The following is a 92849-nucleotide window of genomic DNA, read 5'->3' as shown; positions in this document are numbered from 1 at the left end:
GCTGCCGGGGCCCCCCCACACCCCCCCCCCCCCCGCCGCCCCGCGCCCCCCGCCGCCCCCCCCCCCCACGGCCGTCCGGACCGGGGCGGCGAGATCGGCGAGCGGCGTGACGTCGTGCGCGTACCGCTCGTCCAGCGTCACCTCGACGTACGTCTTCCGGTACGTCGTGGTGAAACGGGGGCCGCCGCCCTCCGGGCGCTCCAGCATCCAGTTCACGCCGTTGGCCTCGACGGCCTGCGCCCTGGGATCGCTCATCTTTTCGGGCCGGGGGACCCCGCAGCGCAGTACGATCGCACCGTCACCCCAGCCGGCGGTCAACTCGGAGCCGGGCTCCGGGTCACTCCGCTCAAGTCCCGCCACGGAATCGGGCAGCTCCTTCGCCAGGGCCTGGCAGAAGGGCGCCTCCTCCGCCGGCGGGCTCGGGACCACGACGGACGCCACGGCGTCCGGCGAGGAACAGCCGGCGGCGGCCGACAGCAGGACGGCGGCCGCGACGGCGGCGGGCAGGCCGAAGGGCCGGTGGGAAGACGTCACCGGCCAAGCGTAGACGGGGGCTACAGATGAACGACCGGGCAGGTGAGGGTGCGCGTGATGCCGTCCACTTGCTGGACCTTGGCGACCACCATGCGGCCCAGCTCGTCGACGGTGTCCGCCTGCGCGCGCACGATCACGTCGTAAGGACCGGTCACGTCTTCGGCCTGGATGACCCCCGGGATCTTGGAGATGGTGTCGGCGACGGTCGACGCCTTGCCCACCTCGGTCTGGATGAGGATGTACGCCTGAACCACGGAACCTCCAGGGCGACCACGAGGATCTTGTGGGAGAAAGGGACGCCACGGTACCGCGTCGCCGCGGGCCACGGGGAGACCCGCGCGTCCGGAGGCGCTCGGGGTGTGGCGTACGCAGGACAGAAGTTGACGGTCTACTTGACGGTACCCAGCACGGTGACGGCCCGCGACCCGCGGCGCGCGACGACGCGCCCCCGCCCGCCGGCCGGCACGAAGACACGAGGTGAGACGCGGTGAAGGGCACAGTCGGAGAGCTGGGCGAGTTCGGGCTCATCAGGGAGCTCACGTCCCGGCTCACCTCCACCCCGGCGGTACGGATCGGGCCCGGCGACGACGCCGCGGTCGTCTCCGCCCCCGACCGGCGCGTGGTGGCCAGCACGGACATCCTCCTCGAAGGACGTCACTTCCGGCGCGACTGGTCGACGGCGTACGACGTCGGCCGCAAGGCCGCCGCACAGAACCTCGCCGACATCGCCGCCATGGGCGCGGTCCCCACCGCGCTCCTCCTCGGCCTCGTCGTCCCCGCGGAACTCCCTGTGACATGGCCCACGGAACTGATGGACGGCCTGCGCGACGAATGTCAGGTCGCGGGCGCCGCGGTGGTCGGCGGCGACGTCGTCCGCGGCGACACGATCATGGTCTCCATCACCGCCCTCGGCGACCTCCGCAACCACGACCCGGTGACCCGAGGCGGCGCCAAGCCCGGCGACGTCGTCGCCTACACCGGCTGGCTCGGCTGGTCCGCCGCCGGATACGCGGTCCTCTCCCGCGGCTTCCGCTCCCCGCGCGCCTTCGTCGAGGCCCACCGCAGGCCCGAGCCGCCGTACCACGCGGGCCCGGCCGCCGCCGGTCTCGGCGCCACCGCCATGTGCGACGTCAGCGACGGCCTCATCGCCGACCTCGGGCACATCGCCGAGGCCAGCAAGGTCCGCATCGACCTGCGCTCCGGCCTCATCGACATCCCCACCCAGATGAACGACATCGGCCAGGCCGTCGGCGTCGACCCCATGCAGTGGGTGCTCACCGGGGGAGAGGACCACGCGATCGTCGCCACCTTCCCGCCGGACGTGAAGCTCCCCGCCCGCTGGAAGGTCATCGGCGAGGTCCTCCACCCCTCGGCGCTGCCCCAGGTCACCGTGGACGGCGCGCCCTGGCACAGCGTGGGCGGCTGGGACCACTTCGGGGAGACGGAGTGAACCCCCCGCTCGTGCTGACCGTCGCCGGATCCGACTCCGGCGGCGGCGCGGGCGTCCAGGCCGACCTGAAGACGATGCTCGCGCTCGGCGTCCACGGCATGAGCGTGCTCACCGCCGTGACCGCCCAGAACTCGCGGGGCGTCCAGGGCGTCTGGGAGCTCCCGGCCGAGGCCGTACGGGCCCAGTACCGGGCGGTCGTCGACGACATCGGCGTCCAGGCCGTGAAGACCGGCATGCTCGCCACGGCCGCGCTCGTGGAGACGGTGGCGGAGCTGCTCGCCGGGACTCCGGGGGTGCCCGTCGTCGTCGACCCGGTGGGCGTCTCCAAGCACGGCGACCCGCTGCTCGCGGAGAGCGCGCTCGACTCCGTCCGTACGAAGCTGCTGCCGGCCGCGACCGTCGCCACCCCGAACCTGGACGAGGTGACGCAGCTCACCGGCGTGCGCGTGGAGGACGAGAGCGACATGCGGCCGGCCGCCGAGGCGGTCCTCTCGTACGGGCCGCGCTGGGTCCTGATCAAGGGCGGCCACCTGCCCAGCGGCCGGGAGGCCGTGGACCTGCTCACCGACGGGACCGAGGAGCACTGGCTGCGCGCCCCGCGCCACGACAACCGGCACACCCACGGCACGGGCTGCACGCTCGCCTCGGCGATCGCCTCCGGGCTCGCCAAGGGCCTGGCGGTGCCGGAGGCCGTACGGCAGGCGAAGGAGTACGTGACGGGGGCGATCGCCGCCGGGTTCGCCCTGGGATCGGGCATCGGCCCGGTCGACCACGGCTGGCGGACGCGCTAGGTCCCGGGCGTGGGCCGACCGTTCCCGGGCCTGTTTCCGGGCCTGTTTCCGGGCATGGCAAAAGGCCGGTTCACCGAGGTGAACCGGCCTTTCAAGGCAACCGCAGGGGCTGCGCTACGACAGAACGTCGCGATTAGCGCGAGACCTTGCCGGCCTTGATGCACGAGGTGCAGACGTTGAGCCGCTTCGGCGTCCGACCGACCACGGCACGCACGCGCTGGATGTTCGGGTTCCAGCGACGGGACGTACGGCGGTGCGAGTGCGAAATGTTGTTGCCGAAGCCCGGCCCCTTGCCGCAGACGTCGCAGTTGGCAGCCACGGGTCACTCCAAAGACTTCAGAATTACAGTGAAATCCGGCGCACCGGAATCAGGAGTCTGAAGTGGCTTGCCGGGGAACGGCCCGGTTTGAACCGGGCAACCGAAGCAGCATACAACGCCTGCTTCCGTGGAACGAAACTACCATGGTCTCCGCGGACCTCGCCCCGGACCCCGGTCACAGGGGGTCCCCCCCTGCTCGAGCGAAGCCGAGAGCTTGGGGGAGGCCGGTCCCCGGTCTACCCTGCGGTGATCACCGCCGAAGGAGGACCCCCCGTTGTCGCGAGCCCTTCAGCCCGACGAGGAGCTCGTCGAGCTCGACGCCGAAGCGGTCCGGAGCTGGTGCGCAGGGGCCCTCGACGCCCTCGGCCGGGAGCGCGAGGCGATCGACGCGATCAACGTCTACCCGGTCGCCGACGGGGACACCGGCACCAACCTCTACCTGACGGCCGAGGCCGCCCACGAGGCCGTCGAAGCCGTCTTCGCCGCCTCCTCGCCCGACACCGCCGAGACCGTACGGGCCATGGCCCACGGCGCCCTGCTCGGCGCCCGGGGCAACTCCGGCACCATCCTCGCCCAGCTCCTGCGCGGCATGGCCGCCGTCCTCGCCGAGGGACGTGACGGTGATCACCTCGCCCGCGCCCTCGCCGAGGCCGCCGCCGCCGCGCGGCAGGCCGTCGCCCATCCCGTGGAGGGCACCGTCCTCACCGTGGCCTCGGCGGCCGCCGAGGGCTGCGCGGGCGGCGGGACGCTCGCGGACGTGGCCGCACGGGCCCACGACGGGGCCAGGAAGGCCCTGGCGGCCACCCCCGGCCAACTGGACGTACTCGGCCGCGCGGGCGTCGTGGACGCCGGCGGAAGGGGCCTGGTGACCGTCCTCGGGGCCCTCCTCCAGACGGTGACGGGCCGGGCGCCGGACCGCGAGGGGGACGTCGGCGGTGGGGGACACGAGCACCTCCCGACCGCGCCGGGAGGGGTACGGCTCCTCGGCGACACCGCCCCGGGAGGGGTACGGCTCCTCGGCGACCCGCGCGCCGTCCCCGCCGCCCACGACGGGCCCTGCGACGGCGAGGCCGGGCCCGCCTACGAGGTGATCTACCTCCTGGAGGCCGAGGACGCGGCCGTGGAGCGGCTGCGGGCCCGCCTCGACGCCCTCGGCGACTCCCTCGTCGTCGTCGGCGGCGACGGCCTGTGGAACGTGCACGTCCACGTCGACGACGCGGGCGCCGCCGTCGAGGCCGGTGTCGAGGCCGGCCGGCCCCACCGCATCCGCATCACCCACTTCGCCGCCGACGCGGCGGCCGGAGCGTCGACCGCCGGACGCGGGGAACGCGCCCAGCGCGCGGTCGTCGCCGTCGTCCCCGGCGAGGGCCTCGCCGGACTCTGCGCCGAGGCCGGCGCGACCACCGTCCGCAGCAGGCCCGGCGAACCGCCCGCCGGCGAGGAACTCGTCGAGGCGATCCGCCGGGCGCACGCGCGCGAGGTGGTCCTCCTGCCCAACGACACCGACCTGCGCCAGACCGCGGCCGCCGCCGCGGAACGCGCCAGGGCCGAAGGCATCCGCGTCGCGCTCATCCCGACCCGGGCCGCCGTCCAGGGCATCGCCGCCCTCGCCGTCCACGAACCCGACCGGCGCTTCGACGAGGACGTCGTCGCCATGACCGCCGCCGCCGGAGCCACCCGCTACGCCGAACTCGCCGTCGCCGAACGCCAGTCGTTCACCTCCGCCGGCGTCTGCCAGGCCGGCGACATCCTCGGCCTCATCGAGGGCGACGTCGCCGTCATCGGCAAGGACCTCACCGAGACCGCCCGCACCGTCCTGGACCGGATGCTCTCGGCGGGCGGTGAACTCGTCACCCTCGTCGTCGCCGACGACACCCCGCCCGAGCTCGCCCCCGACCTGGAACGGCACGTCCGGCGCGGCTACCTGGCCGTCGACACCACCACGTACCACGCGGGCGCGGGGGCCCCGCCGCTGCTCATCGGGGTGGAATAGGCGCCGTTCCCGGCGGTTGTCCACAGGCTTCGGCGCGGCTGTCGGTCCCGTGGTCTTCAATGGGAGACGTGCCCGCGCTCGACGAACCACTCAAGAAGTCCCTCGGCCCCGCCACCGCCAAGGTCATGGCCGAGGCGCTCGACCTGCACACGGTCGGGGACCTGCTCCACCACTACCCCCGCCGGTACGCCGAGCGGGGGGAGCTCACCACGCTCTCTGACCTGCCGCTCGACGAGCACGTCACGGTGGTCGCGCAGGTCGCGGACGCCCGGGTGCACACCTTCAACGGTCCCAAGGGCCGCGGCCAGCGCCTCGAAGTGACCATCACCGACGGCAGCGGCCGGGTGCAGCTGGTCTTCTTCGGCAAGGGCGTGCACAAGCCGCACAAGGACCTGCTGCCGGGCACCCGCGCGATGTTCGCCGGCAAGGTCTCGCTCTTCAACCGGCGGCTCCAGCTCGCCCACCCGTCCTACGAGTTGCTCCGCGGCGACAGCGACGAGGCCGTCGACACCTGGGCGTCCGCCCTCATCCCGATCTACCCGGCCACCGCCAAGCTGGAGTCCTGGAAGATCGCCAAGGCCGTGGACGCGGTCCTGCCCAGCGCCGGTGACGCCGTCGACCCGCTGCCGCCCGCCCTGCGCGAGGGCCGGGGCCTCAGCGAGCTGCCCGACGCCCTGCGGATGATCCACCGCCCCCGTACCAAGGTGGACATCGCCGACGCCCGCGAGCGGCTCAAGTGGGACGAGGCCTTCGTCCTCCAGGTCGCCCTCGCCCGCCGCCGGCACGCCGACACCCAACTGGCCGCCGTCGCCCGGAAACCGGCCCCCGACGGCATCCTCGACGCCTTCGACGCCAAGCTGCCCTTCACCCTCACCGAGGGCCAGCAGAAGGTCTCGAAGGAGATCTTCGACGACCTGGCCACCGAGCACCCGATGCACCGCCTCCTCCAGGGAGAGGTCGGATCGGGCAAGGCGCAGCCACTGGATTCCCTCGTGTTGACCTCTGCGGGATTCCGACGGATGGGCGACATGCGGGTGGGGGACGAGGTGATCGTGCCCACAGGAGAGACTGCAGTCGTCGACGGAGTCTTTCCACAGGGGGAGCGCGAGGTATGGCGGATCCTTCTCTCGGACGGAACCGCCGTGGAGTGCGACGACGAGCATCTGTGGATCGTGGGAACGAGTGGCGCATGGCACCGCGGCCAGGCCCCCAAGGTGCTGACCACAAGGGAGATCCGCCATGACCTCTTGAAGGCGAACGGCTCCTCGAAGTGGTACATCCCCCCCGCCGCCCCGGTCGACCTCGGAGACGGGTCCACACCGCCGCTCGATCCGTATCTGCTCGGTGTGCTCCTGGGCGACGGTTCGTTTCGGCACAACCTGCGGCTCTCCACGACCGACGCCGAGATCCATGACGCCGTCGCGATGTCGGTGGAGCCGGACTTCAGGCTCACTCCGGTGGTCGGCTCGCGTTGCGACTACACGATCCAGCTCGTCCGGCGTGCGGGCGGCGTCCGGAATCCAGTGATCCAGGCGCTGCGAGACCTGGAGCTGTGGGGTGTCACATCGCATGACAAGTTCATCCCCGAGCAGTTCAAGAACGCCACGATCAAGGACCGTCTCGCGGTTCTCCAAGGGCTTCTGGACACTGACGGCACGGTGCACCAGGACGGCATGAGTGTGTCGCTCTGCTCCGCTTCCCGCTCGCTCGCGGAGGACGTGGCGTGGCTCGTGCGCTCGCTCGGCGGACGAGCGCGGGTTCTGCCGAAGAAGACTGCCTTCAACGTCTCCGTGGCTCTGCCCGACGAGTACCCCCCGTTCCGGCTCGTCCGCAAGGCCGAGCGGATGCGTCCGAGGCCCAAATACAACACCTTCCGGCGTGGCATCCGTGCTGTGGAGTACGTCGGCCGGAAGGCCGTGCAGTGCATCAGCGTCGCGCATGCCGACCACGCCTATGTGACGGATCACTTCACCGTGACGCACAACACGATGGTGGCCCTGCGCGCCATGCTCGCCGTCGTCGACTCCGGCGGCCAGGCCGCCATGCTCGCCCCCACCGAGGTCCTCGCCCAGCAGCACCACCGCTCCGTCACCGAGATGATGGGCGAGCTCGCCGAGGGAGGCATGCTCGGCGGCGCGGACCGGGCCACCAAGGTCGTGCTGCTCACCGGCTCCATGGGCGCCGCCGCCCGCCGCCAGGCCCTGCTCGACCTGGTCACCGGCGAGGCGGGCATCGTCATCGGCACGCACGCGCTGATCGAGGACAAGGTCCAGTTCCACGACCTGGGCCTGGTCGTCGTCGACGAGCAGCACCGCTTCGGCGTCGAGCAGCGCGACGCCCTCAGGGGCAAGGGGAAGCAGCCGCCGCACCTCCTCGTCATGACCGCCACGCCCATCCCGCGCACGGTCGCCATGACCGTCTTCGGCGACCTGGAGACCTCCGTCCTCGACCAGCTGCCCGCCGGCCGCTCGCCGATCGCCAGCCATGTCGTCCCCGCCGCCGACAAGCCGCACTTCCTCGCGCGCGCCTGGGAGCGGGTCCGCGAGGAGGTCGGGAACGGACACCAGGCGTACGTCGTCTGCCCCCGGATCGGCGACGAGGAGGACCAGAAGAAGAAGGCCAAGGCCTCCCCGGAGGACGAGGCCGAGAAGCGCCCGCCGCTGGCCGTCCTCGACGTCGCCGAGAAGCTCGGCGCCGGCCCTCTCGCGGGCCTGCGGATCGCCGTCCTGCACGGCCGCATGCACCCCGACGACAAGGACGACGTCATGCGCCGCTTCGCCGCCGGCGAGCTCGACGTCCTCGTCGCCACCACCGTCATCGAGGTCGGCGTCAACGTGCCGAACGCCACCGCCATGGTGATCATGGACGCCGACCGCTTCGGCGTCTCCCAGCTCCACCAGCTCCGCGGCCGCGTCGGCCGAGGCTCCGCCCCGGGCCTCTGCCTCCTCGTCAGCGAGATGCCCGAGGCCAGCCCCGCCCGGCAGCGGCTGAACGCCGTCGCCACCACCCTCGACGGCTTCGAGCTCTCCCGTATCGACCTCGAACAGCGGCGCGAGGGCGACGTCCTCGGCCAGGCCCAGTCCGGCGTCCGCTCCTCGCTGCGGGTGCTCGCCGTCATCGAGGACGAGGAGGTCATCGCCGCCGCCCGCGAGGAGGCCACCGCCCTCGTCCTCGCGGACCCCGACCTCACCGCCCACCCGGGGCTGCGCACCGCGCTCGACGCCCTCCTCAGCGAGGAACGGGAGGAGTACCTCGACAAGGGCTGAGAAGGGCTGAGAAGCGCTGAGAAGGGCTGAGGAGGGCCGGGGCCGGGCGGCCGCCCGCGGCCATATCCTGGGACGTACGCATTGGACGACGCAGGACGAGGACACCGATGACCCGCGTGATCGCCGGTACCGCCGGCGGACGGCGCCTGGCCGTGCCCCCCGGCAACGGCACCCGCCCCACCTCCGACCGGGCACGGGAAGGCCTCTTCTCCACCTGGGAGTCGTTCCACGGCCTGGAAGGCGCCCGGGTCGCCGACCTGTACGCGGGCTCCGGCGCCGTCGGCCTCGAGGCGCTCTCCCGCGGCGCCGTCCACGCCCTCCTCGTCGAGGCGGACCCCCGCGCCGCGAAGACGATCCGGGACAACGTCCGCTCGATCGGCCTGCCCGGCGCCGAACTCCGCACCGGCAAGGCCGAGCAGATCGTGACCGGACCGGCCCCGGCCGAACCGTACGACCTCGTCTTCCTCGACCCGCCGTACGCGGTCACGGACGCCGATCTTCGCGAGATTCTCCTCACACTGCGCTCGGGGGACTGGCTGAGCGAGGATGCCCTCGTCACCGTGGAGCGCAGCACCCGAGGCGGGGAGTTCGGCTGGCCGGCCGGATTCGAGGCCCTGCGGTCCCGTCGCTACGGCGAGGGAACGTTTTGGTACGGTCGCGCCGCCTCTACGTGCGAAGACGCACGATGACCGGACCGGAGAGCGAGGGACCCAAGTTGCGCCGCGCCGTCTGTCCGGGGTCATTCGACCCCATCACCAACGGACACCTCGACATCATCGCCCGCGCCTCCAAGCTGTACGACGTCGTACACGTCGCGGTGATGATCAATCAGTCGAAGAAGGGCCTCTTCACGGTCGACGAGCGGATCGAACTGATCCGCGAGGTCACCGCCGACTTCGGCAACGTCGAGGTGGAGTCCTTCCACGGACTGCTCGTCGACTTCTGCAAGCAGCGCGACATCCCCGCGATCGTCAAGGGCCTGCGCGCGGTCAGCGACTTCGACTACGAGCTGCAGATGGCCCAGATGAACATCGGCCTCTCGGGCGTGGAGACCCTGTTCGTCCCCACCAACCCGACGTACAGCTTCCTCTCCTCCTCGCTGGTCAAGGAGGTCGCGGCCTGGGGCGGCGACGTCTCGCACCTGGTCCCGCCGACGGTCCTGCCGCGGCTGACCGAGCGGCTCGCACGGAAGTAGACGAGGAAGCGGACACGGAAGTGACACGCGGCCACCGCCGCTGACGCTCCGTCACCTGGTGTCGGACGGGCGCCGACTGCCCTTACAGTCGTCCCGTCCGTCTCCATCCAGCTGTAGAGAGTGGCGAGCACCAGGTGGACGTGCAGAAGAAGCTCGACGAGATCGTCGCGACCGTGCAGGGCGCCCGCTCCATGCCCATGTCGGCATCCTGCGTGGTCAATCGCGCCGAGCTGCTCTCCCTGCTGGAAGAGGTGCGGGAGGCCCTGCCCGGCTCGCTCGCCCGGGCCCAGGAGCTGATCGGCGGCCGCGAGCAGATGGTCGAGCAGGCCCGCCAGGAGGCCGAGCGGATCATCGAGGCCGCCCACGCCGAGCGCGGCTCGATCGTCTCCGACACGCAGGTCGCCCGCGAGTCGCAGGAGGAGGCCGACCGGATCCTCTCCGAGGCCCGCCGCGAGGCCGAGGAGGTACGGGCCGAGGCCGACGACTACGTCGACTCCAAGCTCGCCAACTTCGAGGTCGTCCTCAACAAGACCATCGGCTCCGTCGACCGCGGGCGCGAGAAGCTCCTCGGCCGCGGCCCGGGCCTCGACCAGGACGGCTACGCCGACGCGGACGCCCCCGAGTACAGCGCCGACCCGCAGACCCTGATCCGGCGGGCCGACGAGTACGTGGACGCCAAGCTGGGCGCCTTCGAGGCCGTCCTCAGCAAGACCCTGGAAGCGGTCGGACGCGGCCGGCAGAAGCTGCACGGCCGGATCGCCACGGACGCCCTCGGCGAGCACATGGCCGCACAGGACGGCCTCGGCGGCGCGGTGCACACCAGTGACGCGGACTACCTGGCCGGGCTCGCGGAGCTGGCCACCCCGGAACCCGCACCGGTCGCGCAGATCCCCGCACAGCAGCAGCAGCCCGACCCGTACGGCTACCCGCAGCAGCCCCAGCAGGACCCCGGGTACGGCTACCAGCAGCAGGACGCCTACGGTTACCAGCAGCAGGACCCCTACGCGTACCAGGGCCAGTACGGCTACGAGCAGCAGCAGTACGACCCCCAGGGCCAGGTCCACGCCCAGCCCCACCAGCAGCCGCAGGCCGCCGCGCTCGACGAGACCAGCTTCTTCGACACGAGCATGATCGACCTGGAGCAGCTGCGCCGGTACGAACAGGGACAGTAAGGGGCACGGGGCCCGGATTGGGCCCTGAGCGAAGCGTCCAGTATCCTGGCTCTTCGGTCGCGCTATGTCCGCGATCCTTGCTGCCCCCGTCTGGCAGCCTCCTCTACGCCGCAGAACGATCCGAAAGCAGGAAGAGCCCTGAGCACGCGCCTCGACCACCGCAACCCCCTCGTGTTCGACACGCACGAGCTGGGGCGGCGTCCTGGTGCCCTCCAGCGGATCTCGCGTTCGGTCGAGGCGCCCGGTGGCTCCGGTGCGCTCGGCGTCGAAGGAGTCATCGGAGTGCCCGAGGGCTCTCCGGTGGACATCGATCTCCGTCTTGAGTCGGTCATGGAAGGGGTGCTTGTCACAGGCACCGCCCGTGCATCGGCCGAGGGGGAGTGCGTAAGGTGTCTGGAGCCCGTCGCGCTCGAGCTCGACGTGGACTTCCAGGAGATGTTCTCGTACCCCGACTCCGACGACCGGGGCCGCTCCAAGGCGGCCGCGGACGACGAAGCCGAGGACGACGAGGACATGATCCCCCTCGAGGACGGCATGTTCGACCTCGAACCCTTGCTGCGTGATGCGGTGGTGCTCGCACTGCCGATGCAGCCGGTGTGCCGGGAGGACTGTGCGGGTCTGTGTTCCGAATGCGGAACCAACCTGAACGAGAACCCGGACCACCACCATGACGCCGTCGACATCCGTTGGGCGGCACTGCAGGGACTCGCCGGTTCGCTGGGAACCGATGAGAAGGACAACATGAGCGGCAAAGCCTCTGACGGGGACGTCCGAAGCGCCGCCGAGAAGCAGGAGAAGTAGCCGTGGCTGTTCCGAAGCGGAAGATGTCGCGCAGCAACACGCGCCACCGCCGGTCGCAGTGGAAGGCTGCGGTCCCCACCCTGGTTTCGTGTGAGCGTTGCCAGGAGCCGAAGCTGCAGCACATCGCGTGCCCGAGCTGCGGCACCTACAACAAGCGCCAGGTCCTCTCGGTCTGAGTGGCTGGTGAGAGGCACGATGTCTGAGAACATCAGCGCAGCCTCGTCCCACACGCTTCTGGAAGGGCGGCTCGGGTATCAGCTCGAGTCCGCCCTTCTGGTGCGTGCGCTGACCCACCGCTCGTACGCGTACGAGAACGGCGGTCTGCCCACCAACGAGCGCCTCGAGTTCCTCGGGGACTCCGTGCTCGGCCTGGTGGTCACGGACACGCTGTACCGCACCCACCCCGATCTCCCGGAAGGCCAGCTGGCCAAGCTCCGGGCCGCGGTGGTCAACTCGCGTGCGCTGGCGGAGGTCGGCCGCGGCCTCGAACTCGGCTCCTTCATCCGGCTCGGCCGGGGCGAAGAGGGCACGGGCGGCCGGGACAAGGCGTCCATCCTCGCCGACACCCTTGAAGCGGTGATCGGCGCGGTCTATCTCGACCAGGGCCTCGACGCGGCGTCCGAGCTGGTGCACCGGCTCTTCGACCCGCTGATCGAGAAGTCCTCGAACCTCGGTGCCGGCCTGGACTGGAAGACCAGCCTCCAGGAGCTCACCGCGGCCGAGGGTCTGGGTGTGCCGGAGTACCTCGTCTCCGAAGAGGGTCCGGACCACGAGAAGACCTTCACCGCTGCCGCCCGCGTCGGTGGTGTCTCGTACGGCACCGGCACCGGCCGCAGCAAGAAGGAAGCGGAACAGCAGGCGGCGGAGTCCGCGTGGCGCGCGATCCGCGCGGCCGCGGACGAGCGCGCGGCGGCGGCGAAGGCCGCGGCCGACGCCGGCACGGGAGAGGTCGCCGACCCCTCTCCGACCGCCGACCGGGCCTCTGCCTGACGCCCGGCGAGCCGCCGTCACCGACCACCGACTGACGGCACCCGCACTCCTTCGACGGAGCCTTCCCGCCCGCCCCCGCCAGGGGCGGGCGGAGTCGTTTCCGGGGGAGGCGGGGCGGGCCTTCCCGGGCGGTAGGCTGGCTTGGCCTGTCCGTACCCCTCCGGAGGAGTCCCGTGCCCGAGCTGCCCGAGGTCGAGGTCGTACGGCGCGGTCTGGAGCGCTGGGTCGCCGGGCGGACCGTGACCGAGGTCGAGGTGCTGCACCCCAGGGCCGTACGGCGTCATCCGGCGGGCGGCGAGGACTTCGCGGCCCGGCTGAAGGGGCAGCGCTTCGAGGTCGCGCGACGGCGCGGCAAGTACCTGTGGCTGCCGCTGGCGGAGACCGGCACGTCCGTCCTGGGCCACCTCGGCATGAGCGGTCAGCTGCTCGTGCAGCCGGAGGGCGCCCCGGACGAGAAGCACCTCCGCATCCGCATCCGCTTCGACGACGCCGCCGGCACCGAGCTCCGCTTCGTCGACCAGCGCACCTTCGGCGGCCTCTCGCTCCACGACCAGACCCCCGACGGGCTCCCGGACGTCATCGCGCACATCGCCCGCGACCCGCTGGACCCGGCGTTCGACGACGCCGCCTTCCAGGGGGCGCTGCGGCTGCGCCGTACCACCGTCAAGCGGGCGCTGCTCGACCAGTCGCTGATCAGCGGCGTCGGGAACATCTACGCCGACGAGGCGCTCTGGCGGTCGAAGCTGCACTACGACCGGCCGACGGCCACCCTGACCCGGCCGCGCTCGGCCGAGCTGCTCGGCCATGTCCGGGACGTGATGAACGCGGCGCTCGACGCCGGCGGCACCAGCTTCGACAGCCTGTACGTGAACGTCAACGGCGAGTCCGGCTACTTCGACCGCTCCCTCGACGCGTACGGACGCGAGGACGAGCCCTGCCGCCGCTGCGGTACGCCGATGCGGCGACGGGCGTGGATGAACCGGTCCAGCTACTTCTGCCCGCGCTGCCAGCGCCCGCCGCGCGTCACGGCGTAGGGGCCGCGGCGCGCTCCGTGTCGTAACTCTCGCGCGAGGCGAGCACCTGGTCCATCCGGCCCTCGACGAGCTGGATGAGTCCGAGGAGCCGCTCGGCGACCTCGCGGCCGAGCGGGGTGAGCCGGTAGTCGACCCGCGGCGGGTTCGTGGGCTGCGCCTCGCGGTGGACGAGGCCGTCGCGCTCCAGGGCGTGCAGGGTCTGCGACAGCATCTTCTCGCTGACGCCGTCGACCCGGCGCCGCAGTTCGTTGAAGCGGAACGTCCCTTCGTGCAGGGCGCTCAGGGTCAGGCTGCCCCAGCGGCCCGTCACGTGCTCCAGCGTGCCGCGCGAGGGACAGGCGCGCGCGAACACGTCGTAGGCGAGGTCGTCAGTCATGCCCCCACGTTACTCCCGCGCAGCGCTTACTGCCATGAGGGCGCTACCCATCTGCTTGCGCTTTCCAAAAGTTAGTGCTCTACTTCTGGTCATCACCCCGAACGCCTCTTCGAGGAGCCTTTTGTGACCACCCCCGTCGTCTCCATCGCCTTCCACTCCGGCTACGGCCACACCACGGTCCTCGCCGAGGCCGTCCGTGCCGGCGCCGCCGACGCGGGCGCCACCGTCCACCTGATCAAGGTCGACGAGATCACCGACGCCGAGTGGGAGCTGCTCGACGCCTCCGACGCGATCGTCTTCGGCTCCCCGACCTACATGGGCACCGCCTCCGGCGCCTTCCACCAGTTCGCCGAGGACACCTCGAAGCGCTGGTTCTCCGACGCCTGGCTGGACAAGCTCGCCGCCGGCTTCACCAACTCCGGCTCCAAGAGCGGCGACAAGGGCCACACCCTTCAGTACTTCCAGACCCTCGCCGGCCAGCACGGCATGAACTGGATCAACCTCGGCCTGAAGCCCGGCTGGAACACCAGCGAGGCCTCCGAGAACGACCTCAACCGCCTCGGCTTCTTCTCCGGCGCCGGCGCCCAGACCCACAACGACCTCGGCCCCGAGGGCGTCCACAAGGCCGACATCGCCACCGCCGAACACCTCGGCCGCCGCGTCGCCCGGACGGCCCGCACCTTCGCAGCCGGCAAGTCCGCCGCCTGATCCCACGCACTCCGTCCCGCACACGAAAGGGCCCCGTCACCTCAGAGGTGACGGGGCCCTTTCGGCTCGGCGGCTCAGTAGCCGAAGTCCTGGGTCCACCAGGGGCCGCCGTCGCCGAAGACGACGCCTACGCCCAGGGTGGTGAAGTCGCAGTTCAGGATGTTGGCGCGGTGGCCGTCGCTGTTCATCCAGGACGCCATCACCGCCGCCGCGTCCACCTGGCCGCGCGCGATGTTCTCGCCGCCCATGCCCGTGACGCCCGCCTGCTCCGCGCGGGCCCACGGCGTGTCGCCGTCCGGGTCCGTGTGGTCGAAGAAGCCGCGCGCCGCCATGTCCGCGCTGAACGCGCCGGCCAGTGCCGAGAGCTTCGCGTCCACGCGGACCGGGGTGCAGCCCACCTTGGCGCGTTCGGCGTTGACCAGGCGCACGACCTCGGCCTCGGCGGCGTCGCCCCGGTCGGCGGTGGAGGTGACCGTGGTCGTCCGGAGCGGTGCCGGCGCGGTCGGGTCCGGCTTCGGTGCGGGTGCCTTCGTCGTGGGCGCGGCCGCGGCCTTCGTCGGGGTCGGCTTCGCCGTGGGCGTCTTCGACTTCGTCGGGGTCGGCTTCGGCTTCGGCGTCGCCTTCGGGCTCGGCTTCCTGGACGGCGTCGCCGAGGGGGAGGGGGCGGTGCGGGCCTTGCCGCCGCTCGCCTCCGTGCCCGTACCGGTCGGAGTCTGCGTGGCCCCGCCCTGCGTCGTCAGCTCCGGGGCCTGCCGGGTCTGGACCTGGCGCTCGCTCGTGCCGGCGCTGCCGACGGTGAACGTGTCGCCGCCGGGAAGCAGGCCGGAGGCGACGGCGACGGCGCCGACCGCGACCGCCGCGGAGGCGCCGAGCAGGCCGTTGCGCACCGGCCGACGGCGGCGGGCACCCCGGTTCGGGCGGCCCGCGCCGGCCGCGTAGTCTTCTGCGGCGGGTGCGGCGCCGGAGCGACGGTGGCGTCCCATCTGCTCTGCCTTCCTCTGCTGGTCTTTCGCGGTGCTGTGCCGGATCTTCGCCGGGGCTTTGCTGATCTTTGCTGTCGGTACCGTTCCGGCTCGACAGTCGAACGGCACGCCCTCGAACGGGTGAGGCGTGTTCGGTCGGGACTGTAGTCCATGAGAAGCAGGGGCGATGTGCTCATCTGGCAATCCGCCCGTTAGCGTGCAGCCATGAGCGACGACGTACGGATGACCGCCTGGGTGCGCGGCCGGGTACAGGGAGTGGGCTTCCGCTGGTTCACCAGGGCAAACGCCTTGGAGATCGGCGGCCTGGTGGGCTTCGCCCTGAACCTCGACGACGGCAGGGTGCAGGTCGTGGCCGAGGGGCCGCGTGAGAATTGCCACCGTCTGCTCGACTGGCTCCAGTCCGCCGACACACCCGGACGTGTGGACGGCGTGACTGAGATCTGGGACACCCCGCGCGGCGGCTACGACAGCTTCGCCATCCGCTGACGATCACGCTCCGGAACCCCGCCCGGTGACCGAGAGCGGCACCGGGCGGACACGCGGTAACAGCCGCGTGACCAGCGAACGGCCTGATGGTTGCCAAGTCGCGCCGGTCGTGCAAGGCTGCCCGGTAAGGATGATCGCGACGCCCCCGAGGCGCCGAGTTCGAAGGCCCCGCCGCCCACTGAGCGGCCGTGGACTCCTCGGTAGCCCTTCAAACGGGGCGTGATCGTGTTGACCGTCAAACTTTTTGGTGAGACGCTGGAATCCCCGCGCACCTTAGCTGTTTGGCAGTGGAACCGGCACGACAAGCAGTACTGCCGAGCACCGCGGGTGCGAATCCCTCACGACCCACACCGCTTCGGTCGGTCACTCATTGTGGAGGACCATCCATCATGGCAAAGGCGCTTCTCGGTTACGTCGGCGGCTCCGACCCGCGACTCCTCGCCGAGATGCGACGGCTCCAGCAGCGCGTCCAGGACCTCGAATCCGAGCTGGTACGGATCCAGTCCGAGAACGACACGCTCGCCGCTGCCGCCGCTCAGCACCAGGGAGAGTCGCTGCTGAACAGCATCGACCTCGACGTACCCCAGGCAGAGCCTGCGCTCACCTGACAACCCAGCCCCCAGGGGCCAGGTGGAAAGTATTCTCGTCGGCGCAGCCGGACACCCATACAGCTGATCGTGCGGAACGACGCACGTGCACGACAGCTGGACATGCAAGGGGCGCCTCGGCGTCCCTTCTTTCTTTCACCCGCTGTTTCCCCCGCGTACCACCCCTCCTCATCCGAGGATCTGCCCCACGCGATCGCGGGCGAAACGCACGCGCCCCGGTAGAGTCCCCGGGGTGCACCTCAAGGCCCTGACCCTCCGCGGATTCAAGTCGTTCGCCTCGGCCACCACGCTGCGGTTCGAACCGGGAATCACCTGTGTCGTGGGCCCCAACGGTTCGGGCAAGTCCAACGTGGTGGACGCCCTGTCCTGGGTCATGGGCGAGCAGGGCGCCAAGTCGCTGCGCGGCGGCAAGATGGAGGACGTCATCTTCGCCGGCACGACCGGGCGCCCGCCGCTCGGCCGCGCCGAGGTCTCGCTGACCATCGACAACTCCGACGGCGCCCTGCCCATCGACTACGCCGAGGTCACCCTCACCCGGATCATGTTCCGCGGCGGCAGCAGCGAGTACCAGATCAACGGCGACACCTGCCGGCTGCTCGACTTCCAGGACCTGCTCTCCGACTCCGGCATCGGCCGCGAGATGCACGTCATCGTCGGGCAGGGCCAGCTCGACTCCGTGCTGCACGCCGACCCGATGGGCCGCCGCGCCTTCATCGAGGAGGCCGCAGGCGTCCTCAAGCACCGCAAGCGGAAAGAGAAGGCGCTGCGGAAGCTGGACGCGATGCAGGCCAACCTCGCGCGCGTGCAGGACCTCACCGACGAACTCCGCCGCCAGCTCAAGCCGCTCGGCCGGCAGGCCGCCGTCGCCCGCCGCGCCGTCGTCATCCAGGCCGACCTGCGCGACGCCCGGCTCCGCCTCCTCGCCGACGACCTCGTCCGCCTCCAGCAGGCCCTGACCGCCGAGGTCGCCGACGAGGCGGCCCTGCTCGCCCGCAAGGAGGCCACCGAGGCCGAGCTGCGCGCCGCCCTCGCCACCGAGGCCGGGCTCGAAGCGGAGGCCCGCACCCTGGTGCCCCGCCTGGAGCGCGCACAGCAGAACTGGTACGCCCTCTCCCAGCTCGCCGAGCGCGTCCGCGGCACCATCTCCCTGGCCGACGCGCGCGTGAAGAGCGCCACCACCGCACCCGCCGAGGAGCGCCGCGGCCGCGACCCGGAGGACCTGGAGCGGGAGGCCGCCCGCGTCCGCGAACAAGAGGCCGAGCTCGAAGCCGCCCTGGAGGCCGCCGAGCGCGCTCTGGAGGACACCGTCGCCCACCGCGCGGACCTGGAGCGGAGCCTCGCGGACGAGGAGCGCCGCCTCAAGGACCTGGCCCGCGCCATCGCCGACCGCCGCGAGGGCCTCGCCCGGCTCCACGGCCAGGTCAACGCCGCCCGCTCGCGCGCCGCCTCCGCCCAGGCCGAGATCGACCGGCTCGCCGCCGCCCGCGACGAGGCCGCGGAGCGCGCGACCGCGGCCCAGGAGGAGTACGAACAGCTCAAGGCCGAGGTCGACGGCCTCGACGCGGAGGACACCGAGCACAGCGAACGGTACGAGGCCGCCCGCCGCGAACTCGCCGACGCCGAGGCCGCGCTGAGCGCCGCCCGCGAGGCCGCCGCCACCGCCGAACGCCGCCGCGCCGCCACCCGCGCCCGGCACGACACCCTCGCCCTCGGGCTCCGCCGCAAGGACGGCACGGGCGCCCTGCTCTCCGCGGGGCTCACCGGACTCCTCGGCCCGGCGGCCGAACTCCTCGCCGTCACCCCGGGATACGAGGTCCCCGTCGCCGCCGCACTCGGCGCGGCCGCCGACGCGCTCGCCGCCGAAGGGCCCTCCGCCGCCGCCGAGGCCCTGCGCCTGCTGCGCAAGCAGGACGCGGGCCGGGCCACCCTGATCCTGGCCGGAGCCCCCGAGCCGCGGCCCGCGGTTCCGGCCGACGGACACCCGTACGCCGCCGACCTGGTCCACGGGCCCGCCGAACTCCTCGCCGCCGTCCGCCGGTTGCTCGCCGGGACGGTGGTCGTCGGCGACCTCGACGAGGCCGCCGAACTCGTCAGGACCCGGCCCGAGCTGACCGCCGTCACCGCCGAAGGGGACCTGCTCGGGGCGCACTTCGCGCAGGGAGGATCGGCCGGCGCGCCCAGCCTCCTCGAAGTCCAGGCCTCCGTCGCCGAGGCCGCCGCCGAGCTCGACGAACTCGCCGTACGGTGCGAGGAGTTCGCCGCGGCACAGACCGAGGCCGCCGAGCGCCGCCGGACCGCGTCGGCGCTCGTCGAGGAGCTCGACGCCCGCCGCCGTGCCGGTGAGCGCGAGCGGTCCGCCGTCGCCCAGAAGCTCGGCCGGCTCGCCGGGCAGGCCAGGGGAGCGGCCGGGGAGGCCGAGCGGACCGCGGCCGCCGCCGCCCGCGCCCAGGAGGCCCTGGAGAAGGCCACCGCCGAAGCCGAGGAACTCGCCGAACGGCTCCTCGTGGCCGAGGAGATGCCGGCCGAGGACGAGCCCGACACCTCCGTGCGCGACCGGCTCGCGATCGACGGCTCCAACGCGCGCCAGACCGAGATGGAGGCGCGGCTCCAGGTCCGTACCCACGAGGAGCGGGTCAAGGGCCTCGCCGGACGCGCCGACTCGCTCGACCGGGCCGCCCGCGCCGAACGGGAGGCACGCGCGCGTGCCGAGCAGCGCCGGGCCCGGCTGCGCCACGAGGAGCGCGTCGCCGGCGCGGTCGCCGCCGGTGCCCGCGCCCTCCTCGCCCATGTCGAGGTGTCCCTGGTCCGCGCCGAGCGGGAGAGGGGGGTGGCCGAGGCGGCGAGGGCCGACCGGGAGCAGGGCCTGACGGCCGCCCGGGCCCGGGGCCGGGACCTCAAGGCCGAGCTCGACAAGCTGACCGACTCCGTGCACCGGGGCGAGGTCCTCGGCGCCGAGAAGCGGCTGCGGATCGAGCAGCTGGAGGCCAAGGCCCTGGAGGAGTTCGGCGTGGAGGCGACCGCCCTGGTCGCCGAGTACGGCCCGGACCAGCCCGTGCCACCGTCGCCGACCCCCGACGGCGAGCCGCTGCCCGAGGACGGAGGGGCGAGGCCGTTCGTCCGTTCGGAGCAGGAGAAGCGGCTGAAGGCCGCCGAACGGGCGTACCACCAGCTCGGCAAGGTCAACCCGCTGGCCCTGGAGGAGTTCGCGGCTCTGGAGGAGCGGCACCGCTTCCTCTCGGAGCAGCTGGAGGACCTGAAGAAGACCCGTACCGACCTGCTTCAGGTCGTGAAGGAGGTCGACCTGCGCGTGGAGCAGGTCTTCACCGAGGCGTACCGGGACACGGCCCGCGAGTTCGAGGGCGTCTTCTCGCGGCTCTTCCCGGGCGGCGAGGGCCGTCTCGTCCTCACCGATCCGGACAACATGCTCACCACCGGCGTCGAGGTGGAGGCCCGCCCGCCGGGCAAGAAGGTCAAGCGGCTCTCGCTGCTCTCCGGCGGGGAGCGCTCGCTGACCGCCGTGGCGCTGCTCGTGTCGATCTTCAAGGCGAGGCCCAGTCCGTTCTACGTGATGGACGAGGTCGAGGCGGCGCTGGACGACACCAACCTCCAGCGGCTGATCCGGATCATGCGGGAGCTCCAGGAGTCCTCGCAGCTGATCGTGATCACGCACCAGAAGCGGACGATGGAGGTCGCGGACGCGCTGTACGGCGTGTCCATGCAGGGCGACGGCGTCTCGAAGGTGATCAGCCAGCGACTCCGCTGAGCCACTTCGTTCAACATGTGAACCCAAGCGGCCTCGCTGTGCTCATAAAGTCACATGACATCGACTATTGACTTCGAAACTTGAAGGCATAGTCTCTGCAACGTTGCTTTAACCTTCACGTGGTGGGCGGCGTGAAGTTGTGCGCCACTGGAAGGGCTTGCCCCCCACCGAGGAGTCCATGTGACCAGCACCGCGCAGGCGCCCACGCCGCCGCCTTCCGAAGGCCGAGCCGCTCACCCGGACCACCTCGGCCACGTCATCTTCATCACGGCCTCCGCCGCGATGGGCGGCTTCCTCTTCGGCTACGACAGCTCCGTCATCAACGGCGCCGTCGAAGCGATCCGGGACCGCTACGACATCGGCTCCGGGACCCTCGCGCAGGTCATCGCCATCGCCCTGATCGGCTGCGCCATCGGCGCCGCCACCGCCGGCCGGATCGCCGACCGCATCGGCCGCATCCGCTGCATGCAGATCTCCGCGGTCCTCTTCGCCGTCAGCGCCGTCGGCTCCGCGCTGCCCTTCGCCCTCTGGGACCTCGCCTTCTGGCGGATCATCGGCGGCTTCGCCATCGGCATGGCCTCCGTCATCGGCCCCGCCTACATCGCCGAGGTCGCCCCCGCCGCCTACCGCGGCCGCCTCGGCTCCTTCCAGCAGGCCGCGATCGTCATCGGCATCGCCATCTCCCAGCTGGTCAACTACGGCATCCTGCAGCTCGCCGACGGCGACCAGCGCGGCGAGATCGGCGGCCTGGAAGCCTGGCAGTGGATGCTCGGCGTGATGGTCGTCCCCGCGCTCCTCTACGGCATGCTGTCCTTCGCGATCCCCGAGTCCCCCCGCTTCCTCATCTCCGTGGGGAAGACCGACCGGGCGAAGGAGGTCCTCGCCGAGGTCGAGGGCCACGGCGTCGACCTCGACCACCGCGTCGCCGAGATCGACCAGGCCATGCGCAGCGAGCACAAGTCCACCTTCAGGGACCTGCTCGTCGTCGGCAGCAGGTTCAAGCTCCTGCCCATCGTCTGGGTCGGCATCGGACTCTCGGTCTTCCAGCAGCTCGTCGGCATCAACGTCGCCTTCTACTACTCCGCGACCCTCTGGCAGTCCGTCGGCATCGACCCGTCGAGCTCGTTCTTCTACTCGTTCACCACGTCGATCATCAACATCATCGGCACCGTGATCGCGATGGTCCTGGTCGACCGCGTCGGCCGCAAGCCGCTCGCCCTCGTCGGCTCCATCGGCATGGCGGTCGCCCTCGCCTTCGAGGCCTGGGCCTTCTCCGCCGACCTCGTCGACGGCAAGCTGCCCGAGACCCAGGGCGTCGTGGCGCTCGTCGCGGCCCATGTCTTCGTGCTCTTCTTCGCCCTCTCGTGGGGCGTGGTGGTCTGGGTCTTCCTCGGCGAGATGTTCCCCAACCGGATCCGCGCCGCCGCCCTCGGTGTCGCCGCCTCCGCCCAGTGGATCGCCAACTGGGCCATCACCGCCAGCTTCCCGTCCCTCGCCGACTGGAACCTGTCCGGGACCTACGTCATCTACACGGTCTTCGCCGTGCTCTCGATCCCCTTCGTGCTCAGGTACGTCAAGGAGACGAAGGGCAAGGCGTTGGAGGAGATGGGCTAAACCCCGCTGCCCCTCTCCTCACGACGACTGCCCCGGCCCGAGGCCTCATGCCTCAGGCCGGGGCAGCACGCGTCTCCGTACGTGTCTCAGGCGGTGAGCCGCGGAAGTACGTCGTCGCAGAACAGCCGCAGGCTCCGCCACCCCTCCTCGACCGGCATCCCGCCGCACAGCGGATGCAGTACGAGGCTCTCCAGGCCGAGCGCCAGGCACTCCTCCGGAGTGACCACCCGGTACACCCCCTCCGCCCGCAGCTCCGCCACCGTCGTCGCCGCCGAACGCACCGCCGAGCGGATGTCCTTCGACTGCCAGGAGGCGTAGGTCCGCGCCTCGTGGAGGAAGTGCTCCCCGTGCTCCGCCCACGTCCGGTCCGGGTCCGCCGACAGATGCAGCAGCGGGGTCTCCTTCGCCGGCATCATCGTCCAGCCCTCCGTGCCGTACTCCGCACACCGCTCCTGGTAGTACGTCTCGAGCTCCGGAAGGTGCGCGCTCGGGAAGAACGGCAGCCCCAGCCGGGCCGCCCGCCGCGCCGCCGCCCGCGAGGAACCCCCGACAAGCAGCAGCGGATGCGGCCGGGTGAACGGCCGCGGGGTGACCCGTACCGTACGGCCCTGATACGTGAACGGCTCCCCGGTCCAGGCCGTGAGCAGGGTCTCCAGGAGCAGGTCCTGGAGCTTGCCCCGCCGCCCCCAGTCGACCCCGCGCTCCTCGTACTCCTCCGGCCGGTAGCCGATCCCCGCCACCGTCACGAGCCGGCCCCCGCTCAGCAGGTCCAGGACCGCGATGTCCTCGGCCAGGCGCAGCGGATCGTGCAGCGGGCCGATGATCGCCGAGACCGTGACCGCGATCCTGCGCGTCGCGCCGAAGACCGCGCCCGCGAAGGCGAAGGGGGAGGGCAGCCAGTTGTTCTCGACCCCGTGGTGCTCCTCGGTCTGCACGGTGTCGACGCCGTGCTCGTCGGCGTACGCGGCCATGGCGAGCGCGGCCCGGTAGCGCTCCGAGAGGGAGTCCGGGGTCGCACGGGGATCGACGAGGTTGAACCGTACGACGCTGAACGGCATGGGAAAGTCCCCCTTCGCAGGTGCGCGGAAGGGGGACAGTAGCTGACAGGGCGTCAGATGGAAACGGTCTCGCGCACTTCGGCGGGCGCCACCGGAGCCGGCTGCGCAGTGCGCGGCAGCACCGCGTAGAGCACGCCCGCGAGCACGATCGTCGCCGCCCAGCCCAGGCCGTTCTCGCCGATCCAGGAGAAGGCGAGCGGACCCGAGAACCAGTCGACCTTCGTGAACAGCAGCCCCACGAGCAGCGCCACGGCCCACGCCGTCATGGCCTGCCAGGCGAAACCGCCCCGGTACCAGTACGCGCTGGTGCGGGTCGTGTCCATCAGCGCCTTCGCGTCGTACGACCTCCGGCGCAGCATGTCCACGCCGAAGACGCCGATCCACGCCGAGAACGCCACCGCGAGCAGCGTCAGGAACGAGATGAACGAGCCGATGAAGCTCGTCGCCACGACCATCAGGAGGAAGCCGAAGACCAGGCTGATCACCGCGTTCACGCTCACCGCCGCGGCCCGCGACACCTTGATGCCCAGGGTCTGCGCCGTGAACCCGGCCGAGTACATCGACATCGAGTTGATGAGCAGCATCCCGATCAGGGCGATCAGCAGGTACGGCACCGAGATCCACATCGGCAGCAGCTCACCGATGAAGGAGACCGGGTCCTGCGCCGAGGCCAGGTCCGGCGTGGACACCGCCATCACCGCGCCCATGAGCACCATCGGGAGCACCACGATCCCGGCGCCGCCGATCGTCGACCCGACCATCGCCTTCGAGGAGGCCGTACGCGGCAGGTAGCGCGTGAAGTCGGGGCCCGAGGGCACCCAGCTGATGCCGCCGGCCGCGATCGTGCCGATGCCCGCGACCATCATCGCCGTCGAACCGGCCGGCTTGTCGAAGACCGCCGACCAGTCGGTGTTCGCCACCAGATAGACCAGGACGAGCACGGAGAAGGCGCCGAAGAGGTACGTCGACCACTTGCTGCACACCCGCAGCGCGTTGATGCCGAGACCCGACACCAGGAACGTGCAGGCCACGAAGAGCAGCAGCGTCACCACGATGAGGAGCGTGTTCGACTTCACTCCGAAGAGCAGGTCGAGGACGGTGAGCACCGCGTACGCGCCGGCGACCGCGTTGATCGTCTCCCAGCCCCAGCGGGCCACCCAGATCAGCGCACCGGGAAAAAGGTTTCCGCGCTGACCGAAGACGGCCCGCGACAGCGCCATGCCGGGCGCCCCGCCGCGCTTCCCCGCGATCGAGATCAGGCCGACGATCCCGTACGAGAGGACCGGCGCGACGACCGCGACGACCAGGACCTGCCAGAAGTTCAGGCCGTTGAAGACGACGAGCCCGGCGCCCATGGTGAGCAGCAGCACACTGATGTTGGCCGCGACCCAGGTCGGGAAGAGCTCACGGACCCGGCCGGTCCGCTCGGCGTCGGGGACGGGTTCGAGACCGCGGGTCTCCATGGCACCGTCGTGCGTCGCGCCTGCGGCTTCGGAGGCGTGGTGGGGCATGGGGGTACTCCGTACAGATGTGGGGGATCCGAACATCGTACATTCGCGGCCAAACGAGCAAAGGGTGTGTCAGCCCACGCAATGGGCTGACACACCCCTTGGGTGCGCCATGCGCGCCTGAACTCGATCCCGATACTGGACGAGTTGTGACTCCGCCCCGAGAGGCTTCCCGTCGGCACGCGGCCGAACGGCGGACCAGCCCGGCCCGCAGGGGCGTGCCCCTGTGGAGTGAACGACGGGAGGCGGGGGAGGTCACGCCATACTGGAGCTGTTATGGAACTCATCCTTGCTGTAGTCATCGCTCTGGTCGTCGCGGTCGCCGTGACAAGCGGGCTCGTGATCAGCGGCCGCAAGAAGAAGCAGCTGCCGCCGGCCGAGCCGCCGTCCACCACGCCGACCATCACCGCTCCGCCCGCGGAACCGCACGTCGGCGACGAGGCGGAGACGCCGCGGGAGGAACCACGCCGCACCGTCGAGGAGGTCGAGCTCCCCACCGCCGAGGCCCCCGAGGCCCCGGTCGCGGTCGAGGAGCCCCTCGTCGAGGAGCCCGCCGCCCCCGAGATCGAGGTCCCCGAGCCCACCGCCGGCCGTCTCGTGCGGCTCCGGGCCCGCCTCGCCCGCTCCCAGAACTCGCTCGGCAAGGGGCTGCTCACGCTGCTGTCCCGCGAGCACCTCGACGAGGACACCTGGGAGGAGATCGAGGAGACGCTCCTCACCGCCGACGTCGGCGTCGCCCCCACCCAGGAGCTCGTCGACCGGCTGCGCGAGCGGGTCAAGGTGCTCGGCACCCGCACCCCGGACGAGCTGCGCGGCCTGCTCCGTGAGGAGCTCGTCACCCTCCTCGGGGACTTCGACCGCTCGGTGAAGACCGAGAGCCCCGAGGACATCCCGGGCGTGGTCATGGTCGTCGGCGTCAACGGCACCGGCAAGACCACCACCACCGGCAAGCTGGCCCGTGTCCTGGTCGCCGACGGCAAGTCCGTCGTCCTCGGCGCCGCCGACACCTTCCGTGCCGCCGCCGCCGACCAGCTCCAGACCTGGGGCGAGCGCGTCGGCGCCCGGACCGTGCGCGGACCGGAGGGCGGCGACCCGGCGTCGATCGCCTTCGACGCGGTCAAGGAGGGCATCGCCGAGAAGGCCGATGTCGTCCTCATCGACACCGCCGGCCGGCTCCACACCAAGACCGGCCTCATGGACGAGCTCGGCAAGGTCAAGCGCGTCGTCGAGAAGCACGGCCCGCTCGACGAGATCCTCCTCGTCCTCGACGCCACCACCGGCCAGAACGGCCTGATCCAGGCCCGTGTCTTCGCCGAGGTCGTCGACATCACCGGCATCGTGCTGACCAAGCTCGACGGGACCGCCAAGGGCGGCATCGTCGTCGCCGTCCAGCGCGAGCTGGGCGTCCCGGTCAAGCTGGTCGGCCTCGGCGAGGGCCCGGACGACCTGGCGCCGTTCGAGCCGGGCGCCTTCGTCGACGCCCTGATCGGCGACTGACGCCCCGCACGGCATGCGCGAAGGGCCCCCGCCATCCGATGGCGGGGGCCCTTCCCGTACGTCTAGAAGTGTGTCCGGTGGCAGATGTACGCCAGGGTGCCCAGCAGCAGCCGCGCCTGCGGCGGCGCGCCCGCCGTGTCGAGGGTCGGCGGCCGCAGCCAGCGCACCGGCCCGAGCCCGCCCAGGTCCGACGGGGGAGCGGTGATGTGGGAGCCCGGGCCCAGACCGTGCAGGTCCAGGTCGGCGTCGTCCCAGCCCATCCGGTAGAGCAGCTGCGGCAGCTCGGCCGCCGCGCCCGGGGCCACGAAGAAGCGCGCCCGGCCGGTCGGGGTCGCGCACACCGGGCCGAGCGGCAGCCCCATGCGCTCCAGGCGCACCAGCGCCCGGCGGCCCGCGGCCTCGGCGACCTCGATCACGTCGAAGGCGCGGCCGACCGGGAGGAGCAGCGCCGCGCCCGGGTACTCGGACCAGGCCTTCACGGCGTCGTCGAGGCCGGCGCCCGCCGGGACCGGTTCCGCGAAGGAGAGGGGGTGCGCGCCGGGGGCCGCGCAGGCCGGATCGCCGCAGGAGCACTGGCCGGAGACGGCCCGCGCGCCGGGGACGACGTCCCAGCCCCAAAGTCCCGTGTACTCGGCCACCGCTGTGCACTCCGTGGTGCGTACGCGGCGGCGTGCGCCGGACCGCATCTCACGAATGCCGCCGATCGTGAAACCCATGCCCCCTCCAACGGGTCGAGCGCGCCGGTGGTTACGACCCGGAGCACCGTCGTCACCCTTCGTCACGGTCCGTCGCCGAATGTGGCGCACGGTCGTGAGTGGGGTGGTGCGGACCGGGACACGCGCCTCTCCGCGCTTCCGTCCGCCGACTCCGGTTCGTCGCATGTCAAGTGAATCGCGTTCCACGCGTGGCGAGTTCATTCGAAGGGGTGGCGAATGGTGGCGTTTCTTGAATCGCCCTCGTGGAGGGGTGATCGTAGGATTACTTTCGGTACTCGAACCTCGGGATCGCTTGCACGCGTGGGTATGCCGGAGGCAACCCGGTTTCCAGTTCGAAGGAGTGCGAACGTCGGACGGGTGCCGCGAGAGACGGCATTCTGATAGGGGTTCGTACGACAGGTCATCAGGTGGATGGGGGCGTTCCAGTGAGCGGCAACGGCGCAGACGGTACGACTGCCGGCAAGCGCCCGAACGAGCAGCTGGGCTCGTGGTTCGTGCGCAGCGGCTGGTCGAAGGGCGAACTGGCACGCCAGGTGAACCGCAGGGCGCGCCAGATGGGCGCGCACCACATCTCCACCGACACCTCGCGCGTGCGCCGCTGGCTCGACGGCGAGCAGCCCCGCGAACCGATCCCGCGGATCCTCTCCGAGCTCTTCTCCGAGCGCTTCGGCTCCGTCGTCGCCATCGAGGACATCGGGCTGCGCACCGCCCACCAGTCACCGTCCGTCTCCGGCGTCGACCTGCCCTGGGCGGGGCCGCAGACCGTCGCCCTGCTGAGCGAGTTCTCCCGCAGCGACCTGATGCTCGCCCGCCGGGGCTTCCTCGGCTCCTCGCTCTCGCTCGCCGCGGGACCCGCCCTCATCGAACCGATGCAGCGCTGGCTCGTCCCCACCCCGGCCGGTGACATCGAGCGCCCCGAGCCGATCGTCGACGCCCGCCGGCCCAACCGGCTCTCCGAGATCGAGCTCGACCTCCTGGAGTCCACCACCGCGATGTTCCGCAAGTGGGACGCCCAGTGCGGCGGCGGACTGCGCCGCAAGGCCGTCGTCGGCCAGCTCCACGAGGTCACCGACCTCCTCCAGGAGTCCCAGCCGACCGCCACCGCCAAGCGCCTCTTCACCTGCGCCGCCGAACTCGCCGAGCTGGCCGGCTGGATGAGCTACGACGTGGGCCTCCAGCCCACCGCCCAGAAGTACTTCGTGCTGGCGCTGCACGCCGCCAAGGAGGCCGGCGACAAGCCCCTCGGCTCGTACATCCTGTCCTCGATGAGCCGCCAGATGATCCACCTCGGCCGGCCCGACGACGCCCTCGAACTCATCCACCTCGCCCAGTACGGCAGTCGGGACTGCGCCACCTCCCGCACCCAGGCCATGCTGTATGCGATGGAGGCCCGCGCCTACGCCAACATGGGGCAGCCCTCCAAGTGCAAGCGGGCCGTCCGGATGGCCGAGGACACCTTCGCCGACGTCGGCCTCGACGGCGAGCCCGAGCCCGACTGGATCGGCTTCTTCTCCGAGGCCGAGCTCAACGGCGAGAACTCCCACTCCTACCGCGACCTCGCCTACGTCGCCGGCCGCTCCCCGACCTACGCCTCGCTCGCCGAGCCCGTCATGGAGCGGGCCGTCGAGCTCTTCGAGAAGGACCCCGACCACCAGCGCTCGTACGCGCTCAACCTGATCGGCATGGCCACCGTCCACCTCCTCAAGCGCGAGCCCGAGCAGTCCGTGGTCCTCGCCGAGAAGGCCCTCGGGGTCGCCCGCAGCATCCGCTCCGAGCGGGTCAACACCCGACTCCGCAAGACCGTCGACCACGCCGCCCGCAACTACAGCGACGTCGCCGAGGTCGTCCAGCTCACCGACCGGCTCACCCAGCTCCTCCCCGAGGCCGCCGAAGCGGTCTGACCCTCCCCGGGGCCCCAGGCCCCTCGCACCGGCCCCCCGCGGGGCCCGCACCAGACCCCGGCCGCGCCGGACGTCCCGTAAAGCCCGACTCGGCTCCCCCGCCGCAAGGTCACACGGACGCCCGGCGCGGCCGGCTGGATTCCCGGACGTCTCCTCGTACCGACACGTCCGTTCACGGTCACGTAACACGCCCCACCCCTTCGTCACTGCGCCGAAACATCGAGCGGCATCGGCGGAAACCGCGCTGCGCGAATCTCTGGCCCATAACCGGCCACCCCTCAAGGCCGGACGCTCCCCGGCCCCGCCCCGCACGGCCGCATTCGACGACGAGGAGACGCCGATGGCACCAGCCATCACGACCCTGGCCGCAGACGCCCCCGAGCTGTCTGCCGCCAACACCGGGTTCATGCTCATCTGCTCCGCCCTGGTCATGCTGATGACCCCGGCACTCGCCTTCTTCTACGGAGGCATGGTCCGCGTCAAGTCCACCCTCAACATGCTGATGATGAGCTTCATCAGCCTCGGGATCGTCACGATCCTCTGGGTGCTCTTCGGCTTCAGCCTCGCCTTCGGCACCGACTCCGGCTCCCTCATCGGCTGGTCCTCCGACTACGTCGGCCTCAGCGGCATCGGCATCACCGAGCTCTGGGACGGCTACACCATCCCGGTCTACGTCTTCGCCGTCTTCCAGCTGATGTTCGCGATCATCACCCCCGCGCTCATCAGCGGCGCCCTCGCCGACCGCGTCAAGTTCACCGCCTGGGCCCTCTTCATCACCCTCTGGGTCACGATCGTGTACTTCCCCGTCGCCCACTGGGTCTGGGGCGCCGGCGGCTGGCTCTTCGAGATGGGCGTCATCGACTTCGCCGGCGGCACCGCCGTCCACATCAACGCCGGTGCGGCGGCCCTCGGCGTCATCCTCGTCATCGGCAAGCGCGTCGGCTTCAAGAAGGACCCGATGCGCCCGCACAGCCTCCCGCTGGTCATGCTCGGCGCCGGTCTGCTCTGGTTCGGCTGGTTCGGCTTCAACGCCGGCTCCTGGCTCGGCAACGACGACGGCGTCGGCGCCGTGATGTTCGTCAACACCCAGGTCGCCACCGCCGCCGCCATGCTCGCCTGGCTCGCGTACGAGAAGCTCCGCCACGGCTCCTTCACCACCCTCGGCGCCGCCTCCGGCGCGGTCGCAGGCCTCGTCGCCATCACCCCCTCCGGCGGCTCCTGCTCCCCGCTCGGCGCCATCGCCATCGGCGCGATCGCCGGTCTGGCCTGCGCCATGGCCGTCGGCCTCAAGTACAAGTTCGGCTACGACGACTCCCTCGACGTCGTCGGCGTCCACCTCGTCGGCGGTGTCATCGGCTCCCTCCTCGTCGGCCTCTTCGCCACCGGCGGCGTCCAGTCCGAGGCCAAGGGCCTCTTCTACGGCGGCGGCCTTGAGCAGCTCGGCAAGCAGGCCATCGGCGTCTTCGCCGTCCTCGCCTACTCTCTGATCGCCTCCGCGATCCTCGCCCTGATCATCGACAAGACGATGGGGATGCGGGTCAGCGAGGACGACGAGGTCTCCGGCATCGACCAGGTCGAGCACGCCGAGACCGCGTACGACTTCAGCGGAGCCGGCGGCGGCATCACCGGACGCAGCAGCTCCGCGGCCACGCCCGTCCCGAGCGAGAACAAGAAGGTGGACGCATGAAGCTCATCACCGCGGTCGTGAAGCCGCACCGGCTCGACGAGATCAAGGAGGCCCTCCAGGCCTTCGGGGTCCACGGCCTCACCGTCACCGAGGCCAGCGGCTACGGCCGGCAGCGCGGCCACACCGAGGTCTACCGGGGCGCCGAGTACACCGTCGACCTGGTCCCCAAGATCCGCATCGAGGTCCTCGTCGAGGACGAGGACGCCGAACAGCTCATCGACGTCGTCGTGAAGGCCGCCAGGACCGGCAAGATCGGAGACGGCAAGGTGTGGAGCGTGCCGGTCGAGACCGCCGTACGGGTCCGCACCGGCGAGCGCGGTCCGGACGCACTGTAAGCACGGATGGGAGCCGCCGGGTGACGAACCTCGACACGAGCGACACGACCGAAGCATCGGGACCCGGCGGTTACGCGGCGGCCCGGCTGCTCCTCCTCCAGGAGAAGGAGCAGCCCGGGCCGCCGCGCCGTGCCGCCCTCGCCCGGCTCACCGACGACTGGCTGGCCGGCCTCTTCGCCGCCGCCGCACCGCCCCGCGGGACCGCCCTCGTCGCCGTCGGCGGCTACGGGCGCGCCGAACTCTCCCCGCGCAGCGACCTCGACCTCGTCCTGCTCCACGACGGCACCGCCGACAAGGCCGCCGTCGCCGCCCTCGCCGACCGGATCTGGTACCCCGTCTGGGACCTCGGCCTCGCCCTCGACCACTCCGTCCGCACCCCCGCCGAGGCCCGCGCCACCGCCGCCGACGACCTCAAGGCCCACCTCGGCCTCCTCGACGCCAGGACCCTCGCCGGAGACGCCGGACTCGTCGCCGCCCTGCGCACCACCGTCCTCGCCGACTGGCGCAACCAGGCCCCCAAGCGCCTCCCCGAACTCGACGCCCTCTGCCGCGAGCGCGCCGAACGCGCCGGGGAGCTGCAGTACCTCCTCGAACCCGACCTCAAGGAGGCCAGGGGCGGCCTCCGCGACGCCCAGGTGCTGCGCGCCGTCGCCGCCTCCTGGCTCGCCGACGCCCCCCGCGAGGGCCTCGACACCGCCCGCCGCCGCCTCCTCGACGCCCGCGACGCCCTCCACCTCGCCACCGGCCGCGCCACCGACCGGCTCGCCCTCCAGGAACAGGACGCCGTCGCCGCCGAACTCGGCCTCCTCGACGCCGACACCCTGCTCCGCGAGGTGTACGAGGCCGCCCGGACCATCTCGTACGCCGCCGACGTCACCTGGCGCGAGGTCAACCGCGTCCTCAAGGCCCGCTCCGCCCGCCCGGCCCGGCTCCGCGCCCTCCTCAGCCGCAACGGCGGCGCGAAACCGCCCGTCGAACGCACCCCGCTCGCCGAAGGCGTCGTCGAGATGGACGGCGAGGCCGTCCTCGCCCTCAGCGCCAAGCCGGAACGCGACCCGGTCCTGCCCCTGCGGGCCGCCGCCGCGGCCGCCCAGTCCGCCCTGCCGATCTCCCTGCACGCCGTACGCCGCCTCGCGGCCGCCGCCAAGCCCCTGCCGGTGCCCTGGCCCGCCGAGGCCCGCGAGGAACTCGTCACGCTCCTCGGCGCGGGCGAGGCCACCGTCCCCGTCTGGGAGGCCCTGGAGGCCGAAGGACTCATCAGCCGGCTCCTGCCCGACTGGGAGCGGGTCCGCTGCCGCCCCCAGCGCAACCCCGTCCACACCTGGACCGTCGACCGGCACCTCGTCGAGACCGCCGTACGGGCCTCCTCCCTCACCCGCCGCGTCGGCCGCCCCGACCTCCTCCTCGTCGCCGCCCTCCTCCACGACATCGGCAAGGGCTGGCCCGGCGACCACTCCGTCGCCGGCGAGACCATCGCCCGCGACCTCGCCGCCCGCATCGGCTTCGACCGCACCGACACCGCCGTCATCGCCACCGCCGTCCGCCACCACCTGCTCCTCGTCGAGACCGCGACCCGCCGCGACCTCGACGACCCCGCCACCGTCCAGTCCGTCGCCACCGCCGTCGGCACCCTCGGCACCCTGGAGCTCCTGCACGCCCTCACCGAGGCCGACGCCCTCGCCACCGGGCCCGCCGCCTGGTCCTCCTGGCGCGCCTCGCTGGTCGCCGACCTGGTCAAACGGGTCGCCGGGGTCCTCGCGGGCGCGCCCCTGCCCGATCCCGAGGCCGCCGCGCCCAGCGCCGAACAGGAACGGCTCGCGATCGAGGCCCTGCGCACCGGCGAACCCGTCCTCGCCCTCCACACCCGCGACGAACAGCCCCTCGACGAGGAGGAGCCGGAGCCCGTCGGCGTCGAGCTCCTCATCGCCGTGCCCGACCAGCCCGGCGTCCTCCCCGCCGTCGCCGGCGTCCTCGCCCTCCACCGGCTCACCGTCCGCGCCGCCGACCTCCGCGCCGTCGACCTCCCGGGTGGCCTCGGCTCCGGCTCCGTCCTCGTCCTCGACTGGCGCGTCGCCGCCGAGTACGGCTCCCTGCCCGAGGCCGCCCGGCTCCGCGCCGATCTCGTCCGCGCCCTGGACGGCTCCCTCGACATCCCCGCCCGGCTCGCCGAACGCGAGGCCGCCTACCCCCGCCGCCGGGGCCTCACCGCCCCGCCGCCCCGCGTCACCGTCGCCGCCGCCGACTCCCGCCTCGCCACCGTCATCGAGGTCCGCGCCCAGGACGCGCCCGGCCTGCTCCACCGCATCGGCCGCGCCCTGGAGGGCGCGACGGTCCGGGTGCGCAGCGCCCATGTCTCCACCCTGGGCGCGAACGCCGTCGACACCCTGTACGTGACCCGCCCGGACGGCTCCCTCCTCCGGGACGAGGAGGCGATCGACCTGGCCCGGGCGCTGGAGGAGGCGCTGGGGTGACCTCGGGGCGACCCCGTCGTTGAGCACGGAGTGCTCCCTGCGCGAGCGGGGGTGGTCCACTCCGTGGCAACGGTTGCCTGTCCGAGGCCGTGTGCTCCCCACATCTGCGGGGTTCCCGCCCTTGCCGGTCCAATCCGACCGGCAAGGGCGGTCGTGTCCTGGGGCCGGATACCCTGGGTGGCGACCATCCGCCCCGACCCGAGGATCGCGACCACCGTGTTCGATACGCTTTCCGACCGCCTCAGCGCGACTTTCAAGTCCCTCCGGGGCAAAGGCCGCCTCTCCGAGCAGGACATCGACAGTGCGGCCCGGGAAATCCGTATCGCCCTCCTTGAGGCCGATGTCGCCCTGCCGGTCGTTCGCGCGTTCATCAAGAACGTCAAGGAGAGGGCGCTCGGCGCCGAGGTCTCCAAGGCCCTGAACCCCTCGCAGCAGGTCATCAAGATCGTCAACGAGGAGCTCATCAGCATTCTCGGTGGCGAGACCCGCCGTCTGCGGTTCGCCAAGACCGCGCCGACCGTGATCATGCTCGCCGGTCTCCAGGGTGCCGGTAAGACCACCCTCGCCGGAAAGCTCGGTGTCTGGCTGAAGAGCCAGGGCCACTCGCCGCTGCTCGTCGCCTGTGACCTCCAGCGCCCCAACGCCGTCAACCAGCTCTCCGTCGTCGCCGACCGCGCGGGCGTGGCCTTCTACGGCCCGCAGCCGGGCAACGGCGTCGGTGACCCGGTCCAGGTCGCCAAGGACTCCATCGAGTACGCGCGGACCAAGCTGTACGACGTCGTCATCGTCGACACCGCCGGCCGCCTCGGCATCGACCAGGAGCTGATGCAGCAGGCCGCGGACATCCGCGACGCCGTCAGCCCCGACGAGGTCCTCTTCGTCGTCGACGCCATGATCGGTCAGGACGCGGTCAACACCGCCGAGGCCTTCCGTGACGGCGTCGGCTTCGACGGCGTCGTGCTCTCCAAGCTCGACGGCGACGCCCGCGGTGGTGCCGCGCTCTCCATCGCGCACGTCACCGGCAAGCAGATCATGTTCGCCTCCAACGGCGAGAAGCTGGACGACTTCGACGCGTTCCACCCGGACCGCATGGCGTCCCGCATCCTCGGCATGGGCGACATGCTCTCCCTCATCGAGAAGGCGCAGCAGACCTTCGACGAGGAAGAGGCCGCCAAGATGGCCTCGAAGCTCGCCTCGAAGAAGGGCGAGGGCTTCACGCTCGACGACTTCCTGGCCCAGATGGAGCAGGTCCGCAAGATGGGCTCCATCTCGAAGCTGCTCGGGATGCTGCCCGGCATGGGCCAGATGAAGGAGCAGATCGCCAACATCGACGAGCGCGATGTCGACCGTACGGCCGCCATCATCAAGTCGATGACCCCGGCCGAGCGCCAGGACCCGACCATCATCAACGGCTCCCGCCGTGCCCGTATCGCCAAGGGTTCCGGTGTCGAGGTCAGCGCGGTCAAGGGCCTGGTCGAGCGGTTCTTCGAGGCCCGCAAGATGATGTCCCGCATGGCGCAGGGCGGCGGCATGCCGGGGATGCCGGGCATCCCGGGCATGGGCGGCGGCCCCGGCCGGCAGAAGAAGCAGGTCAAGCAGGCCAAGGGCAAGCGCAAGAGCGGCAACCCGATGAAGCGGAAGGCCGAGGAGCAGGCCGCGGCCGAGCGCCGCGAGCAGGCGCAGGCCGGCGGCGCCTTCGGGCTCCCGGCGGCGGGGCAGACCCCGAAGGACTTCGAGCTCCCGGACGAGTTCAAGAAGTTCATGGGCTGATCGAGTCCGTGTGAGGGGCCCGGGGCGGTACGAAACCGCCCCGGGCCCCTTTTCACTCCTCCGCCCGGCCCGTAATGCCGGGAATGTTCCGCTCTTCGATACTGGGGCCACTGCCGCCCCGAGGAGAGCCACGTGGCCAACCCCGTACCCCCGCGCGAGCGGACCGACCAGCCCTGGCGCTCGGAAGGGGCCCCACCGCCCCCGTCGCCGAAGAAGCGGATGCCGGGCAGCTGGGGCAGCCTCATCCTCACCGCGCTCGTCGTCTACCTGATCGCCAACCTCGTGCTGTCGTTCTTCAACGAGGGCGACGGGCCGACGATCTCGTACACCGAGTTCGACAAGCAGGTCGCCGCCGGGAACGTCACCAAGATCTACTCCAAGGGCGACGCGATCCAGGGGCAGCTGAAGAACAAGCAGCCCGTCCCGGGCGGCGACGGCGACTACACCAAGTTCCAGACCCAGCGTCCGGCCTTCGCCGACGACGACCTGTGGGCACAGCTGACCAAGCAGAACGTGGTCGTCACGGCCGAGCCGGTCGTCAAGGAGCGCAGTTTCCTCGCCAACCTGCTGATCTCGCTGGCGCCGATGCTGCTGCTCGTCGTGCTGTGGGTGTTCATCGCCCGCCGGATGAGCGCCGGCATGGGCGGCGCGGGCGGCATGCTCGGCCGCAAGCAGCCGCCGAAGCCGGTCGAGCTGGAGGGCGGCAAGCGCACCACCTTCGAGGACGTCGCCGGCATCGACGAGGTCGAGGGCGAGCTCAACGACGTCGTCGACTTCCTGAAGAACCCGCAGGCCTACCGCGAGATGGGCGCCAAGATGCCCCGCGGTGTGCTCCTCGCGGGCCCGCCCGGCACCGGCAAGACCCTGCTCGCCCGGGCCGTCGCGGGCGAGGCGGGGGTGCCGTTCTTCTCGGCCTCCGCCTCCGAGTTCATCGAGATGATCGTGGGCGTCGGCGCCTCCCGGGTCCGCGAGCTGTTCGCCGAGGCCCGCAAGGTCGCCCCCGCGATCATCTTCATCGACGAGATCGACACCATCGGCCGGGCCCGCGGCGGCGGCTCCGGGATGGGCGGGCACGACGAGCGCGAGCAGACCCTCAACCAGATCCTCACCGAGATGGACGGCTTCACCGGCTCCGAGGGCGTCATCGTCCTCGCCGCCACCAACCGCGCCGACGTGCTCGACCCGGCCCTCACCCGGCCGGGCCGCTTCGACCGCATCGTCCACGTCAACCCGCCCGACCGGGGCGGCCGCGAGGCCATCCTGAAGATCCACACCCGGGAGATCCCGCTCGCCCACGACGTCGACCTGGAGCACGTGGCCCGGACCACCCCCGGCATGACCGGCGCCGAACTCGCCAACCTCGCCAACGAGGCCGCCCTCCTCGCCGTCAAGCGGCAGCAGCAGGCCGTCACCCAGTCGGATCTGTCGGACGCCCTGGAGAAGGTCCAGCTCGGCGCCGAACGGCCGCTCGTGATGCCCCTGGAGGAGCGGCGCAGGACCGCGTACCACGAGAGCGGCCACGCCCTGCTCGGCATGCTCCAGCCCGGCGCCGACCCGGTCCGCAAGATCACCATCGTGCCGCGCGGCCGGGCCCTCGGCGTCACCCTGTCGACCCCCGACGCCGACAAGTACGCCTACACCGAGGACTATCTGCGCGGCCGGATCATCGGCGCCCTCGGCGGGATGGCGGCCGAGCAGGTCGTCTTCGGCGTCATCACCACCGGCGCCGAGAGCGACCTCGAACAGGTCACCAACATCGCCCGGGGCATGGCCGGGCGCTGGGGCATGAGCGAGCGCGTCGGCCGCCTCACCGCCATCCCGAGCGACGCCCAGCAGGCCTACGGGCTCTCGGCCGCCCCCGCGACCCTCGACACCGTCGACGAGGAGATGCGGCGCATCGTCGACGAGTGCTACGAGAGCGCGGTACGGCAGCTCCGCGAGCACCGCGACCAGCTGGACGCCCTGGCCGAGGCCCTCCTCGCCAACGAGACGCTGGAGGAGGACGCGGCCTACCGGGCGGCGGGCATCCCGCGCCTGAGGAAGGAGCCGGAGTCCTGAGTCCCGCGCGGGCCGAGTCCTGACTCCCGCGCGGGCCACCGGGTGGCGGGCGTCCCGCGCGGGCTACCGCACCCGGGCGACCACGTACCGGAAGAGGTTCGGCATCCACACCGTCCCGTCCGGGCGGACGTACGGGGCGAGCGCCTCCTCGATCTCCTTCTCCACCTGCGCCGGCTCCGTCGCCCGGACCGCCTCGTCGAAGAGGCCCGTCGACAGCAGCCCGCGCACCGCGCTGGCCTCGTCCGCGTACCCGAAGGGGCAGGCCACCCGGCCCGAGCCGGCCGGCCGCAGCCCCGCCCCCGCCACCAGCGCGTCCAGGTCGGGACCCGGCGCGGGCCCGCGGTCCGCGAGCCGGGCGGCGACCCGCAGCACCGGCTCCGTGGCGCACCGCTCCGGCGGCCCCCACCCGGCGAGCACGACCGCCGCACCCGGTTGAGCCGAACGGGTGAGAGCCCGGAGCTCGGGGAGGATCCCGTCCGTCGCGTGGAAGGCCGTGATCACGTCGTACGGGAGGTCCTCCGGGGGCTCCTCGGTGACCGTGACGCCCTCCGGCAGCCGCTCCCTGGCCAGCTCCACGCGCGCGTGGTCCCGGTCCGCGCCGGCCACCCGCGCGCCGCGCGCGGCGGCCATCAGCAGGGCCAGGCCGGAGCCGCAGCCCAGGCCCAGCAGCCGGGAACCCGCGCCCACGCCCAGGCGGTCGTAGGCCGCCTCGTAGAGCGGGACCAGCATCCGTTCCTGGATCTCGGCCCAATCGCGCGCGGGGTGGTGCGGGACGAGCGTAGGTGTCATGGAAAAGCGCCCCAATCCGTGCTCGGACGACAGCCCCCCGTAGTTCAGGGAACTGCGCTTCCGCAGCCGCGTCCAGTGCTCGCGCCGGACCGATTCACCCGGGGGAGGGGCGGTGCGCCGCCTTGCGCTCGGACCCGGTAATGTCCTCGCAACAGTTCCCCGGGCCGCTCCAAACCCCGGGGGCGCGCGCACCGCGGCCACGCGCCGGGGCGTATGCGCCACTACGCACCGGCTTGACGATCTCTGCGTGACTTCTCCGCAGATCGGGCGCACTGGCCCGCGTCGGGAGACATCAAGGCAACTGACGGGTACGTGCAAAATATTTGGGATGCCCCGGAATGGAACCCGGGGGCACTCCGGCTCGTTGTACGCGACGTGAGCACGACACCCCCTGTTCTCGCCGCAGAGCTGGCACAGGCGTGGGCCGACATTCAGCGGCACCACCCCGAGCTGCCCGATCTTGCCGCGCCCGAGTCCCTGATCGGAGAGTCGTCGTCCGCCTGTGGCGCCGAGCTCTCCTTCGAGCGACTGCTCCACGAGGCAGTCCACGGCATCGCCGCCGCCCGAGGTGTCCGCGACACCTCCCGCGCCGGCCGCTACCACAACCGCAGATTCCTCGCGATCGCCGAGGAGATGGGCCTCGACCATCCCGAGGAGCCGCACGCCAGCAGCGGCTTCTCCCTGGTCACGCTCAACCCCGAGGCCAGGCGCCGGTACCGGCCCACCATCGAGCGGCTCCAGCGCGCCCTCAAGGCGCACACGGTCGCCACGGCCGCCGACACCAAGCGCTCCTTCCGCGGACCGGCCGCCCGGCACGGCTCCTCGGGTGGAGGCGTGCGCGTCAAGGCCGTCTGCGACTGCGGGCGCAACGTGCGCGTGGTGCCCTCCGTGCTCGCCCAGGCCCCGATCGTCTGCGGCGGCTGCGGCAAGCCCTTCCGCATCCCCGAGACAGTGGGCGCCGCCAACTGAGTCGGCGGCGTGTGGCACAATGGCTAGCTGTACTCGACAGTCGCACAGGACCCCTCTCTCCTCCGGCTGACGCGTCCATCGGGCATCCGAGTACCGCAACCCCACGTGGCATCTCAAGTGCCCAACCACGTCAAGACCAGGAGACACCACTCCAGTGGCAGTCAAGATCAAGCTCAAGCGCCTCGGCAAGATCCGCCAGCCGCACTACCGCATCGTCGTCGCCGACTCGCGCACCCGTCGTGACGGTCGCGCGATCGAGGAGATCGGCCTCTACCACCCGACGTACAACCCGTCGCGTATCGAGGTCGACTCCGAGCGTGCGCAGTACTGGCTGTCCGTCGGCGCCCAGCCGACCGAGCCGGTTCTCGCCATCCTGAAGCTCACCGGCGACTGGCAGAAGCACAAGGGTCTGCCGGCCCCCGAGAAGGCTCTGCTCGTCCCCGCCACGAAGGAGGCGAAGCGCGCCTCGTTCGACGAGTTCGCGAAGACCCTCGAGGGCGGCGACGACAAGGGTGAGGCCATCACCCCGAAGGCCAAGAAGGCCGACAAGAAGGCGGACGAGGCCGAGGCCGCGTCCACCGAGTCGACCGAGGCCTGATCATGCTCGAGGAGGCTCTCGAGCACCTCGTGAAGGGCATCGTCGACAACCCCGACGAGGTGCAGGTCGCCTCGCGCAACCTGCGCCGGGGGCGCGTGCTTGAGGTCCGGGTCCACCCCGACGACCTCGGCAAGGTGATCGGCCGCAACGGCCGCACCGCGCGTGCGCTGCGCACCGTCGTGGGTGCCATCGGCGGCCGGGGGATCCGCGTCGACCTCGTCGACGTGGACCAGGTCCGCTGAGCAGTCGGCAGCATAACTAGTTGTGCCGGCACGGGCCGGGGAGGGCTGAAGAGCCCACCCCGGCCCGTTGTCGTACGTACGAGCTGTGTGACAGGAGAGTGTGGAGCAGTGCAGTTGGTAGTCGCGCGGGTCGGCCGCGCCCACGGCATCAAGGGCGAGGTCACCGTCGAGGTGCGGACGGACGAGCCCGAGCTCAGGCTCGGCCCCGGTGCCGTGCTGCGCACCGACCCGGCCTCCGCCGGGCCGCTGACCATCGAGAGCGGCCGCGTGCACAGCGGCCGGCTGTTGCTGCGCTTCGAGGGCGTCCGCGACCGCACCGCCGCCGAGGCCCTGCGCAACATCCTCCTCATCGCCGAGGTCGACCCCACGGAGCTGCCCGAGGAGGAGGACGAGTACTACGACCACCAGCTGATCGACCTCGACGTCGTCCTCGTCGACGGCACCGAGATCGGCGTGATCACCGAGATCTCGCACCTGCCGTCCCAGGACCTCTTCATCGTCGAGCGCCCCGACGGCACCGAGCTGATGATCCCCTTCGTCGGGGAGATCGTCACCGAGATCGACCTGGAGGAGCAGCGGGCCGTGATCGACCCGCCGCCCGGTCTGATCGACGACCGCGCCGAGATCGTCTCCTCCCGGGACGACGGCGACGCCTCCGAGGGCGAGGGCGAGGAGACGGCATGAGGCTCGACGTCGTCACGATCTTCCCCGAGTACCTCGAACCGCTGAACGTCTCCCTCGTCGGCAAGGCACGCGCGCGCGGACAGCTGGACGTCCATGTGCACCACCTGCGCGACTGGACGTACGACCGGCACAACACGGTCGACGACACCCCCTACGGCGGCGGTCCCGGCATGGTCATGAAGACCGAGCCGTGGGGCGACGCGCTCGACCAGACGCTCGCCGACGGCTACGAGGCCGGCGCGCACGGCCCGGTCCTCGTCGTCCCGACCCCCAGCGGCCGCCCCTTCACCCAGGAGCTCGCCGTCGAGCTCTCCGAGCGGCCCTGGCTGATCTTCACACCGGCCCGCTACGAGGGCATCGACCGCCGCGTCATGGACGAGTACGCGACCCGGATGCCCGTCTACGAGGTCTCCATCGGCGACTACGTCCTCGCCGGCGGCGAAGCGGCCGTCCTCGTCGTCACCGAGGCCGTGGCCCGCCTGCTGCCCGGCGTCCTCGGCAACGCCGAGTCCCACCGGGACGACTCCTTCGCCCCCGGCGCCATGGCCAACCTCCTGGAGGGCCCCGTCTACACCAAGCCCCCCGAGTGGCGCGGCCGGGGCATCCCCGACGTCCTCCTCAGCGGGCACCACGGCAAGATCGCCCGCTGGCGGCGCGACGAGGCCTTCCGCCGTACGGTCGCCAACCGGCCCGACCTCATCGAGCGCTGCGACCCGTCCGCCTTCGACAAGAAGGACCGCGAGACCCTCTCCATGCTGGGGTGGGCACCCGAGCCCGGCGGCCGATTTTGGCGCAGGGTCGAGGGCGTGGAAGAATAGGCCGCTGTCGTCCGTCCGGCGCGCGCCCCTGCCACAGGGGGAACGACGCCGCCAGAAACGGACGACGCCCCGAATCATTCGAACGTACCGCTGATGACCTGTGGCATCAGCGAGGAAAGAGACCTCCATGGCCTCCCTGCTCGACCAGGTCAACGCGGGTTCGCTCCGCTCCGACCTCCCCGCCTTCCGCCCGGGCGACACCGTCAACGTGCACGTCCGCGTCATCGAGGGCAACCGCTCCCGTATCCAGCAGTTCAAGGGTGTCGTCATCCGCCGTCAGGGCTCGGGCGTCTCCGAGACCTTCACGGTCCGCAAGGTCTCGTTCTCCGTCGGCGTCGAGCGCACCTTCCCGGTGAACTCCCCGATCTTCGAGAAGATCGAGCTCGTCACCCGCGGTGACGTCCGTCGCGCCAAGCTCTACTACCTGCGCGAGCTGCGCGGCAAGGCCGCCAAGATCAAGGAGAAGCGCGACCGCTGAGCCTCGGCTCCCGGCACGCTCCCCGCTTCCGACTCCACGCACAGACAGGCCGGATAGGCTTGGCCGGCGATGGACACCGAAGCACAGCACACGGAGCGCGACCCCTCTTCCGACACGGATTCGTCCGGTACGGAGGAAGGGTCGCGCTCCGCGCGCGTTTCCGACGGCCCGGAGCGCGCGTCCGATGACTCCGGAAGCGCAACCGAGGACCCCGGCCGCGCCCCTTCCTGGTGGCGCACCGCCCTCGTGGGAGGCGCCTGCATGGCCTTCCTGCTGCTCCTGAGCCACTTCGTGATCCAGCCGTTCCTGATCCCCAGCGGCTCCATGGAGCCGACGCTCCAGGTCGGCGACCGAATCCTCGTGAACAAGCTGGCGTACCGTTTCGGCAGTGAGCCGGCCCGGGGCGACGTCGTCGTCTTCGACGGCACCGGTTCCTTCGTACGGGAACAGCCGGAGGGCAATCCGGTCACCGGGCTCCTGCACGACGGGGCGGCCGCCCTCGGGCTCGCCGAGCCCGACGAGACCGACTTCGTGAAGCGGGTCGTCGGCGTCGGCGGCGACCGGGTCGTCTGCTGCGACAAGGACGGCCGGATCACCGTCAACGGCGTCCCCGTCGAGGAGCGGTACGTGATGCTCGGCGACCGTCCCTCCAGTGTTCCCTTCGACATCGTCGTCCCGCAGGACAGGCTCTGGGTCATGGGCGACCACCGCAGCCAGTCCAGCGACTCCCGCGACCACCTGGGCAACCCCGGCGGCGGCATGGTCCCCGTCGACAAGGTCGTCGGCCGCGCCGACTGGATCGCCTGGCCGTTCGGCCGCTGGACCACCGTGCCCGGCACCGACGCCTTCGGAGCCGTACCGGCCCCGCCCGCCGGCGGACACGGAGCGGGAGCCCATGGGTAGCCGGGGCCGCGGCCGCTCCTCCACCGGGACCGAGCAGGGGCCCGCCGCCCTGCCCGGCCGGGCCGAGCGCCGCAGGCTGGCCCGCAAGGTCAAGCGACGCCGGCAGCGCTCCGCGATCCGGGAGATCCCGGTCCTGATCATCGTGGCCGTGTTCATCGCGCTCGTCCTCAAGACCTTCCTGGTCCAGGCGTTCGTCATCCCCTCCGGCTCCATGGAGCAGACGATCCGCATCGAGGACCGGGTCCTCGTCGACAAGCTCACGCCCTGGTTCGGCTCCCGCCCGCAGCGCGGCGACGTCGTCGTCTTCAAGGACCCCGGCAGCTGGCTCCAGCAGGAGGCCGAGCCGCCGGCCGACGACCCGATCGGCATCAAGCAGGCCAAGCAGGCCCTGACCTTCATCGGGCTGCTGCCCTCGGCCGACGAGCGGGACCTCATCAAACGGGTGATCGCCGTCGGCGGGGACACGGTCCGCTGCTGCGGCACGGACGGGCGGATCAGCGTCAACGGCGTACCGCTGGACGAGCCGTACCTGCACCCCGGGAATCCGCCGTCCAAGATCCCCTTCGAGGTGAAGGTCCCGCAGGGCCGCATCTTCGTCCTCGGCGACCACCGCTCCGACTCGGCCGACTCGCGCTTCCACCTCGACGAGGAGGGCCACGGCACCGTCTCCGAGGAGCAGGTCGTCGGGCGCGCGGTGGTGATCGCCTGGCCCTTCGGGCACTGGCGCGGCCTGGAGGAACGGGAGACCTTCTCCGCCGTGCCGGACGCACGTGCGAGTTCCGGGATCGCATCCGATCTGTCGCATAGTGTGTCCCAGCGGAATCTGAACGGATTGCCCGGGCTCCCGACCCCTGCGGAACTTCTGCTCGTTATGGGAGTGGTGGGCCTGTCCCTGACCCGGGGCAGGCGTTCGCACGGACTGAGGAGTGGATGTGGGGGATTTGGCCGTCGGCGCACGATCCGGACACGATGAGCCGGAGAAGAGGGCCGACGGGGCCTTCGGGGATGACACGACGGGTGGCGACGTGACGGGTGACGAGCAGGCGCAGCCGCCGGGCGGCGGAGCGCCGGGCGAAGGCGGCGACGAAGCGGCGGACGGGTCCGGCCGGGGCCCGAAGAAGCAGCGTTCCTTCTGGAAGGAACTGCCCCTCCTCGTCGGCATCGCGCTGGTGCTCGCCCTGCTGATCAAGACCTTCCTCGTGCAGGCGTTCTCGATCCCCTCGGAATCGATGATGAACACCCTCCAGAAGGGCGACCGCGTCCTCGTCGACAAGCTGACCCCCTGGTTCGGCTCGGAGCCCGAGCGCGGCGAGGTCGTCGTCTTCCACGACCCGGGCGGCTGGCTGGAGGGCCAGGTGGCGCCCAAGCCGAACGTCGTGCAGAAGTTCCTCAGCTTCATCGGCCTCATGCCGTCCGCCGAGGAGAAGGACCTCATCAAGCGCGTCATCGCGGTGGGCGGCGACACCGTCTCCTGCAAGGAGGGCGGCAAGGTCGTCCTCAACGGCGTGGCGCTCGACGAGAGCGCCTACCTCGCCCCCGGCGCGGTGCCCTGCCAGGACTCCTTCGGCCCGATCAAGGTCCCCAAGGACCGGATCTGGGTCATGGGCGACAACCGGCAGAACTCCCTGGACTCCCGCTTCCACCAGCAGCTCCCCGGCGGCGGCACCGTCTCCAACGACGAGGTCGTGGGCCGCGCCGTCGTGATCGCCTGGCCGGTCACCCGCTGGGCCACGCTCCCCGTGCCCGACGTCTTCGACCAGCCGGCCCTCAACAAGGCCCTCGGCGCCGCCCCCCTCGGAGCGGCCGGGCTCGCCGGAGCGCTCCCGCTCGTGCTGTGGCGCCGGAAGAAGCAGGCCGCACGGCATACCGCCGAGTAGCGACCCGCGGGTAGGGTGCCGTCCCGGACCGTCGACAGGGCTACGGTCCGCCGACAGACCTACGGGGTGCGCACATGAGCGGAACCATACGGACCAAGGGCGGCCGCGGCCGCCTCGGCAGCATGCTGTCGGGGCTGGCCGTGGCCGTCGGCTGTGTGCTCTTCCTCGGGGGCTTCGTCTGGGGAGCGGTGCTCTACCAGCCGTACACCGTCCCCACCGACTCCATGACCCCCACCCTCGACGTCGGGTCCAAGATCCTCGCCGAGCGGATCGACGGCGACGAGGTGCGGCGTGGTGACGTCGTCGTCTTCGTCGACCCGCTCTGGGGCTCCTCGCCCATGGTGAAGCGGGTCGCGGCCGTCGGCGGCGACACCGTCGCCTGCTGCGACCGGGACGGGCGGCTCACCGTCAACGGGAAGCCCGTCCACGAGCCGTACCTGCGGCCCGGACCCGGCGGCCGGACGGTCGCCTCGGGGCAGGACTTCTCGGTGACCGTCCCCCGGGACAACCTCTTCCTGCTCGGCGACGACCGGCACACCTCGCTCGACTCCCGTACGCACATGGAGGAGGCCGGACAGGGCTCCGTGCCCCGCTCCACCGTCGTCGGCAGGGTGGACGCCGTCGTCTGGCCCGCCAAGGGCCGTCTGGAGCCCGCCGAGGGCTTCGCGGGTCTCCCGGGCGGCATCTCGCGACCGGGCCCGTTCACGGAGCTCCTCACGGCGATCACGGCCGGCACCGTGCTGATCCTGCTCGGGGCCGCGTACGGTCCCGTGGCCGACCGCCTGGGCCGTCGCCGGTCCGGGGGGCCGAGGCCGGGCGCGAGGGAGAAGGTGGGGGCATGACGGAAACGGCTGCGGGAGCGGGGCCCGTCGCGCGGCAGGTCGCGCGGGTCGTGCTGCTCGATCCCGACGACCGCATCCTGCTCATGCACGGCTACGAGCCCGACGACCCGGACGAGACCTGGTGGTTCACCCCGGGCGGCGGCCTGGAGGGCGACGAGACCCGGGAGGAGGCGGCCCTGCGCGAACTCGCGGAGGAGACCGGCATCACCGAGGTCGAGCTCGGCCCGGTGCTCTGGAAGCGGTACTGCTCCTTCCCCTTCGACGGGCGCCGCTGGGACCAGGACGAGTGGTACTACCTGGCCCGCACCCGCCGGACCGAGGCCGCACCCCGGCCGCAGGCCCTCACGGAACTGGAGACCCGCAGCCTCGCGGGCCTGAGATGGTGGACCTCCGCCGAACTGTCGGCGGCGCGTGAGACGGTGTACCCGACCAGACTCGCCGAGCTGCTGCGCACGCTGCTCGACGAGGGACCTCCGAGTGCACCGCTGGTTCTCGCCCCGGAAATCGTTTAGGGACGCGTACGACTGGCGCACAATAGGGGGACGCACGGCTGAAGGGGAACATGCCATGAGCGCCGAGGACCTCGAGAAGTACGAGACCGAGATGGAGCTGAAGCTCTACCGGGAGTACCGCGACGTCGTCGGGTTGTTCAAATACGTGATCGAGACCGAGCGGCGCTTCTATCTCACGAACGACTACGAGATGCAGGTGCACTCGGTGCAGGGGGAGGTCTTCTTCGAGGTCGGCATGGCCGACGCCTGGGTCTGGGACATGTACCGGCCCGCCAGGTTCGTGAAGCAGGTCCGTGTGCTGACCTTCAAGGACGTGAACATCGAGGAGCTCAACAAGAGCGACCTCGAACTTCCCGGCAGCTGAGCCGCTCACGCGCCTCCCTGGCGGAAACCACCCTCAGGGGTGACGGGGTTCTCCACAGCCCCCCGGCCGTCCACAGCGCCGCACGCGGTCCACCGCACTCCGTCACAGTCGGTGACGGAGGTGGTACCGCATGAACAGGACCCAAGCCCTCGGACGGTACGGGGAGGAGCTGGCGACCCGCCGGCTCACCGCGACCGGCATGCACATCCTCGCCCGCAACTGGCGCTGCGGCCGGACCGGCGAGATCGACATCGTCGCCCGCGACGGCGACACCCTCGTCATCTGCGAGGTCAAGACCCGGCGCGACGGCGCCTACGAGCACCCGATGGCCGCCGTCACACCCCGCAAGGCCGAGCGGCTCCGCCGCCTCGCCGCCTGCTGGCTCGACCGCAACGACACACCGGCCCCCGCCGGCGGCGTCCGCATCGACCTCGTCGGCATCGTCCTGCCGCGCAAGGGCGCCCCCGTCCTCACCCACGCCCAGGGGGTGGCCTGATGGGATTCGCCCGCACCTGCTCCGTCGCCCTCGTCGGCGTCGAAGGCGTCGTCGTCGAGGTCCAGGCCGACCTCGAACCGGGCGTCGCCGCCTTCACGCTCGTCGGCCTCCCCGACAAGAGCCTCAGCGAGAGCCGTGACCGGGTCCGCGCCGCCGTCGTCAACTCCGGAGCCGAATGGCCCCAGAAGAAGCTGACCGTCGGCCTCAGCCCGGCATCCGTCCCCAAGGGCGGCTCTGGATTCGATCTGGCCGTCGCCGCGGCCGTCCTCGGCGCCGCCGAGCGGATCGATCCGCGGGCCATCGCCGACCTCGTCCTCATCGGCGAACTCGGCCTCGACGGGCGCGTCCGGCCCGTCCGCGGCGTCCTGCCCGCCGTTCTCGCCGCCGCCGACGCCGGATACAGCCAGGTCGTCGTCCCCGAACAGACCGCCGGCGAGGCCTCGCTCGTCCCGGGGGTCTCCGTCCTCGGAGTCCGCAGCCTCCGCCAGCTGATCGCCGTCCTCACCGACGAACCCGTCCCCGACGAGGAACCCGACGAGGAGGGCCGGCCCGACGCCATGCTCGCCGGACTGCTCATCCCCGGCGCCGGCCTCGGCACCGGACTCGCCGCCGAGCCCACCGAAGGACCCGACCTCGCCGACGTCGCCGGCCAGCACCGCGCCCGCCTCGCCCTGGAGATCGCCGCCGCCGGCAGCCACCACCTGCTGCTCTCCGGCCCGCCCGGCGCCGGAAAGACCATGCTGACCGAGCGCCTCCCCGGCATCCTGCCGCCCCTCACCCGACAGGAATCCCTGGAAGTCACCGCCGTCCACTCCGTCGCCGGCATCCTCCCGCCCGGCGAACCCCTCGTCCGCCGCGCGCCCTACTGCGCGCCCCACCACTCCGCCACCATGCAGTCCCTCGTCGGCGGCGGGAACGGCCTCCCCAGGCCCGGCGCCGTCTCCCTGGCCCATCGAGGAGTCCTCTTCCTGGACGAGGCCCCGGAGTTCTCCGGCAAGGTGCTCGACGCCCTCCGCCAGCCCCTCGAATCCGGGCACGTCGTCATCGCCCGCGCGGCCGGCGTCGTCCGCCTCCCCGCCCGCTTCCTCCTCGCCCTCGCCGCCAACCCCTGCCCCTGCGGCCGCCACACCCTCTACGGCGCCGGCTGCGAATGCCCCGCCTCCGTCATCCGCCGCTACCAGGCACGACTCTCCGGACCCCTGCTCGACCGCGTCGACCTCCGCGTCGAAGTCGAACCCGTCACCCGCGAGGACCTCCTCGGACGGGGCGGCCGCGGCGAGACCACCGCCACCGTCGCCGCCCGCGTCCACGAAGCCCGGGCCAGGGCCGCCGCGCGCCTCGCCGACACCCCCTGGAGGGTGAACAGCGAGATCCCCGGCCACGAACTCCGCACCCGCTACCTCACCGCGCCCGGAGCCCTCGCCGCCGCCGAGCGCGACGTCGAACGCGGACTGCTCACCGCCCGCGGCCTCGACCGCGTCCTGCGCGTCGCCTGGACCGTCGCCGACCTGAACGGCCACGACCGGCCCGACAGCCAGGACATCGCCCTCGCCCTCGAACTGCGCACCGGCGTCGCCCGCGGCGTGCCCGTCGGAGCGGGGCAGCCCGCATGACCACCCCACCCGTCCCCACCGACGAGCACCTGGCCCGCGCGACCCTCAGCCGCGCCGTCGAACCCGGCGACGAGCACGCCGGCCGATGGCTCCGCCAGCACGGCGCCACCGGCTTCCTCGACCGCCTCCTCCACACCGGCGACGACCCCGACCCCTTCCCCGGCACCGGAGCCAAACGCCTCACCTCCTGGCGACAACGCGCCACCGCCGCCCGCCCCGCCCACGACCTCGACACCGTCCACGGACTCGGCGGCCGCTTCCTCGTCCCCGGCGACACCGAATGGCCACGTCAACTCGACGACCTCGGCGACGCCCGCCCCATCGGCCTCTGGGTCCGGGGCCCGGCCGACCTGCGCACCTGGGCCCTGCGCTCCGTCGCCCTCGTCGGCGCCCGCGCCTGCACCCCGTACGGCGCCCACACCGCCGCCGACCTCGCCGCGGGCCTCAGCCGACAGGGCTGGGTCGTCGTCTCCGGAGCCGCCTACGGCATCGACGGCGCCGCCCACCGGGGCGCCCTCGCCGCCGGCGGCGCCACCGTCGCCGTCCTCGCCTGCGGCGTCGACACCCCGTACCCCCGCGGCCACGACCGGCTCATCCGGCGCATCGCGGAACAAGGCCTCGTCGTCGGAGAACTGCCACCCGACAGCCACCCCACCCCCAGCCGCTTCATCCTCCGCAACCGCGTCATCGCCGCCCTCACCCGCGGAACCGTCGTCGTCGAGGCCCAGCACCGCAGCGGCTCCCTCGTCACCGCCCGCGCCGCCACCCGCCTCGGCCGTCACACCATGGGCGTCCCCGGCCCCGTCACCAGCGCACTCTCCGCAGGCGTCCACGAACTCCTGCGCGGCGACGCCACCCTCGTCACCGACGCCGACGAGATCGTCGAACTCGTCGGGGACATCGGACAGCTCGCCCCGGCGCGCCGGGGGCCCGTCCTGCCCCGCGACCTCCTCGCCCCCGCCACCGCGCACGTCCTCGAAGCCGTTCCCGCCCGAGGTCCCACGCCCACCACCGTCATCGCCCGCCGCGCGGGAACCACCCCCGACGACACCCTCGCCAAGCTGTACGAACTCCACTCGCTCGGCTTCCTCGAACGGCGCGGGGAGGGCTGGCAGTTGACGAACACCGCGACAGAAGCGTCGAACGCGCGGCGAGGCGGTACTTGACCTGGCGCATTCGAGTGAAAAGGTGAAGGCGATGAACAATCGAGTTCTCTCGGCCGCACCCGAGGGGCCGAGACGTGCCACGGCCCGGGTTCGAAGATGCGACCGACGGCGTCCACCCGGAGCGGCGCGATCCGCCGATGTTCGCTCACCGCGACAGCACACTCACGCTACGCTCACCAGGATTCCCTCCAGGACAACCGCACCGACACACCCGACAGCAGAACGGCTCAAGGCAACGCATGCCCCAGCACACCTCCGGGTCTGACCGCGCTGCGGTGCCCCCAGCAGCCCGGGGCACCGTGCGACCGCCCGCACCGACCTCACTCGACGAGCTGTGGCGCTCGTACAAGGACACCGGCGACGAGCGGCTGCGGGAGCAGCTGATCCTGCACTACTCGCCGCTCGTCAAATACGTCGCGGGACGGGTCAGCGTGGGGCTGCCGTCCAACGTGGAACAGGCCGACTTCGTCTCCTCCGGGGTCTTCGGGCTCATCGACGCCATCGAGAAGTTCGACGTCGAGCGGGCGATCAAGTTCGAGACGTACGCCATCACCCGAATCCGCGGCGCCATGATCGACGAACTCCGCGCCCTGGACTGGATCCCGCGCTCCGTCCGCCAGAAGGCCCGCAACGTCGAGCGGGCCTACGCCACCCTCGAAGCGCAGCTCCGGCGGACCCCCTCCGAGAGCGAGGTCGCCGCGGAGATGGAGATCACGCTGGAGGAACTGCACGCGGTTTTCAGCCAGTTGTCCCTGGCGAACGTGGTCGCCCTGGAGGAGCTGCTGCACGTCGGCGGCGAGGGCGGGGACCGGCTCTCCCTCATGGACACCCTGGAGGACACCGCCGCCGACAACCCCGTCGAGGTCGCCGAGGACCGCGAGCTGCGCCGGTTGCTCGCCCGTGCGATCAACACGCTCCCCGAGCGGGAGAAGACCGTCGTCACGCTCTACTACTACGAGGGCCTGACCCTCGCGGAGATCGGCCACGTCCTCGGCGTCACCGAGAGCCGCGTCAGCCAGATCCACACCAAGTCCGTCCTCCAGCTCCGCGCCAAGCTGGCCGACGTCGGCCGCTGACCCTTGCGGGCCGGTCGTACAGTGGAGCCGTGCCCAGGATTCGAGCGGCCTCGGTGGCCGAGCACCGGACCATGCAGCGCGGCGCCCTCCTGGACGCCGCGCGTTCCCTGCTGTCCGAGGGGGGTACGGAGGCGCTGACCTTCCCCGCCCTCGCCGAGCGCACGGGCCTGGCCCGCTCGTCGGTCTACGAGTACTTCCGGTCGCGCGCCGCCGTCGTCGAAGAGCTCTGCGCCGTCGACTTCCCGGTCTGGGCGGCCGAGGTCGAGGCCGCCATGGCCGGCGCCGAGACGCCGCGCGGCAAGGTCGAGGCGTACGTCCGCACCCAGCTGGACCTCGTGGGGGACCGGCGCCACCGGGCCGTCGTCGCCATCTCGGCGAGCGAGCTGGACGACGGCGCCCGCGAGAAGATCCGCGCGGCCCACGGCGGCCTCGTCGCCATGATCGTCGAGGCCCTCGCCGCCCTGGGACAGCCCCAGCCCCGCCTCGGTGCCATGCTCCTCCAGGGCGTCGTCGACGCCGCCGTCCGCCGCATCGAACTCGGCGCGGCCGAAGACCCCACGGTGATCGCCGAGGCCGCGGTCACGATGGCCCTCCACGGAGCCGTCGGCCCCACGCCCTGACCCTCGCCCGGCCGCCGGCGGCCCTCCGCGGAGCCGCCGGCCCCACGCCCTGACCCTCGCCCGTCCGGCGCTGTCAGTGGCGCGGCCTACGTTCCGCCCATGCTCTTCATCTGGTCGTTCTCGTGGGACCAGGGCGCGTCCCGGGGGACGGGGAGGAGTCTTGAGGCGGGGCGGTGCGTCAGGGGGAGGGGGTTCAAGTACGTGTCGCCCTTCAGGAGGCCCCAGTGGAGGCAGCTCCTCGGGCAGTGGGGGTTCTCCGTGACCTCGGCGATCGGGGTGCCCGGTGAGACCCGGGTGCCCTGGGGGACCAGCGGGGTCACCGGGGTGAACGTCGTGCGGAGTGGGGGAGTGCCCGTGCCCGGGAGGGTGAGGGTGACCGCCCCGCGGCCGCCCACCGGGCCCGCGAACGTGACCGTGCCCGCCGCCGGTGCGAGGACCGGGGTGCCCGGCGGCGCGGCGAGGTCCACCCCGCGATGACCCGCGGCGTACGGGCCCGGCGGGGGCTCCCAGCCGCGCAGGATCTCCGGCGGGGGAGGGCCCACCGGCCAGAGGAGGGACAGCGTCGCGAGCAGGGTCAGCAGGTGCATGGGGAGAGGATTTCCCCGTCGCCCGGCTCGCGGCCGTCGGCGGCGAAATCTGTGGACCGCTCGCCCGCTGTGGACAGTGCCGTCACCCGGCGCTCCCGGGGTCCCGTACACTTCCTATGGCGACTCGGGTCACCGGGTCGACTTCGCACGCCCCGCCACCAGTCCTCGCGGCGGGTGGCAGCGCCTTTCGGTCCCTCTGGGGCATGGCGCGCCGGGGCGTCAGGAACACAAAACCGAGAAAACCAAGGAGATGGCCATGGCCGTCGTCACGATGCGGGAGCTGCTGGAGAGCGGCGTCCACTTCGGTCACCAGACCCGTCGCTGGAACCCGAAGATGAAGCGCTTCATCTTCACCGAGCGCAACGGCATCTACATCATCGACCTGCTCCAGTCGCTGTCGTACATCGACCGCGCCTACGAGTTCGTCAAGGAGACCGTCGCGCACGGCGGCTCCATCATGTTCGTCGGTACGAAGAAGCAGGCCCAGGAGGCCATCGCCGAGCAGGCGACGCGCGTCGGCATGCCGTACGTCAACCAGCGTTGGCTCGGTGGCATGCTCACCAACTTCTCCACCGTCTACAAGCGTCTGCAGCGCCTCAAGGAGCTCGAGCAGATCGACTTCGAGGACGTCGCCGCCTCGGGTCTCACCAAGAAGGAGCTCCTGGTCCTCTCCCGCGAGAAGGCCAAGCTGGAGAAGACCCTCGGTGGTATCCGCGAGATGCAGAAGGTGCCGAGCGCCGTCTGGATCGTCGACACCAAGAAGGAGCACATCGCCGTCGGTGAGGCGCGCAAGCTCCACATCCCGGTCGTCGCGATCCTCGACACCAACTGCGACCCCGACGAGGTCGACTACAAGATCCCGGGCAACGACGACGCGATCCGCTCCGTCACCCTGCTCACCCGCGTGATCGCCGACGCCGTCGCCGAGGGCCTCATCGCCCGCTCCGGCGCCGCGACCGGCGACTCGAAGCCGGGCGAGAAGGCCCAGGGCGAGCCGCTCGCCGAGTGGGAGCGCGACCTGCTCGAGGGTGAGAAGAAGGCCGACGAGGCCGCCGAGGCCCCCGCCGCCGAGGCCGCCCCGGCCGAGGCCGCCGCCGAGGCTCCGGCCGCGGACGCCGAGCAGGCCTGACCCTCCAGGACCTTCGGGTGACGACGGCGGGGGCCCACGAAGCCCCCGCCGTCCACCCGTGGACCCGCCCGATCTTTCAGACTTCGAGAGAGAAACAGACTCATGGCGAACTACACCGCCGCTGACGTCAAGAAGCTCCGCGAGCTCACCGGCGCCGGCATGATGGACTGCAAGAAGGCCCTGGACGAGGCCGACGGCAACGTCGACAAGGCCGTCGAGGCGCTCCGTATCAAGGGCCAGAAGGGCGTCGCCAAGCGCGAGGGCCGCTCTGCCGAGAACGGCGCCGTGGTCTCCCTCATCGCCGACGACAACACCTCCGGCGTCCTCGTCGAGCTGAAGTGCGAGACGGACTTCGTCGCCAAGGGTGACAAGTTCCAGGCCGTCGCCGCCCAGCTGGCCGAGCACGTCGCCGCCACCGCCCCGGCCGACCTGGAGGCCCTGCTCGCCTCCGAGATCGAGGCCGGCAAGACCGTCCAGGCGTTCGTCGACGAGGCCAACGCCAACCTCGGCGAGAAGATCGTCCTCGACCGCTTCGCGCAGTACGCCGACGGCTTCGTCTACGCGTACATGCACCGCACGATGCCCGACCTGCCGCCGCAGATCGGTGTCCTCGTCGAGTTCGACAAGGCCGACGCCGACGTCGCCAAGGGCATCGCCCAGCACATCGCCGCCTTCGCGCCGAAGTACCTCACCAAGGAAGACATTCCGGCCGAGGTCGTCGAGTCCGAGCGTCGCATCGCCGAGGAGACCACCCGCGCCGAGGGCAAGCCCGAGGCCGCGATCGCCAAGATCGTCGAGGGTCGCGTCAACGGCTTCTTCAAGGACGCCACGCTGCTCGGCCAGCCGTACGCCCTTGACAACAAGAAGTCCGTCCAGAAGGTCCTGGACGAGGCCGGTGTCACCCTGAAGCGCTTCACCCGCATCAAGGTCGGCATCTGAGTCCGTACGCAGACGCGACGGACACCGGACCCCGGTAGGGTCTGAGGCAGTCGTCCGCGCCCGCGCAGGACGACCGCAGATCTGACGAGGAGGCCATTGCCACACGGGATACCGCGAGGACCCAAGGCAATGGCCTCCTTCGTATGTGCACGAGGAGATCTCCATGAACCAGGGCGCCGTACAGGGCGACGACAACAACGGCAAGAAGGCCGGCCGCTACATGCTGAAGCTGTCCGGAGAAGCCTTCTCCGGCGGTACCGGCCTGGGCGTCGACCCCGATGTCGTGCACGCCATCGCGCGTGAGATCGCGGCCGTCGTCCGCGACGGCGCGGAGATCGCGGTGGTGATCGGCGGCGGCAACTTCTTCCGCGGCGCCGAACTCCAGCAGCGCGGCATGGACCGGGCCCGCTCCGACTACATGGGCATGCTCGGCACCGTGATGAACTGCCTCGCCCTCCAGGACTTCCTGGAGAAGGAGGGCATCGACTCACGCGTCCAGACCGCCATCACCATGGGCCAGGTCGCCGAGCCGTACATCCCGCTGCGCGCCGTGCGCCACCTGGAGAAGGGCCGCGTGGTCATCTTCGGTGCGGGCATGGGCATGCCGTACTTCTCCACGGACACCACCGCCGCCCAGCGCGCCCTGGAGATCGACGCCGAGGCCCTCCTCATGGGCAAGAACGGCGTGGACGGCGTCTACGACTCCGACCCGAAGCGCAACCCCGACGCGGTCAAGTTCGACGCCCTCGAGTACGGCGAGGTGCTGTCCCGCGACCTCAAGGTCGCCGACGCCACCGCCATCACCCTGTGCCGGGACAACAACCTCCCGATCCTCGTCTTCGAACTGCTCACCGAGGGCAATATCGCTCGCGCGGTGAAGGGTGAGAAGATCGGCACGCTCGTGAGCGACCAGGGCACCCGGGCCTGACCCGAACCGGGGAACCGCCCCGCAAGGGGATGGACAGAGCCCTGCCGGTCGTACACCGTGCAGGACACAACGCGACGACACGCAGGAGCAAGTGGTGATCGAAGAGACCCTCCTCGAGGCCGAGGAGAAGATGGAGAAGGCCGTCGTGGTCGCCAAGGAGGACTTCGCCGCGATCCGCACCGGCCGTGCGCACCCGGCGATGTTCAACAAGATCGTGGCCGACTACTACGGTGCCATCACGCCCATCAACCAGCTGGCGTCCTTCTCCGTCCCGGAGCCGCGCATGGCCGTGGTGACGCCGTTCGACAAGAGCGCGCTGCGCAACATCGAGCAGGCGATCCGGGACTCGGACCTCGGCGTCAACCCGAGCAACGACGGCAACATCATCCGCGTGGTGTTCCCCGAGCTGACCGAGGAGCGCCGCCGGGAGTACATCAAGGTCGCCAAGGGCAAGGCCGAGGACTCGAAGATCTCGATCCGCTCGGTGCGCCGCAAGGCCAAGGAGACCATCGACAAGCTCGTCAAGGACGGCGAGGTCGGCGAGGACGAGGGCCGCCGCGCCGAGAAGGAGCTCGACGACACCACCGCGAAGTACGTCGCGCAGGTGGACGAGCTGCTCAAGCACAAGGAAGCCGAGCTGCTCGAGGTCTGATGAACGACTCTTCCTGGGGGGCCCCGGCCGGTTCCGGCCGTGGGGGACCCGACCAGGGGCCTGCCCCGGCGGGTCCCGCATACGATCGGCATCAGGCGGCGCAGACTCGGCCCATGCCCATCGTGCCCGACGTTCCCGCCGGCGGATTCCAGGACGGTCACGGCCGGGGGGCCGCTCACCCGAGCGGTCCCCTGTTCCGTGACGAGACGCCGCACGAGCACCCGCAGGAGCCCATGTCCAGCCCCACCCCGCCTCCGCCGTCCGCGCCGTCCTCGGCGCCCCGGCAGAAGAAGAGCGCGGGCCGTGACCTGGGCGCGGCCATAGGGGTCGGGGTCGGTCTCGGTGCCGTCATCATCGCGTCGCTGTTCATCTGGAAGCCGGCGTTCGTCGGAGTGATAGCGGTCGCCGTGGTCGTCGGCCTGTGGGAGCTCACCTCCCGCCTCCAGGAGCGCAAGGCGATCAAGGCCCCGCTGGTGCCGCTCGCGGTCGGCGGCGCGGCGATGGTCGTCGCCGGCTACGTCCGGGGCGCCGAAGGTGCCTGGGTGGCGATGGCCCTGACGGCGCTCGCGGTGCTCGTCTGGCGGATGACGGAGCCTCCCGAGGGTTACCTGAAGGACGTCACGGCGGGCGTCTTCGCCGCGTTCTACGTGCCGTTCCTGGCGACGTTCGTGGCGATGCTGCTGACCGCGGACGACGGTCCGCAGCGGGTGCTGACCTTCCTGATCCTGACCGTGGTCAGCGACACCGGGGCGTACGCGATCGGCTGGCGCTTCGGCAAGCACAAGCTGGCCCCGCGGATCAGCCCCGGCAAGACCCGGGAGGGCCTGGTCGGCGCGGTGACGTTCGCCATGGCGGCGGGCGCGCTGTGCATGCAGTTCATGATCGACGACGGCGTCTGGTGGCAGGGCCTGATCCTCGGTCTCGCGGTGGCGGCGAGCGCGACGCTCGGCGACCTCGGCGAGTCCATGATCAAGCGCGACCTGGGCATCAAGGACATGGGCACGCTGCTCCCGGGCCATGGCGGCATCATGGACCGGCTGGACTCGCTGCTGCCCACGGCGCCGGTGGTGTGGCTGCTGATGGCGCTCTTCGTCGGAACCGGTTGACGGACAGCGGGTACTCTGGAAGGGCTCGTGGCGCGTGCGCTACGGGCCCTTCCGTCGTCCTCGCCGCCGCGAGGGCGCTCCAGTGAGGTCGCCTCTTCCCGCCGTCGCGGGGCTGTCCGGACCTCGTGCCGTCTGAGGAGACACCCGATCGTGGCCCGTCCCGTGCCCGGAGAACTCACTTTCGTCGCCCCCCGCGGAGCCAAGAAGCCGCCGCGGCACCTGGCCGACCTCTCGCCCGCCGAGCGGAAGGAGGCCGTCGCCGCGATCGGCGAGAAGCCGTTCCGCGCCAAGCAGCTGTCCACGCACTACTTCGCGCGGTACGCGCACGACCCCGCCGAGTGGACCGACATCCCGGCCGCCTCGCGGGAGAAGCTGGCCGGGGAGCTGCTGCCCGACCTGATGTCCGTGGTGCGGCACATCTCGTGCGACGACGACACCACCCGTAAGACCCTGTGGCGGCTGCACGACGGCACGCTCGTGGAGTCCGTGCTCATGCGCTACCCGGACCGGGTGACCATGTGCATCTCCTCGCAGGCCGGCTGCGGCATGAACTGCCCGTTCTGCGCGACCGGGCAGGCCGGCCTCGACCGGAACCTGTCGACCGCCGAGATCGTGCACCAGATCGTGGACGGCATGCGCTCCCTGCGCGACGGCGAGGTGCCCGGGGGACCGGCGCGTCTCTCCAACATCGTGTTCATGGGCATGGGCGAGCCGCTCGCCAACTACAAGCGGGTCGTCGGCGCCATCCGTCGCCTCACCGACCCCGAGCCGGACGGCCTCGGGCTCTCGCAGCGCGGCATCACCGTCTCCACCGTCGGCCTCGTCCCCGCGATGCTGCGCTTCGCCGACGAGGGCTTCAAGTGCCGGCTCGCCGTCTCGCTGCACGCCCCGGACGACGAGCTCCGCGACACCCTCGTGCCCGTCAACACCCGCTGGAAGGTCCGCGAGGTCCTCGACGCGGCCTGGGAGTACGCGGAGAAGTCCGGGCGCCGGATCTCCATCGAGTACGCCCTCATCCGGGACATCAACGACCAGGCCTGGCGTGGCGACCTGCTCGGCAAGCTGCTCAAGGGCAAGCGGGTGCACGTCAACCTGATCCCGCTGAACCCGACGCCCGGCTCGAAGTGGACGGCCTCCCGCCCCGAGGACGAGAAGGCCTTCGTCGAGGCGATCGCCCGCCACGGCGTGCCGGTGACCGTGCGCGACACCCGAGGTCAGGAGATCGACGGTGCCTGTGGACAGCTCGCGGCCGCCGAGCGCTGACCTTGTAGTCTGAGCTCGAACACATCTCCATATTCCGACAGGGGAGCGCCACAGCGCTGAGAGTGCGGTAACCGTAGACCGCAGACCCTCTGAACCTCGCCCAGGTCATTCTGGGTAGGAAGTTCGGTCGTAACTCAAGCTGTTGCGCCCTGCCCGCGTCCGGTCCGCCGGACGTGGGCAGGGCCGCGTCTCTTCCTGGTCACACCCAGGAGGAATCCAGTGAGCATCAAGAAGGCCGCCGCCGCCGCGCTCGTCGCGGCGCTCGGCATCACCAGTCTCGCCGCGTGCGGCACCGACGAGGTCCGGGGTTCGGCCGGCAAGACCGACCAGCCCGCGCCGAAGACGGTGACGCTGGTGAGCCACGACTCGTTCAACGCCTCCAAGGAGGTGCTCGCGGACTTCACCAAGCAGACCGGTTTCACGGTCAAGGTTCTGAAGAGCGGCGACGCCGGTGAGGCCGTCAACAAGGAGATCCTCACCAAGGGCTCCCCGCAGGGCGACGTCTTCTTCGGCGTCGACAACACCCTCCTCTCCCGCGCCCTCGACAACGGGATCTTCGTGCCGTACGAGGCGAAGGGCCTGGACCGGGTCCCCGCCGTGTACCAGCTCGACAAGGAGCACCGGGTCACCCCGATCGACTCCGGCGACATCTGCGTCAACTACGACAAGAAGTACTTCGCCGACAAGAAGCTGGCACCGCCGGTGACCTTCGACGACCTCGCGAAGCCGGAGTACAAGGACCTGCTCGTCGTCGAGAACCCCGAGCGGTCCTCCCCGGGCCTCGGCTTCCTCCTCGGCACCGCCGCCGAGTACGGCGACGAGGGCTGGCAGGACTACTGGAAGAAGCTCAAGGCCAACGGTGTGAAGACCGTCGACAGCTGGGAGCTCGCCTACAACCAGGAGTTCTCCGGCTCGGCCGGCGGCAAGCAGGCCAAGGGCGACCGGCCGCTGGTCGTCTCGTACGCCTCCAGCCCGCCCGTCGAGGTGCTGTACGGCGAGCCGCAGCCGAAGGTGGCGCCCACCGGGGTCTCCACCGGCACCTGCTTCCGGCAGACCGAGTTCGCGGGCCTGCTGAACGGGGCGAAGAACCCCGAGGGCGGCAAGGCGCTGATCGACTTCCTGATCTCCAAGGAGTTCCAGGAGGACATGCCGCTCCAGATGTTCGTCAACCCGGTGGCGAAGGACGCGGCCCTGCCGGAGCTCTTCACCAAGCACGGCGTCGTGATCGAGAAGCCGGAGACCATGGCGCCCGAGAAGATCGCCGAGAAGCGTGACCCGTGGATCCAGCAGTGGTCGTCGCTCGTACTGAAGTAAGGCGGGACGTCCGGGGGAGCGCGACGCGGCTGGGGCTGATGGCCCTGCCCGTCGCGTTCTTCGGGGTCTTCTTCGCCTGGCCCGTCGTGTCCATCGTGGACCGGGGGCTGCGGCCCGACGGCGCCTGGCGGTTCGGCCGGATCGGCGAGACGCTGAGCCGGCCGGACATCCTCGACGTGCTCGGCTTCACCGTGTGGCAGGCGCTCGCCTCCACCGGGCTCACCCTCCTGGTCGCGCTGCCCGGCGCGTACGTCTTCGCCCGCTTCGACTTCCCCGGCAAGAGCGTGCTGCGGGCCGTCGTCACCGTGCCGTTCGTGCTGCCGACCGTCCTCGTCGGCACCGCGTTCCTCGCGCTCGTCGGCCGGAACGGGCTCACCGACGAGCTGTGGGGGCTGCGCCTCGACACCAGCGTCTGGGCGATCCTCCTCGCGCACGTCTTCTTCAACTACGCCGTCGTCGTCCGCACCGTCGGCGGCCTCTGGTCGCAGCTCGACCCGCGCCAGGAGGAGGCCGCCCGGGTCCTCGGCGCCTCGCGCTGGACGGCCTGGCGGACGGTGACGCTGCCCGCGCTCGTGCCCGCGGTGGCGGCGGCCGCCCTGATGGTCTTCCTCTTCACCTTCACCTCCTTCGGCGTCGTGCAGATCCTCGGCGGGGAGGCGTACTCCACGCTGGAAGCCGAGATCTACCGGCAGACCGCCCGGCTGCTCGACCTGCCGACAGCCGCCGTGCTCACGCTCGTGCAGTTCGTGGCCGTCGGCCTGATCCTCGGCGTGCACGCCTGGACGGTACGGCGGCGCGAGACCGCGCTCCGGCTCGTACCGGCCGAATCGGCGGCGCGCCGGCCGCGCGGCGCCGGACAGTGGGCGCTGCTCGCGGGCGTCCTCGCCTCCGTGGCGCTGCTGATCCTGCTGCCACTGGGCGTCCTCGTCGAGCGGTCCTTCGCCGGACCGGACGGGTACGGGCTCGGCTACTACCGGGCGCTCGGCTCGCTCGACGAGTCCGGGACCTTCCTCGTCCCGCCCCTGGAGGCGATCGGGAACTCGCTGCGGTACGCGGTGGCCGCCACCGCCATCGCCGTGGCGATCGGCGGACTCGCGGCGGCGGCGCTCACCCGGCGGCGGGCCGGACGGCTCGTGCGGGGCTTCGACGCGCTGCTCATGCTGCCGCTCGGGGTCTCCGCCGTCACCGTCGGCTTCGGTTTCCTCATCACCCTCGACGAGCCGCCGTTCGACCTGCGGGCCAGCTGGATCCTCGTACCGCTCGCGCAGGCCCTGGTCGGCGTCCCCTTCGTCGTACGGACGATGCTGCCGGTGCTCCGCGCGGTGGACGAGAGGCTGCGGGAGGCGGCGGCCGTGCTCGGCGCCTCGCCGTGGCGGGCCTGGCGGGAGGTGGACCTGCCGCTGGTGCGGCGGGCGCTGCTCATCGCGGCCGGGTTCGCGTTCGCGGTGTCGCTCGGTGAGTTCGGCGCGACCGTCTTCATCGCCCGGCCCGAGAGCCCGACGCTGCCGGTGGCGGTGGCCCGGCTGCTCGGCCGGCCCGGCGCGCTCAACTACGGCCAGGCGATGGCCCTCTCGACGATTCTGATGGTGGTGTGCGCGGTGTCCCTGCTGCTGCTGGAACGGCTCCGCACCGACCGGACCTCCGGGGAGTTCTGATGCTTTCGATCGAGGCCGCGACCGTACGGTTCGGGGAGCGGGCCGTGCTCGACGCCGTGGACCTGGAGGTCGCCGAGCACGAGATCGTGTGCGTGCTCGGCCCCAGCGGCAGCGGCAAGTCCACGCTGCTGCGGTCCGTCGCCGGGCTCCAGGCGCTCGACGGCGGCCGGGTGCTGCTCGGCGGCGCCGACCAGGCCGGGGTGCCGGTGCACCGGCGGGGCGTCGGCCTGATGTTCCAGGACCACCAGCTGTTCCCGCAGCGGGACGTCGGCGGCAACGTCGCCTTCGGCCTGCGGATGCGGGGTGCCGGGAAGGCGGAGCAGGCCGAGCGGGTGCGGGAGCTGCTCGACCTCGTCGGCCTCCCCGGGGCCGAGCGGCGGTCCGTCGCCGCGCTCTCCGGCGGCGAGCAGCAGCGGGTGGCGCTCGCCCGGGCCCTGGCGCCCCGGCCCCGGCTCCTCATGCTCGACGAGCCGCTCGGCCAGCTCGACCGGGGGCTGCGGGAGCGGCTCGTCGTGGAGCTGCGGCAGCTCTTCGGGCGGCTCGGGACGACGGTCCTCGCCGTCACCCACGACCAGGGCGAGGCCTTCGCGCTCGCCGACCGCGTCGTCGTCATGCGGGACGGGCGGATCGCCCAGTCGGGGACGCCGGCCGACGTGTGGCGGCGGCCGGCGTCGGAGTTCGTGGCGCGGTTCCTCGGCTTCGACAACGTGGTGGCGGCGCGGGTGACCGGCGGGGTCGCGCAGACCGTGTGGGGGAAGATCCCGGTGCCCGACGGCTCGCCGGAGGGGGAGCGGCGGCTCCTCGTCCGCCCGGGCGGGGTACGGCTCGTGGAGCAGCGTCCGGTGTGGACGGTGGAATCCCGGACCTTCCGGGGCAGCCAGGTCCTCGTACGACTCCGGCCGGCCGAGGGCCCCGCCCTGGAGGCCGAGCTGCCGCTCCGGGAGGCGCCGGAGGAGGGCGCCGGGGTGGGCGTGGAGTTCCGGGCGGAGGACGTGGTGGTGCTGGGCGACGACACGCCGTAGCGCGGGGGCGATGAGTTTTCGCGGCCGGGGGAGTCTCCTTGGTGTTCGTCGTTTTTTCGACCATGCGGGAGGAAGACCGTGGGCCAGTTGCTCAGAGTCCAGAACTTCAACGTCTCCGCCGACGGATTCGGCGCCGGCGAGGGCCAGAGTCTGGAGCGGCCGTTCGGGCACGCCGATCCCGGGGAGATGTTCTCCTGGGCCGGCGCGACGGCCAGCTGGCCGATGCGGACCGATCCGGGCGGCAGCCGGGGCCTCGACGACTACCTGACGCGGGACTTCGCGCGGAACATCGGCGCCGAGATCATGGGCCGCAACAAGTTCTCCCCGCTGCGCGGGCCCTGGGAGAACGAGGACTGGCGCGGCTGGTGGGGGGACGAGCCGCCGTTCCACACGCCGGTCTTCGTGCTGACCCACCACCCGCGTCCGTCGTTCACGCTCTCCGACACGACGTTCCACTTCGTCGACGCGGACCCGGAGACGGTGCTCGGCATGGCGAAGGAGGCCGCGGGAGGCAAGGACGTCCGCCTCGGCGGCGGCGCCTCCACGATCCGGGAGTTCCTGGACGCCGACCTCGTCGACACGCTGCACGTGGCGGTCTCGCCGGTGAAGCTGGGCTCGGGGTCGCGGCTGTGGGAGTCGCCGGAGGAGCTGTTCGACCGCTTCCACTGCGATGTGGTGCCCAGTCCGGGCGGCCGGGTGACGCACTATCTGTTCTGGCGGAAGTGAGCGGCTAGCAGCGTACGCAGCTCCTCCGGGTCGCCCGCTGGTAGGCGTGGGTGACCCGGCCGAGGGCGAGGCCGTAGCCGCAGAAGCCTCCGTAGGCGACGGCGACCACCCAGGGGGCGTGGTCCGCCATGCCCACGCTGATCACGCCCGTCCACGCCAGCACGCCGAACGCGGCCAGGAAGGCGCCGAACGGGGCGAGCGCGCCCGCCCCGGCCCAACCGAGAGCGAGCAGCGGGAGCCGGGGCAGTGCCCGGCCCCAGGGACGGGTCAGCGCGAGCGCGAGGGCCATGCCTGCCAGGGCCAGGACTGCGGTGACGTCGACGCCGTGGTCGTACAGCCAGAGCCCGAGGTCGCTGGTGTACTCCGGGTCGGCGCCCGGGCGGCCGGTGCCCGTGTAGCCGGGGGTGACGCCCAGCGCCCAGAGCGTCTTCAGGACGGTGTACGGGACGAGGGCGCCGACCGCGACGAGACCGGCGCGGGAGGCGAGCCCGGTCTCCGCGATTCCGGGGCGGTGGCCGCGCCCGCCGCAGTACGGGCATGTGCCCAGGGCTCGGCGGCGGTGGGCCAGGGCCGCGCAGCCCCACAGCACCGCGCCCAGGGCCGCGGCCGGGGTCGGCGGGAGCCGGTGGAGGTCTGGGGGCGCCCACGCGCCGTGTGGCGCCCGCGCCGGGCTGGGCGGTGCCCCGGCCCACCGCCGTGTGGGCAATCGTCCCGCTGGGGCGGGACGGGTGGGCACACGGGACGGCGCGCTCTCGCGGCGCCTCCGCGTTCCGCGCCTGGAGCCGCACCCCGTGTACCGAGCTGGTGGTGCGGGTTCAGGCGCGGGAGCCTCTGGCGCCGGCAAGGGCGCCGTTCCGTTGTGCCCACCCGTTCCGCCCCGGCGGAACGCATGCCCACAACGGGGGGGCTACGCCCCCAGGCGTTTCAGCGCCTCCGGGGCCTCGTCGATGGAGTCCACCAGGGCGATCCGCGCTGCCATCGGGCGGCCGGTCGCGAGGGATTCCAGGAGGGGCCAGGCCGGGAGGTGGGTGGTCCAGTGGGCGCGGTTCACCAGGACCATCGGGGTCGGGGTCCCCCGGGAGCCGTAGTAGTTCGGGGTCGCGTTGTCGAAGATCTCCTGGACCGTGCCCGCCGCGCCCGGCAGGAAGACGATGCCCGCCGTCGAGCGGGCGAGCAGCCCGTCCTCCCGGGTGGCGTTCGCGAAGTACTTGGCGATGTGCGCGGCGAACGGGTTCGGCGGCTCGTGGCCGTAGAACCAGGTCGGGATGCCGACCGAGTCCCCGCCGCGCGGCCACAGGGCCCGTACCGCGAAAGCCGCCCGCGCCCAGTCCGTCACCGACGGGGTGAAGGACGGGGCCCTGGCGAGGAGGTCCAGCGAGGAGGCGAGGGCCTCGTCCCCGTGGGGCGCCAGGTACGCGCCGAGGTTCGCGGCCTCCATCGCGCCCGGTCCGCCGCCGGTCGCCACGGTGTGCCCGGCGCGGGCCAGGGTCCTGCCGAGCCGGGCGGCACCCGCGTACGCCTCGGTGCCCCGGCCCATCGCGTGCCCGCCCATGACGCCGACGACCCGGGCCCCGTCGAGGTGTTCGTCGAGGGCGTCGGAGACGGCGTCGTCGTGGAGGGAGCGGAGCATCGAGGCGAGGATGTCGCCGTCGGCCCTGGTCCGGCCGAACCACGCGTACGCGAGGAAGTCGGGCGTCGACTCGTACCCGGTCTCGGCGATCCCCGCGAAGAGTTCCTCGGGGGTGTAGAGCCTGGCCCGGTACGGGTCGAAGGGCAGCTCGGGGACGGGCGGGAAGACGAGGGCCCCGTCGGCGCGGACCTTGGCGGCGGCCTCCGGCTCCATGGGGCAGCCGAGGAAGACGGCATCGGCGGTGACGGCGGTGAGCAGGGCGAAGGTCCGGCCGGTGAGGTCGAGCGACTGGATCCGGTGTCCGGCGAGCGAGCCGGGGCGGGCGAGCGCCGCGTCGAACTCGGCGAGGGTGTGGATCTCGCGTCCGTGCCCGCGCGGTCCGGGCGGGCGGTGTGCCGGGGGAAGCGTCGCCATGGGCCCACGATAGGGGCCGCCGTGACGGGCGGCCCCTCGTGGCACCGCTCCCCGATCCGGCCTACGGAGCGCTCAGCCCGTCAGCGGCAGCGCCGCCATTTCCGCCACCGCCCAGGTCAGCGGCGCGAAGACGGCGAACAGCGCGCCCGCGCGCAGCAGAGCCGCCGTGCGCAGGACCGTGGGCGGGGCGCCGATGCGGAGGAGGGCCTCGGTGGTGTGGGCGCGGCCCTGCCGGGACTCCAGCGCGGCGGTCAGGAGGCTCGCGGTGGTGCAGGCCAGGATCAGGGAGGCGCCGAGGCCGGTGAGCGGGCCGAAGGAGTCGGCGCCGTCCGCCGCGTACAGCTCCGACGCCGCGAGGAGGCCGGAGAGCACCGCGCTGACCACGCCGAGGGGCCGGCCGATACGGCGGGACTCGTCCATCAGGACGCGGCCCGCGAGCAGCCGCGTGGCGCCCGGCCGGACGGCCTGGAGGAGCCGGCCGCAGCCGTACGTGAGGCCCGGGCCCGCCATGGCGAGGCCGACGGCGGTGAGGACCCAGCCGGCGAGGACGCCCGCCGGGTTGCCGTCGAAGCCGCCCGGCAGCGGAAGCCCGCTCCGGGAGTCGCCCTGGGCCGCGTACGTCTCGATCGCGAGGCCGATCGCGACGAGGGCGATCCCCCAGGGCAGCCCGGACGGCATCGTCTTCTCGGCGCCTTCGGGCGCGGCGGGCGCGGTGCGGGGGCGCAGTGCGAGGCCGGCCGCGGTGGCGGCGACGACCGGCAGGACGGCCAGCAGGGTGAGGGCGGCGGCGAGCGGGATCGGCTGGTCGGCGGCGAGGAGCTCGGCGGCGGCCCCGTCGAAGGGCAGGCCGGTGATGTCACCGCGCAGGTGCAGATAGAACAGGAGCGCGACCGTGGAGCCCAGCGTGCAGGCGACGGCCGTCGAGGCGGCGGCGATGGCGGTGAGCCGGGCGGGGCCGAGGCCGACGGCGGAGAGTCCGGGGCGGGGCCGGGTGCTGGGGTCGGTGCGGGCCACGGCGACGGCGAACTGGACGGTGGCGGCGAGCGGCAGGGCGCACCAGAGCAGCCGCAGCACCGAGGTCGAGGACCGGTCCGGGTGTCCGACGGCGTATCCGAGGGTGCAGAGCAGGAGGAAGCCCACCCCCGCGGCCGCCGCGGCGACGAGGAGCCGGCGCGTGAGGACGAGGGGGTGGGTCCCGCGGGCTAGACGGAGAGCGAGCACGCGGCGACGCCCTCCGCCCCTGACGCCGGGGGTACGGCGCCGACCCGGCGTCCGTCGAGCAGGGTGACGGTGCGGTCGGCGAGCGCGGCGACCTCGCCGTCGTGGGTGGCGAGGAGCACGGTGATGCCGTGGGAGCGGGCCGCTGCCGTCAGTGTGCGCAGGACCTGCGCGCCGTCGGCCCGGTGCAGGGTGGCGGTGGGTTCGTCGGCGAAGAGGACCGACGGGGTGGTGACCAGGGCGCGGGCGATCGCGATGCGCTGGCGCTGGGAGTGGGTGAGGGCGTGCGGCCGCTTGCGGGCGCAGCCGCCGATGTCGAGCCGCTCCAGCCATTCCGTGGCGGTGGTCTTCGCGGCCCGGTGGGAGGTCCCGCGGAGCAGCAGGGGCAGGGCGGTGTTCTCCCAGCCGGTGAGCTCGGGGACGAGGCCGGGCTCGGGGTCGATCCAGCCGAAGCGGTCGCGGCGGAGCCGTTCGCGCTGGGCGGGGCCCAGGGTGTGCACGGGGCCGCTGTTGAACCAGACCTCGCCGCGCTGGGCGACGAGCTGGCCGGAGAGGCAGCGCAGGAGGGTGGTCTTGCCGCTGCCGCGGGGGCCGACGACGGCGAGGATCTCGCCTTCGCGGACGCCGAGGGAGACGCCGCTGAGGGCGTCCGAACCGCCCAGTTCGCAGTGCAGGGAACGCGCCCAGAGCACGTCGTTGTCCGGTGGGGCCATCGCGTACACCTCGATGTCGGATCCGATACTCGCCTTCCCCCGTCCGGGGGAACGAAGGGACGGGCCTGTCGGTCACTCGGCACCGTAAGGATTCAGATCCGGTTGTACGGACAGCACACGGCCCGGGCAGCCGCCATCCACTCGGATGGCGGCATACCCGGGCCGTGGGGGTCACGCCGTGAGGGCGGCGTGATGCTGGGGGGACCGCCGTGGTTCGGTCCTTACAGCGTCCTGTTCGCAGCGTCCTGCTCGCAGCTTCGTGCTCGCAGCTCGGTGCTTACAGCTCGGTGCTCAGAGCTTGGTCCACGCCTCGGTGAGCACGTTGCGCAGGATGCCCTCGATCTCGTCGAAGGTGCCCTGGTCGGCGATCAGCGGCGGGGCCAGCTGGATGACCGGGTCGCCACGGTCGTCGGCGCGGCAGTACAGGCCGGCGTCGTACAGCGCCTTGGAGAGGAAGCCGTACAGGACGCGCTCCACCTCCTCGTCGTTGAAGGACTCCTTGGTGGCCTTGTCCTTGACGAGCTCGATGCCGTAGAAGAAGCCGTTGCCGCGGACGTCGCCGACGATCGGCAGGTCGTGCAGCTTCGACAGCGTCGAGTAGAAGGCGCCCTCGTTGTCCAGCACGTGCTGGTTGAGGCCTTCCTTGTCGAAGATGTCGAGGTTGGCGATGGCGACCGCCGACGACACCGGGTGGCCACCGAAGGTGTAGCCGTGCAGGAAGGTGTTGTCGCCCTTGTAGAACGGCTCGGCGATGCGGTCCGAGACGATGCAGGCACCGATCGGGGAGTAGCCCGAGGTCATGCCCTTGGCGCAGGTGATCATGTCCGGCACGTAGCCGAACTTGTCACAGGCGAACATCGTGCCGAGGCGGCCGAAGGCGCAGATCGTCTCGTCGGAGACGAGCAGCACGTCGTACTGGTCGCAGATCTCGCGGACGCGCTGGAAGTAGCCGGGCGGCGGCGGGAAGCAGCCACCGGCGTTCTGCACCGGCTCCAGGAAGACGGCCGCGACGGTCTCGGGGCCCTCGAAGAGGATCTGCTGCTCGATCTGGTCGGCGGCCCAGCGGCCGAAGGCCTCGGGGTCGTCGCCGTGGATCGGGGCGCGGTAGATGTTGGTGTTCGGCACCTTGTGCGCGCCGGGGACCAGCGGCTCGAAGGGGGCCTTCAGGGCCGGCAGACCGGTGATGGACAGGGCGCCCTGCGGGGTGCCGTGGTAGGCGACCGCACGCGAGATGACCTTGTACTTGGTGTGCTTGCCCTGCAGCTTGAAGTACTGCTTGGCGAGCTTCCAGGCGGTCTCGACGGCCTCGCCGCCACCGGTGGTGAAGAAGACCTTGTTGAGGTCGCCCGGGGCGTAGTCCGCGAGGCGCTCGGCGAGCTCCACGGCCTTGGGGTGCGCGTACGACCACACGGGGAAGAACGCGAGCTCCTGGGCCTGCTTGTACGCGACCTCGGCCAGCTCCTGGCGGCCGTGTCCGGCGTTGACCACGAAGAGACCCGCGAGACCGTCGAGGTAGCGCTTGCCCTTGTCGTCGAAGATGTAGGTGCCCTCACCACGCACGATGGTGGGGACGGGGTTGTTCTCGTAGGACGACATGCGGGTGAAGTGCATCCACAGGTGGTCGTACGCGGTCTTGGACAGGTCCTGGGTCACGGTTATCGAGTTCCCCACATATAGGTCTGCTTCTTGAGCTTGAGGTAGACGAAGCTCTCCGTGGAGCGCACGCCGGGGAGTGTGCGGATGCGCTTGTTGATCACATCCAGCAGGTGATCGTCGTCCTCACAGACGATCTCCACCATCAGGTCGAAGGAGCCCGCGGTCATCACCACGTACTCGCATTCGGCCATGGCCGTCAGTGCGTCCGCTACCGGATCCAGGTCACCCTCGACGTTGATGCCGACCATCGCCTGCCGCCGGAATCCCACGGTGAGCGGGTCGGTGACGGCGACGATCTGCATGACGCCCTGGTCGAGCAGCTTCTGGACGCGTTGCCTCACGGCTGCTTCGGAGAGGCCGACGGCCTTTCCGATCGCCGCGTAGGGACGGCGTCCGTCCTGCTGGAGCTGTTCGATGATCGCCAGGGAGACGGCATCGATCGTCGGGGACGAACCGGTTCCGGTTCTGGAGTCTGTGCTTCGACTGGCCACGACTTCACTGTGCACCGAGATTGTCCGTCGTGCAAGCCCAGAGCGATGAAATTCGTTGTGACGGGCTCCAGATCTTGCTGAATCCGAAGTTGAGGGGGGTCGGGGCTGTTGAAAGCGTCTGTCGAGCGATTAGGCTGAGGTGTCTCGCCCATCGGGACCCCGCACAAGGACGTGCGAAGACAGAACGTGACAGGAGGGGTGGCAAGTGACCACCGAGCTGCGCCGGCTGCGTAACTACATCAACGGGGAGTTCCGCGACGCGGCCGACGGCCGCACCATCGAGGTGGTCAACCCGGCCACCGGCGAGGTGTACGCCACCTCCCCGCTCTCCGGGCAGGCCGACGTCGACGCCGCCATGGAGGCCGCGGCGGCCGCCTTCCCCGCCTGGCGTGACAGCACGCCGTCCGAGCGCCAGAAGGTGCTCCTCAAGATCGCCGACGCCTTCGAGGAGCGGGCCGAGGAGCTCGTCGCCGCCGAGGTCGAGAACACCGGCAAGCCGGTCGCTCTCACCGCGAGCGAGGAGATCCCGCCGATGGTGGACCAGATCCGCTTCTTCGCGGGTGCCGCCCGGATGCTCGAGGGCAAGTCCGCCGGCGAGTACATGGAGGGCATGACCTCCATCATCCGCCGCGAGCCGGTCGGCGTCTGCGCGCAGGTCGCGCCGTGGAACTACCCGATGATGATGGCCGTGTGGAAGTTCGCCCCGGCCCTCGCCGCGGGCAACACCGTCGTCCTCAAGCCCTCGGACACGACCCCCGCGTCGACCGTCCTGATGGCCGAGATCATCGGCCAGATCGTCCCCAAGGGCGTCTTCAACGTCGTCTGCGGCGACCGCGAGACCGGCAAGGCCATGGTCGAGCACCCGACCCCGGCGATGGCCTCCATCACCGGCTCGGTCCGCGCCGGCATGCAGGTCGCCGAGTCGGCGGCCAAGGACGTCAAGCGCGTCCACCTGGAGCTGGGCGGCAAGGCCCCGGTCGTCGTCTTCGAGGACACCGACATCGAGGCCGCCGTCGGCGACATCTCGGTCGCGGGCTTCTTCAACGCCGGCCAGGACTGTACGGCCGCGACCCGTGTCCTCGTGCACGAGTCCATCCACGACGAGTTCGTCGCCGCCCTCGCCAAGGCCGCCGCCGAGACGAAGACCGGCCAGCCGGACGACGAGGACGTGCTGTACGGCCCGCTCAACAACGCCAACCAGCTGAAGCAGGTCACCGGCTTCATCGACCGTCTCCCGGCCCACGCCAAGGTCGAGGCCGGCGGTCACCGCGTCGGTGACAAGGGTTACTTCTACGCCCCGACCGTCGTCTCCGGCCTCAAGCAGGACGACGAGATCGTCCAGAACGAGGTCTTCGGCCCGGTCATCACCGTCCAGTCCTTCACGGACGAGGCCCAGGCCCTGGAGTTCGCGAACGGCGTCGAGTACGCCCTCGCCTCCTCCGTCTGGACCAAGGACCACGCGCGCGCGATGCGCATGTCCAAGGCCCTCGACTTCGGCTGCGTGTGGATCAACACCCACATCCCGCTCGTCGCCGAGATGCCCCACGGCGGCTACAAGAAGTCCGGCTACGGCAAGGACCTCTCCTCCTACGGCTTCGAGGACTACACGCGCATCAAGCACGTCATGACCTCTCTGGGCTGATCCCCCCAGCCCCCCGCGCGGCCCCGGCACCCATGATCGACAGGGTGTCGGGGCCGCGCTCCGTCGCTCGACGGACCGTCCATTGCCGCAGGTCGCGGCGGGCCGGGATGCTGCTCGGGTGAGAGCGACAGCCAGGAAACACGTGTCCCGCCGGTCCCTCCTCCGCGGCATCGGCGGCGCCGGGGCCGCGACCCTGCTCGCCGGCTGCGGGGTCCCCGCCGCCTACGTCGAGGAGGGCGAGCGGTCGGGCCGGGACCTCTCGGCGCGCGACCGGACGCTCGAATTCGCCAACTGGCCGCTGTACATCGACACCGACGACGAGGACACCTCGAAGCGGCCCACCCTGGACGCCTTCCGCGGTCGGACCGGGATCTCCGTCCGGTACACCGAGGAGATCAACGACAACGACGAGTTCTTCGGCAAGATCAGCCCGTCCCTGATGAACCACCAGGAGACCGGGCGCGATCTGATCGTCGTCAGCGACTGGATGGCCGCCCGCTTCGTCCGCCTCGGCTGGGTCCAGGAGATGGACCGCGCCGCCCAGCCGAACGTCGCGAAGCACCTCGACCCGCAGCTCGCCGAGCCCGCCTTCGACCCCGGCCGGCGGCACAGCGTGCCCTGGCAGTCCGGGATCACCGGCATCGCGTACAACCGCAGGAAGCTCGGCAGGGAACTGCGCTCCACCAAGGAACTGTGGGCCGACGACCTGCGCGGCAAGGTCACCCTGCTCTCCGGCCTCGACGAGTCCATGGCGCTGCTCCTGATGGGCAACGGCGTCGACGTGTCCCGCTGGACCGGCGACGACTTCCACGCCCTGTGCGAGCAGGTCGAGGGGCTCGTCCGGACCAAGCACATCCGGCGCTTCACCGGCAACGACTACATCAAGGACCTGTCCACCGGCGACGTCCTCGCCTGCCAGGCCTACTCCGGCGACGTCATCCAGCTCCAGGCCGACAACCCGGACATCGAGTTCGTCGTGCCCGAGGAGGGCGCCGAACTGTGGGCCGAGTCCCTCATGATCCCCAACCTCGCCCAGCACAAGTCCAACGCCGAGAAGCTCGTCGACTACTACTACGAGCCCGAGGTCGCCGCCGAACTCGCCGCCTGGGTCAACTACGTCTGCCCGGTCCCGGCCGCCCAGAACGTCCTCGCCGACTCCGGCGACGAGGAACTCGTGGCCCTCGCCGAGGACCCGCTGATCTTCCCGGACACCGCCATGCGCGACCGCCTGACCATCGCCCGGGACATCACGGCCGAGGAGCGCCCGGAGTTCGCGAAGAGGTGGAACTCGATCGTCGGGCTGTGAGTGCGGCGGGATGCGGTGCGGTGAGCGTGTCTCGGCGCGCGAGGCGGGGTCCTACGGGGTCACCGCATCCCACCGGTCTTCGTGTCAGCGCTCAAAGGTGTGCCGCGCGGGCCACTCGGGGAACCAGTCGGTCTCGATCTCGCCGCGGAAGACGCCGGTGAGCCAGGAGACGACGTCGAGATCGGTCACATGCCAATCCGCCCACCCTCGCCGGAATGCGGAGACGGTCCAACTCGCGGCACCGTCGGAACCCGGTACCAGGAACAGCTGGTCGCCTTCCACCGTGTGGCCCCAGTAGAGCATCCCCCCTGCGGACGGGAGCACGGGATCCACGATCGTCCGAGAGTTCCTCTCGCTGACGTATCGACTCATCCACTCCCCCTTCTCCCTCATCGTGCGCGGGCCGTAGACGAACAGGAAGTCGTCGATCAGGGTGTCCCCGTAGAGGCCCGACACCGCCTTCACGTCGTCGGGGAGCTCAACATGCCAATCGCGTTCCACCTGGCTCAGGCTCGATGCCTCCGGCCAGGGGAACGGGCCCAGGGTGTCGCACAACGCGCGTGTGTCCGGTTGCATTTCCATGGCCCTTCCGGATCGGCCGGCTTGTTCTCTCCCGGGAGGGTACGCCGGTGCTGCCGCCTCCGCCGCCGGGTGATCGGCGTCACCCTGTGTCGGGGTGCGTGTACGTGTTCAGCAGGCGGCATGGTGACGTGTGACCAATTCGAACGTGAACCCCCTTGTCACCTATGGCCTGTTCCTCGCCTGGGCCGTGCATGACGCCGAGGAGCTCGTGCGCGGGCCGCGGTGGCTTCGGGAGAATCTGCCGGTGCTGCGGGAGCGGTGGCCCGGAGTGCCGGAGCGGGTGTGGACGGCCGTCGAGTCCGTCGACGAGCGGGAGTTCGCCGCCGCCGTCGGGGTGATGGCGGTGATCGTCGGCGGGGCCGCCGTGGCGGGTGCGCGTTCCGGTGGCCGGTCCGCCTTCTATCAGGGCGCGGTGACCGGTTTCGGGCTGCACGGGCTCGTCCATCTCGCGCAGGCCGCCGTCGTGCGGGACGCGACGCCCGGTGCGCCGACCTCGCCGCTGGTCGTCATCCCCTTCTCCCTGTGGGCCCGGGGCCGGCTGCGGCGGGCCGGGGTGCTGCGGCCGGTCGGTCCCGGGGGAGTGGTGGCGGGGCTCGCGGTGGCGGCGGGGGCGACGGTCGTCTCGCACGCCGTGGGGCGCAGGGTCGCCGCCCGCTTCTGAGCGTGCTCAAAAACAACCCACCCATCTTTCTGAACACGTTCAAGACGGGTGTACGTTGTCCCCATGAGCGACAAGAACGGGCCGAGAGCCCTCCTCAAGCGCATCCGCGTCTGGCTGATCCTCTTCGTCGCCTGCCTGGTCCTGAGCGGGGCCACCGCCTTCCCGCTCGTCACCGAACTCCGGCTCCTCGACTCCGCCCTGGCCGGCTGGGCCTCGCCCGTGGCCGACCTGTTCCCCGGTCTCGCCGAGTGGATCCACCGGGTGCGGGGCGGAGTCGAGGCGGCCGACGCCCAAGCCCCGTACCTGCTCTACGGCACCGACTGGCTGGCCTTCGCGCACCTCGTGATCGCCGTCGCGTTCTACGGCCCCTACCGCGACCCCGTCCGCAACATCTGGGTCGTCGAGTTCGGCATGATCGCCTGCGTCGGTATCATCCCCCTCGCCCTGATCAGCGGCCCCGTCCGGGACATCCCCTTCTGGTGGTCGGTCATCGACATGTCCTTCGGCGTCATCGGGATCCTGCCGCTGCTCCACGTCCGCGGGCAGATCAAGCGACTCGAGGCGGCTCAGCCCGGCAGACCGTAGGCCGCCACCATCAGACGGAGAGCCGTCGGGTTCATGTCCTGGCCCTTCGCGTCGGTCGAGTTGACGCTGTAGACGAGGGTGCGGGCACCGTCGCGGGTCGAGGCGATGGCCGTGTTGTAGCCCCAGCGGCCGCCGGTCTTGCCCCAGACCTCCCGGCCGCCGAGCTTCTTCATCGACAGGCCGGCGGAGTACGCGGCCGGGTCACCGGACTTGAAGTCGGGGACCTGCGGCAGCGTGAACATCTCCTTCAGGAGCGGACCGCGCACCACACCGCCCTGGAACAGGACCCGCGTGAAGCGCTCCAGGTCGGCCGTGGTCGAGACGAGGTCCCCGGCCGCCCAGCCGTCCGTCACCCCCCACACCGACACGTCCCGCAGCCCGGTCGAGCCGTCGTCGAGCTTCATGGTCTGGTAGCCGTGGTTGTACGGGCCGCTGATGTCGACGGACTCGCCCGGGAAGTACGTGTCCCGCAGACCCAGTGGCCGCAGGATCCGCCGCTCCACCTGGTGCTCGTACGAGTCGCCCGTGACCCGCTCCACGATCAGCCCAGCGATCGTGTACCCGATGTTCAGGTAGTGCTGCTTCGTGCCCGGCCGGAACTCGCGCGGCTGCGCCGTCGCCGAGCGGACCAGGTCCTCCGGGTGGTGGACGGTGAAGCGGTTCGCGTACCACTCCTCGACGGTCTCCCCGGGCATCTCGGCGGCCGGGATGCCGTGGGTGTGGTTGAGGAGCTGGCGCACGGTGACCGTGGCGTAGCGGCCGGGGATCAGGTCCGGGAGGTACGAGCGGGCCGTCCGGTCCAGATCGATCCGGCCCTCGGCGGCCAGCTGGAGGACGGTCGCCGCGGTGAACACCTTCGTCACCGAACCGGCCCGGAAGCGGGCGGCCGGGTCCGCCGGGGCGTTCGACTCCAGGTCGTGGACGCCCGCGCTGCCCTGCCAGGAACCCTCGGTGCCGCCGACCCGGACCAGCGCGGCCGTCGCGTCGGCCCGGGGGAGTCCCGCGATCACCGCCGACAGATCGGGGGAGGCGGCCTGAGTGGCGGTCGCCGCCGGGTTCGAGGACGCGAAGGCGGGGGTGAGCGCCGGGCCGGCCGCCACGCCCAGGACCAGAGCGGCGGCGAGCAGGGTGCGGGTGGTCCTCTTCGAGGCGGTCTTCCTCATGGTCAACTCCGGTGGTGTGAGCCGTTGTTCTCGATGGCTCCATCCTGCTGACCTGCGGCGATCCGCGGATCGCCCGCACCGGCGGTCTTCCGGGGGTCAGTTCCTCCCCGGCACGGGGGAGAACCCGGGCCCCGCGCCTCCCCCGGGCGGGGGAGAACCCGCCGCGACCAGGCCCGTCTCGTACGCGCAGATCACCGCCTGGATCCGGTCCCGCAGCCCCAGCTTGGCGAGCACGTTCCCCACGTGCGTCTTCACCGTGTGGTCGCTGACCACCAGCTCCGCCGCGATCTCCGCGTTTGACAGGCCCCGGGCGAGGAGGAGGAGCGTCTCGCGCTCCCGGCCGGTCAGGACGTCGAGACGGGAGTCGGTCGTCCTGCGCGGCCCGCCCGCCGTGTACTGCTCCACGAGGCGCCGCGCCACGGACGGCGCGAGCAGCGAGTCGCCCGCCGCCACCACCCGTACCGCGTGCACCAGGTCGTCCCGCCGCACGTCCTTGAGGAGGAAACCGCTCGCGCCCGCGTGCAGCGCCTCGTACACGTACGCGTCGGTGTCGAAGGTCGTCAGCATCACCGTCCGGCAGCCGGACTCCGCGCTGATCGTCCGGCAGGCCTCGATGCCGTCCGTCCGGGGCATCCGGATGTCGAGCAGCGCCACGTCCGGCGCGAGCCGGCGCACCGCCTCGACCGCCTCCGTGCCGTCCCCGGCCTCCGCCACCACCTCGATGTCCGGCTGCGCGTCCAGGATCATCGCGAAGCCGCTGCGGACCAGTTCCTGGTCGTCCGCGACCACCACCCGGATCGTCATTCCCTCTCCTCACCCACGGGCAGCAGGACCCGCACCTCGAACCCCCGGCCGTCCGGGCCGGAGCCCGCCTCCGCCGTACCGCCGTGCGCGGCGGCCCGCTCCCGGATGCCCACCAGACCGTGCCCGCCCGGACCGCCCTGCGGGCCGCGCCCGTCGTCGGTCACCGTGACCCGCAGGACGCCGTCGGCATGGGCCAGCCGCACGTCGACGGTACGGGCCCGGGCGTGCTTCACCACGTTCGTCAGCGCCTCCTGCACGATCCGGTAGACGCTCGCGCCGGTCGCGGCGGGCAGCGCCCGTACCCCGCCCTCCGTCGCGTACCCGACGGCCAGACCCCCGGCCCGCACCCGCTCAAGGAGTGCGGGGAGGTCCGCGAGGTCCGGCTGCGGCTCCCGCGGGGCCGCCGTCTCACCGCCCTCGCGCAGCAGCCCCAGCATCTGCCGCAGCTGGACCATCGCCTCCCGGCCCGTCTCCGAGATCGCCTCGAACGCCGCCTCCGCGCGCTCCGGCGCCGCCCGCACCGCGACCGGCCCCGCCTCCGCCTGCACCACCATCAGGCTCACCGCGTGCGACAGGATGTCGTGCATCTCCCGGGCGATCCTGGCCCGTTCGCGCGCGGCGGCCCGCTCGGCCTCCACCCGCTGCGCCCGCTGCCGGGCGTCGGTGAGCCGCCCGAAGACATAGGCCGCGCCGAACACGAAGAGGGAGAAGGTCAGTTCGCGCACCGACTGGGTGTTGAGCCACACCGAGGCCGGCACCGCGACCACCAGGAGCCCCGCCGTCACCATCCGCTGCCACGGCGCAGCGAGCACCGCGATCGTGTAGACGCTCACCAGACCCGTGTACGGCAGCGGCTGCCCCGGCCCCTCGACGGCCAGCTTGTACAGCGCGCTCGTCGCCAGGATCGCGAGCAGCACCGCCATCGGCGCGCGCCGCCGCCACACCAGCGGCACCACGGTGAGGGTCGTCAGGCCGTACGCCGGCCAGGTCGCCGGTTCGAGCTCGGGCCCGCGCGGCACCACGAACGGCATCGTCATCGCCGCCTGCACGACGAGAGCGAGCCCGATGTCCACCGCCCTCGGGTGGGCGGCCCCCCAGGTGCGCAGCTCGCGCATCCCCCGTATGCCCATTACGGCTTGCGGCCCACCGCGCCGAACTGCGCGACCACGGCCCCCTCGTCGGAGCGCCAGCGGGAGCAGGAGACGATGCCCGGGGCGAGGAGGTCGAGGCCGTCGAAGAAGGAGGTGAACTCCTCCCGGGTGCGGGCGGTGATCGGCGGGGTCGCGTTCTCGTTCCAGAAGTCCATCGCGGCCTTGTTGCCCTCGCCGCCGAGCTCCGGCTCCAGCGTCGGGTGGGTGAGCACCAGATGGCTGCCGGAGGGTACGGCGGCCATCAGGGTCCGCACGATCGACCCGGCCTTCTCGGTGTCCAGGACGAAGTTGAGGATGCCGAGCATCAGCACCGCGACCGGGCGGGACAGGTCGAGCGTGCCGAGGGCGGCCGCGACGATCCGCTCCGGGTCGTGGGCGTCGGCGTCGACGTACTCCGTGACGCCCTCCGGGGCGCTCGTCAGGAGCGCGCGGGCGTGCGTGAGGACGATCGGGTCGTTGTCGACGTAGACGATGCGGGCGTCGGGGGCGATCCGCTGGGCCACCTCGTGGGTGTTGTCGGCGGTCGGCAGGCCCGTACCGATGTCCAGGAACTGGCGGATGCCCGCCTCGGCGGCCAGATGCGTGACGGCCCGGCCGAGGAAGGCCCGGTCCGCGCGTGCCACTTCGCCGATGCTCGGATAGAAGCCGGTGACCTGGTCGCCGACCGCGCGGTCCACCGGATAGTTGTCCTTGCCGCCCAGCCAGTAGTTCCACACCCGGGCGTTGTGGGCGATGTCGGTCCTGATCCGGTCGTTCATTCGCGAGCCTTTCGCAGCACGGCGGCGAGTGCGTCGACCCGGTTCGTGGTGACCGCGTCGATCCCGTTCTTGATCAGCTTACGCATGGTGTGTTTGGTGTCCGCCGTCCAGGCCGAGACGAGCAGCCCGTCCCGGTGGATCCGCTCGGTGAGCTCCCGACTCACCAGTCCGAAGCGGTAGTTGAGGAACCTCGGCCGTACGGCGTCGAGCAGGACCGGCCGGGGCGGGGCGAGCGAGGTCCAGGTCAGGGCGATCTCGGCGGCCGGGTCGGCGGCCCGCACCTGGAGCATGGCGACCGCGCCCGCGCAGTACGAGACGCGCTCCCCGGCCCCGCACTCGCGGACCGTACGGACGATCGCGCGGACCGAGTCCTCGTTCCCGCCCGGCAGGTCCAGCAGCAGCCGGTGGTCCCCGGCGGCGATCAGCGCCTCGCGGAGGGTCGGCACCCCGTCGAAGGTGAGCTCGCGCAGCAGCTCGTGCGAGAGGCCGGAGAGCGGCCGGTCGTGGCCCCACAGCCGCTTCAGGGTGTCGTCGTGGAGGAGGACGGGCACCCCGTCCGCCGTCAGCCGGACGTCGACCTCGACCGCGTCCGCCCCCCGCTCGATCGCCGAGGCGATCGAGGGGAGCGTGTTCTCACGGACGCGGTACGGGTCGCCGCGATGGGCTACGACAGTCACAGGGCGCATGGCCCCATTCTCGTCGCCGTCAGCGCGCCAGCCAGTCGTTCGTGTACGTGTCGATCTCGGCGGCGATCCTGGCCTTGCCGGCCGCGTCGAGGAAGGAGGCCTCCACGGCGTTCTTGGCGAGGGCGGCGACACCGCGCTCGTCGAGGCCGAGGAGACGGGCGGCGACGGCGTACTCGTTGTTGAGGTCCGTGCCGAACATCGGCGGGTCGTCGCTGTTGATCGTGACGAGGACGCCGGCGTCGACGAACCGCCGGATCGGGTGCTCCTCCAGGGTGGCGACGGCCCGGGTCGCGATGTTCGAGGTCGGGCAGACCTCCAGGGCGATCCGGTGCTCGGCGAGGTACGCGAGGAGCTCGGGGTCCTGGGCGGAGCTGGTGCCGTGGCCGATGCGCTCGGCGCCGAGCTCGCGGATCGCGTCCCAGACGGTCTCCGGGCCGGTCGTCTCGCCCGCGTGCGGGACGGAGTGCAGGCCGGCCGCGCGGGCCTGGTCGAAGAACGGCTTGAACTGCGGGCGCGGTACGCCGATCTCCGGGCCGCCGAGGCCGAAGGAGACCAGGCCCTCCGGGCGCAGCCCCTCGGTGGTGGCGAGCCGCGCGGTCTCCTCGGCGGAGACCAGGCCGGCCTCGCCGGGGATGTCGAAGCACCAGCGCAGGATCGTGCCGAACTCGGCCTCGGCGGCCTTGCGGGCGTCCTCGATCGCCGCCATGAAGGCGCGCTCGTCGATGCCGCGGCGGGTGGAGGAGTACGGGGTGATGGTCAGCTCGGCGTAGCGGATGTTCTGCCGGGCCATGTCACGGGCGATCTCGAAGGTCAGCAGCCGGACGTCCTCGGGGGTGCGGACCAGGTCGACGACCGACAGGTAGACGTCGATGAAGTGCGCGAAGTCCGTGAACGTGAAGTAGTCGGTGAGGGCCTCGGGGTCCGTGGGGACCTTGGAGTCGGGGTGCCGGGCCGCGAGCTCGGCCACGATCCGGGGCGAGGCGGAGCCGACGTGGTGGACGTGCAGTTCTGCCTTCGGGAGCCCCGCGATGAAGGGGTGGAGATCGGTCATCGGATCATCGTAGGCCGGGCGGTTCCCTCGCAGGGGTGAGGCCGTAACATGGCGTGACCACGATGGGGGAGGCCCATGTCTGACAACCGAGACCAGTCGCGGGGCGGGTACGACCCGGCGGACCCGTGGGCTCCGCCGAACCGCGACGGGGTGGAACTGAGCAAGCCGGCGACGCCGTCGCCCTCGCCGGTGCACGACCAGCCGACCATGACGTCCTTCCCGGCCGCGCCGGGTGCTTCCGGCGGGGACGTCCCGCCGCCGCCGGTCGCCCCCGGCGGCCCGGCGGCCACGCCCGGGTACGGCTACCCGGCGGCCACGCCGGCGGCGGGCGGGTACGGCTACCCGACCCCGACGCCGCCTCCGGCCACCTCGGGGTACGGCTACCCCGGATACGGGCAGCCCGCCCAGACCGGCTGGCAGCAGGCCCCGTCCAACGGCATGGGGACGACCGCGATGGTGCTCGGCATCATCGCGGTGGCCGGATTCTGTCTGTACGGCCTGGGAGTGATCCTCGGCGTCCTGGCACTGATCTTCGGCATCATCGGCCTGAAGAAGGTCGGCCGCGGCGAGGCGACGAACCGGGGCATGGCCATCGCGGGCATCGTCCTGGGCTCGATCGGCACGCTGGTCAGCGCCGTCTTCCTGGGCTTCATCATCTGGGCGATCGCCCAGGACCCCTCGGCCTTCGAGGAGGGGTACGACGAGGACCCGTTCGCGTCGAGCCTGGTGGTCGAGAGCGGCCGCTGACGCCCGTACACCCCGCGCTGGGCCCCGCACCTCCCCGAGGCGCGGGGCCCTGCGCGTGTCATCCGGCGCGCAGCCGCTGCCGCGCCTCCATCAGGGCGAAGCCCAGGAGGTTGAGGCCGCGCCAGCGGGCCGGGTCGTGGGCGCGGGGGTCGTCGGCGGCGAGGCCGATGCCCCAGACGCGGTCCAGCGGGCTGGCCTCCACCAGGACACGCGCGCCCGTGCCCAGCAGGTACGCGCGCAGGGCCTCGTCCGAGGAGAACTTGTGGACGCTGCCCTCGACGACGATCCCGAAGCGCTCCCGCTCCCAGACCGCGTCGTCGAAGCCGCGGACCAGCCGGCCCGCGTTCTTGGCCTCCGCCGGGGTGCGGGCGGTGAGCGCGGCCCGCTCGGCCTCCGCGTCCCGGAAGAGGCGGGCCTTGGCGGCCATCATCCAGTGCTCGGCGGTCGCGTAGGCCACGCCGTCGACCGTGAAAGGCGACGGCCACCACTGGCTCAGACAGCTCGCCGAGAGGCGTCCTTCGGGGTGTGGACGGTGCCCCCAGAAGTGCAGCCACTTCACCCGGTCACCCCTCGTGACCTGCTGCGTCAGCTCTTCGATCTTGCTCATACATGCGAGTGTGGCATCCGCCACGGACACTCCGTACGGAGATTTTCCGACCACCTCGACACATGGTCGACCGAATCCGTCGCGTAACCAAAAGGCAACAACGGAATCACTTGTTGGACCCCTGTCCCCATGCCAGGATCGGCACTCAATTCGAGCTGGGACAACGGAGAGCGTCATGACCAACCGCTTCCAGGTGACGGACCGCTTCGCGGACGGCGCGCAGTACATCGGCGGAAGGCTCCGCGCCGGAACCTCAGGTCAGGAACACAGCGTGATCGACCCGGCGACGGGCGAGAGCGTCCACACCTACGCCCTCGCCTCCACCGCGGACGTGGACGAGGCCGTCGCCGCCGCCAAGGCCGCCTTCCCCGGCTGGGCGGGCGCCACCCCGGGCGAGCGCTCCGACGCGCTGCACCGGCTCGCGGGCGTCCTCGCCGACTGGGCGGAGGACATCGCCAAGGTGGAGTCCCTCCAGTGCGGCAAGCCGCTCAAGCTCACCACCGAGTTCGACGTGCCCGGCACCATCGACAACACGGCCTTCTTCGCGGGGGCCGCCCGCCACCTCCAGGGCCAGTCGGCCGCCGAGTACACCGGCGACCACACCTCGTACATCCGGCGCGAACCGATCGGCGTCGTCGGCTCCATCGCCCCCTGGAACTACCCGCTCCAGATGGCCGCCTGGAAGATCCTCCCGGCGATCGCCGCCGGCAACACGATCGTCCTGAAGCCCGCCGAGCTCACCCCGCTGACCTCGCTGATGTTCGCGCAGGCGGCGAAGGAGGCCGGCATCCCCGACGGCGTCATCAACATCGTCAGCGGCTCCGGGCGGGTCGTCGGCGAGCACCTCGTCGGCCACCCCGACGTCGTCATGACCTCCTTCACCGGCTCCACCCCGGTCGGCAAGCGGGTCGCCGAGGTCGCCACCGCCACCGTGAAGCGGCTCCACCTCGAACTCGGCGGCAAGGCCCCGTTCCTCGTCTTCGACGACGCCGACCTGGAGGCCGCCGCCCGGGGCGCGGTCGCCGCCTCCCTCATCAACAGCGGCCAGGACTGCACCGCCGCCACGCGCGCGTACGTCCAGCGCCCGCTCTTCGACGCCTTCGTCGCCCGGGTCGCCGAGCTCATGGAGACCGTCCGCGTCGGCGACCCCTTCGCGCCCGGCACCGACCTCGGACCGCTCGTCAGCCACCGCCACCGCGACAGCGTCGCCGGCTTCGTCGAGCGCGCCCGCGGCTACGCCACGGTGGTCACCGGAGGAGAAGCCCCTGGTGGAGAGCTCAAGAACGGCGCATACTACCGTCCCACCCTGATCATCGGCGCCGCGCAGGACAGCGAGGTCGTGCAGTCGGAGATCTTCGGTCCGGTCCTGGTGGCCCTGCCCTTCGACGGCGACGACGAGGGCATCCGGCTCGCCAACGACACCCCGTACGGCCTCGCCGCCTCCGCGTGGAGCCGGGACGTCTACCGGGCCAACCGCGCCACGCGGGAGATCAAGGCGGGATGTGTGTGGGTCAACGACCACATCCCGATCATCAGCGAGATGCCCCACGGCGGCACCAAGGCCTCCGGTTACGGAAAGGACATGTCGGCGTACTCCTTCGAGGAGTACACGCAGGTCAAGCACGTGATGTTCGACAACACCGCGGTCGCAGCGAAGGACTGGCACCGCACGATCTTCGGGGACCGATAGCAGACTCGCCGCCCGACCAGCGGCCCACCCATCCCGAAAGGGCACAGCGCATGGAGCAGTACGAGCCCGACAGCCTGTCCGCCGCGCAGCTGGCGGCGATACGGCGCAGCATGACGAGCGGCCGGGGCGCCCTCAGCCGCCGTTCGATGCTGCGCGCGGGCGGCGTCGGAGCGCTCACGGTCGGCGGTCTCGCCGGCCTGAGCGCCTGTGGCATCCCGCCGGCCAAGCGGGAGGGCAACGGCCCCGCGTCCATCGACGTGTCGGCCAAGGAGAAGAGCGTCGCCTTCTCCAACTGGACCGAGTACATGGACGTCAGCGAGGACGAGAAGTCCCGCCCCAGCCTGGAGGCGTTCGCCAAACGCACCGGGATCAAGGTCAAGTACACCGAGGACATCAACGACAACGTCGAGTTCTTCGGCAAGATCAAGCCGCAGCTCGCGGCCGGCCAGGACACCGGCCGCGACCTGATCTGCGTCACCGACTGGCTCGCCGCCCGCATCATCCGGCTCGGCTGGGCCCAGAAGCTCGACCCGGCCAACCTGCCCAACGCGTACGCGAACCTGTCCTCGCAGTTCCGCCGCCCCGACTGGGACCCGGGCCGGTCCTACTCGTACCCGTGGACGGGCATCTCGACCGTCATCGCGTACAACTCCAAGGCGACCGGCGGCAAGAAGGTCGACTCCGTCACCCAGCTCCTCGACGACCCCGCGCTCAAGGGCCGGGTCGGCTTCCTCACCGAGATGCGCGACTCCGTCGGCATGACCTTGCTCGACATGGGCAAGGACCCGGGGAACTTCACCGACGCCGACTACGACGCGGCGATCGGCCGCCTCCAGAAGGGCGTCGACAAGAAGCAGATACGCCGCTTCACCGGCAACGACTACACCTCCGACCTGGACAAGGGCGACATCGCGGCCTGCCTCGCCTGGGCCGGCGACATCATCCAGCTCCAGGCGGACAACCCGGACATCAGGTTCTCCATCCCGTCCGCCGGCTACATCACCTCCAGCGACAACCTGCTCGTCCCCGCGCAGGCCCGGCACAAGACGAACGCCGAGAAGCTCATCGACTACTACTACGAGCTTCCCGTCGCCGCCCAGCTCGCCGCGTACATCAACTACGTCTGCCCCGTCGACGGGGTGAAGGACGAGCTCGCCAAGATCGACCCCGAGCTCGCGAACAACACGCTGATCCTCCCGGACAAGGCCATGGCCAAGAAGTCCCACGCCTTCCGCTCGCTCAGCAGCGCGGAGGAGACGGCGTACGAGGAGAAGTTCGCCAAGCTCATCGGCGCCTGAGTCCGGCCTCGTCCACCTCTCTCACTCCCTGGGACCGCAACCCATGACTGACAACACCACCGGCGGCGACGTCCGTCTCACCGGGATCAGCAAGTCGTACGGCTCCTTCCACGCCGTCCACCCGCTCGACCTGACCGTCCCGCAGGGCTCCTTCTTCGCCCTGCTCGGCGCCTCCGGCTGCGGCAAGACCACCACGCTGCGCATGATCGCCGGCCTGGAGGACCCGACCACCGGCACCGTCTTCCTCGGCGACAAGGACGTCACCGACCTCCCGCCGTACAAGCGGCCGGTCAACACCGTCTTCCAGTCCTACGCGCTCTTCCCGCACATGGACATCTTCGAGAACATCGCCTTCGGCCTCCGCCGCCGCGGCATCAAGTCCGTGAAGAAGCAGGTCGACGAGATGATCGACCTGGTCCAGCTCGGCGAGCACGCCCACAAGAAGCCGCACCAGCTCTCCGGCGGCCAGCAGCAGCGCGTCGCCGTCGCCCGCGCGCTCATCAACCACCCGCAGGTGCTGCTCCTCGACGAGCCGCTCGGCGCCCTCGACCTCAAGCTGCGCCGGCAGATGCAGCTGGAGCTCAAGAGGATCCAGACCGAGGTCGGCATCACCTTCGTGCACGTCACCCACGACCAGGAGGAGGCCATGACGATGGCCGACCAGGTCGCGGTGATGAACGGCGGCCGGGTCGAGCAGCTCGGCGCCCCCGCCGACCTGTACGAGAACCCGCAGACCACCTTCGTCGCCAACTTCCTCGGCACCTCGAACCTCATCGAGGCCGAGGTCCTGGAGACCGGCTCCGATGTGCTCGTCACGGCCGGCGGCGGCAAGCTCAAGGTCCCCGGCGACCGCTGTACCTCCGCCGTCCGCCAGGGCGGGAAGGTCCTCGTGGGCGTCCGCCCCGAGAAGATCTCGCTCGCGCACGCCGACGACGCGGGCTCGATCGCCGACGGCCGCAACCGGGTGACCGGCCGGATCGTCGACTCCTCCTTCATCGGCGTCTCCACCCAGTACGTGGTGAACTCGCCGGCGGGCGCGGAGCTCCAGGTCTACGAGCAGAACATCGAGCGCGACACCCGCCTCGTCCCGGGCGCGCAGGTCGTCCTGCACTGGAACCCGGCCCACACTTTCGGCCTCGACGCGGCCCAGGACATCGACGCGGGCGTGGAGACGGTGGAGGACGCCGGATGACCACGACCCTGGCGAAGGAAGCGCCCTCGATAGCGGAACCGGTTCTGCGCAAGCCCTCCACGCGCAAGCGGCTCGTCCCGTACTGGCTGCTGCTGCCCGGCATCGTCTGGCTGCTCGTCTTCTTCGCGCTGCCGATGATCTACCAGGCCTCCACCTCGGTGCAGACCGGCTCCCTGGAGAAGGGCTTCGAGGTCACCTGGCACTTCCAGACCTACTGGGACGCCTTCCAGGAGTACTGGCCGCAGTTCGTCCGCTCCCTGCTGTACGCCGGGACCGCGACCCTGCTCTGCCTGCTGCTCGGCTACCCGCTGGCGTACCTGATCGCCTTCAAGGCCGGACGCTGGCGGAACCTGCTGCTCGTCCTCGTCATCGCGCCGTTCTTCACCAGCTTCCTCATCCGCACGCTCGCGTGGAAGACGATCCTGGCCGACGACAGCGTCGTGGTCGACGCGCTCAACGCCCTGCACTTCCTGGACGTGACCAGCTGGCTCGGCTGGACCGAGGGCAACCGCGTCCTCGCCACCCCGATGGCGGTGGTCACCGGCCTCACGTACAACTTCCTGCCCTTCATGATCCTGCCCCTCTACACCTCCCTGGAGCGGATCGACGGCCGGCTGCACGAGGCCGCGCAGGACCTGTACGCCTCCCCGGCGACCACCTTCCGCAAGGTGACCTTCCCGCTGTCGATGCCCGGCGTCGTCTCCGGCACCCTGCTCACCTTCATCCCGGCGAGCGGCGACTACGTCAACGCCGAACTGCTCGGCTCGACCGACACCAAGATGGTCGGCAACGTCATCCAGTCGCAGTTCCTGCGCGTCCTCGACTACCCGACGGCGGCCGCGCTCTCCTTCATCCTCATGGCGATCGTGCTCGGCATGGTCACCGTGTACATCCGCCGTGCCGGAACGGAGGACCTGGTCTGATGCGCTGGATCCGCAAGAACCTGGTCGTCATCGCGGGCCTGCTGACGCTCGCGTACATGATCCTGCCGAACCTCGTGGTGATGGCGTTCTCCTTCAACAAGCCGAAGGGACGCTTCAACTACTCCTGGCAGGAGTTCTCGCTCGACGCCTGGAAGGACCCCTGCGGCGTCGCCGACATGTGCGAGTCGCTCTCGCTCTCGCTCCAGCTCGCCGCCTGGGCGACGCTCGGCGCCGTCGTCCTCGGCACGATGATCGCCTTCGCACTGGTCCGCTACCGCTTCCGGGCGCGCGGCGCGATCAACTCGCTGATCTTCCTGCCGATGGCGATGCCCGAGGTCGTCATGGCCGCCTCGCTGCTCACGCTCTTCCTCAACATGGGCATCGAGCTGGGCTTCTGGACGGTCCTGATCGCCCACATCATGTTCTGTCTGTCGTTCGTCGTGACGGCGGTCAAGGCCCGGGTCATGTCCATGGACCCGCGCCTCGAAGAGGCCGCGCGCGACCTCTACGCGGGGCCCACGCAGACCTTCCTGCGCGTGACCCTGCCGATCGCCGCGCCCGGCATCGCCGCCGGCGCGCTGCTCGCCTTCGCGCTCTCGTTCGACGACTTCATCATCACCAACTTCAACGCGGGCTCCACCGTCACCTTCCCCATGTTCGTCTGGGGCTCGGCGCAGCGCGGAACCCCCGTTCAGATCAACGTCATCGGCACCGCGATGTTCGTCCTCGCGGTACTGATGGTCGCGGCCGGGCAGATCATCACGAACCGGCGCAAGAAAATAGCAACGGCCTGAGCGGAAGACGTCTCAGGCACCGAAGGAGTTGGAAACCATGGCCCCAGTCGCCATGCGTCTCGCTGCACAATCTCTCTCCGACGCCCAGCCCGTCCCCTTCTGGCTGGAAGACCCCGGCAAGCCCGGAGCCCTGCCCGCCCTCACCGGCACCGAGAAGTGCGATCTCCTCGTGGTCGGCGGCGGATACAGCGGACTGTGGACCGCGCTCCTCGCCAAGGAGCGCGACCCCTCCCGGGATGTCGTACTGATCGAAGGCCGCGAGGTGGGCTGGGCCGCCTCGGGCCGCAACGGAGGCTTCTGCGCCGCCTCCCTCACGCACGGCTTCGGCAACGGGCTCGCCCGCTGGCCGGGCGAGCTGTCGAAGCTGGAGCGGATGGGCGAGCGGAACCTCGACGCCATCGAGGAGACCGTCGCCCGCTACCAGCTGGACTGCGACTTCGAGCGCACCGGCGAGATCGACGTCGCCACCGAGCCGTACCAGGTGGAGGAGCTCCACGCGTGGTACGAGGAGGCCGGCCGGCTCGGTCTCGCCGAGGGCCTGGAGTTCCTGGACCGGGACGCCGTACGGGCCGAGGTCGACTCGCCGACCTTCCTCGGCGGCATGTGGGACAGGCGCGGCGTCGCCATGCTCCACCCCGCCAAGCTGGCCTGGGGCCTGAAGCGGGCCTGCCTCGACCTGGGCGTACGGATCTACGAGAACACCCCCGGCCTCCAGCTGGTCTCGGTGGGCGCCGGGATGGGCGTCCGCACCCCGTACGGCAAGGTCGTCGCCCGCCGGGTCGCGCTCGGCACCAACGTCTTCCCCTCGCTGGTCAGGCGCGTCCGGGCGTACACCGTCCCGGTCTACGACTACGCCCTGATGACCGAGCCGCTCAGCGCCGAGCAGCTCGCCTCGGTCGGCTGGAAGAACCGGCAGGGACTCGGCGACTCCGCCAACCAGTTCCACTACTTCCGGATCACCTCCGACCACCGCATCCTGTGGGGCGGTTACGACGCGGTGTACCCGTACGGCGGCAAGGTCAGCGCCGAGATGGACCACCGCCCGGAGACGTACCTCAAGCTTGCCGAGCACTTCTTCCGCTGCTTCCCGCAGCTGGAGGGGCTCCGCTTCAGCCATGCCTGGGGCGGCGCGATCGACACCTGCTCGCGCTTCTCGGCCTTCTTCGGCACGGCCCACCAGGGGAAGGTGGCGTACGCGGCCGGGTTCACCGGCCTCGGCGTCGGCGCCACCCGCTTCGGCGGGGACGTGATGCTCGACCTGCTCGCGGGCGAGCGCACCGAGCGCACCGACCTGGAGATGGTCCGCTCCAAGCCGCTGCCGTTCCCGCCCGAGCCGGTCGCCTGGGCCGGCATCGGCATCACCAAGTGGTCGCTCGCCCGCGCCGACGAGAACGGCGGGCGGCGCAACCTGTGGCTGAAGACGATGGACAAGCTGGGCCTCGGCTTCGACAGCTGACCTTTCGATGTGACGCAGGTCACTCTCGGCTTGTGGTCGAAGCCGCGTAAGAGAAGCCCCCGTACCCGCTCTCTCCGTGTGGACATCCGGTCCACACGGAAGGAGAACGTCGCGATGACTGGTACGGGGGCTTCGGGCGTCAGGGCCGCGGTGGAGTGGCTCGCCTCGGTCGCGCCGGATCCCGGGGCCTGCCGGTGGGAGTGGGAGCGCAACCCGCACGGGGTCGCGCTGCTGCCCGCCGGCAGGCGCTGGGACGTGCTGATCCTGCCGGGGGAACTCGGCTATCCCACGCTCGACGTGCTGACCCGGCTCGTGGACCGGCCGGGCCCGGTCCTGGCCGACTTCGGCGAGGCCCGGATGGGCTTCTTCGTCCCACCGGGAACCGCCGCCCGCTGGCTCGGCACCGGGGTGCGCGGCGCGGGCTCCGGCACCTGGATCGTCGTCCCGTACCCGGGGCGGGTGACCGGCGCGGCGCGCTGGCTGGTGGTGCCGGACGGCCTGGGCACCCTCACCGACGCCTCGCTCCTGGAGCTGGCGATGCACGAGGCGGCGGGCCAACTGGCCAGGGGGGAAAGGGGGGACGCCGGGAGCTGAGTCGAACCCGGTGCGGTGCAGAGGTCTTGACCACTCGATTGGTCTGGACCATGCTGTGGCGCGCTCCACCTCGATTCCCCCACCCCCGGAGGCAGTTGTGGACCGCACCAGACCCCTCACCCTGCTCCTGGCGGGCTCCCTCGCCACCGGCGGGCTCCTCGCACTCACCCCCGCGGCCCAGGCCGCCGACACCGAACTCGCCCGCAACGGCGGCTTCGAAGCCGGCCTCGACGGCTGGAGCTGCACGGCGGGCAGCGGCACCGTCGTCCCGTCACCCGTACACGGCGGGACGAAGGCGCTCCAGGCCACCCCGGCCGGCAGCGACAACGCCAAGTGCTCCCAGACCGTGACGGTGAAGCCCAACTCCACCTACACGCTCAGCGGCTGGGTGCGCGGCAGCTACGTCTACCTCGGCGCCTCCGGCACCGGCACCACCGACGTCTCCACCTGGACGGGCTCCGCCCCCGACTGGCAGAAGCTCACCACCACGTTCACCACGGGCGCCTCCACCACCTCGGTCACGATCTACACCCACGGCTGGTACGGCACCCCCGCCTACCAGGCCGACGACCTCTCCCTGTACGGCCCCGGCGGCGACCCCGTCCAGCTCCCGGCCGCCCCCACCGGGCTCACGGCCGGCTCCCCGACCTCCACCACGGTGCCGCTCACCTGGACCGCGGTCTCCGGCGCCACCTCGTACCACGTCTACCAGGGGACCACCAGGATCCAGACGGTCACCGCCCCCTCGGCCACCGTCTCCGGGCTCACGGCCTCCACCCCGTACACCTTCCAGGTCACCGCCGTGAACAGCGCCGGAGAATCCCCGAAGTCGGCCGCCGTCACCGCGACCACCACCTCCGGAGGCGGCGGCAACCCCGGCGGCTCCCTCCCCGCCCACGCCCTCGTCGGCTACCTCCACGCCAGCTTCGCCAACGGCTCCGGCTACACCCGCATGGCCGACGTCCCCGACTCCTGGGACGTCATCAACCTCGCCTTCGGCGAACCCACCTCGGTGACCTCGGGCGACATCCGCTTCACCCTCTGCCCGGCGACCGAATGCCCGAACGTCGAGTCCCTCGCGGACTTCAAGGCGGCGATCAAGGCCAAGCAGGCCGCCGGCAAGAAGGTCCTCATCTCCATCGGCGGCCAGAACGGCCAGGTGCAGCTCGCCACCACCGCGGCCCGCGACACCTTCGTCTCCTCCGTCTCGAAGATCATCGACGAGTACGGACTCGACGGCCTCGACATCGACTTCGAGGGCCATTCGCTCTCGCTCCAGACCGGCGACACCGACTTCCGGAACCCGACCAGCCCCGTCGTCGTCAATCTGATCCAGGCGGTCAAGACCCTCAAGGCCAAGTACGGCTCGAAGTTCGTCCTGACGATGGCCCCCGAGACCTTCTTCGTCCAACTCGGCTACCAGTACTACGGCTCCGGCCCCTGGGGCGGCCAGGACCCGCGCGCCGGCGCCTACCTACCGGTCATCCACGCCCTGCGCGACGACCTGAGCCTGCTCCACGTCCAGGACTACAACTCGGGCTCCATCATGGGCCTCGACAACCAGTACCACTCGATGGGCGGCGCCGACTTCCACATCGCCATGACCGACATGCTCCTCACCGGCTTCCCCGTCGCCGGCAACACGGACCGCTTCTTCCCGGCCCTCCACCCCGAACAGGTCGCCATCGGCCTCCCCGCCTCCACCCAGGCGGGCAACGGCCACACGACCCCGGCCGAGGTGAACAAGGCCCTCGACTGCCTCACGAAGAAGACGAACTGCGGCACCTACCAGACCCACGGCACCTGGCCCGCCCTGCGCGGCCTGATGACCTGGTCGATCAACTGGGACCGGTACAACGCCTGGGAGTTCAGCCGGAACTTCGACGCGTACACCTGGAACTGACGCCCAGTACGAGCAGGGAGAGACACAGGCTGGCGAACACGTCCAGCGGCCAGTGGAAGCCCCGCAGCACAAGACCGGTCCCCGTCACCGCCGTCAGCACGGCGGCGACGGGGATCAGGCGGTTCGAGACGAGGAAGGCCGCGCCGAAGTAGGCGACCGCGGCCGTGGCCGTGTGACCCGAGGGGAAGTAGCCCTGCGCCCAGGGCTCCAGCGGACCCGGGCGGGCCGTCCACTCCTTCAGCGGAATCACCAGGAGGGGTACGGCGGCCATGGCGAGCCCCGCGTACAGGGCGGCCGCGCGGCGGCCCCGCCACACCGCGTACGCCATCGCGCAGACGAGGACCGGGAGAGCGACCGTCATGTTGCCGAGGTCGGAGGCGAGTTCGCTCAGGCGCCGGGGGACCGAGTCCACCACGGCCCTGGACACCCGCTCGTCGAGCCTGGCCAAGGGGCCGTGGACGAGCACCTGCCAGGTCACGACGGCGAGGGCGACGAGCGCCGAGAAGAGAGCCGGCCGCCCTGGAACAGGGGGGGTGGTTCCAGGGCGGCCGAGGGGATCGGGCTGCCGCGCGCCCCGGGGGGTGTGGGGCGGGCGGCCATCCGATCGGTGAGGAGTTCCGGGGCACGAGGCCCCGGTGGTGTGCGCGATGGCACGGTGTGGGCGGGGCTGGGGAGGCTCCGCCCGGGGTGTTTCTCTCATCTGCAGAAACCGTACGTCACGAAGTGGGGGGCCGACAGCGGGAAACGCGTCCCGCCATCGGCCCCCCACAGAGTCTTCACACCGTGTGCCGGTTCGGCCCTCCGGTGGCCCTTCGGACTACCACTCAGATGGTGGCGAGCGCGGCCTCGATGACGTCCAGGCCCTCGTTGAGGAGGTCCTCGCCGATGACCAGCGGCGGCAGGAAGCGGAGCACGTTGCCGTAGGTGCCGCAGGTGAGGACGAGCACGCCCTCGTTGTGGCAGTACTTGGCGAGCGCCGCGGCGGCCTCCGCGTGCGGCTCCTTGGTGACCGGGTCCTTCACCAGCTCGATGGCGATCATGGCGCCACGGCCGCGGATGTCACCGATGACCGGGAACTTCTCCTGCATGGCGGTGAGGCGGCCCTTCATGACCTCCTCGATGCGCTTGGCCTTGCCGTTGAGGTCGAGCTCCTTCATCGTCTCGATGGAGCCGAGCGCACCGGCGCAGGCCACCGGGTTGCCGCCGTAGGTGCCGCCCAGACCGCCGCCGTGGACGGAGTCCATGATCTCGGCGCGGCCGGTGACGGCGGCGAGCGGCAGACCGCCCGCGATGCCCTTGGCGGTGGTGATGAGGTCCGGGACGATGCCCTCGTCCTCACAGGCGAACCACTGGCCGGTACGGCAGAAGCCGGCCTGGATCTCGTCCGCGACGAAGACGATGCCGTTGTCGTTGGCGAACTTCACGATCGCCGGCAGGAAGCCCTTGGCCGGCTCGATGAAGCCGCCCTCGCCGAGGACCGGCTCGATGACGATCGCGGCGACGTTCTCGGCGCCGATCTGCTTGGTGATGTTGTCGATCGCCTGGGCGGCGGCCTCGGGGCCGCAGTTCTCGGCACCGGTGGGCCAGCGGTAGCCGTAGGCGACCGGCACGCGGTAGACCTCGGGGGCGAACGGACCGAAGCCCTGCTTGTACGGCATGTTCTTCGCCGTCATGCCCATGGTGAGGTTCGTACGGCCGTGGTAGCCGTGGTCGAAGACGACGACGGCCTGGCGCTTGGTGTACGAGCGGGCGATCTTCACCGCGTTCTCGACGGCCTCGGCGCCCGAGTTGAACAGCGCGGACTTCTTGGCGTGGTCGCCCGGGGTCAGCTCGGCCAGCGCCTCGCAGACCTCCACGTAACCCTCGTACGGCGTCACCATGAAACAGGTGTGGGTGAAGTCCTGCAGCTGCGCGGTGGCGCGGCGCACGACGGCCTCGGCGGACGCGCCGACCGAGGTCACGGCGATGCCGGAGCCGAAGTCGATCAGGCGGTTGCCGTCGACGTCCTCGATGATGCCGCCGCCGGCCCGCGCGGTGAAGACGGGCAGCGTGGAGCCGACGCCACCGGCGACCGTGTCGAGACGGCGGGCCTGAAGCTCCTGCGACTTCGGACCGGGGATGGCGGTGACGACGCGCCGCTCCTGCGGGACAGCGTTCATGCGGGGCTCCTGGGGGTGTTCTGGACGCACTTGCGGGTTTCCTCCGCAGGCTAGGCGCGGGGGAGGGGGTCAGGCATGCGCCGATCGGGAGTGGTGGGGGTGTGTCGTTGTCCGGGATGGACATGGCGGCTCCGCTTCCGCGGCCCGGACCCGTCCGTACGGGTCGTTGCCTGCCCCCGGCCGTACGGGTGGTCGAATCCCCTCCCGGGGGCTCCCGGCCCACTAGATTGACGGTGGCACAGAGGCGGCGACCTGGCTGGTCAGGGGGCAGGGGTTCATGGAGACCGACGGTACGTACGAGTCACGCGACACCAGGGGAGGCGCGGTCCCGCGCCCGACGTCGCCGCCGACCGACGACCGAACCCCGGGCACCCCGCCCCGGGCGCGCCCGGGGGCGCACCCGGACGCGGCCGCGCCGGTCCCGCCGACCGAGGGCCGGCCCGCGGGCTCGGGGGCGCAGTCCGGTGCGGCCGGGCACGTGCCGGTCCCGCCGGGCGACGGCCGGCCCGCGGCCGCGCCGGTG

General features: G+C 71.5%; 89 protein-coding genes and 1 pseudogene. 64 read left to right on the top strand and 26 right to left on the bottom strand.

Features of this window, described 5'->3' with window-relative positions:
- On the bottom strand, positions 1–534 hold a 534-nt coding region (locus ACWGN5_RS06675; protein ID WP_453511756.1), incomplete at its 3' end, for a DUF3515 domain-containing protein.
- A 20-nt stretch (positions 535–554) separates the two neighbouring features.
- Positions 555–788, bottom strand: a complete 234-nt coding sequence (locus tag ACWGN5_RS06670) for an Lrp/AsnC family transcriptional regulator (protein WP_017947604.1) — start codon at positions 786–788, stop codon at positions 555–557.
- A 233-nt stretch (positions 789–1021) separates the two neighbouring features.
- Between ACWGN5_RS06670 and ACWGN5_RS06665 the strand changes: the two genes are divergently transcribed.
- The gene (locus tag ACWGN5_RS06665) at positions 1022–1984 is read left to right on the top strand and encodes a thiamine-phosphate kinase (RefSeq protein ID WP_453511755.1); all 963 of its coding nucleotides are present in this window, start codon (positions 1022–1024) and stop codon (positions 1982–1984) included.
- The gene (gene thiD / locus ACWGN5_RS06660; RefSeq protein WP_453511753.1) at positions 1981–2775 is read left to right on the top strand and encodes a bifunctional hydroxymethylpyrimidine kinase/phosphomethylpyrimidine kinase; all 795 of its coding nucleotides are present in this window, start codon (positions 1981–1983) and stop codon (positions 2773–2775) included. Before ACWGN5_RS06665 ends, thiD begins: the two co-directional genes overlap by 4 nt.
- Positions 2776–2908: 133 nt before the next feature.
- On the opposite strand, the gene rpmB is transcribed toward thiD, so the two are convergent.
- Positions 2909–3094 (bottom strand): 50S ribosomal protein L28, encoded by a 186-nt coding sequence (gene rpmB, locus ACWGN5_RS06655; RefSeq protein WP_003957616.1) that lies wholly within the window; start codon positions 3092–3094, stop codon positions 2909–2911.
- Between the two features lie 274 nt (positions 3095–3368).
- Here rpmB and ACWGN5_RS06650 point away from each other — a divergent pair, with 274 nt between their 5' ends.
- The 9 genes from ACWGN5_RS06650 (at position 3369) to mutM (ending at position 13545) form a co-directional block, all read left to right on the top strand.
- Positions 3369–5087 carry a DAK2 domain-containing protein gene (locus tag ACWGN5_RS06650; RefSeq protein ID WP_453511751.1) on the top strand — a complete coding sequence of 573 codons (1719 nt, stop codon included), beginning with the start codon at positions 3369–3371 and terminating at the stop codon, positions 5085–5087.
- A gap of 59 nt (positions 5088–5146) precedes the next feature.
- A complete protein-coding gene (locus tag ACWGN5_RS06645) occupies positions 5147–8353 on the top strand; it encodes a helicase-related protein (protein ID WP_453511750.1) in 3207 nt (1068 codons plus the stop codon).
- A 107-nt stretch (positions 8354–8460) separates the two neighbouring features.
- Complete coding sequence (gene rsmD, locus ACWGN5_RS06640; protein ID WP_453511749.1) at positions 8461–9042, top strand: 16S rRNA (guanine(966)-N(2))-methyltransferase RsmD; 582 nt, start codon at positions 8461–8463, stop codon at positions 9040–9042.
- 26 nt (positions 9043–9068) lie between these two features.
- Entirely contained in the window at positions 9069–9548 is a 480-nt protein-coding gene (coaD, locus tag ACWGN5_RS06635) for a pantetheine-phosphate adenylyltransferase (protein ID WP_179199946.1), read from the top strand.
- Between the two features lie 134 nt (positions 9549–9682).
- Positions 9683–10720, top strand: a complete 1038-nt coding sequence (locus ACWGN5_RS06630; RefSeq protein ID WP_453511748.1) for an ATP synthase F0 subunit B — start codon at positions 9683–9685, stop codon at positions 10718–10720.
- A gap of 138 nt (positions 10721–10858) precedes the next feature.
- Positions 10859–11521, top strand: coding sequence for a YceD family protein (locus ACWGN5_RS06625; RefSeq protein WP_453511855.1), 663 nt, complete (start codon positions 10859–10861; stop codon positions 11519–11521).
- 2 nt (positions 11522–11523) lie between these two features.
- Positions 11524–11697, top strand: a complete 174-nt coding sequence (rpmF, locus tag ACWGN5_RS06620) for a 50S ribosomal protein L32 (RefSeq protein WP_015036448.1) — start codon at positions 11524–11526, stop codon at positions 11695–11697.
- Between the two features lie 19 nt (positions 11698–11716).
- Positions 11717–12511 (top strand): ribonuclease III, encoded by a 795-nt coding sequence (rnc, locus tag ACWGN5_RS06615; RefSeq protein WP_351189757.1) that lies wholly within the window; start codon positions 11717–11719, stop codon positions 12509–12511.
- Between the two features lie 173 nt (positions 12512–12684).
- Complete coding sequence (gene mutM, locus ACWGN5_RS06610) at positions 12685–13545, top strand: bifunctional DNA-formamidopyrimidine glycosylase/DNA-(apurinic or apyrimidinic site) lyase (RefSeq protein WP_453511747.1); 861 nt, start codon at positions 12685–12687, stop codon at positions 13543–13545.
- Here the strand turns inward: mutM and ACWGN5_RS06605 are convergent.
- Positions 13535–13921 (bottom strand): winged helix-turn-helix transcriptional regulator, encoded by a 387-nt coding sequence (locus tag ACWGN5_RS06605; RefSeq protein ID WP_453511746.1) that lies wholly within the window; start codon positions 13919–13921, stop codon positions 13535–13537. The genes mutM and ACWGN5_RS06605 overlap by 11 nt on opposite strands.
- Before the next feature lie 123 nt (positions 13922–14044).
- Between ACWGN5_RS06605 and ACWGN5_RS06600 the strand changes: the two genes are divergently transcribed.
- A complete protein-coding gene (locus tag ACWGN5_RS06600) occupies positions 14045–14629 on the top strand; it encodes a flavodoxin family protein (RefSeq protein ID WP_453511745.1) in 585 nt (194 codons plus the stop codon).
- A gap of 74 nt (positions 14630–14703) precedes the next feature.
- Here ACWGN5_RS06600 and ACWGN5_RS06595 read toward each other — a convergent pair whose 3' ends face one another.
- The gene (locus tag ACWGN5_RS06595) at positions 14704–15612 is read right to left on the bottom strand and encodes a CAP domain-containing protein (RefSeq protein ID WP_453511744.1); all 909 of its coding nucleotides are present in this window, start codon (positions 15610–15612) and stop codon (positions 14704–14706) included.
- A gap of 204 nt (positions 15613–15816) precedes the next feature.
- On the opposite strand from ACWGN5_RS06595, the gene ACWGN5_RS06590 reads away from it, so the two are divergent.
- The 4 genes from ACWGN5_RS06590 (at position 15817) to ACWGN5_RS06575 (ending at position 22083) form a co-directional block, all read left to right on the top strand.
- Positions 15817–16098 (top strand): acylphosphatase, encoded by a 282-nt coding sequence (locus tag ACWGN5_RS06590; RefSeq protein WP_369146756.1) that lies wholly within the window; start codon positions 15817–15819, stop codon positions 16096–16098.
- Between the two features lie 389 nt (positions 16099–16487).
- Positions 16488–16706 (top strand): hypothetical protein, encoded by a 219-nt coding sequence (locus ACWGN5_RS06585; RefSeq protein WP_030690660.1) that lies wholly within the window; start codon positions 16488–16490, stop codon positions 16704–16706.
- A 232-nt stretch (positions 16707–16938) separates the two neighbouring features.
- Positions 16939–20469, top strand: a complete 3531-nt coding sequence (gene smc, locus ACWGN5_RS06580; RefSeq protein WP_453511743.1) for a chromosome segregation protein SMC — start codon at positions 16939–16941, stop codon at positions 20467–20469.
- Positions 20470–20649: 180 nt separating this feature from the next.
- Complete coding sequence (locus ACWGN5_RS06575) at positions 20650–22083, top strand: sugar porter family MFS transporter (RefSeq protein ID WP_453511742.1); 1434 nt, start codon at positions 20650–20652, stop codon at positions 22081–22083.
- Between the two features lie 86 nt (positions 22084–22169).
- Here the strand turns inward: ACWGN5_RS06575 and ACWGN5_RS06570 are convergent, their stop codons facing one another.
- Together ACWGN5_RS06570 and ACWGN5_RS06565 are read right to left on the bottom strand one after the other, a co-directional pair.
- Positions 22170–23141, bottom strand: coding sequence for an LLM class flavin-dependent oxidoreductase (locus tag ACWGN5_RS06570; RefSeq protein ID WP_453511741.1), 972 nt, complete (start codon positions 23139–23141; stop codon positions 22170–22172).
- Between the two features lie 53 nt (positions 23142–23194).
- Positions 23195–24652: a cytosine permease gene (locus tag ACWGN5_RS06565; RefSeq protein WP_453511739.1), complete on the bottom strand. Its 1458-nt coding sequence runs from the start codon at positions 24650–24652 to the stop codon at positions 23195–23197.
- 273 nt (positions 24653–24925) lie between these two features.
- Between ACWGN5_RS06565 and ftsY the strand changes: the two genes are divergently transcribed.
- Positions 24926–26146, top strand: a complete 1221-nt coding sequence (gene ftsY / locus ACWGN5_RS06560; RefSeq protein ID WP_453511738.1) for a signal recognition particle-docking protein FtsY — start codon at positions 24926–24928, stop codon at positions 26144–26146.
- 62 nt (positions 26147–26208) lie between these two features.
- Here the strand turns inward: ftsY and ACWGN5_RS06555 are convergent, their stop codons facing one another.
- On the bottom strand, positions 26209–26862 hold the full coding sequence (locus ACWGN5_RS06555) for a bifunctional DNA primase/polymerase (protein WP_453511736.1): 654 nt from the start codon (positions 26860–26862) through the stop codon (positions 26209–26211).
- A 425-nt stretch (positions 26863–27287) separates the two neighbouring features.
- Here ACWGN5_RS06555 and nsdA point away from each other — a divergent pair, with 425 nt between their 5' ends.
- The 6 genes from nsdA (at position 27288) to ftsH (ending at position 37084) form a co-directional block, all read left to right on the top strand.
- A complete protein-coding gene (gene nsdA, locus ACWGN5_RS06550) occupies positions 27288–28763 on the top strand; it encodes a transcriptional repressor NsdA (protein ID WP_453511735.1) in 1476 nt (491 codons plus the stop codon).
- Positions 28764–29103: 340 nt separating this feature from the next.
- Positions 29104–30450: an ammonium transporter gene (locus ACWGN5_RS06545; protein ID WP_453511734.1), complete on the top strand. Its 1347-nt coding sequence runs from the start codon at positions 29104–29106 to the stop codon at positions 30448–30450.
- Positions 30447–30785 (top strand): P-II family nitrogen regulator, encoded by a 339-nt coding sequence (locus tag ACWGN5_RS06540; RefSeq protein ID WP_015036464.1) that lies wholly within the window; start codon positions 30447–30449, stop codon positions 30783–30785. The genes ACWGN5_RS06545 and ACWGN5_RS06540 overlap by 4 nt, the downstream gene beginning before the upstream one ends.
- A gap of 20 nt (positions 30786–30805) precedes the next feature.
- Positions 30806–33256, top strand: coding sequence for a [protein-PII] uridylyltransferase (locus tag ACWGN5_RS06535; protein WP_453511733.1), 2451 nt, complete (start codon positions 30806–30808; stop codon positions 33254–33256).
- 216 nt (positions 33257–33472) lie between these two features.
- Positions 33473–35026 carry a signal recognition particle protein gene (gene ffh, locus ACWGN5_RS06530; protein ID WP_392156890.1) on the top strand — a complete coding sequence of 518 codons (1554 nt, stop codon included), beginning with the start codon at positions 33473–33475 and terminating at the stop codon, positions 35024–35026.
- A 132-nt stretch (positions 35027–35158) separates the two neighbouring features.
- The gene (ftsH, locus tag ACWGN5_RS06525) at positions 35159–37084 is read left to right on the top strand and encodes an ATP-dependent zinc metalloprotease FtsH (protein WP_453511732.1); all 1926 of its coding nucleotides are present in this window, start codon (positions 35159–35161) and stop codon (positions 37082–37084) included.
- Between the two features lie 63 nt (positions 37085–37147).
- Here ftsH and ACWGN5_RS06520 read toward each other — a convergent pair whose 3' ends face one another.
- Positions 37148–37873 (bottom strand): methyltransferase domain-containing protein, encoded by a 726-nt coding sequence (locus tag ACWGN5_RS06520; protein WP_453511731.1) that lies wholly within the window; start codon positions 37871–37873, stop codon positions 37148–37150.
- A gap of 375 nt (positions 37874–38248) precedes the next feature.
- On the opposite strand from ACWGN5_RS06520, the gene ACWGN5_RS06515 reads away from it, so the two are divergent.
- The 17 genes from ACWGN5_RS06515 to ACWGN5_RS06435 all read left to right on the top strand — a co-directional run bounded on the left by ACWGN5_RS06515 (position 38249) and on the right by ACWGN5_RS06435 (position 51131).
- Positions 38249–38842, top strand: coding sequence for a hypothetical protein (locus tag ACWGN5_RS06515; RefSeq protein WP_030690647.1), 594 nt, complete (start codon positions 38249–38251; stop codon positions 38840–38842).
- A 154-nt stretch (positions 38843–38996) separates the two neighbouring features.
- A complete protein-coding gene (gene rpsP, locus ACWGN5_RS06510; RefSeq protein ID WP_015036470.1) occupies positions 38997–39440 on the top strand; it encodes a 30S ribosomal protein S16 in 444 nt (147 codons plus the stop codon).
- Positions 39441–39442: 2 nt separating this feature from the next.
- On the top strand, positions 39443–39682 hold the full coding sequence (locus tag ACWGN5_RS06505) for an RNA-binding protein (protein ID WP_020868149.1): 240 nt from the start codon (positions 39443–39445) through the stop codon (positions 39680–39682).
- Between the two features lie 108 nt (positions 39683–39790).
- Positions 39791–40366 (top strand): ribosome maturation factor RimM, encoded by a 576-nt coding sequence (gene rimM, locus ACWGN5_RS06500; protein ID WP_453511729.1) that lies wholly within the window; start codon positions 39791–39793, stop codon positions 40364–40366.
- On the top strand, positions 40363–41184 hold the full coding sequence (gene trmD / locus ACWGN5_RS06495; protein WP_453511728.1) for a tRNA (guanosine(37)-N1)-methyltransferase TrmD: 822 nt from the start codon (positions 40363–40365) through the stop codon (positions 41182–41184). The genes rimM and trmD overlap by 4 nt, the downstream gene beginning before the upstream one ends.
- 127 nt (positions 41185–41311) lie before the next feature.
- Positions 41312–41662: a 50S ribosomal protein L19 gene (gene rplS, locus ACWGN5_RS06490; RefSeq protein WP_015036473.1), complete on the top strand. Its 351-nt coding sequence runs from the start codon at positions 41312–41314 to the stop codon at positions 41660–41662.
- Between the two features lie 69 nt (positions 41663–41731).
- The gene (lepB, locus tag ACWGN5_RS06485; protein ID WP_453511727.1) at positions 41732–42565 is read left to right on the top strand and encodes a signal peptidase I; all 834 of its coding nucleotides are present in this window, start codon (positions 41732–41734) and stop codon (positions 42563–42565) included.
- Positions 42558–43538, top strand: a complete 981-nt coding sequence (gene lepB, locus ACWGN5_RS06480; protein WP_453511726.1) for a signal peptidase I — start codon at positions 42558–42560, stop codon at positions 43536–43538. The genes lepB (ACWGN5_RS06485) and lepB (ACWGN5_RS06480) overlap by 8 nt, the downstream gene beginning before the upstream one ends.
- On the top strand, positions 43507–44442 hold the full coding sequence (gene lepB, locus ACWGN5_RS06475) for a signal peptidase I (protein ID WP_453511853.1): 936 nt from the start codon (positions 43507–43509) through the stop codon (positions 44440–44442). The genes lepB (ACWGN5_RS06480) and lepB (ACWGN5_RS06475) overlap by 32 nt, the downstream gene beginning before the upstream one ends.
- Before the next feature lie 74 nt (positions 44443–44516).
- Positions 44517–45284, top strand: coding sequence for a signal peptidase I (gene lepB / locus ACWGN5_RS06470; RefSeq protein WP_453511725.1), 768 nt, complete (start codon positions 44517–44519; stop codon positions 45282–45284).
- A complete protein-coding gene (locus ACWGN5_RS06465) occupies positions 45281–45796 on the top strand; it encodes an NUDIX hydrolase (RefSeq protein ID WP_453511724.1) in 516 nt (171 codons plus the stop codon). The genes lepB (ACWGN5_RS06470) and ACWGN5_RS06465 overlap by 4 nt, the downstream gene beginning before the upstream one ends.
- A 55-nt stretch (positions 45797–45851) precedes the next feature.
- Positions 45852–46160, top strand: coding sequence for a DUF2469 domain-containing protein (locus ACWGN5_RS06460; protein ID WP_351969997.1), 309 nt, complete (start codon positions 45852–45854; stop codon positions 46158–46160).
- 130 nt (positions 46161–46290) lie between these two features.
- Complete coding sequence (locus ACWGN5_RS06455; RefSeq protein ID WP_116158618.1) at positions 46291–46656, top strand: YraN family protein; 366 nt, start codon at positions 46291–46293, stop codon at positions 46654–46656.
- Positions 46656–48269: a YifB family Mg chelatase-like AAA ATPase gene (locus ACWGN5_RS06450; protein WP_453511723.1), complete on the top strand. Its 1614-nt coding sequence runs from the start codon at positions 46656–46658 to the stop codon at positions 48267–48269. The genes ACWGN5_RS06455 and ACWGN5_RS06450 overlap by 1 nt, the downstream gene beginning before the upstream one ends.
- Positions 48266–49435 (top strand): DNA-processing protein DprA, encoded by a 1170-nt coding sequence (dprA, locus tag ACWGN5_RS06445; RefSeq protein ID WP_453511722.1) that lies wholly within the window; start codon positions 48266–48268, stop codon positions 49433–49435. The genes ACWGN5_RS06450 and dprA overlap by 4 nt, the downstream gene beginning before the upstream one ends.
- A gap of 239 nt (positions 49436–49674) precedes the next feature.
- The gene (whiG, locus tag ACWGN5_RS06440; protein ID WP_041131468.1) at positions 49675–50511 is read left to right on the top strand and encodes an RNA polymerase sigma factor WhiG; all 837 of its coding nucleotides are present in this window, start codon (positions 49675–49677) and stop codon (positions 50509–50511) included.
- A gap of 53 nt (positions 50512–50564) precedes the next feature.
- Positions 50565–51131, top strand: coding sequence for a TetR/AcrR family transcriptional regulator (locus ACWGN5_RS06435; protein WP_453511852.1), 567 nt, complete (start codon positions 50565–50567; stop codon positions 51129–51131).
- A gap of 86 nt (positions 51132–51217) precedes the next feature.
- Here ACWGN5_RS06435 and ACWGN5_RS06430 read toward each other — a convergent pair whose 3' ends face one another.
- Positions 51218–51718 (bottom strand): M23 family metallopeptidase, encoded by a 501-nt coding sequence (locus tag ACWGN5_RS06430; protein ID WP_453511721.1) that lies wholly within the window; start codon positions 51716–51718, stop codon positions 51218–51220.
- 256 nt (positions 51719–51974) lie between these two features.
- Here ACWGN5_RS06430 and rpsB point away from each other — a divergent pair, with 256 nt between their 5' ends.
- The 10 genes from rpsB (at position 51975) to ACWGN5_RS06380 (ending at position 62452) form a co-directional block, all read left to right on the top strand.
- Positions 51975–52847, top strand: coding sequence for a 30S ribosomal protein S2 (rpsB, locus tag ACWGN5_RS06425; RefSeq protein WP_369146779.1), 873 nt, complete (start codon positions 51975–51977; stop codon positions 52845–52847).
- 102 nt (positions 52848–52949) lie between these two features.
- The gene (tsf, locus tag ACWGN5_RS06420) at positions 52950–53786 is read left to right on the top strand and encodes a translation elongation factor Ts (RefSeq protein ID WP_369146780.1); all 837 of its coding nucleotides are present in this window, start codon (positions 52950–52952) and stop codon (positions 53784–53786) included.
- A 163-nt stretch (positions 53787–53949) separates the two neighbouring features.
- Entirely contained in the window at positions 53950–54714 is a 765-nt protein-coding gene (gene pyrH, locus ACWGN5_RS06415) for a UMP kinase (protein WP_351189628.1), read from the top strand.
- A 94-nt stretch (positions 54715–54808) separates the two neighbouring features.
- The gene (frr, locus tag ACWGN5_RS06410; RefSeq protein ID WP_026057589.1) at positions 54809–55366 is read left to right on the top strand and encodes a ribosome recycling factor; all 558 of its coding nucleotides are present in this window, start codon (positions 54809–54811) and stop codon (positions 55364–55366) included.
- A complete protein-coding gene (locus tag ACWGN5_RS06405) occupies positions 55366–56472 on the top strand; it encodes a phosphatidate cytidylyltransferase (RefSeq protein ID WP_453511720.1) in 1107 nt (368 codons plus the stop codon). Before frr ends, ACWGN5_RS06405 begins: the two co-directional genes overlap by 1 nt.
- Before the next feature lie 150 nt (positions 56473–56622).
- Positions 56623–57735: a 23S rRNA (adenine(2503)-C(2))-methyltransferase RlmN gene (gene rlmN / locus ACWGN5_RS06400; RefSeq protein ID WP_453511718.1), complete on the top strand. Its 1113-nt coding sequence runs from the start codon at positions 56623–56625 to the stop codon at positions 57733–57735.
- 219 nt (positions 57736–57954) lie between these two features.
- Positions 57955–59049: a thiamine ABC transporter substrate-binding protein gene (locus ACWGN5_RS06395; RefSeq protein ID WP_453511716.1), complete on the top strand. Its 1095-nt coding sequence runs from the start codon at positions 57955–57957 to the stop codon at positions 59047–59049.
- A 38-nt stretch (positions 59050–59087) separates the two neighbouring features.
- On the top strand, positions 59088–60704 hold the full coding sequence (locus ACWGN5_RS06390) for an ABC transporter permease (protein ID WP_453511715.1): 1617 nt from the start codon (positions 59088–59090) through the stop codon (positions 60702–60704).
- A complete protein-coding gene (locus ACWGN5_RS06385; RefSeq protein ID WP_453511714.1) occupies positions 60704–61726 on the top strand; it encodes an ABC transporter ATP-binding protein in 1023 nt (340 codons plus the stop codon). The genes ACWGN5_RS06390 and ACWGN5_RS06385 overlap by 1 nt, the downstream gene beginning before the upstream one ends.
- Before the next feature lie 78 nt (positions 61727–61804).
- A complete protein-coding gene (locus ACWGN5_RS06380; RefSeq protein WP_453511712.1) occupies positions 61805–62452 on the top strand; it encodes a dihydrofolate reductase family protein in 648 nt (215 codons plus the stop codon).
- 4 nt (positions 62453–62456) lie between these two features.
- Here the strand turns inward: ACWGN5_RS06380 and ACWGN5_RS06375 are convergent, their stop codons facing one another.
- The 6 genes from ACWGN5_RS06375 to ACWGN5_RS06350 all read right to left on the bottom strand — a co-directional run bounded on the left by ACWGN5_RS06375 (position 62457) and on the right by ACWGN5_RS06350 (position 68589).
- A complete protein-coding gene (locus ACWGN5_RS06375; protein ID WP_453511711.1) occupies positions 62457–63041 on the bottom strand; it encodes a hypothetical protein in 585 nt (194 codons plus the stop codon).
- A gap of 318 nt (positions 63042–63359) precedes the next feature.
- Positions 63360–64496, bottom strand: coding sequence for an LOG family protein (locus ACWGN5_RS06370; protein ID WP_453511710.1), 1137 nt, complete (start codon positions 64494–64496; stop codon positions 63360–63362).
- 72 nt (positions 64497–64568) lie between these two features.
- Positions 64569–65717, bottom strand: a complete 1149-nt coding sequence (locus tag ACWGN5_RS06365) for a hypothetical protein (RefSeq protein WP_453511709.1) — start codon at positions 65715–65717, stop codon at positions 64569–64571.
- Positions 65699–66427 carry an ABC transporter ATP-binding protein gene (locus ACWGN5_RS06360; protein WP_453511708.1) on the bottom strand — a complete coding sequence of 243 codons (729 nt, stop codon included), beginning with the start codon at positions 66425–66427 and terminating at the stop codon, positions 65699–65701. The genes ACWGN5_RS06365 and ACWGN5_RS06360 overlap by 19 nt, the downstream gene beginning before the upstream one ends.
- Before the next feature lie 291 nt (positions 66428–66718).
- Positions 66719–68098, bottom strand: coding sequence for an aspartate aminotransferase family protein (locus ACWGN5_RS06355; protein WP_174518292.1), 1380 nt, complete (start codon positions 68096–68098; stop codon positions 66719–66721).
- Positions 68083–68589, bottom strand: a complete 507-nt coding sequence (locus ACWGN5_RS06350; RefSeq protein WP_265864573.1) for an Lrp/AsnC family transcriptional regulator — start codon at positions 68587–68589, stop codon at positions 68083–68085. Before ACWGN5_RS06350 ends, ACWGN5_RS06355 begins: the two co-directional genes overlap by 16 nt.
- Before the next feature lie 190 nt (positions 68590–68779).
- Here ACWGN5_RS06350 and ACWGN5_RS06345 point away from each other — a divergent pair, with 190 nt between their 5' ends.
- The gene (locus tag ACWGN5_RS06345; RefSeq protein WP_453511706.1) at positions 68780–70216 is read left to right on the top strand and encodes a gamma-aminobutyraldehyde dehydrogenase; all 1437 of its coding nucleotides are present in this window, start codon (positions 68780–68782) and stop codon (positions 70214–70216) included.
- 142 nt (positions 70217–70358) lie between these two features.
- Complete coding sequence (locus ACWGN5_RS06340; protein ID WP_453511705.1) at positions 70359–71522, top strand: ABC transporter substrate-binding protein; 1164 nt, start codon at positions 70359–70361, stop codon at positions 71520–71522.
- A gap of 84 nt (positions 71523–71606) precedes the next feature.
- Here the strand turns inward: ACWGN5_RS06340 and ACWGN5_RS06335 are convergent, their stop codons facing one another.
- A complete protein-coding gene (locus ACWGN5_RS06335) occupies positions 71607–72104 on the bottom strand; it encodes a hypothetical protein (protein ID WP_453511703.1) in 498 nt (165 codons plus the stop codon).
- Positions 72105–72249: 145 nt separating this feature from the next.
- Between ACWGN5_RS06335 and ACWGN5_RS06330 the strand changes: the two genes are divergently transcribed.
- Positions 72250–72765, top strand: a complete 516-nt coding sequence (locus ACWGN5_RS06330) for an HXXEE domain-containing protein (RefSeq protein WP_453511701.1) — start codon at positions 72250–72252, stop codon at positions 72763–72765.
- 63 nt (positions 72766–72828) lie between these two features.
- On the top strand, positions 72829–73350 hold the full coding sequence (locus tag ACWGN5_RS06325) for a hypothetical protein (RefSeq protein WP_453511700.1): 522 nt from the start codon (positions 72829–72831) through the stop codon (positions 73348–73350).
- Here the strand turns inward: ACWGN5_RS06325 and ACWGN5_RS06320 are convergent.
- From ACWGN5_RS06320 to ACWGN5_RS06295, 6 genes are all read right to left on the bottom strand, one after another.
- The gene (locus ACWGN5_RS06320) at positions 73332–74513 is read right to left on the bottom strand and encodes a serine hydrolase domain-containing protein (protein ID WP_453511699.1); all 1182 of its coding nucleotides are present in this window, start codon (positions 74511–74513) and stop codon (positions 73332–73334) included. The two genes, ACWGN5_RS06325 and ACWGN5_RS06320, sit on opposite strands and share 19 nt — an antisense overlap.
- 96 nt (positions 74514–74609) lie before the next feature.
- Complete coding sequence (locus ACWGN5_RS06315) at positions 74610–75317, bottom strand: response regulator (protein ID WP_453511698.1); 708 nt, start codon at positions 75315–75317, stop codon at positions 74610–74612.
- On the bottom strand, positions 75314–76432 hold the full coding sequence (locus ACWGN5_RS06310; RefSeq protein WP_453511697.1) for a sensor histidine kinase: 1119 nt from the start codon (positions 76430–76432) through the stop codon (positions 75314–75316). Before ACWGN5_RS06310 ends, ACWGN5_RS06315 begins: the two co-directional genes overlap by 4 nt.
- A gap of 14 nt (positions 76433–76446) precedes the next feature.
- Positions 76447–77226: an SAM-dependent methyltransferase gene (locus ACWGN5_RS06305; protein ID WP_453511695.1), complete on the bottom strand. Its 780-nt coding sequence runs from the start codon at positions 77224–77226 to the stop codon at positions 76447–76449.
- On the bottom strand, positions 77223–77912 hold the full coding sequence (locus ACWGN5_RS06300; RefSeq protein WP_453511694.1) for a glycerophosphodiester phosphodiesterase: 690 nt from the start codon (positions 77910–77912) through the stop codon (positions 77223–77225). Before ACWGN5_RS06300 ends, ACWGN5_RS06305 begins: the two co-directional genes overlap by 4 nt.
- A gap of 19 nt (positions 77913–77931) precedes the next feature.
- Entirely contained in the window at positions 77932–78963 is a 1032-nt protein-coding gene (locus ACWGN5_RS06295; RefSeq protein ID WP_453511693.1) for an adenosine deaminase, read from the bottom strand.
- Positions 78964–79038: 75 nt separating this feature from the next.
- On the opposite strand from ACWGN5_RS06295, the gene ACWGN5_RS06290 reads away from it, so the two are divergent.
- The gene (locus ACWGN5_RS06290) at positions 79039–79710 is read left to right on the top strand and encodes a DUF4190 domain-containing protein (protein ID WP_453511691.1); all 672 of its coding nucleotides are present in this window, start codon (positions 79039–79041) and stop codon (positions 79708–79710) included.
- A gap of 58 nt (positions 79711–79768) precedes the next feature.
- Here the strand turns inward: ACWGN5_RS06290 and ACWGN5_RS06285 are convergent, their stop codons facing one another.
- Complete coding sequence (locus tag ACWGN5_RS06285; RefSeq protein WP_453511690.1) at positions 79769–80317, bottom strand: NADAR family protein; 549 nt, start codon at positions 80315–80317, stop codon at positions 79769–79771.
- Between the two features lie 175 nt (positions 80318–80492).
- Between ACWGN5_RS06285 and ACWGN5_RS06280 the strand changes: the two genes are divergently transcribed.
- The 8 genes from ACWGN5_RS06280 to ACWGN5_RS06245 all read left to right on the top strand — a co-directional run bounded on the left by ACWGN5_RS06280 (position 80493) and on the right by ACWGN5_RS06245 (position 90167).
- On the top strand, positions 80493–82007 hold the full coding sequence (locus ACWGN5_RS06280) for a gamma-aminobutyraldehyde dehydrogenase (RefSeq protein WP_453511688.1): 1515 nt from the start codon (positions 80493–80495) through the stop codon (positions 82005–82007).
- A gap of 50 nt (positions 82008–82057) precedes the next feature.
- On the top strand, positions 82058–83305 hold the full coding sequence (locus ACWGN5_RS06275; RefSeq protein WP_453511686.1) for an ABC transporter substrate-binding protein: 1248 nt from the start codon (positions 82058–82060) through the stop codon (positions 83303–83305).
- A gap of 43 nt (positions 83306–83348) precedes the next feature.
- A complete protein-coding gene (locus tag ACWGN5_RS06270) occupies positions 83349–84497 on the top strand; it encodes an ABC transporter ATP-binding protein (RefSeq protein ID WP_453511685.1) in 1149 nt (382 codons plus the stop codon).
- Positions 84494–85420, top strand: a complete 927-nt coding sequence (locus tag ACWGN5_RS06265) for an ABC transporter permease (protein ID WP_453511683.1) — start codon at positions 84494–84496, stop codon at positions 85418–85420. Before ACWGN5_RS06270 ends, ACWGN5_RS06265 begins: the two co-directional genes overlap by 4 nt.
- Positions 85420–86214 (top strand): ABC transporter permease, encoded by a 795-nt coding sequence (locus ACWGN5_RS06260; protein WP_453511682.1) that lies wholly within the window; start codon positions 85420–85422, stop codon positions 86212–86214. The genes ACWGN5_RS06265 and ACWGN5_RS06260 overlap by 1 nt, the downstream gene beginning before the upstream one ends.
- A 37-nt stretch (positions 86215–86251) precedes the next feature.
- Positions 86252–87670, top strand: coding sequence for an NAD(P)/FAD-dependent oxidoreductase (locus tag ACWGN5_RS06255; RefSeq protein WP_453511680.1), 1419 nt, complete (start codon positions 86252–86254; stop codon positions 87668–87670).
- 114 nt (positions 87671–87784) lie between these two features.
- Positions 87785–88264 (top strand): hypothetical protein, encoded by a 480-nt coding sequence (locus ACWGN5_RS06250; RefSeq protein ID WP_453511679.1) that lies wholly within the window; start codon positions 87785–87787, stop codon positions 88262–88264.
- Positions 88265–88361: 97 nt separating this feature from the next.
- Positions 88362–90167, top strand: a complete 1806-nt coding sequence (locus tag ACWGN5_RS06245; protein ID WP_453511678.1) for a chitinase — start codon at positions 88362–88364, stop codon at positions 90165–90167.
- Here the strand turns inward: ACWGN5_RS06245 and ACWGN5_RS06240 are convergent.
- Both ACWGN5_RS06240 and gabT read right to left on the bottom strand, forming a co-directional pair.
- Positions 90133–90867, bottom strand: coding sequence for a phosphatase PAP2 family protein (locus ACWGN5_RS06240; protein WP_453511677.1), 735 nt, complete (start codon positions 90865–90867; stop codon positions 90133–90135). The genes ACWGN5_RS06245 and ACWGN5_RS06240 overlap by 35 nt on opposite strands.
- Before the next feature lie 124 nt (positions 90868–90991).
- Complete coding sequence (gabT, locus tag ACWGN5_RS06235; protein ID WP_453511676.1) at positions 90992–92326, bottom strand: 4-aminobutyrate--2-oxoglutarate transaminase; 1335 nt, start codon at positions 92324–92326, stop codon at positions 90992–90994.
- Between the two features lie 277 nt (positions 92327–92603).
- Here gabT and ACWGN5_RS06230 point away from each other — a divergent pair.
- Positions 92604–92849 (top strand): annotated as a pseudogene (locus ACWGN5_RS06230) (hypothetical protein); the annotation flags it as partial.

It is taken from the genome of Streptomyces sp. NPDC055815 (assembly GCF_053616475.1).
This window is presented reverse-complemented; position numbering and strand designations above follow the sequence as displayed.

Bases quoted from the DNA above. Each gene is read 5' to 3' on its own strand.
- ACWGN5_RS06645 (WP_453511750.1), top strand. From the start codon at position 5,147: ATGGGAGACGTGCCCGCGCTCGACGAACCACTCAAGAAGTCCCTCGGC.
- rsmD (WP_453511749.1), top strand. From the start codon at position 8,461: ATGACCCGCGTGATCGCCGGTACCGCCGGCGGACGGCGCCTGGCCGTG.
- rnc (WP_351189757.1), top strand. From the start codon at position 11,717: ATGTCTGAGAACATCAGCGCAGCCTCGTCCCACACGCTTCTGGAAGGG.
- ACWGN5_RS06605 (WP_453511746.1), bottom strand. From the start codon at position 13,921: ATGACTGACGACCTCGCCTACGACGTGTTCGCGCGCGCCTGTCCCTCG.
- ACWGN5_RS06595 (WP_453511744.1), bottom strand. From the start codon at position 15,612: ATGGGACGCCACCGTCGCTCCGGCGCCGCACCCGCCGCAGAAGACTAC.
- ACWGN5_RS06590 (WP_369146756.1), top strand. From the start codon at position 15,817: ATGAGCGACGACGTACGGATGACCGCCTGGGTGCGCGGCCGGGTACAG.
- ACWGN5_RS06585 (WP_030690660.1), top strand. From the start codon at position 16,488: ATGGCAAAGGCGCTTCTCGGTTACGTCGGCGGCTCCGACCCGCGACTC.
- ACWGN5_RS06570 (WP_453511741.1), bottom strand. From the start codon at position 23,141: ATGCCGTTCAGCGTCGTACGGTTCAACCTCGTCGATCCCCGTGCGACC.
- ACWGN5_RS06565 (WP_453511739.1), bottom strand. From the start codon at position 24,652: ATGCCCCACCACGCCTCCGAAGCCGCAGGCGCGACGCACGACGGTGCC.
- ftsY (WP_453511738.1), top strand. From the start codon at position 24,926: ATGGAACTCATCCTTGCTGTAGTCATCGCTCTGGTCGTCGCGGTCGCC.
- ACWGN5_RS06555 (WP_453511736.1), bottom strand. From the start codon at position 26,862: ATGGGTTTCACGATCGGCGGCATTCGTGAGATGCGGTCCGGCGCACGC.
- ACWGN5_RS06545 (WP_453511734.1), top strand. From the start codon at position 29,104: ATGGCACCAGCCATCACGACCCTGGCCGCAGACGCCCCCGAGCTGTCT.
- ACWGN5_RS06540 (WP_015036464.1), top strand. From the start codon at position 30,447: ATGAAGCTCATCACCGCGGTCGTGAAGCCGCACCGGCTCGACGAGATC.
- ACWGN5_RS06520 (WP_453511731.1), bottom strand. From the start codon at position 37,873: ATGACACCTACGCTCGTCCCGCACCACCCCGCGCGCGATTGGGCCGAG.
- ACWGN5_RS06505 (WP_020868149.1), top strand. From the start codon at position 39,443: ATGCTCGAGGAGGCTCTCGAGCACCTCGTGAAGGGCATCGTCGACAAC.
- trmD (WP_453511728.1), top strand. From the start codon at position 40,363: ATGAGGCTCGACGTCGTCACGATCTTCCCCGAGTACCTCGAACCGCTG.
- rplS (WP_015036473.1), top strand. From the start codon at position 41,312: ATGGCCTCCCTGCTCGACCAGGTCAACGCGGGTTCGCTCCGCTCCGAC.
- lepB (WP_453511727.1), top strand. From the start codon at position 41,732: ATGGACACCGAAGCACAGCACACGGAGCGCGACCCCTCTTCCGACACG.
- lepB (WP_453511726.1), top strand. From the start codon at position 42,558: ATGGGTAGCCGGGGCCGCGGCCGCTCCTCCACCGGGACCGAGCAGGGG.
- lepB (WP_453511725.1), top strand. From the start codon at position 44,517: ATGAGCGGAACCATACGGACCAAGGGCGGCCGCGGCCGCCTCGGCAGC.
- ACWGN5_RS06465 (WP_453511724.1), top strand. From the start codon at position 45,281: ATGACGGAAACGGCTGCGGGAGCGGGGCCCGTCGCGCGGCAGGTCGCG.
- ACWGN5_RS06460 (WP_351969997.1), top strand. From the start codon at position 45,852: ATGAGCGCCGAGGACCTCGAGAAGTACGAGACCGAGATGGAGCTGAAG.
- ACWGN5_RS06455 (WP_116158618.1), top strand. From the start codon at position 46,291: ATGAACAGGACCCAAGCCCTCGGACGGTACGGGGAGGAGCTGGCGACC.
- ACWGN5_RS06450 (WP_453511723.1), top strand. From the start codon at position 46,656: ATGGGATTCGCCCGCACCTGCTCCGTCGCCCTCGTCGGCGTCGAAGGC.
- dprA (WP_453511722.1), top strand. From the start codon at position 48,266: ATGACCACCCCACCCGTCCCCACCGACGAGCACCTGGCCCGCGCGACC.
- whiG (WP_041131468.1), top strand. From the start codon at position 49,675: ATGCCCCAGCACACCTCCGGGTCTGACCGCGCTGCGGTGCCCCCAGCA.
- ACWGN5_RS06430 (WP_453511721.1), bottom strand. From the start codon at position 51,718: ATGCACCTGCTGACCCTGCTCGCGACGCTGTCCCTCCTCTGGCCGGTG.
- rpsB (WP_369146779.1), top strand. From the start codon at position 51,975: ATGGCCGTCGTCACGATGCGGGAGCTGCTGGAGAGCGGCGTCCACTTC.
- tsf (WP_369146780.1), top strand. From the start codon at position 52,950: ATGGCGAACTACACCGCCGCTGACGTCAAGAAGCTCCGCGAGCTCACC.
- pyrH (WP_351189628.1), top strand. From the start codon at position 53,950: ATGAACCAGGGCGCCGTACAGGGCGACGACAACAACGGCAAGAAGGCC.
- ACWGN5_RS06405 (WP_453511720.1), top strand. From the start codon at position 55,366: ATGAACGACTCTTCCTGGGGGGCCCCGGCCGGTTCCGGCCGTGGGGGA.
- ACWGN5_RS06390 (WP_453511715.1), top strand. From the start codon at position 59,088: ATGGCCCTGCCCGTCGCGTTCTTCGGGGTCTTCTTCGCCTGGCCCGTC.
- ACWGN5_RS06385 (WP_453511714.1), top strand. From the start codon at position 60,704: ATGCTTTCGATCGAGGCCGCGACCGTACGGTTCGGGGAGCGGGCCGTG.
- ACWGN5_RS06370 (WP_453511710.1), bottom strand. From the start codon at position 64,496: ATGGCGACGCTTCCCCCGGCACACCGCCCGCCCGGACCGCGCGGGCAC.
- ACWGN5_RS06360 (WP_453511708.1), bottom strand. From the start codon at position 66,427: ATGGCCCCACCGGACAACGACGTGCTCTGGGCGCGTTCCCTGCACTGC.
- ACWGN5_RS06335 (WP_453511703.1), bottom strand. From the start codon at position 72,104: ATGGAAATGCAACCGGACACACGCGCGTTGTGCGACACCCTGGGCCCG.
- ACWGN5_RS06325 (WP_453511700.1), top strand. From the start codon at position 72,829: ATGAGCGACAAGAACGGGCCGAGAGCCCTCCTCAAGCGCATCCGCGTC.
- ACWGN5_RS06320 (WP_453511699.1), bottom strand. From the start codon at position 74,513: ATGAGGAAGACCGCCTCGAAGAGGACCACCCGCACCCTGCTCGCCGCC.
- ACWGN5_RS06315 (WP_453511698.1), bottom strand. From the start codon at position 75,317: ATGACGATCCGGGTGGTGGTCGCGGACGACCAGGAACTGGTCCGCAGC.
- ACWGN5_RS06310 (WP_453511697.1), bottom strand. From the start codon at position 76,432: ATGCGCGAGCTGCGCACCTGGGGGGCCGCCCACCCGAGGGCGGTGGAC.
- ACWGN5_RS06305 (WP_453511695.1), bottom strand. From the start codon at position 77,226: ATGAACGACCGGATCAGGACCGACATCGCCCACAACGCCCGGGTGTGG.
- ACWGN5_RS06300 (WP_453511694.1), bottom strand. From the start codon at position 77,912: ATGCGCCCTGTGACTGTCGTAGCCCATCGCGGCGACCCGTACCGCGTC.
- ACWGN5_RS06295 (WP_453511693.1), bottom strand. From the start codon at position 78,963: ATGACCGATCTCCACCCCTTCATCGCGGGGCTCCCGAAGGCAGAACTG.
- ACWGN5_RS06290 (WP_453511691.1), top strand. From the start codon at position 79,039: ATGTCTGACAACCGAGACCAGTCGCGGGGCGGGTACGACCCGGCGGAC.
- ACWGN5_RS06285 (WP_453511690.1), bottom strand. From the start codon at position 80,317: ATGAGCAAGATCGAAGAGCTGACGCAGCAGGTCACGAGGGGTGACCGG.
- ACWGN5_RS06280 (WP_453511688.1), top strand. From the start codon at position 80,493: ATGACCAACCGCTTCCAGGTGACGGACCGCTTCGCGGACGGCGCGCAG.
- ACWGN5_RS06275 (WP_453511686.1), top strand. From the start codon at position 82,058: ATGGAGCAGTACGAGCCCGACAGCCTGTCCGCCGCGCAGCTGGCGGCG.
- ACWGN5_RS06270 (WP_453511685.1), top strand. From the start codon at position 83,349: ATGACTGACAACACCACCGGCGGCGACGTCCGTCTCACCGGGATCAGC.
- ACWGN5_RS06265 (WP_453511683.1), top strand. From the start codon at position 84,494: ATGACCACGACCCTGGCGAAGGAAGCGCCCTCGATAGCGGAACCGGTT.
- ACWGN5_RS06260 (WP_453511682.1), top strand. From the start codon at position 85,420: ATGCGCTGGATCCGCAAGAACCTGGTCGTCATCGCGGGCCTGCTGACG.
- ACWGN5_RS06255 (WP_453511680.1), top strand. From the start codon at position 86,252: ATGGCCCCAGTCGCCATGCGTCTCGCTGCACAATCTCTCTCCGACGCC.
- ACWGN5_RS06250 (WP_453511679.1), top strand. From the start codon at position 87,785: ATGACTGGTACGGGGGCTTCGGGCGTCAGGGCCGCGGTGGAGTGGCTC.
- ACWGN5_RS06240 (WP_453511677.1), bottom strand. From the start codon at position 90,867: ATGAGAGAAACACCCCGGGCGGAGCCTCCCCAGCCCCGCCCACACCGT.
- gabT (WP_453511676.1), bottom strand. From the start codon at position 92,326: ATGAACGCTGTCCCGCAGGAGCGGCGCGTCGTCACCGCCATCCCCGGT.